Origin of the sequence: Pseudomonas sp. FP2335, assembly GCF_030687535.1 — a bacterium.
Lineage (GTDB): Bacteria > Pseudomonadota > Gammaproteobacteria > Pseudomonadales > Pseudomonadaceae > Aquipseudomonas.
Genome location: NZ_CP117437.1, coordinates 5,129,657 through 5,244,999, shown reverse-complemented (window position 1 = coordinate 5,244,999; position 115,343 = coordinate 5,129,657). Strand labels below are relative to the sequence as shown.

Sequence of the window (115,343 nt, the reverse complement as noted above, 5' to 3'; positions counted from 1 at the left end):
CAAGGCCACGGTCAGCAGCAGGGAAAAGATGATCACCCCAATGCTCAACCACGGCGCACCGACCGGTTCCGGGTGCTGCAAGCGTTCATACGCCTGCAGCGCAATCAACACCGCACTGCCGCCGATAAACAGCGCCTGGGCCATGCCTGCCAGTGATTCGGCCTTGCCATGGCCGTAACGGTGATCGTCATCGGCCGGGCGCAGGGCGTAATGCACCGCGAGCAGATTCAGCAGTGAGGTCACCCCGTCCAGCAACGAATCGGTCAACCCGGCGAGCATGCTCACCGAGCCGCTGAGCCACCAGGCGATGGCCTTGGTGATAATCAACGCACACGCCACGCCCACCGAGGCGCGGGTAGCCAGGCGCAGAAGCCTGGCGTGTTCGGGACTGCTGGTCATAGGCGGGTCGAACCTCAGGCGGCGGGTTTTAGGCCGAGGGAGGCGAGTTGCTGCACGCTACCCTTGAACTGGATCAGGCGCGGGTCGTCCAGCGGCAGGTTGCGGCCGGTTTCTTTCTGGATGATGGATTGCAGCTTGGCGTTGTCGACCTTGCCGTCGGCGCCGATGGCTTCGTGCAGCTTCTCGGGGGCCACCTGGGCGGTCTTGCCCGGTTCGAAGTAGATCGCGCCGGTGGCGAAGTCCACACCGAAGGCGATCAGGCCGGGGATCACATAGAACAGCAGGCCCACGGCATCGAGTACGGCAATCGCCGGGTCGATCTTGCCGTCGATCTGGCCACGGCGGTCCGGGTAGAAGATCGAACCGCAGGCCGTCAATTGGCTCAGCAGGGTGACGGCGAGGACACCGCCGATGACACGGGAAGCGATACGCATGGGGAATCTCCTGAATACGATTGATACGGGACTATAAGCGACGAAGATCCAGTGTGGGAGCGGGCTTGCTCGCGAATGCGGAGTATCAGTCGCCTATCCATCAACTGACAGACCGCATTTGTGAGCAAGTCCGCTCCCACATTTAACCGTTTCTGTGACCATCACCGGTACTCGGCAGTTCGCCGTTATACTCGTCGCTCTGCTTTGGAGCCAGTATGAATTCGTTGCCCATCGATGATGTTTTACCCGCCCTGCGTGACGCCTTGGCGAATCGCCATGAAGCCGTGCTGGAAGCACCGCCCGGCGCCGGTAAAACCACCCGTGTGCCCTTGGCCCTGTTGAACGAACCGTGGCTGGCCGGGCAAACCATCCTGATGCTCGAACCACGCCGCCTCGCCGCCCGCGCGGCAGCCGAGCGGCTGGCCAGCGAGTTGGGCGAAAAAGTCGGCGAGACGGTCGGCTATCGCATCCGCCTCGACAGCAAGGTCGGCCCCAACACCCGTATCGAAGTGGTCACCGAAGGCATCCTCACGCGCCGCCTGCAGGAAGACCCGGCACTCGACGGCGTGGGCCTGCTGATCTTCGACGAGTTCCACGAGCGCAGCCTCGACGCCGACCTCGCCCTGGCCCTGAGCCTCAACGGTCGCGAACTGTTTCGCGATGAGCAGCCGCTGAAAATCCTGCTGATGTCCGCCACCCTTGAAGGCGAACGCTTGTCTGTGTTGTTGGACAACGCGCCGATCCTGCGCAGCGAAGGGCGCATGTTCCCGGTACAGATGCGCTGGGGCCGGCCGTATCAGGCCGGGGAGTTCATCGAGCCGCGCGTGGTGCAGACGATCCTTGACGCGCTGCACGATGAAAGCGGCAGTGTGCTGGTGTTCCTGCCCGGTCAGGCGGAGATTCGGCGGGTCAACCAGCAACTGGCTGACGCCCTCGCTGAACGCAGCGATGTGCTGTTATGCCCGCTGCACGGCGAACTCGACCTCAACGCGCAGCGCGCGGCCATCGACCCGGCGCCCGCCGGCAAACGCAAAGTGGTGCTGGCCACCAACATCGCCGAGACCAGCCTGACCATCAACGGCGTGCGCGTGGTGATCGACGCCGGGCTGGCGCGGGTGCCGCGTTTCGACCCGGGCAGCGGCATGACCCGTCTCGACACCCAGCGCATTTCCCGCGCCAGTGCCACCCAGCGCGCCGGTCGGGCAGGGCGCCTGGAACCGGGGGTGTGTTACCGCTTGTGGTCCGAAGACCAGCACGAGGGCCTCGCCGCCTACGGCAGTGCAGAAATCCTCGCCGCCGACCTCGCCGGCCTCGCCTTGCAACTGGCGCGTTGGGGCGTCACGCCTACGCAACTGGTCTGGCTGGATGTGCCGCCCACCGCTGCGTACGCCCAGGCCCAGGATTTGCTCGAACGTCTCGGCGCCTTGAATGACGACACACTCACCGCTCACGGCCAGAAAATGGCCGAGCTGCCGGCCCACCCGCGCATCGCCCATTTGCTACTGCGCGGCCAGGACCTGGGGCTGGCGGCCACCGCGTGTGATGTCGCCGCGCTGTTGGGCGAGCGCGACATTTTGCGCGGTGGCGGCGCGGATCTGCACAGCCGCCTGGCGCTGCTGTCCGGTGAAGAACGCGCACGCGGCGGCCAGGGCGGCGTGCAACGGGCCAGGCAACTGGCGCGCCAATACCGTGGCTACCTGAGGGGCCAGGCCACGCAGGCAGTGGCCGACCCCGACCACCCGCGCTGGCTCGGCGCCTTGCTGGCGCTGGCCTACCCGGACCGCGTCGCCCAGCAACGTCGCCCCGGTGGCGCCGAATACCGCCTGGCCAACGGCCGCGCCGCGTTGTTTGCCGAGGCTGACAGCCTGATGAAACAAGCCTGGCTGGTGATCGCCGACCTCGGCAGCCGCCAGGGCCAGCGCGAAGAACGCATCTACCTCGCGGCGGATTTTGATCCAACGCTGTTCGACACGGTGCTCGCCGAGCAAGTGCGCAACGTCGACCAACTCGACTGGGATGAACGCGAAGGCGTGCTGCGCGCCGAGCGCCAGCGCAAAGTCGGCGAACTGGTGCTGAGCCGCGAGCCGCTCACCGGCCTCGACGAATCTGCGCGCAGCCAGGCGCTGGTCAACCTGGTGCGACGCAAAGGCCTTGAGTTGCTGCCGTGGACCCCCGAGCTGCGCCAATGGCAAGCCCGCGTCATGCTGCTGCGCCACCTCGACGCCGGCAAACCCAGCGAATGGCCAGACATCAGTGACAGCGCCTTGCTCGCCAGCCTGGAACACTGGCTGATGCCGTACCTGGGCAAAGTGTCGCGCTTGAGCCACTTCGCCAACCTGGATATTTCCAGCTTCTTGCACAACCTGCTGCCCTGGCCGCTGCCCCAGCGCCTGGACGAATTGGCGCCGCAGCATGTGAAAGTGCCTTCGGGCTCGTCGGTGCGTCTGGACTACAGCGAGCAGCCGCCGATTCTGGCGGTGCGCTTGCAGGAACTGTTTGGTCTGGCGGATACGCCGCGCATCGCCGGCGGGCGTCAGGTGGTCAAGCTGCACCTGCTGTCCCCGGCGCGACGGCCGGTGCAGGTGACGCAAGATCTGGCGAACTTCTGGCGCAGTACCTACGCCGAAGTGAAGAAGGATCTGAAGGGCCGCTATCCGAAACACTACTGGCCGGATGACCCGTTGGTAGCCGAAGCCACCGCCCGCATCAAACCGCGCAAATAAAATCTGTAGTGAGCGGGCTTGCCCCGCGCTGGGTGGCGCAGCCGCCCCAATCCCATGCACCTCGGTCTCCCTGAAACACCGCGGCGGACCATTTGGGGCGGCTTCGCCACCCGGCGCGGGGCAAGCCCGCTCACTACAGGACGGTGTTTGGATCAGTTGAGGTGGGCTTTCAGTTCACCTGCGGCCTGACGCATCGCCGCTTTGACTTGCGGGACAGTGCTCAGTGGGTTGAGCAAGCCGTAGTCATGGATCATCCCGTTGTAGCGCACCGCCGTCACGTCCACACCCGCCGCGTCCAGCTTGCGGGCGTAGGCCTCGCCTTCATCGCGCAACACGTCCAGCCCGGCGGTTTGGATCAGCGCCGGTGGCAGGCCCGTCAGCTGTGCCGGGGTGGCGCGCAACGGCGAAGCGTAGATCTCGGCGCGTTGCTTGGCGTCGGTGGTGTAGCTGTCCCAGAACCAATTCATCATGTTCTTGGTGAGAAAGTGGCCTTCGGCGTACTGCTGGTATGACGCTGTGTCGAAGCTGGCGTCGGTCACCGGCCACAGCAGCAGCTGGAAGCGCAGTGTCGGCGAGTGCTGTTCCTTGGCCTTGAGCGCCACCACCGCCGCCATGTTGCCGCCGACGCTGTTGCCGGCCACCGCCAGGCGTGTGCCATCGACGTTGATCTCTTTGCCGTGCTCGGCGACCCAGCGGGTTGCGGCGTAGGCCTGGTTGATCGCGGTCGGGTAGTGCGCTTCCGGCGACGGCGTGTAGTCCACATACACCGCGACGGCGCCGGAGCCCACCACCAGGTCACGAATCAGGCGGGCGTGGGTCGGGTAGTCGCCCAGCACCCAGCCGCCGCCATGGAAGTACATGAACACCGGCAACTCACCCTTGACGTTGGCAGGGCGCACGATGGTCAGCTTGATGCGCTGGCCGTCGGCCTGGATGGTCTTGTCGCTGACCTGAATGCCCGACATGTCGACCTTCACCGAGTTCTGCGCACCCGTCAGCACGGCCCGTGCATCCTTGGGGCTCAGCTGCTCCAGCGGGCGACCGCCGCCGGCGGCGAGGGCGTTGAGGAACGCCTGGGTCTGGTGCTCGGGCACCGCGGTTTCGGCGGCAAAAGCGCTGCCGATGGACAGGGCGAGGAGGGTGGCGGTCAGGGCTTTGTTGAGGGTGTTCATGTCGTTTGGGCTCACTTGAAGTATTGGAATTGGAAGGCCGCCTCAGCGCCTCTGGCTGTCTGCGTGCTGGCTTGGGAGGAAATTTACGGCCTAGTCGAGTGAGAGACAATTAGGCTGATTCGAGATTTATTGTCCCCTTAAAAAGGACAATGTAGTGAGCGGGCTTGCCCCGCGCCGGATGGCGCAGCCGCCCCAAATGGTCCGCCGCGGTGTTTCAGGGAGACCGAGGTGCATGGGATTGGGGCGGCTGCGCCACCCGGCGCGGGGCGAGCCCGCTCACTACAAGGTGGGGAGCAGGAAGCGGGCGATCACGGGCAGGTGATTGGAGATGCGCAGGGTGTCGTCCTGGCGCACCCGGGCTTCTACACGCTTGAGGCGCGGGCTGTAGAACAGGTAGTCGAGGGTGCGATCCGGGCCGTCGAGGCTGGGGTCGTTGGGGAAGTTCGTCAGCCATTTCTCACGGTCGATGCCGCTGGATTGGCTGTTGCTTGGGATCATCGGGTATTTGTCCCACAGCAGGTGCAGCTCACTGTCCGGCGAATATTGCCCGCGTTTGCTGGCGTCCAGGCGTAGGAATTGGCCCAGGGGCAGCAGGTTGAAATCCCCGCCGATCAGCCAGGGCGTGCCACGGCCTTCGAATTTATCCAGCAGTTTGACCGTGGCCTGGACCTGCTCTTGAACCGCACTGCGCCCAGGTGCATCGCCGTCCAGGCGGGTATTGAGCACCGCCAGTTGGCCGCCGTCGCTCAGGGGCAGGTAGGTCAGCAGCAGGGCCGGTTTGGGTTGGAACTGGTGGCTGAAGATGTTCGCCTCGGGCGCGGGCAATTGCAGGCGCTCGGCGTGTTCGATCTGGTAGCGGCTCAGGGTCGCCAGCTTGCGGCCGACGCTGCCGAAAATGTGCAGGTCGGGGACAAAATCGGCTTTCCAGTCGAAGGCCTGGGCGCTGCACGGGTAGAGGTCGACCAGACGCTCTTGCAACAGGGCCAGTTGATCCTGGTAGTGGGAAGGCTTGGCGTTTTCGTCGAGCTCCTGCAACAGCAGCAGGTCGGGCTGCTCGTCGCGGATCACCCGCGCCACTTCGTCCAGGCTGAAGGCCATGTCTTCGACGGTCGGGCGCTCATCGGGGCCGCTGCCGTCGGCGGTGTCGTACCAGAACACGTAGTTCTTGCCGGCCAGGTATTGCACGTTCCAGGTCATGACCTTGAGCGCCTGCCCTGGCAACAGGGTCGGCGCACGCGGCGCCACGCAGCTGACGGGCAGGATTTCCTTGTCGGCGGGGCGCCAGGTCAGGCTGTAGATCAGGGCGGTGAGCAAGCCTGCGAGAATCAGCAGGCCCAGTAAGGTGATGCGCAATAAACGGGTCATCGGCTCGGCTTATGGCGTTTCAGAGGTGCCAGGAGCATATCACCGCGCGTCGGCATCGCCACCGATCAGCATGAATAAACGGAACAGCACCACGCTGGTGAACAGTTGCAGGAAGCTGTGGGCGCTGTCCATCACCAGCCCCAGCAACGGCGCGGGCTCTGGATAGGCCGCGACACTGGCGCCCTTGAGTAGCCACAGCGGCGTCATCACGCACAGCAGGCACACGAGGATTCGCCAGAAGTGCCCGCGGGTCAGGCGAAAACTCTCCTTGATCGCTTCCAGCGCCGTCATGCCGCGCAGCACCAGCAGGTATTCGGCAAAGGCCAGCACCACCATCAGCCACAGGCCCGGCAGGAAGTACAACGACAACCCGAGCAGGATCAGCAAGGTGCTGATGGCCGTCAGCAGCGCGAAACGTGGCCACAGGGTCAGGGCCATGGCCCACACATCCTTGGTGCGCGGCGATTCGCCTCGGGTGCGGGCGTCGAGAAACAGGATCAACGCGCCGGTGTACAGCGGGTACACCAACAACCCCACCACCACGCTGAAACCGGGGAAGGCATCGGGGCCCACCACGTGGTTGAGCACTTGTTGCAGCAAGGCTTCGAGAATCACCAACGGCAGGCACAGCTGGACGATGGCGCCCAGGTTGCGTTGAGTGAAGCGGAGGGAGTCGCGCAGTACATCTAACGGATTCATCAAGTTCATCGCAGGCCTGAAAGCAAGGGCAACACTTTAACCGATCGTGACCGGACGTAAGCAAACGTAAACCTTGAGTAAAGACCATTGAAACAACTCGTAACACCCCCATAACTAGCATGTACCTCAGCCTGACTCCAGGCGGGACCACGATTTCTACCGGCAATCTAACGAGGTCGCCATGAACAGCGAAGAGCAAACCCTGATCGATGGACTGTTTTCACGGTTGCAACAAGCCGAAACGGACTCAGCCCCCCGCGACGCCCTGGCCGAAGCGCGGATCAAGGAGCATATGACGCGCCAACCGGCGGCCGGGTACTACATGACCCAGTCGATCCTGGTGCAGGAACACGCGCTCAAGAGCCTCGACGCGCAGAACAAGCAACAGGCGCAACAGATCCAGCAGTTGCAGGAAGAGTTGCAACAAGCCAAATCCCAATCGGCCCAGCCAGCGCCGAGCAGCGGTGGTTTTCTGTCGAGCATCTTTGGCGGTGGCGGTTCCCGTGAGCAGCAACCGGCCCAGAGCGCTCCGGCGTCTACGGGCGGCTGGCGTGAACCGGCGCGGCCGTCGTTCAACCAGGCGCCTGCGCCGCAACAAAGTTATCAACAGCCTCCCGCTGCCGCCGCCCCGATTGGCAGCGGCTTCCTTGGTGGTGCGATGAAAACCGCCGCTGGCGTGGCCGGCGGTGTGTTGCTGGCGGAAGGCATCAGCAGCCTGTTCCATCACAACCAGCAGCCGCAGGTGGTGGAAGAAATCATCGAGCAACCGGCACCGGCCAGCGATCAAGGTGGCTGGGGCAATGACGACCAGAAGTTTGCCGGCAACGACAACTGGGGCAGCAACAACTCGGACAGCTTTGCCGACAGCGATTATTCCGACGATTCCTCCTCCTTCGGCGACGACGATTCCTTCGTCTGATGCTCCCAAGCCCGGTGCGCTTTGTCGCGCCGGGCTGATTTTTCTCGGAAACTTCCCCGTGGCTGGCATACTGGCGCCTTTGCGGACGTGCGCGTCCGGCATCCAAGTGGCTGTCATGGGGAAGTGCGGTGAAGAAAATTGCAGTGTTCGCCGATGTACAAAACCTCTACTACACCGTGCGCCAAGCGTATGGCTGCCACTTCAACTACGCCGCCCTGTGGGCTGACATCAGCGCCCGCGGGCAGATCGTCGAGGCGTACGCCTATGCCATCGACCGTGGCGACAGCAAGCAGCAGCAGTTCCAGCAGATCCTGCGCAACCTGGGCTTCACGGTAAAACTCAAGCCGTACATCCAGCGCAGCGACGGCTCGGCCAAGGGCGACTGGGACGTGGGCATCACCCTCGACATCATGGACGCCGCGGACCACGTCGACGAAATCGTGCTGGCTTCCGGTGACGGGGACTTCGACATGCTGCTCGAACGCATCATCAACAAGCATGGCGTCGAAGCCGTGGCCTACGGCGTGCCGGGGCTGACGGCCGCCTCGTTGATACGTGCGGCCAGCCGCTACGTGCCGATCGAAGGCGCGCTGCTGCTCAAATAAATTGTGGAACGGAGTTGGAACAGGTTTGGAACGTATAGCGGTCATCGACTTTGAAACCACCGGCATCAGCCCGAGCAGCCAGTGCCGCGCCACGGAAATCGCCGTGGTCATCCTTGAGCGTGGTCAGATCGTGGACCGCTACCAGAGCCTGATGAAAACCGGCGTGCACGTGCCCGCGTTCATCGAACAACTCACCGGCATCAGCAACGCCATGCTGCGCAGCGCGCCGCCGGCCGAGCGGGTGATGAACGAGGTCAACGAGTTCGTCGGCACCACCCCGCTGCTGGCGCACAACGCCGCGTTCGACCAGAAGTTCTGGGACTTCGAGCTGGGCCTGATCCGCCGCACCCGCCTGCAGAAGTTTGCCTGCTCGCTGCTGCTGGCGCGGCGCTTGATGCCCTCGGCGCCGAACCACAAACTCGGCACCCTGAATGCGTTCGCCCAGTTGCCCCACACCGGCAAGGCTCACCGGGCGATGGCGGATGCGGAGATGGCGGCCAACCTTACGGCGCACCTGGCGCAGGAACTGCGCGGTACGCATGGTTTGCGCGAACTGTCCCATGACTTGCTGTGCAGCTTGCAGAAAGTCCCGGCGGCGAAGATTACCGAACACCTGAAGAAACATCGCGCGCTCTAACCTCACCACAATCCCAAGAACCCCAAAGATCCAAATGTGGGAACGGGCTTGTGTGGGAGCGGGCTTGCTCGCGAAAGCGGTGGATCAGTCGCCGGAAATATTGACTGACACACCGCCTTCGCGGGCAAGCCCGCTCCCACAGGGGTCATGTGTCGTTCATCGAGACTGTGTGCAATCCAGCGTCTGATCCACGACCACCTTCGCCATCTCCACCAGATGCATCACTGCCCGCTGCTGCACATTCATTGATTCTGCCGATGAGTGTGCTGTCTCTACCGCGCAATGCAGCAAATCCGCCGCATGGGCGAGGGCGTCTTCGAAGCTCAGGTTGTCATTCAGAATGAAGTTCGGCGCATCCGGGGCGGACGCTTTGAGGTAGTAGTCGATGGCTCGGCGGTGGAGCAGGGCGTCTTCGCTGAGAAAACTGGGTGGATCGGGGGTGACTTTGACCATGGTAAACACCTCTTGCTAAGGAAGAAGCTGCCACCGTCCGCTTGCACGCGAATAGGGTGGCAACTGTGCGTAGGTGTGCAAGACCGGGGCAAGAAGCGAAAACCCAGCAGACCCGAAGGTCTCCCACGCACAGCTGCCATAACGGGCAAGCGCAGAGCCTGGAAGCTGAGCGTCAAGCTGTAGGTTGATTTATGAGCCTTCTTGCCATCGGACTTGCACGTCCGTTCACCGAATATTCGATGACTGGGCGAGACTATCTACCTGATCCGACGTAAACAAGGCCGTGGAATTCTCTAGGAAACATCCCTCAAATGAAAGAGATCGGTCTTGCTGGCCATTGAAATTCCGGGCCTTTGAGCCGATTTTAGAGCTATCGGTAGGTTAAGTCTGATGGTGCCGTCAGACCCTTCTGGTTCCTGTCTCAATCCGCATAAAACTTTGACCTGTGACTTAACTATCACGCTTGTCTAAGTGCGCCTATGAGGCAAGAAATGGAAGGTAGTCTCACCAGAGCCCAGATCAGCGAAAGGGTCATTCAGCTGTTCGTCGAAATCATTGGCTTTATCGACCGAAGCCAGGTGTCGGAGCAAACGGACTTCATCCATGACTTCAAGATCATCGATGACGACCTGACCTGTTTCATCATGCAGATCAAGTGGCAATTCAACCTGCATGCGACTCAGGAAGATTGGGATCACATCACCACGATCAAGCAGGTTGTCGATCTGATTGAACAGCGCTCAAGTCCGCTGTGAGGCAACTGACGTCATCGCAGGCAAGCCAGCTCCCACAGTTGAATGCATTCCAACTGTGGGAGCTGGCCTGTTCATCGTTCCCACGCTCCGCGTGGGAATGCCTCCTGTGACGCTCCGCGTCACGACTTCAAGAATCGACGCAGAGCGTCCAGGGCTGCATTCCCACGCAGAGCGTGGGAACGATCGGAGTCAGCCGCCATTTTTCCCATTGCTCTCCAACTGCGCCAACGGCACCCGCCGCTCTATCGCGCTGGACAAGATGATCGACGTCTTGCTGAACCCGAACTTCGCCACCCGGTTGATCAGGTTCTCCAGCTCCGGCATAGAACCCACCGCCGCTTGCATGATCACGCACGGGTCGCCCGTCACCCGGTGGCACTCCGTCAGCTCGGGGATTTCCGCCAGGGCGTCGTACACCTTCTGGCTGCCGTGGTTGGTCAACCGCAGTTCAATCACACACTGAATCGGCAAGCCGACCTTGGACAGATCCACCTTGGCCTGATACCCCGTGATCACCCCGCTGGCCTCCAACTTGGCCACCCGCTCAGCCACGGCCGGTGCCGAGAGATTCACCGTGCGCGCCAGTTGCGCGTAGGACGCACGGCCATCTTCGAGCAGGGCGCTGAGGAGCATGCGGTCGTATTTGTCCATGATAAGGCTCCAGTCACGCGTGGCTTTCGAAAGCATGGGTTATAGCCTTCATAACCATGCTTTGAAAAGTGTATGGGCGGTTTAAACAGGTTTTGTAACTTATGTTTATAGGCCTGCCTTTTTAGAATAAGCATCCCATCTCCTGCCATAGAGCCACCCAATGCCTGGCCCAAGTCGCTTTCCCTTACCGTTGATCGCCGCCTTTTTTGCCTTGTATGTGATTTGGGGTTCCACCTACCTGGTGATCCGCATCGGCGTGGAGTACTGGCCACCGCTGATGCTCGGCGGGATTCGCTTTTTGGCGGCGGGGGCGGTGATGTATGGCTTCCTGCGCTGGCGCGGGGTGCCGGCGCCGACGTGGGAGCAGTGGAAGGCGTGCGCGAAGATCGGCATTTTGCTGCTGACCTTCGGCAACGGCGCGGTGACGTTGGCCGAACATTCCGGGGTGTCGTCCGGGGTGGCCGCGCTGGCGGTGGCGACGGTGCCGTTGTTTACTTTGCTCTGTGGATATTTCTGGGGTGCGCGTAATACCCGTCTGGAATGGGCGGGAGTGATCCTGGGGATTGCCGGTATCGCCATGCTCAATATGGGCAGCACCTTGCAATCGAGCCCGATGGGCGCTGCGTTGCTGCTGTTTGCCGCCGCTTCGTGGGCGTTCGGTTCGGTGTGGAGCCGGCGCTTGCCGCTGCCCCAGGGCGCGATGGCCAGTGCGGCGGAGATGTTGGTGGCGGGCGTAACGCTGCTGATCGGCAGCGCACTCACCGGCGAACGCCTGCACGCCATGCCTCCCGTCGAAGGCTGGCTGGCCCTGGCGTACCTGGCCGTGTTCGGCTCGATCATCGCCTTCAACGCCTATATGTACCTGCTCAAGCACGTCCGTCCGGCAGCGGCGACCAGTTATGCCTATGTGAACCCGGCGGTGGCGGTGTTGCTCGGGATTGTGTTCGTCGGCGAGACCATCGGCATGGAGGAAGCCCTGGCGATGCTGGTAATCATCAGTGCCGTCCTGCTGATCAGCCTGCCCCAGTGGCGCAAGCCCAAGCCGGAAATAAGGTAAACTGCGGCGCATTGCGTGCTTGCGCTGAATTTTCCTACGGTAACTACATGACTTTCGCCTCCCTTGGCCTGATCGAACCCTTGCTGCGCGCCCTTGAGACGCTCGGCTACCAGACCCCGACGCCGGTGCAGGCGCAAGCCATTCCGGCGGTATTGGCCGGTCGCGACCTGATGGCTGCGGCCCAGACCGGCACCGGCAAGACCGCCGGTTTCGCCCTGCCGCTGCTGCAACTGCTGACCATGGAAGGGCCGAAAGTCGCCGCCAACTCGGCGCGTGCACTGATCCTGTGCCCGACCCGCGAGCTGGCCGAGCAGGTGCACGCCAGCGTCGCCGAATATGCGCAAAATCTGCCGCTGACCACTTACGCGGTGTACGGCGGTGTGAGCATCAACCCGCAGATGATGAAGCTGCGCAAGGGCGTCGACATCCTGGTCGCCACCCCTGGCCGCCTGATCGACCTGTTCCGCCAGAACGCGCTGAAGCTTAATCAGCTGCAAACCCTGGTGCTGGACGAAGCCGACCGCATGCTCGACCTGGGCTTCTCGGAAGAGCTGGCGAACATCTACCGCATGCTGCCGAAAAAGCGCCAGACGCTGCTGTTCTCCGCGACCTTCTCCGATGATATCCGCCTGCTCGCCGGGCAGATGCTCAACGACCCGCTGAGCATCGAAGTCAGCCCGCGCAACGTTGCCGCCAACACCGTGAAGCAGTGGGTTGTGCCGGTGGACAAGAAGCGCAAGCCGGAGTTGTTTGTGCACTTGATGCGCAAGGGTCGCTGGAAACAGGTGCTGGTGTTCGCCAAGACCCGTAACGGCGTGGACGCGCTGGTGGACAAATTGCAGGGCCTGGGCATCAACGCCGATGGCATCCACGGCGACAAGCCGCAGGCGACCCGCCAGCGTGCGCTGGACCGCTTCAAGGCCAGCGAAGTGCAGATCCTGGTGGCCACCGACGTGGCAGCCCGTGGCCTGGACATCGAAGACCTGCCGCTGGTGGTCAATTTCGACCTGCCGATCGTGGCCGAGGACTACATCCACCGCATCGGCCGCACCGGGCGTGCGGGCAACACCGGCGAGGCGATTTCCCTGGTGTGTGCCGATGAAGTGAACATGCTGTCGGCCATCGAGATGCTCACGCGTCAGACGTTGACCCGCAAGATGGAGCCGGACTTTGAACCGGAGCACCGTGTGCCGGACACCGATGCCAGCGGCCAGGTGGTGAAGAAACCGAAAAAGCCGAAGAAACCTAAAACTTCCGGTGGTGGCGGCAAGCGCAACCTGGGCAAGTGGGTGGACAGTGGTGACGCGGCGCCGGCCGAGCCTTCGATCAAGCCGGTGCGCAAGGTACCTGTGTTTAATACCGGGCCGCGTAAGAAGAAGTGATTTTGCGCTGTGGCTGATGGCCCCTTCGCGAGCAAGCCCGCTCCCACACTCGACCGAGTTTCGACATGAAAATGCGGTCAAAATGTGGGAGCGGGCTTGCTCGCGAAGGGAGCTTTGAATCCAAACCTCAGCGTTTAAGCCACTCCACCATCCCCCGCCCAGCCGCTCGCCCGCTGGCAAAACACCCCGTCAGCAAATACCCGCCCGTCGGTGCTTCCCAGTCCAGCATCTCTCCGGCACAAAATACGCCTGGCAATTGCTTGAGCATCAAGCGCTCATCCAGCGCTTCGAACGGCACGCCGCCGGCGGTGCTGATCGCTTCGTCCATCGGCCGGGTTTTCACCAGGGTCAGCGGCAGGGCCTTGATGGCGGCGGCCAGCTGCGCCGGATCGTTGAAGTGTTCGGCGGGCGCCAACTCGCGTAATAACGCCGCTTTCACGCCATCCAGCCCCAACTGGCTGTGCAAGTGTTTGCTCATCGAGCGCGAACCACGGGGCTTGGCCAATGCAGCTTGAACCTTATCCACAGGCTTGCTCGGCAACAGGTCGATATTCACGGTGGCCGAACCGGTTGTATTGATCGCCTCGCGAATCGGCGCCGACAACGCGTAGATCAAACTGCCTTCGATACCGGCGGCGGTGATCACACATTCCCCCAGCCGGGGTTTGTCGTCGCCCAAGCCGATGGCGACGTTTTTCAACGGCGCACCGGCGAATTTGCTGACCATCAACTCGCTCCAGGCTGACACCTCGAAGCCGCAGTTGCTCGCTTGCAGCGGGGCACAGGGCACGCCTTTGCCTTCCAGCAGCTTGAGCCAGGTACCGTCGGAACCCAGGCGCGACCAACTGCCACCGCCGAGGGCCAACAGTACCGCATCGCCGCGCACGGTTTTTTCGCCGTCGAGACTGTGGATAAGTAAATCGCCGTGGGCATTCCAGCCGGTCCAACGGTGCCGGGTGTGGATAACCACGCCCTGGTCGCGCAGGCGCTTGAGCCAGGCGCGCAGTAGGGGGGCGGCTTTCATGTCGGTAGGAAACACCCGGCCGGAGGTGCCGACAAAGGTTTCGATACCCAACCCATGTATCCATTCGCACAATGCTTCGGCGCCAAATCCACGCAGCAGCGGGGCGATGTACGGCGCTCGTTCGGCGTAGCGCGACAGAAACGCCGGGTAGGCTTCGGAGTGGGTGATGTTCATGCCGCCAACACCGGCCAGCAGGAATTTGCGCCCCACCGACGGCATGCCGTCGTACAGGTCCACGCGCAGCCCCGCCTGGCTCAAGACTTCGGCGGCCATCAGCCCGGCGGGGCCGCCGCCGATGATGGTGACGTGTTGGGGTGCGGTCTGGGGCATGGCGAGGGCTACGGTCGGATAAACAGGCCGAGCATTCTACCCGAGGACAGCGCAAACGCCTGATCAAAAAATGTACAGCTTCCTACAGGCCTTACAGATATTGACTCTTAGGTGCTTACGCTCAAGTTATCCACAGGCCGTTCCACAGGCATTGTGGGTAACGCGCACAACTCAATGACAACCTGATGACGTCCACACCCGTTGTGCGCTGTGGTGCAGGATGCCGTGGCGGCGGGCCAGGGCAGGGCGGTCCTTGCTGTAGCCGCCGCCGATCACGCCCATCACCGGGATGTCGCGGCCCAGGCAGTGGCGCATCACGCTTTCATCGCGGGCGGCGACGCCTTGGTCTGTCAGCTTGAGGTAGCCGAGGGCGTCGTCCTTGTGCACGTCGACGCCGGCGTCGTACAGCACCAGGTCCGGCTGGTAGAGCGGCAGCAGGTAATTGAGCGCATCGTCCACCACCTTGAGGTAGTCGCCGTCGCCCATGCCCATGGGCAGCGGGATGTCCCAGTCGCTCTGGGCCTTGCGTGCGGGGAAGTTCTTTTCGCAGTGCAGCGACACGGTGATGGCCTCCGGTGTGTCATGGAGGATGCGTGCGGTGCCGTCGCCCTGGTGCACGTCGCAGTCGAAGATCAGCACGCGATTGACCCGGCCGCTGGCGAGCAGGTAATGGCTGATCACCGCCAGGTCGTTGAAGATGCAAAAGCCCGCCGGGTAATCGTAGTGGGCGTGGTGCGTGCCGCCCGCCAGGTGGCAGGCGAGCCCGTGTTCCAGCGCCTGTTCGGCGGCGAGGATCGAGCCGCCCACCGCCCGCACGGTACGCCGCGCCAGGGCTTCGTTCCACGGCAGGCCGAGGCGGCGCTGGTCTTCGCGGGACAGTTCACCGCCCATGTAGCGTTCGATGTAGCCGGGGTCATGGGCCAGCGCCAGGATCTCGGGTGGGCACAGTTGCGGGCGCAGCAGTTGGCTGTCCTCGGTCAACCCGCTGGACACCAAGTGGTCACGCAACAGGCGGAACTTGTCCATGGGGAAGCGGTGGTCCGCCGGGAACTCGGGGCTGTAATCATCGTGGTAGATCAGTGGTAAAGGCATGGGATTATCTGACGGGAACCTGCGACGGATCTTACCCGCGTTGTACACTCACGCACATGGCAAGGGAGGGGACCCATGGAGCCGATACTCGAACTGGAAAGTGCGCGCCTGGTGCTGCGCCAATGGCGCGACAGCGACCTGCCGGAGTTTGCGCGCATGTGCGCCGACCCACAGGTGATGCGCTATTTCCCGGCCAGGCTGAGCCACCTGGAAAGCGCTGCATTGATCGGCCGCATTCGTGGCCACTTCGCCGAATATGGCTTCGGCCTGTGGGCCTTGCAGCGCAAGGACAGCGGCGAGTTCATCGGCTTGACCGGCTTGCAGCATGTCAGCTTTGACGCCGCCTTCACCCCGGCGGTGGAAATCGGCTGGCGCCTGGCCCGCGAACATTGGGGCCTGGGCTACGCCAGCGAAGCGGCGTGGACGGCGTTGCGCTGCGGCTTCGATCGCTTGCAGCTGGATGAAGTCGTCGCCTTTACCACCGAAGCCAACATGCCATCACAAAAAGTCATGCAGGCCATCGGTATGCATTACGATCCCCTGGCAGATTTTGCACACCCCAAGGTCGCAGCCGATGACCCGCTGCGCCATCATGTGTTGTACCGCATCACCCGCGCCCAATGGTTGGACACGCTGCACGGATAAGCAGACCGGAATGCCCCATAGATTGTAGGAGTTGCTCTATGAGCCAAGTATTGGAAGATCTGGTGGACTTGCTGACCCTGGAGCCGATCGAGGAAAACCTCTTTCGCGGCCGCAGCCAGGACCTGGGTTTTCGTCAACTGTTCGGCGGCCAGGTGCTCGGCCAGTCGCTGTCGGCGGCCAGCCAGACCGTAGAAGAAGCGCGGCATGTGCACTCATTGCACGGCTATTTCCTGCGTCCCGGTGATGCAGCATTGCCGGTTGTGTATTCGGTCGACCGTGTGCGCGATGGCGGCAGTTTCAGCACGCGCCGGGTCACCGCGATCCAGAAGGGCAACCCGATCTTCACCTGCAGCGCCTCGTTCCAGTACGACGAAGAGGGCTTCGCACACCAGAGCACCATGCCCGTGGTGGTCGGCCCGGAAAACCTGCCGTCGGAGCTGGAGCTGACCCAGCAACGCGCGCACCTGATCCCCGAGCATATGCGCGACAAGCTGCTGTGCCCCAAGCCGATCGAAGTGCGCCCGGTCACCGAAAAAGACCCGTTCAACCCGCAGCCGTCCGACCCGGTCAAGTACGTGTGGTTTCGTGCCGACGGCGCGTTGGCCGACACGCCTGCGCTGCACAAATACCTGCTGGCCTACGCCTCGGACTTCGGCTTGCTGACCACCTCGTTGCTGCCCCATGGCAAGACCGTGTGGCAGAAAGACATGCAGGTCGCCAGCCTCGACCACGCGCTGTGGTTCCACGCCGACCTGCGCGCCGATGACTGGTTGCTCTACGCCATGGACAGCCCGTGGGCCGGCAATTCCCGTGGGTTCTCCCGTGGCAGCGTGTACAACCGCGCGGGGCAATTGGTGGCTTCGGTAACGCAGGAAGGCTTGATCCGCCATCGCAAGGATTGGACGTGAGCCTGTCGCACATCAAGCACTGGGTATTCGACATGGACGGCACCCTGACGGTGGCCGTGCATGACTTTGCGGCGATCCGCCAGGCCCTGGAGATTCCTGCGCAGGACGACATCCTCACGCACCTGGCTGCCCTGCCCAAGGACCTCGCGGCGGCCAAGCATGGGTGGTTGCTGGAACATGAGCGCGAGCTGGCCCTGGGTTCGGTCGCGGCCGAGGGCGCAGTGGAACTGGTGCGTGAACTGGCCGGGCGCGGTTATCGCCTGGGCATCCTGACCCGCAATGCGCGGGAACTGGCGCACATCACTCTGGAGGCGATTGGTTTGGCGGACTGCTTTGCCGTCGAGGACGTATTGGGGCGTGATGATGCGCAGCCCAAGCCGGACCCGGATGGCTTGTTGAAACTGGCGGCGGCATGGGATGTGGCGCCGAGCACAATGGTGATGGTCGGCGATTATCGCTTTGACCTGGAGTGCGGTCGGGCGGCGGGGGCGCGGACGGTGTTGGTCAACCTGGCGCAGAACCCGTGGCCGGAACTTGCCGATTGGCATGCCGAGGACTGCGCGGCCTTGCGCCGGATGATCTAACACAGACAATGAAGATCAACTGTGGGAGCTGGCTCGTGTGGGAGCGGGCTTGCTCGCGAATACGGTGTGTCAGCTATACATCGATCGACTGACCCACCGCTTTCGCGGGCAAGCCCGCTCCCACAGTTTTATTGCGTGAACAACACCTTCTGCCCCTGCGGCGACGTAAACATCCCATCGCCGTTATGCCCGACACCGGGCACTTCCACCAGCGTATGACGCAACTGCGGATGCCGCTGCTTGAGGTAGTCGAAATAATTGTGCCCACGAATCAACCGATACGCGCCCTGGGTTTGTGCCTCGCAGCCTATATCCAGCGCGTGATGCTTCGGGTCGATGTCCTGCTGGCCCAGCAGGTACGTGACGTCACGTGACACGTAAGCCTGCTCCAGCTGTTCGACGCTGCGGCCTTTGGCATAGGCCGGCAGGTTCTGCATGCCGTATTTCCAGTCGTTGAAGCCTGGGCAACTGGCGGCATCGAACGGCACCGGCCGCTGTGGGCTGAAGTAGGCGTAGGACGAAGGATTCGCCACCACATACCGCAGGCCGATGCCTTCGCTTTGCAGCTTGGGATGATCGTGGCTGGTGAGGGCAAAACGCTGTATCACCTGGCCACCGCCGGAGTGCCCGGCCACCACGATTTCCTTGAGCGCTGGGAACAGCTTGCGGTTGCCCAGGTGCTTGATGATCTGGTCGAGGGCGCCATAGGAACTGATCGGGCCCGGGCCGGTGGACGGTTCGCCGGCCATCCAGCCGTTGTCGGTCCAGCGCAGTATCCGCTTGTCCAGATGCTCGTGCCGCGCATCCGCCTCCGTCAGAAAGCGCGGTGCAATCACCAGGGTGTGGGTGGCTTGCCCGGCATTCTCGGCGGCCTGCTCGCCACTTTGCAGATAGGCCGCGGCATCGCGCAGGCGGCCATGCACGATGATCAGCGCGCGGGTGACGTTTGGCAGCGGCTGGCGCCAGTCCTGGCTCAAGCCCAGGCTGAGATCCCCGGCCTTGAGTGGGAAACGATCGAGGTCGCTGTCCTTGATGTCGTGCCCAGCGGCGAACGTTGAACAGCTGACGAACAGACCCAGCAGCAATGCCAGTCGTTTATTCATTTAGAGACTCTTGGCGGAAAAGGTATCGCATTGAGTGATCTGGCCCTGGGCGAAGCCGGTCTTGAACCAGCGCACGCGTTGCGCCGAGGTGCCGTGGGTGAACGAGTCCGGTACTACGCGGCCTTGGCCCTGTTGCTGCAAACGGTCGTCGCCGATGGCGTTGGCGGCGTTCAGGGCTTCGTCGATGTCGCCGGGCTCCAGCCAGTTCAAGCGTTTTTGCGCACGGTTGGCCCACACGCCGGCGAAGCAGTCGGCTTGCAGTTCCTGGCGCACCAGCAGGCCGCCGTCGCCCTGCATCTGCCGGCCTTGTTGGCGGGCCGTCTGGATCTTGGCCGAGATGCCGAGCAACGTCTGCACGTGGTGCCCGACTTCGTGGGCGATCACGTAGGCCTGGGCGAAGTCGCCGGCGGCCTGGAAGCGTTGCGACATTTCGCGGAAGAAATCCAGGTCCAGGTAGACCTGCTGGTCGGCCGGGCAATAGAACGGGCCGCTGGCCGAGGTGGCGCCACCGCAGGCCGAATTCACCCGGCCACGGAACAGGATCAGTTTCGGGTTCTTGTAGGTCAGGCCGTTTTCCTGGAACACCTGGGCCCAGGTGTCTTCGGTATCGCCGAGCACGGCGCGGACAAAGTCGGCCTGTTCGTCATTGGCCGCCGGCGCCTGGCGCGTCTGGGTGCTGACCGACGGCGCCTGCTCCATCTGCCCGGTGAGTTGGCCGAGGATCTGCAACGGGTCCTGGCCGGTCAGCCAGCCGATGCCGACGATCAGCACAATCGCGGTCAGGCTCAGGCCCTTGCCGCCACCGAAGCGCATGCCGCCACCGCCGCCGCCACTGTCATCGCGGGCGTCCACCACGTTGTCGCTGCGTCGGCCTTTTTTCCATAGCATGGGGGCAATCCTCTCGATAAGCCTTTTATAAGTTGAAACTTAACTGTGGCAAGTTCGTTGGAGTATGGACGTTATTGGCGGCAGTAGCCTTCGCCACTCGCCACGACCAGGCAGTCCTTTTTATCTGCCAGCCACTTGAGGCCAGTGGCGGCACCGTCGCCGGCGCGCAGCAATTGCGGGCCGTCCGGGCGGGTGAAGGCGATGCCGTCTTCGGCGGCTTCACCTTTGAAGGTGCCGGAGTCGCCGGCGTCGAGGCCGTATTGCATGGTGATGAGGTAATGCCCGCGGCCGACGCTGTCGTCCTTGGCGATGGTCAGGTACAGGCCTTCGACGCCGACCCACTTGCCGACCCACTGGTCGGTGGGCGGGGTGGCCGGCACCAGGGTCGCCTGCACGGAGGCGGGCGCCGGTTTGGGCGCGTCCTTGGCTTCCTGGCCGCAAGCGGCGAGCAGGGCGACGGCAGAGAGAACAAACAGGGCTTTTTTCATAGCGGCAGGCCTTGGATAAAAAGTGTGCAATGCGTGGGCGATCGTGCGAGGTTGGACCCGAATCCCATGATTTAGTGCGCTGTTCGCACAGTGTTTGGTTATGCTCTTGGGGCAGACGCAAGCCCGGCTGCTAGATTACCGGGTTGAGCAGCCCGCGTTCAGCCTGTCATGCAAGAGAACTCAATGACCGTCAGTACTCCCCTCTCCGGCGTCAACCATCCTTTCAAAGGCATCTTGCTGATTGTGGTGGCGACTTTCCTGTTTTCCAGCCACGACGCCTTGTCCAAATACCTGGCCGGGTTCTACCCGATCGTGATGGTGGTCTGGGCGCGCTATCTGGTGCATACCCTGTTGATGGCCGGGATTTTCCTGCCGCAATCGGGCTTGCGCGTACTGCGCAGCAAACGGCCGGGAATGCAGGTGGTGCGGGCGTTGTGCCTGCTGGGTACCAGCCTGTTCTTTACCACGGCGCTGCATTACATCCCCCTGGCGGAAGCCACGGCAGTGAACTTCCTTGCACCGATCCTGGTGACAGCGCTGTCGGTGCCGCTGCTCGGTGAGCACGTTACGCGCGGCCAGTGGCTGGCGGTGATCTGCGGGTTTGTCGGCGTGCTGATCATCATCCACCCCGGTGGCGAACTGTTCACCCCGGCGGTGCTGCTGCCGCTGTGTTCGGCGTTGTTCTTCTGCTTCTACCAACTGCTCACGCGCATCCTGAGCCAATACGACAGCCCGACCACCAGCAACTTCTTCGCCGGCCTGTGCAACACCTTGGTGATGAGTGCGATGGTGCCGTTCTTCTGGCAGGTCCCGACGCTGTGGCATGGCGTGTTGATGCTGGCGCTGGGCACCTGTGGGATGACTGCGCACTTGATGTTGACCCAGGCGTTCCGCTTCGCGGCACCGGCGTTGCTGGCACCGTTCGGCTATTGCCAGATCGTGTTTGCGGGGTTGTTGGGCTGGCTGGTATTCAACCATACCCCCGACTTGACCACGGTGGTCGGCATCGGGGTGATCTGCATGAGCGGGTTGGCCGCTGCCTGGCAGCAGCGGCGCAGGTAGATCAGACGTCTACGGTAGGGATCTTGCGCGGCGCCATGAAGTACATCCAGGTCAGCGCAATGAAGTACATCGCCGGGATCAGGGTGAACAACACGGTGTAGTTGTTGTTGGTCACGGTGAGGATATGGCCGACGATCTGGGTCATGAACATGCCGCCGATGGCCGCACACATCCCGCCGAAGCCGAACACCGTGCTCATCATGTGCTTGGGTGTGTAGTCCATCACCAGGCTCCAGATGTTGGCGGTCCAGGCCTGGTGCGCACCGATGGCCAGGGAGATGGCAAACACTGCGACCCACAGCTGGCTGGAACCGGCCGCCATGATCACGCCGACGATGCAGCAGGCGAACAGCAACATCGACAGCAAGCGCGCCTTGATCGAGTTCATGCCACGGCCGATCAGGAACGACGACAGAATCCCCCCACCCACACTGCCGAAGTCGGCTGTCAGGTAGATGATGATCAGCGGGATACCCATCTGGGTCACGTTGATGCCCAGGTTGTATTGCTGGTTCAGGAACGGCGGCAACCAATACAGGTAGAACCAGAACACCGGCGCGGTCAGCGCGTAGGCAATAGCGAAGGCCCAGGTGCCGCGCATGCGCAGGATGCGGCTGAACGGCACACCCGGTTGTTCGGGTTCGACTTCCCGTTGCACGTAGTCCAGTTCGGATTGTTTGACGCTTGGATGGTCTTCCGGGTTGTAGTACTTCAAACCCCAGAACACCAGCCAGATCGCGCCGAGCGAGGCCATGCACAGGAATGCCGCCTGCCAGCCCCACACGTGCAGGATCAGCGGCAGCAGCATCGGCGTCATCATCGCGCCGACGTTGGTGCCGGCGTTGAAGATGCCGGTGGCCACCGCACGTTCACCGGCGGGGAACCACAAGCGTGTGGTCTTGACGCAGGCCGGGTAGTTGGCGGCTTCGGTCAGCCCGAGGATAAAGCGGCAGACCATGAAACCCACCGCCGAGGTGGCCAGGCCGTGGGCACCAGTCGCCAGGCTCCACAGCAGCACGGCGAAGAAGAACACGCGTTTCACACCGACGCGGTCGATCAGGCGGCCTTGCAGCACAAAGCCGACGGCGTAGCCAACCTGGAACCAGAAGTTGATGTTGGCGTAGTCCATCGCCGTCCAGCTCATTTCCTTGGCGAGGATCGGTTGCATCACGCCCAGGGCGGCGCGGTCGATGTAGTTCAGGGTGGTGGCAAAGAACACCAGGGCCAACATGCCCCAGCGAGTTTTACCCACGGCCAGGGCGCCGCGGATCTTGTCGCCGATGCCGGCGTGCGGGGTGCCGGAGCGCGAGGCCAGGGCGGAGTTTTGCAGAGGCATGAGGTCGTACCCGTTTTTTGAAATTTTTATGGTGTGTTCTGGGTCAGGTTGCGTCGTTGATGGTGCGCAGCGGCTAAAAAATCGTCAATTCGGTAAACGGGCATAGTGTTCGATAATCGCACCAAAAACTAACTGGTTCGTACATTTTAATTGCTGTGGGTAGACTGGGGGCGAATAATTTGGCGCAAACAATAATTGCCGGGAGTCGCCCCATGCAACGTTCCATTGCCACCGTTTCCTTGAGCGGCACCCTGCCGGAAAAACTCGAAGCGATTGCCGCCGCCGGGTTTGATGGCGTCGAGATTTTCGAAAACGACTTGTTGTATTACGACGGCAGCCCCCGCGAAGTCAGGCAGATGTGTGCCGACCTCGGTATCGCCATCACCCTGTTCCAGCCGTTCCGCGACTTTGAAGGCTGCCGCCGCGACCGTCTGGCCCGCAACCTGGAGCGTGCCGAGCGCAAGTTCGACCTGATGCAGGAACTGGGCACTGACCTGGTGCTGGTGTGCAGCAACGCCTCCGCCGATTGCGTCGGCGATGAACGCATTTTGCTCGACGATCTGCACCTGTTGGCCGAACATGCCGGCCGCCGTGGCTTGCGCATCGGTTATGAAGCGCTGGCCTGGGGCAAGCATGTGAGCACCTGGCAGCAGGTGTGGAACCTGGTGCGCCAGGTCGATCACCCGGCCCTCGGCGTGCTGCTCGACAGCTTCCACACCCTGTCACTCAAGGGCGACCCGAGCGCCATCGCGCAGATCCCCGGCGACAAGATCTTCTTTGTGCAAATGGCCGACGCGCCGATCCTGGCCATGGACGTGCTGGAGTGGAGCCGGCATTTCCGCTGCTTCCCGGGGCAAGGCGAATTTGACCTGGCGGGCTTTCTTGCGCCGATCATCAAGAGTGGCTACACCGGACCGCTGTCCCTGGAAATTTTCAACGACGGTTTCCGCGCCGCGCCGACCCGCGCCAATGCAGCGGATGGCCTGCGCTCCTTGCTGTACCTGGAGGAGAAAACCCGCGAGCGCCTGAAGCAGCAAGCACCGGCGCAACCCGTGCAGATCCTGTTCGATACCCCGGCTGCCAGCGAGTACGACGGCATCGAATTCCTCGAATTTGCCGTGGATGAAAGCCTTGGCGCCAAGCTGACCCACTGGCTGGAACGCCTCGGCTTCGTCAAGGCCGGCCAGCACCGCTCCAAGAGCGTGAGCCTGTTGCGCCAGGGCGACATCAACCTGATCCTCAACTGCGAACCCTATTCCTTCGCCCACAACTTTTTCGAGGCCCATGGCCCGTCGTTGTGCGCCACCGCGCTGCGGGTCAAGGACAGCGCCAAGGCCCTGGAGCGGGCGGTGGCCTACAAGGGCCAGCCCTATCGCGGGCTGGTCGGGCCCAACGAGCTTGAGCTGGCCGCCGTGCGTGCGCCGGATGGCAGCCTGATCTACCTGGTGGACCCCAGCGAAGGCACGCTGTACGACACCGACTTCAACCTGCAAGCCGCGCCGGCTGCCAGTGGCGGCCTGCTGCGTATCGACCATATGGCGATGGCGCTGCCGGCCGACAGCCTCGACAGTTGGGTGTTGTTCTACAAGAGCCTGCTGGATTTCGAGGCCGACGACGAAGTGGTGCTGCCCGACCCCTATGGCCTGGTGAAGAGCCGAGCCCTGCGCAGCCGCTGCAGTTCGATTCGTTTGCCGCTGAACATTTCCGAGAACCGCAATACCGCAATTTCCCACGCGCTATCGAGCTATCGCGGCTCAGGTGTGCACCACATTGCCTTCGACTGCGCGGACATTTTTGCCGAGGTGCGCCGGGCCAAAGACGCGGGCGTGCCGCTGCTGGACATCCCGCTCAACTATTACGACGACCTCGCGGCACGGTTTGATTTTGACGATGAGTTCCTCAGCGAGCTGGCGTACTACAACGTGTTGTACGACCGCGACGCCAACGGTGGTGAGCTGTTTCACGTGTACACCGAACCGTTCGAAGGGCGGTTTTTCTTCGAGATCATCCAGCGCAAGAACGGCTATGCCGGTTACGGCGCGGCCAACGTGGCGGTGCGTCTGGCGGCCATGGCCAAGTCCCGCAGCGGTGCGGTACGCCAAGCGCGGTTGTGAGCGGTGGTGCGGTGCTTCCTTCGGGGAGCGCCGCAGCCCATAATCGGCGCCTGCACAATAAAAACGGCCGTGAGCGCACCATGACCCTGACTCCCGACCTCTCCGCTGCGTCCGAAGCGCCGCGCAAGAGTCGTAAGAACAACCCGGAAAAGACCCGCGAAAACATCCTGCAGGAAGCGATCGTCGAGTTTGTCCAGCAAGGCCTGTCTGGCGCGCGCGTGGACGCCATCGCCGAGCGCATCCACACCTCCAAGCGCATGATCTATTACTACTTCGGCAGCAAGGAGCAGCTGTACGTCGAGGTACTGGAGAAGCTCTACGGCGACATCCGCAACACCGAAACCCGCATGAACCTCACTGCCCTGGAACCGCGCGAAGCGATCCGCCGGCTGGTGGAATTTACCTTTGATCACCACGATCAGAACGTGGATTTCGTGCGCATCGTCAGCATCGAAAATATCCACAATGCCGAATACGTGAAGCGCTCGGAGTCGATCAAGGCGATGAACAGCAACATCCTCGAAGCGCTGGGCACGACCTTGCGCCGGGGCGCGGAGCTGGGTTTGTTTCGTGAGGGGCTGGAGCCGTTGGACGTGCATCTGCTGATCAACTCATTCAGCTTTTACCGGGTGTCCAACCGCCATACATTCAGTGAGATTTTTCAGATTGAGCTGTCGGATGAGGCCATCAAGCAGCGACATCGGGAGATGATCTGTGAGTCGGTGATGCGCTACCTGCAAGCCTGACGCTTACGCGACTCTTCGAGTGGAATGCAACCTGAATGTGGGAGCGGGCTTGTGTGGGAGCGGGCTTGTGTGGGAGCGGGCTTGTGTGGGAGCGGGCTTGCTCGCGAATACGGTGGATCAGTCAGAAAACCTTTAGCTGACACTGCGCATTCGCGAGCAAGCCCGCTCCCACAAAAGCGGCTCCATATTTGAATTTGTTTCGCCTGTTAGATATTCATGGCCTGAAAGTGCGCCAGCATCCGCTGCGCATCCGGCACTTCGCCACTGAACAACTCAAACGCCTTCACCGCCTGGAACACCGCCATATTGCCGCCATCCAGCGTGCGGCAACCCAAGGCGCGGGCGTCGCGCAGCAGTTCGGTTTCCAGCGGGAAATACACAATCTCGGCCACCCACAGTTCGGCCCGCAGCAGGGCCGCCGGAACCGGAGTGCCAGGCAGCTTGGCCATGCCCATCGGCGTGGTGTTCACCACCCCATCCGCCTCGGCCATGGCGCTTTCCAGGTGGCGGCCGACCTGGGCGCGACCGCTGCCGAAACGCAGGGCGAGGTTGTCCACCAAGTCCTGGGCGCGGCTGCTGTCCAGGTCAAAGATGCTCAGGCGTTCAACGCCTTCGGCCAATAGCGCGTGGGCCACTGCCGCGCCTGCGCCGCCTGCACCCATTTGTACGACGCGCTGGCGCAGCACATCACTCAGGTTGCGTCGAAACCCTTCGGCGAAGCCCAGGCAGTCGGTGTTATGGCCGATACGTTTGCCGTCCTTGAACACCACGGTATTGACCGCGCCAATCCCCCGGGCCTCGTCGGACAAATCATCGAGCAGCGGCAGGATCGCCTGCTTGCACGGGTAAGTAATGTTCAGGCCGGTGAACTGCATCAACTCGGCAGCGTCGAGCAGGTCGGGCAGGGCATCGACGGTCAATCGCAGCGGGTCCAGGTCGATCAAGCGATACAGGTAGCGCAGGCCTCTGGCGTCGCCTTCCTGTTCATGCAAAGCCGGGGTGCGGGAAGCCTGGATGCCGGAGCCGATCAGGCCGGCGAGGATGCGCGGTTTCATCGGGCTGATCCTTTCAAGATCTGGCTGAAGTGTTCCAGGGCCAGGTGGTAGCCATGACTGCCAAATCCTGCGAGTACGGCCTTGGCGATGGGCGACACAAAGGAGTGATGACGAAAGGCCTCGCGTGCATGCACGTTGGATAAATGCACTTCGATCACCGGCACTTCACTGGCCACCAGCGCGTCACGGATGGCGACGGAGGTGTGGGTCCACGCGGCCGGGTTGATCACGATACCGGCGCAACGGGCACGGGCGCCGTGGATCCAGTCGAGCAGTTCGCCTTCGTGGTTGGTCTGGCGAAATTCGATTTTCAGCCCGAGCTTGTCAGCGCTGCGACCGCACAAAGCGGCCACGTCAGTCAGGGTTTCATGCCCGTAGGTCGCCGGCTCGCGGGTGCCGAGCAGGTTGAGGTTGGGGCCGTTGAGCACCAGCACGATAGGCGGCATGGGAGGGTCTCCACAGTTATTGTTAGTTGTGGAGGTAAAATGTACTGAATGGTTAATTTGGTCAATCGACGGCGAAGGATATGTTCGATTACCGAACGGTTATGCGCGGTAACAACACGGCATTCGACGCTTCGTTGGCGGTCACTAGCCTGAGAAACAGCGCCAGGATTCTGGAGCCGGTTGTCGGGTGGCACGGGGTGAAATTGTTACCGGGACCTGGACGTGTCCATCACCGGCCTGATCGCCACGAGCCAGCCCCTGATGGACCTGGCCGCCAGCCTGGTGGCTTCGCGCAACGGTCGCAAGAGCAGCGCCGCCAAAGCCGCCGCTGCCCGCGCCAATGGCAAGAAGGGCGGGCGGCCGCGCAAGGATACGACGAAGCCCGACGATTCAACTGATGCATGAAAAGCTGTGTTGGGAGTGGGCTTATGTGGGAGCGGGCTTGCTCGCGAATGCGGTGTGTCAGCGTAAGCCGCTCCCACACAAGCCCGCTCCCACAGGGGGATTGTGAGTGGCTGTAAGTTTCAGCGACGCGTCAGCAGGACGCCCGACTCCATATGATGCGTCCACGGAAACTGATCAAACATCGCACACTGGGTGATGCGGTGCGTGTCATGCAGTTGCGCGATGTTCGCCGCCAATGTCTGCGGGTTGCACGAGATGTACAGGATATTGTCGAAGCGTCGAGTCAGCTCGCAGGTGTCCGGGTCCATGCCGGCGCGGGGCGGGTCGACGAACACGCTACCGAACTCATAGCTCTTGAGGTCGATGCCGTGCAGGCGACGGAACGGGCGCACTTCGTTCAGCGCTTCAGTGAGTTCTTCGGCGGACAGGCGCACCAGGGTGACGTTGTCCACCGCGTTTTCAGCGAGGTTGCTCAGCGCGGCGTTGACCGAGGTCTTGCTGATCTCGGTGGCCAGCACTTTGCGTACGCGGGTCGCCAGCGGCAGGGTGAAGTTGCCGTTGCCGCAGTACAGCTCCAGCAGATCATCCGGGCGGTCGCCCAGGGCTGCGTACGCCCAGTTGAGCATCTTCTGGTTCACCGTGCCGTTGGGCTGGGTGAAGGCGCCTTCGGGTTGGCGATAGCTGAAGGTGCGACCACCGACTTCGAGTTGTTCCACCACATAGTCGTGGCCGATCACATCGCGCTTGCCCTTGGAGCGGCCGATGATGCTCACGTTCAAGTCAGCCGCGAGCTGGTTGGCAGCGGTGTGCCAATGCTCGTCCAGCGGGCGGTGATAGCACAGCGTGATCATCGCATCGCCGGCCAGGGTGGTGAGGAACTCCACCTGGAACAGCTTGTGGCTCAGGGCGGCGCTGGCTTGCCAGGCGGCCTTGAGTTGCGGCATCAACTGGTTGATGCGCAGGCTGGCGATGGGAAACTCTTCGATCAGGATCGGCGTGCGCTTGTCGTCCTGGGAAAACATCGCGTAGTGGCGTTCACCGCCTTCGCGCCACAGGCGGAACTCCGCGCGCAGGCGGAAGTTCTGCAGCGGCGAGTCGAAGACCTGCGGCTCGGGTGCATCGAACGGGGCCAACAGGTCACGCAAGCGCGTGACCTTGTCTTGCAGTTGAGCGGTGTAGCTTGCGGCGTCGAAAGTCATGCGTTGAACCAGCCCAGCTTGATCACGAACAGGATCGACAGGATCACCAGCGCCGGGTTCAGCTCACGGTAGCGGCCCGAAAGCAGCTTGATGGCGGTCCACGCGATGAAGCCGAAGGCGATGCCGTTGGCGATGGAGTAAGTAAACGGCATCGCCAGGGCGGTGATCACCACCGGCGCTGCAACAGTGATGTCATCCCAGTCGATTTCCGCCAGGCCCTGGGTCATCAGCACGGCCACGAACAGCAGCGCGGGGGCGGTGGCGAAGGCCGGGACGCTTTGCGCCAGTGGCGAGAAGAACAAAGCCAGCAGGAACAGGATCGCCACGACGATGGCGGTCAAGCCGGTACGGCCACCGGCGCTCACGCCCGCGGCGGATTCGATGTAGCTGGTGGTGGTCGACGTACCCAGTAGCGAACCGGCCATGGCAGCGGTGCTGTCGGCGATCAGCGCACGGCCCATCTTCGGCATGTGGCCGTCCTTGCTCATCAGGCCGGCGCGCTTGGCGACGCCGATCAGGGTGCCGGAGTTGTCGAACAGGTCCACGAACAGGAACGCGAAGATCACGCTGACCAGGCCGATGTCCAGCGCGCCCTTGATGTCCAGTTGCAGGAAGGTCGGGGCCAGGGACGGTGGCATCGACACCACGCCGTTGAACGGGGTCACGCCCAGGGCGATGGACGCAATGGTCACCGCGAGGATGCCGATCAGCACCGCGCCGCGTACGGCCAGGGCTTCCAGCGCAACGATCAGCACGAAACCGAGGGTGGCCAGGATCGGCGCGGCCTTGGTCAGGTCACCGAGGCCGACCATGGTGGCTGGGTTGCTGACGACAATGTCGGCGTTGTGCAGGGCGATCAACGCCAGGAACAGGCCGATACCGGCAGCAATCGCCGAACGCAGGGGCAGCGGGATGGCGTTGATGATCCATTCACGGATACGGAAGATCGACAGCAGGAAGAACAACACCGCCGAAATAAACACCGCTCCCAGCGCTACCTGCCAGGTATGGCCCATGTGCAGGACCACGGTGTAGGTAAAGAAGGCGTTGAGGCCCATGCCCGGCGCCAGCGCAATCGGGTAGTTGGCGATCAGGCCCATCACGGTCGAACCGATGGCCGCCGCCAGGCAGGTCGCGACAAACACCGCGCCCTTGTCCATGCCGGCCTGACTGAGGATGCTCGGGTTGACGAACAAGATGTAGGCCATCGCCAGGAATGTGGTGATACCCGCGAGAATCTCGGTGCGCACATTGGTGTTGTGGGCTTTGAGTTGAAACAGCTTTTCCAGCATGCCGGCTCCCTGTGACGCTATTTTGCGTCGTGATTTGTTGACCTCTAAGTCAAAGCACAAACTGCGCCAAGCGCCTGTGGTTTCAGAGAGGATCGGAAAAAGCGGCGCATCATACCAGCAGCCGAGGCCGTGTGGTGTGCGGGCTGGCCGTTGTGAGCAATCGCCCTTGATCATGACCTTGAGGCATACTGCGCCGACGTTTAATCCGGGGTCATTCACAGCATGAAAAAAGCCAACGCGTGGAGTCTAGCTCTGATCCCCTGTATCGGCCTGTGGCTCGGCACAGCACCGGCGTGGGGCGCGACTGCACCGCCGTTGAGCGAGGTGCGGGTGTTCCAGGTTCAATCGGCCGGTTGCACCGAAACCATCCCGGAGCGCGCGCAAGGCACCCAGATGTGTACGCACCGTGGGCCCACCAAGGTCTCGGTGATGGAAGTCGGGCTGGGCAACAACCCCGTGGGCCGCTTCAACGGCGCCGAATTGAACGGGCAGCGCACGCCGGTGTGCCAGGTCGGCAACGTCAGCCAGGTGTGCAGTGGCGCGGGCACGGTGATGGGTTACATCTACGTGTTCGACCTGAATGTCGAGGACCAGGGCTGGTTCGAATACAGCAACTCGTCGATCAACGGCCCGCAGAACACCCTCAAGACCCTGCTCAATATCCGCTGATCAATCATCTTGAACGCTCAAAACCCCGGGAAGTCGTACCCCTGAGACGGCGAATTTCCTGAACGCCGCGGATGTACACCAACCCGTGAGGTGTTTATGAGCGCAACTTCCCATGGCGCGACGGCTCAGCCGTTCGTCAGCCACTCGATCCGCCTGCGCCTCAATGGCCAGGAACGCCAGTTGGACGTGCTGCCCTGGACCACCCTGCTGGACTTGTTGCGCGAGCAGCTTGACCTGATCGGTAGCAAAAAAGGCTGCGACCACGGCCAATGCGGCGCCTGCACGGTGTTGCGTGACGGCAAGCGCGTGAATGCCTGCCTGACCCTGGCGGTGATGTGCGATGGCGCCGAGTTGACCACCGTCGAAGGCCTGGCCGACGGTGACACTCTGCACCCGATGCAGCAGGCGTTTATCCAGCGCGACGCCTTCCAGTGCGGTTACTGCACGCCGGGTCAGATTTGCTCCGCAGTGGGCCTGATGAATGAAGGCCGTGCCCATGACGCCGCGCAGATCCAGGAACTGATGAGTGGCAACCTGTGCCGCTGCGGGGCTTACAGCAACATTCGCGAGGCTATTGAAGACGTCGTGGGAGGTGAGCGATGAACCCCTTCCACTACAGCAAACCCGTGGATGTGCGTGAAGCGGTGCACCTGAGCAGTGCCACCTCGCGTTTTATTGCCGGTGGCACCAACTTGCTGGACCTGATGAAAGAAAACATCAGCCGTCCCCAGCACCTCATCGACATCACGGGCCTGCCGCTGCATGACATCAAGGCAAGCGCTGATGGCGGCCTGTTGATCGGCGCGATGGTGAGCAACGCCGACCTGGCCTGGCATCCGCTGATCGAGCAACGCTACCCGCTGCTGTCCCAGGCGATCCTTGCCGGCGCCTCGCCGCAACTGCGCAATATGGCCAGTACCGGCGGCAACCTGTTGCAGCGCACCCGCTGTTACTACTTTTATGACACGGGCGTGCCGTGCAATAAGCGCGAGCCCGGCAGTGGCTGCCCGGCGCTGACCGGCCTGAACCGCATCCACGCGATCCTCGGTGCCAGCGACCAGTGTGTCGCCACCCATCCTTCCGACATGTGCGTCGCCCTGGCCGCACTCGAGGCACGGGTCCATGTGGAGGGGCGCGGCGGAGCGCGGATCATTGAGTTTGCCGACTTCCACCGCCTGCCCGGCGACACGCCGCAGCGGGACAATCTGTTGGCCGACGATGAACTGATCACGGCCATTGAGTTGCCGGCTGATCAACTGGCAAACCACAGTCGTTATCTGAAGGTACGGGACCGTGCGTCGTACGCCTTTGCGCTGGTGTCCGTCGCCGCGGCGTTGGAGCTGGACGGCGACCAGATCATCGATGCGCGCCTGGCCCTTGGCGGCGTTGCCCACAAACCCTGGCGTGACCGCGCCGTGGAAGCGTTGCTGATCGGCCAGACGGTCAGCCGCGAAACCTTCAGTGCCGCGGCTGACGCGCTGCTGCAAGACGCCGTGCCGCTGGCGCACAACGGCTTCAAACTCAAACTGGCGCGCCGCGCGATCATCCGTGCCTTGAGCGACGCCGCTGTCGCGGGAGAACAACCATGAGCGCTATCGGCAAACCCTTGGATCGTGTCGACGGCCTGCTCAAGGTCACCGGCCAGGCGCGTTATGCGGGTGAGTTTCCCGAAGACGGTCTGCTCCACGGCAGCGTCGTGTCCAGCACTGTCGCCAAGGGCCGAGTCATCAAGGTCGATGCCTCCAAAGCTCTGGCGTTGCCGGGCGTGATCATGGTGCTCGACCACCTCAACCGGCCAAAGATCGCCAGTTATGACGCGGCTTTCGCCGACGCCGATGCGGCGGACGGCTCGCCGTTCCGCCCGCTGTACAACGACCGGGTGCTGTACAGCGGTCAGCCACTGGCCCTGGTCATCGCCGATAACCTGGAACTGGCGCGCCATGCCGGTTCGCTGGTGGAGATCGAGTATGCGAGCGAAGCCTTTGACACCGACTTGATCGCCCAGCAGCAACACGCCTACCCATCGCCCCAGACCCCGCCGAAGCCGCGCGGCAACTTCCAGGCGCAATGGCGCGCCGCCGCCGTCAGCCTGGACCTGAACTACAGCACCCCCATCGAACATCACAACCCCATGGAGCCCCATGCCAGCACGGTGCTGTACCAGAGCGATGGCACGCTGCACATCCATGACAAGACCCAGGGCCCGCAGAACTGTCAGGCCTATGTGCAGAAAGTGTTCGGCCTGGATAAAAGCCAGGTGCGGATCTTTGCCGCGTTCGTGGGCGGCGCGTTCGGCTCCGGCCTGCGCCCGCAGTACCAGTTGCCACTGGCGGTGATGGCGTCGCTGGCGCTCAAACGCTCGGTTCGCGTGACCCTGACGCGCCAGCAGATGTTCACCTTCGGCTACCGGCCGCGCACCTTGCAGCGTCTGCAAGTGGGCGCCGCCGCCGATGGCAAGCTGGTCGCACTCGGCCACACCGCCACTGGCCAGACCTCACGCTTCGAGGACTTCAGCGAGCATGTGGTTGAGTGGAGCGGCATGCTCTACCACTGCGACAACGTGCAATTGACCTATAACCTGGTGCCGCTGGATGTGTTTACCCCGCTGGACATGCGCGCCCCGGGTGCTGCACTGGGGGTGATCGGTCTGGAGTGTGCAATGGACGAACTGGCCTGTGCGCTGGGGGTCGACCCGGTGCAACTGCGCCTGACCAATTACGCCGAGCGCAACCAGAACGAAGACAAGCCCTGGTCCAGCAAGGCGTTGCGTGAATGCTACAGCGAAGGCGCCGAGCGTTTCGGCTGGCAGCGGCGTAACCCGGAACCGCGCAGCATGCGCGAGGGGCGCCAACTGATCGGTTGGGGCATGGCCGGTGGTGTGTGGGAGGCGATGCAGATGAAAGCCAGCGCCAAGGCGCGGATCGACGCCGAGGGCAAGCTCACCGTCAGCAGCGCTACCACCGACATAGGCACCGGCACCTATACGGTCATGACCCAGATTGCGGCCCAGGCCAGCGGCGTGGCGCTGGAAAATGTCGAGTTTCTGCTCGGCGATTCCTCATTGCCCACGGCCCCGCTGCAGGGCGGCTCGTTCACCGTGTCTTCGGTGGGCACCGCTGTTCAGCAAGCCTGCGAAGCATTGGCGGCCAAACTGCTGGAGATTGCGCGCCAGACGTATCCGGTGTTCAAGGACGCCGAGTCGGTGCGCTTTGACGACGGCCACCTGCACACCGGTGATGTGAGTGTGTCGCTGGCCCAACTGGTCAAGGACAGTGGTGAAGGCGCGTTGCAGGTGCAGGTCGACAGCGAGCCGGACAAGAAACGCGGGGGCTATGCCAGCGCCACGCATTCTGCGGTGTTTGTGGAAGTGCGGGTGGATGAAGACTTGGGCACCATCCAGGTCAGCCGAGTGGTCAGCGCGATTGCGGCCGGGCGCGTGGTGAATCCGAAAATGGCGCGCAGCCAGATTCTCGGCGGGGTGGTGTGGGGCATCGGTATGGCCCTGCATGAAGAAACCCAGACCGACCACCACTTGGGGCGCATCATGAACCACAGCCTGGCCGAGTATCACATTCCGGTGAATGCGGACATCGGTGAGATTGACGTGGTATTCGTCGAGGAACACGACGAGATCGTCAATGCGCTGGGGTCTAAGGGGGTGGGTGAGATCGGTATTGTCGGGGTGGCGGCGGCGGTGGCGAATGCGGTGTATCACGCCACGGGCAAGCGGGTCAGGGACTTTCCGATCACCCTCGATAAGGTGCTTTGACAGCACTTTACCGGCCCTGCCCAGCACCCGTGTGGGAACCGGGCCTTATGCCTGTGTTTCTTCAGTCGGCACGTGCATGCGGTCGCGGTTGGCCAGGGTCGGGAACAGTTTGATCCACACCCCGGTCACCACCAGGGTGCCGATCCCGCCCATGACCACCGCCGGCACGGTGCCGAACCAGTGGGCGGTAATCCCCGATTCAAACTCGCCCAACTGATTCGACGCGCCGATAAACAGGCCGTTGACCGCGCTGACGCGGCCGCGCATTTCATCCGGCGTCTCCAGCTGCACGAACGATGCACGGATCACCATGCTGATCATGTCTGCCGCGCCCAGCACCACCAGCACCGCCAACGAAAACCAGAACGAAGTGGACAGGCCGAACGCAATGGTCGCCACACCGAACACCCCGACGGCGGTGAACATCACGCGGCCGACGTGGCGGTCCACCGAGAAGCGCGCCAGCCACAACGACATCAACAACGCGCCCACCGCCGGTGCCGAACGCAACAGGCCCAGGCCCCAGGCGCCGGTCAGCAGGATGTCCTTGGCGAACACCGGCAGCAATGCGGTGGCGCCGCCCAACAATACGGCGAACAGGTCCAGGGAAATGGCGCCGAGGATGTCCGGGCGGCTGCGGATAAAACGGATGCCGGCCAGCAACGAATCCAGGGTGGCCTTGCCTTTGTTCAGCGGGGTTTGGCGTGCGGGCAGGTTGAGGGTCAGCACGCAGGCAATCAAGTACAGCACCACGGTGGGGCCGTAGACCCACACGCTGCCAAAGGCGTAGAGCAAACCGCCCAGCGCCGGGGCGACGATGGTTGCCAGTTGCTGGGCCGACTGCGACGAGGCCACGGCACGCGGGAACAGCGCGCTGGGCACGATGCTCGGCAGCAGTGCCTGGGTGGTCGGCATTTCGAAGGAGCGTGCGGCGCCCAGCACGAAGGCGAGGATAAAGATCATCTCGCGGGTCACGCTGCCGGTCAGGCCGCCGATGGCCAGGGATAATGCGATCAACGCCTGTACGGTCTGACAGATCGCGGCGACCTTGCGTCGCTCATAGCGGTCGGCGACATGCCCGGTGTGCAGCATGAACAGTACGCGTGGCACGAACTCCACCAGGCCGACCAAACCCAGGTCCAGCACGTTGCCGGTCAGTTGGTAGAGGTTCCAGCCGATGGCTACGGTGAGCATCTGGAAGCCGCTGGCGGTGAAGATGCGCGCCAGCCAGAACGCGATGAAAGGGCGGTGGTGGCGTAACAGCAACGCGGGTTCACTGGGCATCGGGAATTCAGGTCAAGGCCGAAGGGAGCGCCGAGATTAGCACCAAGTTGTAACAGATAGTTGCAAGAACTGAGCTGAGACAGTCTGTCACGCGGCAAAAGACCACGCCGTCCTGCGGCGAATTTGGGGCTACTCTTTCACCAATGCTTGATCCAGATCAAAACCCGTCATGGGGATTGCCCTGGCGGCCGAGAGGCCAGATTCCCTACGTGGTTGGTTAAAAAAAGAACGAATTGAAATTCGACACACTCCATATCCGTGGGGGCAGTGGGTGCAGGCTCCCGCCAGCAGCCGGTATTACCTGACAGAGGAAGACTTATGTTCGGTTTGGAGGCGCTAGATCTCGCCCGAATTCAATTCGCGTTCACCATCTCGTTCCACATCCTGTTCCCGGCGATCACCATCGGCCTGGCCAGTTACCTCGCGGTGCTGGAAGGCTTGTGGCTCAAGACTCGCAACGACACCTACCGTGACCTCTACCATTTCTGGTCGAAGATCTTTGCCGTCAACTTCGGCATGGGCGTGGTTTCCGGCTTGGTCATGGCTTATCAGTTCGGCACCAACTGGAGCCGCTTCTCGGACTTCGCCGGTGCCGTCACCGGGCCGCTGCTTACGTACGAAGTGCTTACGGCCTTCTTCCTTGAGGCCGGTTTCCTTGGGGTGATGCTGTTTGGCTGGAACAAGGTCGGGCGCAACCTGCACTTCTTCTCCACCGTGATGGTGGCCATCGGTACGTTGATCTCCACCTTCTGGATCCTCTCGTCCAACAGCTGGATGCAGACGCCCCAGGGCTTTGAAATCATCGACGGCCGAGTGATTCCGACCGATTGGTTCGCCGTGGTATTCAACCCGTCGTTCCCGTATCGCCTGGCGCACATGGCCACGGCGGCTTTCGTGGCGACCGCGTTCTTCGTCGGCTCCTCGGCGGCCTGGCACTTGCTGCGGGGCAAAGACAACCCGGCGATCCGCAAAATGCTCTCGATGGCAATGTGGATGGCCCTGATCGTCGCGCCTATCCAGGCGGTGATCGGCGACTTCCACGGCCTCAACACCTTGAAGCACCAGCCGGCGAAAATCGCCGCGATTGAAGGCCATTGGGAGAATATCGGCAACGAGCCGACCCCGCTGATCCTGTTCGGCTGGCCGGATATGAAGGCCGAAAAAACCAAATACGCCGTGGAAATCCCGTACCTGGGCAGCCTGATCCTGACCCACTCCCTGGACAAGCAGGTACCGGCCCTCAAGGAGTTCCCGCCGGAGGACCGCCCCAACTCGACCATCGTGTTCTGGTCGTTCCGGGTCATGGTCGGCCTGGGCTTCCTGATGATCTTCACCGGCCTGTTCAGCCTCTGGCTGCGCCGGGGCGGCAAGATGTACACGTCCAGGCCGTTCCTGTACCTGGCGTTGTGGATGGGGCCGTCCGGGTTGATCGCGATTCTCGCCGGCTGGTTCACCACCGAAATCGGCCGTCAGCCGTGGGTGGTATAGGGGTTGATGCGCACGGCGGATGCGTCCTCCGGGCATAGCCTGGCGCAGATGACCATCACCCTGGTGCTGTTCGTGGTGGTGTACTTCGCGCTGTTCGGCGCCGGCCTGGGCTACATGATGCGCCTGGTGCGCAAAGGTCCGGTGGCCCACGAAAGTACCGAACCGACTCACGGTGGCCCTGGCCAGAAACGTACACCGGCGCGTCCATTATCGGCGGTCGATGATGGCTCCGACGACGACCACGTCGACATCCAGCACAAGGGGCATTGAGATGGGTATTGATCTTCCGCTGATCTGGGCCGTGATCATCATCTTCGGCATCATGATGTACGTGGTCATGGACGGCTTCGACCTGGGTATCGGTATCCTCTTTCCGTTTATCCCCGGCAAGACCGACCGTGACGTGATGATGAACACCGTCGCCCCGGTGTGGGACGGCAACGAAACCTGGCTGGTACTGGGCGGCGCGGCGTTGTTCGGCGCCTTCCCGCTGGCCTATTCGGTGGTGTTGTCGGCGTTGTACCTGCCGCTGATCCTGATGCTGATCGGGCTGATCTTCCGCGGCGTGGCCTTTGAGTTCCGCTTCAAGGCCAAGGACGCCAAGCGTCACCTGTGGGACAAGGCGTTCATCGGCGGCTCGCTGGCGGCCACCTTCTTCCAGGGTGTGGCGCTGGGGGCGTTTATCGACGGTATTCCGGTGGTAGACCGCCAGTTTGCCGGCGGTTCGTTGGATTGGCTGACGCCGTTCACGATGTTCTGCGGTGTGGCGTTGATCGTCGCCTATGCATTGCTGGGCTGCACCTGGCTGATCATGAAGACCGAAGGCCCCTTGCAGGAAAAGATGCACAACCTGGGGCGGCCGTTGGCCTTCGGGCTGTTGGCAGTGATTGGCATCGTCAGTATCTGGACGCCGCTGGCGCACCCGGAAATCGCCTCGCGCTGGTTCACCCTGCCGAACCTGTTCTGGTTCATGCCGGTGCCGATCCTGGTGCTGGTGACCTTGTACGGGCTGATCCGCGCGGTGGCGCGCAACGCGCATTACACGCCGTTCCTGCTGACGCTGGTGCTGATCTTCCTCGGCTACAGCGGCCTGGGGATCAGCTTGTGGCCGAACATCATTCCGCCCTCCGTGTCGATCTGGGACGCCGCCGCGCCGCCGCAAAGCCAGGGCTTCATGCTGGTGGGCACGCTGTTCATCATCCCGTTCATCCTGGGCTACACCTTCTGGAGCTACTACGTGTTCCGCGGCAAGGTCACCCACGAAGACGGTTATCACTAGGAGGCTCGTTTCATGTCCGGCAAACCTTCGTTGCACGAGATTGAGCAGGCCGAGAAGCAGCCGTTGTGGCGGCGCCTGGGGTGGTTGGCGATGATCTGGACCGGCAGCGTGCTGGCCCTGTTTGTCGTGGCCAGCCTGATGCGCATGTTCATGAATGCGGCCGGCCTGACCACCCACTGACATCCCAACCGGGCTTGACCGCCCGGCTTTTCAACCCTGCTTTTCGCGAGAGAAGCAGGGTTTTTTTATTTGCGCGCTTTGAGGATGACGAATTTCGGCGTGGCGGCCACTTGTTCGACACCACGGAACAGCCGCGCCAATTTGCTGTGATAACCCAAATGACGGTTGCCGACTATATAGAGGGCGCCACCGACCACCAACGCTTCGCGCGCCTGCTGGAACATGCGCCAGGCGAGGAAGTCGCCGACCACCTGCTGCTGGTGGAAGGGCGGGTTGCACAGCACCACGTCCAGCGAATCAGGCTCCTGGCCGGCCAGGCCATCGGCGGCGCGCACGTTCACGTCGCGTTGGCCGAGGGCGGCGTGCCAGTTTTCCTGCGCCGATTGCACGGCCATGTAGGACTCATCCAGCAGGGTGTACTGCGCCTCGGGGTTTTGCAGGGCGCTGGCAATCGCCAGCACGCCATTGCCGCAGCCGAGGTCGGCCACGCGGGCGTTGCCGAGGTTTTTCGGTAGGTGCGGGAGGAAGGCGCGGGTGCCGATGTCCAGGCCTTCGCGGCAGAACACGTTGGCGTGGTTGAGCAGTTCGATAGCCGGGGTATCCAGCGTGTAGCGGGTTGGGTAGGGCGAGACCGCTGCGGGGCGCTCTTCAACGGTGGCGATCAACAGGCGAGCCTTTTTGACCGCGAGCGAGGCGTGCATCGGGCCGATGTAGCGCTCCAGCAACTCCCCGGCTGCCCGCGGCAGGTGCTTGATCATGGCCCCGGCGATCACTTCGGCGCCCGGTGCGAGTTGGCCTTGCAGGCGGATCAGTTGTTCTTCCAGCAGCGCCAGGGTCTTGGGCACGCGGATCAGTACGCGGTCGAAAGGCCCGCCTGGCGTTTGGCTGGCCGGAATGAAGGTCACCGCATCGAAGGCCTGGCCGTTGCGCACCAGGTTTTTCTCAAGGCCCTGGGCCGCGAGAAACGAGTCGCCGCTGGACGTCACCTGCACCTGGCCAACAAGGCTGGCGGCCAGGGCGCCGAAGCTGTCGTTGAGTACCAGTACGCGGGTGGCCGCGTCTGGTTGTTGCTGCGCCAGATGGCTGAGCAGGTACTCGTCGGCGGCGTCGAAGGCTTGCAGCGGATCGTTGTGTTGCTCTGGCTGGCGGATCAGATCGAGCTGGGCGAAGGGGCTTTCGAGCAGGGGCATGGCGGGGGAGGCTCTGGGTCATCGATGGGTGTTCGGCGGGCATCGGCCAAACCGTCTGAGTGAACGACGAAGCCACACCCGGGGGCTGCTTCATCACTCAGAATTGGCCGTAAATGTTACGTTTTTTTCGCTGCGATTACATGCGGTGTTTCTACGTCAGCTAGAAAAGCCCTGCCCTGGACGCACAAAGAACGGCGGCGATCTTGTTGGTAACGCCAAGCTTCTTGAGTGCGCTGCTGATGTGAAAGCCCACCGTACGCGGCGAAATCGAGATAATGCTGGCGATTTCTTCCGCGGTCTTGCCCATCCCTGACCATTTGAGAATCTCCGTTTCTCGCGACGTCAGTGTGGTAGGAGCGTTGAAGCCGGACCTGTCTGCGTATTGCTTTGCAACGACCGCGTGCATCGCATGGCAGAGCCACAATACGTTGCCGGCCTTTTCATACAACTCTTGCGGGCTGACCTCGCCGCTGCTGCGCCCCAACGTCAACATGCTGTAGATGCCCTGGAAGTCGTGCACGGGTTGGGTCCATGCTTGATGCACGCCGAGGGATTGGGCCAGCGACCATAAGCCGGGTGTCGCGTTGAAGGCCTTCTCCTCCCAGACAATGGGAAGTACACAGCGTTTGCAGTGCGCAACTATCGGGTCTACTTCGAAGAAGTGCGCTTGTTGATAAAGTGCGCTCCATTCATTTGGATAGTTGTTGATGTGAATCGGTTTGGTGTCGTTGCTGGATAGTTGAGAGCTCATCGTAAAGGAGCAGTATTGGAAGCCGAGTTCATGGATATGGTGGGTGACCATGTCAAAGACAGTTTCGATCTCGCTTTTATCTTCCAGTTTGGGGAGCCGAGTATTTCGCCAGTTCACCATTGGTAAATCTCCATGGGGTTCTACGTGGCCTGGGTACGTCCTGATCCCATTGCTGCACGAAAACTAGTGTAGGACATGACTTACGTAATAAAGCAAAAAAAACGTTATATGAATCGTGTTTTTACGCCTTGTTGGTCTGTACATTGCCTGGCATTTTGTATAAGTAATTCGGTTTGTCTGGGCATCTTTATTGTATTTAAGGGTTTGAGGGTAGTATCAATTTGATAGCTGCTTAGAGGGGTAGCTTGATCTGGTGTGTTGGCGGGCTAGTGTTAATAGCCAAATAGTTAGTCCAAACTAGTGGGTGTGATTTCCCCCCGGTTGTATCGCCAAATTAACAGTCTGATCCTGTTTTTAGTCGCAGCCGCTTTGGAGCGCGGTAATGCCAGTACAAAACAACGGTGTTTGCGCGCCTGGCTTTGAGGGACACTAGGGGCCTGTGCAAAACGGAGTTCCCCATGACGGCCAGTGCTGAGAAATTTACCCGGCAGACGTTGCTCGACGTGCAATCGCTGACCCCCAGCCTCTTCACCCTGCGCACCACGCGTGACCCAGGCTTTCGTTTTACCGCCGGCCAGTTCGTGCGCCTGGGCGTGACCAAGGCCGATGGCAGCACCGTGTGGCGCGCTTATTCCATCGTGTCATCGCCGTTTGACGAGCATCTGGACTTTTTTTCCATCGTGGTGCCCGGCGGTGAGTTCACCAGCGAGCTGAGCCGCTTGCAGGTCGGCGACACCTTGATGGTGGAGCGCCAGGCCACGGGGTTCCTGACCCTCAACCGTTTTGTCGACGGGCGTGACCTGTGGCTGCTGGGCACCGGCACCGGGGTGGCGCCGTTTCTGTCGATCCTGCAGGACTTTGAGGTCTGGGAGAAATTTGAACGCATCGTCCTGGTCTACAGCGCTCGCGAAGCCCGGGAGCTGGCCTACCAGTCGCTGATCAAGGACTTGGGTGAGCGTGAATACCTGGCCGAGTACGCGCACAAACTCACCTACATCCCTATCGTCACCCGCGAGCAGCATCCGGGGGCGTTGAACGGGCGCATCACCACATTGATCGAGAATGGCGAGTTGGAGCGTGCCGCTGGTGTCGAACTCACGCCGGAGCACTCCCGCGTGCTGATTTGCGGCAACCCGCAGATGGTCGATGACACCCGTCAGTTGCTTAAACAGCGTGACATGCAACTGAGCCTGAGCCGACGCCCAGGCCAGGTGGCGGTGGAAAACTACTGGTAATAAAAAAGGCGCCTCAAGCAGGCGCCTTTTTCATGCCTGCTTTTTGTTAAAGCGGCTTGTCGTTCTGTGCCTTGAGCAGGTCACGGATCTCACCCAGCAACACTTCCTCCTTGGTCGGCGTCGGCGGCAGGCTTGGGGCCACGGCTTCTTCGCGCTTGAGGCGGTTGATGGCCTTTACGCCCATGAAGATCGCGAACGCGACGATCACGAAGTCGATCACGCTCTGGATGAACTTGCCGTACGCCAACACCACGGCTGGTACATCGCCTTGTGCGGCCTTGAGCGTTATCGCCAAGTCACCGAAGTCCACGCCGCCGATCAACAGACCGATGGGAGGCATCACCACGTCGCCTACAAACGAGGAAACAATTTTGCCGAAGGCAGCGCCGATGATAATACCGACGGCCATGTCGACCACATTACCTTTGACCGCGAAGGCCTTGAACTCACTGATCACGCCCATAGGTTATTCCTTGTTACAGATGAGGAGGGTGGAGGTCAGTGTAAGTCAGTCGTAGAGGGCTTGCCTGAAACAACCGTTAACACTGTTAGTTTTTATCGACACATTAAAACGCAAATAGTTTGCAAAGTGCCACCAGTCGCGCGCGAAATACGCGCCAAATCAGTGGCTTACCAGATTATTTTATCAATCGGGTTGTTACGGCTTTTCTATTTATCTTCTGACTCGCGGGTCACTAGCCTCTGGCAAGCACAACTGAATGTGCACTAAAAAAACCAGAGGAAACCTCGATGAAGAACCCAATGAACCGCGGGCCTGTTGCAGCGCGATCCGCGCTGGTACTGGTGACCGCCAGCTTGCTTTCCCTGTCTGTACACGCCGCCAACCTGACCCGCGACAACGGTGCTGCCGTGGGCGATAACCAGAACTCGCAAACCGCCGGCGCCAATGGCCCGGTGCTGCTTCAGGACGTGCAACTGATTCAAAAACTGCAGCGCTTCGACCGCGAACGTATCCCCGAGCGCGTCGTACACGCGCGTGGCACTGGCGCCCACGGCACCTTTACCGTCACTGACAGCCTCAGCGACCTGACCAAGGCCAAGGTGTTCGCCGCCGGCGAAGCCACCCCGGTGTTCGTGCGCTTCTCCGCCGTGGTCCATGGCAACCACTCCCCGGAAACCCTGCGTGACCCACGCGGCTTTGCCACCAAGTTCTACACCGCTGACGGCAACTGGGACCTGGTAGGCAACAACTTCCCGACGTTCTTCATCCGCGACGCCATCAAATTCCCGGACATGGTTCACGCCTTCAAGCCGGACCCGCGTACCAACCTGGATGACGATTCGCGTCGCTTTGACTTCTTCTCCCATGTGCCGGAGGCGACTCGTACGCTGACCGAGCTGTATTCCGACTCCGGTACGCCAGCCAGCTACCGCGAAATGGACGGCAACGGTGTGCACGCCTACAAGCTGATCAACGCCAAGGGTGAAGTGCACTACGTCAAGTTCCACTGGAAGAGCCTGCAAGGCATCAAGAACCTCGATCCCAAGCAGGTCAGCGAAGTGCAGGGCCGTGACTACAGCCACATGACCAACGACCTGGTCACCCACATCAACAAGGGCGATTTCCCCAAGTGGGACCTGTACGTGCAGGTGCTCAAGCCTGAAGACCTGGCCAAGTTCGACTTTGACCCGTTGGATGCCACCAAGATCTGGCCGAACGTGCCTGAGCGCAAAGTCGGGCAAATGGTGTTGAACCGCAACCCGGCCAACGTCTTCCAGGAGACCGAGCAAGTGGCCATGGCCCCGGCCAACCTGGTGCCTGGCATCGAACCGTCGGAAGACCGCCTGCTGCAAGGCCGGGTGTTCTCCTACGCCGACACCCAAATGTACCGCCTGGGCGCCAATGCCCTGCAACTGCCGATCAACGCGCCACGGGTGGCCGTCAACAACGGTAACCAGGATGGGGCGATGAACCTTGGCAAGACCAGCAGCGGCGTGAACTATCAGCCAAGCCGCCTCGAGCCGCGGCAAGAGCCGCAAACCGCGCGCTACAGCCAGTCGGCGCTGGTGGGCAGCACCCAGCAGGCGAAGATCCAGCGTGAGCAGAACTTCAAGCAGGCCGGCGATTTGTACCGTTCCTACAGCAAGAAAGAGCGTCAGGACTTGATCGACAACTTCGGCGGCTCCCTGGCCACCACCGATGACGAGAGCAAGCACATCATCCTGTCGTTCCTCTACAAGGCTGATCCGGAGTACGGCACCGGCGTGGCCAAGGTCGCCAAGGGTGACTTGGCGCGCGTGAAGGCGCTGGCAGAAAAACTGACTGACTGATCCGTTGGTTGTGGTCGGCGCCCGTGAGCGGGCGTCGACCTTTGGAAGGAGAACACCCATGCGTATTTCTATCGGCCTGCTGATGGCCATGCTGGCCTTTGTCGCCCAGGCCGAGTCCCCTGACCCGGCGGCGCTCAAGGCGCAGTTGCAGGACTACTATTTCGACGCCGCCCGCCGTGGCGACCTCGACATGCTCAACACGTTTATCGACTCCGGCTACAGCCTCAACACCCGGGACGACAAGGGCTACACCGCGCTGATCCTCGCCGCCTATCACGGCCAGGCACCGTTTGTGGAGCGCCTGCTCGAGGCCGGCGCCGACGCCTGCGTGCAGGACAACCGCGGCAACACTGCGCTGATGGGCGCGATCTTCAAGGGCGAACTGAAAATCGCCCAGCGTCTGCTGGCCACCGACTGCAACCCCGACCAACGCAACGGCGCCGGGCAGACGGCGGCGATGTACGCCGGGCTGTTCAAGCGCATCGAGTTGCTGGACGCGCTCAAAGCCAAGGGCGCCGACCTCAACGCTGAAGACCCGGCCGGCAACAGTGCTTCACGATTGGCCGACGGTGAAATCCGGACCCCGACGCCGCGCTGAGCTATCATCGCGGTTTTTCGGTTGGAGGTTCTCATATGGCAAAGGCCAAGCGCATGTACGGCTGCACGGAGTGCGGCGCGACCTTTCCCAAATGGGCCGGCCAGTGCGGTGAATGCGGTGCGTGGAACACCCTCACCGAAACCATGATCGAAAGCGGCGGCGCGGCAGCCCCCACCGGTCGTGCGGGCTGGACCGGGCAACAGGCGCAGATCAAGACCCTGGCCGAAGTCAGCGTCGAAGAGATCCCGCGTTTTTCCACCGCGTCCGGCGAACTGGACCGCGTGCTCGGCGGCGGCCTGGTGGACGGCTCGGTCGTGTTGATCGGCGGCGATCCCGGCATCGGCAAGTCGACCATCCTGCTGCAAACCCTGTGCAGCATCGCCAGCCGCATGCCGGCGCTGTATGTCACCGGCGAAGAATCCCAGCAACAAGTGGCCATGCGCGCCCGTCGCCTGGGTTTGCCCCAGGACCAACTGCGGGTGATGACCGAAACCTGCATCGAAAGCATCATCGCCACGGCGCGTATCGAAAAGCCCAAGGTCATGGTGATCGACTCGATCCAGACCATTTTCACCGAGCAACTGCAATCGGCACCGGGCGGCGTGTCCCAGGTGCGCGAGAGTGCGGCGCTGCTGGTGCGTTATGCCAAGCAGAGCGGCACAGCGATCTTCCTGGTGGGCCACGTGACCAAGGAAGGCGCACTGGCCGGGCCACGGGTGTTGGAGCATATGGTCGATACCGTGTTGTATTTCGAGGGGGAATCCGACGGCCGCCTGCGTTTGCTGCGGGCGGTGAAGAACCGCTTCGGTGCGGTAAACGAGTTGGGTGTATTTGCCATGACCGACCGGGGGCTGAAAGAAGTCTCCAACCCTTCCGCGATTTTTCTGACCCGTGCCCAGGAAGAAGTCCCGGGCAGTGTGGTGATGGCGACGTGGGAAGGCACCCGGCCGATGTTGGTGGAGGTGCAGGCGCTGGTGGATGACAGTCATCTGGCCAACCCCCGGCGTGTCACGCTGGGCCTGGATCAGAACCGCTTGGCCATGCTGCTGGCGGTATTGCACCGGCACGGCGGCATTCCGACCCACGACCAGGATGTGTTCCTCAACGTGGTGGGCGGGGTCAAGGTGCTGGAGACCGCGTCTGACCTGGCGTTGATGGCGGCGGTGATGTCCAGTTTGCGTAACCGGCCGTTGCCTCACGACCTGTTGGTGTTTGGTGAGGTGGGCCTGTCTGGCGAAGTGCGGCCCGTCCCTAGTGGCCAGGAGCGCTTGAAGGAAGCCGCCAAGCACGGCTTCAAGCGTGCGATCGTACCCAAGGGCAACGCGCCGAAGGAGTCGCCACCGGGGATACAGATTATTGGGGTGACCCGCCTGGAACAGGCATTGGATGCACTTTTTGAATAACTCAGGGATAGGCGTCATGCAACGAATGAATCGCTGGGGCGCGCTTGCCCTGTTCATGACCTTGGCCGGATTGCCCGCCATGGCGCGGGCCGACATGCCAGCGGGGTATCGGCTGGCACAAACGCTGGTCACCCAAGAGGGCAGCAGCTTGCAGGTGCTGGAAGACCAGCGCATCAGCGCCCAATTGCACAAGGACAGCTGGGGCAGCGGGCTGGATGAAGATTCGTTCGACGAGCCCGGTGATCTGGTTGAAAACCCGTTGCGAGAGGCCCAGGTGCGGTTGGTGTCGGCCTCCGGCGCGGTGATAGCGCACAAGGACCTCGGCTACCCGCTGGCCAAGGTCAAGAAAGCCGCGCTCAACGGGCAGCCGGAGCCCGTGTATTTTTTGATCGTCGACCAGACCGCCCCTATGGGCAGCTACAGCGGCCCGGCCACGCAATTGTTGCTGCCTGCCAAGCAGCAACTGGAGCCGGTGGGCTACCAGGACGCGGATGGCAAACTCAAGCCACTTATCCTGGCCAGCACCGGCAAGGCGGCCTGGAAGGTTTCGACGCCTGCTGGCGGCGGTGCGGATGAACTCTTGCAAGTCTCGTCATTCATGGACGGCGACGGTGACGATGATTTTGCCACGCGCTACCAGACCTACCGTTGGGTAGGGGGGCAGTGGCATGGGGCATCCACGCAGAAAGCGGGTTACTGGGACACGGAAAGCGACTTCCCGGCACGTACGGCATTTCCCTGAGCCCTCACACCTCCAGCAGCGCCCCCAGCTCCCGCTCCAACTCTTCCTGGTCGCCCAGATTCAACTCGATCAGCCGCCGCAGGTGGCTGATCGACTCCAGGTCGATGTCTTTGCACACAAAGCCCAACTGGCCGCGATCATCATGGGCCAGTCGTACCTGCATCTTGATATGGGCCTTGGGGTCCAGGCGTATGTCGACGTCGAACGGCAACGCTTTGTTGCCCTTCCAGTCCTCGGGCCGTTGTACCAACAGCCCCTTTAGCGACAGATCCACCAATTGCACTGGCCATTCCCGGCCGTTCTGCCGCAGTTCAGTCTTGGCGTCAAAGGCGATCCTGCGGAAACGGCGGCGGTCAGACGGTTGCTCGGTCATGGTGAAGCCCTCTGGAGATAGAAGGATTGTAGCCCTGCGCCATTATTGGGCTGGTATTTCTGCTTTTTTTGCCCGCTGAAGGCTCTAGACCAACGTAGGGGGGTGGTCTTTAAAGCCAACAGCGCTAAACTCGGAGCGGCTGTCCTTTCTGTCCACCCTGGCTGGAATATAAAAATGAAAAATAATAATAGCCTGCTACGCCACCTACCCTGGCTGGTGCTGGCAATCGTAGGAGCGTGCGCCCTTGGCGTAGTGGCCTTGCGCCGCGGCGAGGCGATCAACGCCTTGTGGATTGTGGTCGCTGCTGTGGCCATCTACCTGGTTGCATACCGCTACTACAGCCTGTTCATCGCGAATAACGTGATGCAACTCGATCCACGGCGGGCCACCCCCGCAGTGATCAACAACGACGGTCTGGACTATGTGCCGACCAACAAACATATCCTTTTCGGTCACCACTTTGCGGCGATTGCCGGTGCAGGCCCCTTGGTCGGCCCGGTGCTGGCGGCACAAATGGGCTACCTGCCCGGTACGCTCTGGCTGATTGCCGGTGTGGTACTGGCCGGCGCGGTGCAGGACTTCATGGTCCTGTTCCTGTCCACTCGGCGCAACGGCCGTTCCCTGGGGGATATGGTCCGCGAAGAGATGGGCCGCATTCCGGGGACTATCGCGCTGTTCGGCTGCTTCCTGATCATGATCATCATCCTTGCGGTGCTGGCGCTGATCGTGGTCAAGGCCCTGGCCGAGAGCCCGTGGGGCATCTTCACGGTGATGGCGACCATCCCGATTGCGATGTTCATGGGCGTGTACATGCGCTACATCCGCCCGGGCCGCATTGGTGAAATCTCGATCATCGGCGTGCTGTTGCTGCTGGGTTCGATCTGGCTGGGCGGGCAGATTGCCGCTGACCCGGTGTGGGCCAAGGCTTTCACCTTCACCGGCATTCAAATCACCTGGATGCTGATCGGCTACGGTTTCGTCGCGGCGGTACTGCCGGTATGGCTGATCCTGGCGCCGCGTGACTACCTGTCGACCTTCCTGAAAATCGGCACCATCATCGCCCTGGCCATCGGCATCCTGGTCACCATGCCAGAGCTGAAAATGCCCGCGCTGACCCAGTTCATCGACGGCACCGGCCCGGTGTGGAAGGGCGGCCTGTTCCCGTTCCTGTTCATCACCATTGCCTGTGGCGCGGTCTCGGGTTTCCACGCGCTGATCTCCTCGGGCACCACGCCCAAGCTGCTGGATAACGAAACCAACGCCCGCTACATCGGTTACGGCGGCATGTTGATGGAGTCGTTCGTGGCCATCATGGCGATGGTTGCGGCTTCGGTGATCGAGCCTGGCGTGTACTTCGCCATGAACAGCCCGGCCGCCGTGGTCGGTGCCGATGTCGTTGCCGTTGCGCAAACCGTCAGCAGCTGGGGTTTTGCGATTACCCCGGAGGCGCTGCAAGCCGTCGCCCATGACATCGGTGAAACCACCATCCTGGCTCGAGCCGGTGGTGCGCCGACCCTGGCCGTGGGTATCGCGCAGATCCTGCACAGTGTGCTGCCGGGTGAAAACACCATGGCGTTCTGGTATCACTTCGCGATCCTGTTCGAAGCGCTGTTCATCCTGACGGCGGTTGACGCCGGGACCCGTGCCGGTCGCTTCATGTTGCAGGACCTGCTCGGTTCCTTCGTGCCTTCGCTCAAACGCACCGAATCGTGGACCGCCAACCTGATCGCGACTGCCGGTTGCGTGGCCATGTGGGGTTACCTGCTGTACCAAGGCGTGATCGACCCACTGGGCGGCATCAACACCTTGTGGCCGCTGTTTGGTATCTCCAACCAGATGCTCGCGGGTATCGCGCTGATGCTGGCGACCGTCGTGCTGATCAAAATGAAACGCCAACGCTACATCTGGGTGACCATGCTGCCGGCAGTCTGGCTGCTGATCTGCACCACTACCGCAGGCTTCATCAAGCTGTTCGACGCCAACCCGGCGATCGGCTTCCTGTCGCTGGCGAAGAAGTACAGCGATGCATTGGCCAATGGCCAGATCCTCGCCCCGGCGAAGAACATCGACCAGATGCAGCACGTGATCTACAACGCGTACACCAACGCAACGCTGACGGCGATGTTCCTGTTCGTGGTGTTCAGCATCCTGTTCTATGCGCTCAAGGTCGGCGTAGCCGCCTGGGGCAACAAAGAGCGTACGGATAAAGAAGCCCCGTTCCAGGCCCTGCCGGACGCGTGATAGAGGATTGCAGCCATGTTCAATGACATCAGTCGCCTCGGTAAATACCTCGGTCAGGCCGCGCGCCTGATGGTCGGCATGCCCGACTACGACACGTACGTCGAGCATATGCAAACCAAGCACCCGGACAAACCGGTGATGGACTACAAGGCGTTCTTCCGGGAACGCCAGGAAGCCCGTTACGGTGGCAAGGGTGGGCCCAAGTGCTGTTGACCCGGTAGCCCGGGCTGGCGGTGATCCCATGTGGGAGCGGGCTTGCTCGCGAAAGCGGTTTGTCAGTTGATGTATGTGCTGGCTGACACATTGCTTTCGCGAGCAAGCCCGCTCCCACATTTGTTTTGTGTTCCTTCAGTTATAAGGAGAACTGTCTTTGTCCTCTCCCATCCCCGTAACCATCCTCAGTGGCTTCCTCGGCGCCGGCAAGACCACCTTGCTGCGTCACCTGCTCAAAGCCGAGCACGGCCTGAAAATCGCCGTGATCGAAAACGAATTCAGTGATGCCGGTATCGACACCCAACTGTTGGGCGATGAGCCGGTGCAAGTCATGACCCTGTCCAACGGCTGCGTGTGCTGCACCATCCACACCGACCTGACCAAGGCCCTGTACCTGCTGCTCGAACGCCTGGACAGCGGCGAAATTGCCTTCGACCGCCTGGTGATCGAGACCACCGGCCTGGCCGACCCGGCGCCGGTGGCACAGACCTTTTTCATCGACGAGGAACTGCGTGAGCGCTACATCCTCGACGGCATCATCACCCTGGTGGACGCGGCCCACGCCGAGCACCACCTGACCCAGACCATCGCCCAGGCCCAGATCGGCTTTGCCGACCGCCTGCTGGTGAGCAAGCGCGATCTGGTGGATGACGCCACCTTTGACGCCCTCAGCGAGCGCCTGACCCGCATCAACCGTCGGGCGCCGATTCGGGTGGTCGATCACGGCACCATCGACCTGGCCGAATTGCTCGATGTGCGCGGCTTCAACCTCAACGCCGGCATGAGCCTGCGCCCGGTCAGCAAGGCGCCGTCCATCGACCGTATCTCCAGCCTGGTACTGCGCACCGAGCAGCCGCTGGATATCGATCGCCTCAGCGAGTTCATGAATGAACTGCTGGAAGACCACGGTAAGCAGCTGTTGCGTTACAAGGGCGTGCTGAATATTGCCGGTGAAGACCGGCGCATGGTGTTCCAGGGTGTGCTCAAGCTCTACGGCTTTGATTGGGACACGGAGTGGGAAGAGGACGAGGCGCGCGAGAGTGTGATTGTGTTTATTGCCGATGAGTTACCGGAAGACAAAATCCGCGAAGGATTTGCACGGGTTTACCAATCCTGAATTGAAATACGATCAAAAAATGTGGGAGCGGGCTTGCTCGCGAAAGCGGTCTTTCAGTGGATACATGTGCTGACTGAACCACTGCTTTCGCGAGCAAGCCCGCTCCCACATTGATTGCATTTCAACTCAAATTTTGCCCATAAAAAAGCCCGGCTCTTGAGCCGGGCTTTTTCATTCAAGCAACTGCAATCAAGCGCCGTACACCGGCAGCTTCTTGCAGATGGCCTTGACCTTCTCACGCACCGCGTCGATCACGGCTTCGTTGTTCAGGTCAGCCAGGATGTCGCAGATCCAGCCGGCCAGTTCCTTGCACTCTGCTTCCTTGAAGCCACGAGTGGTCACAGCCGGGGTGCCGAAGCGCAGGCCGGAAGTGACGAACGGCGAACGTGGGTCGTTCGGCACGGAGTTTTTGTTCACGGTGATGAAGGCTTTGCCCAGGGCAGCGTCAGCATCTTTACCGGAGATTTCCTGCTTGATCAGCGACAGCAGGAACAGGTGGTTTTCAGTACCGCCGGAAACCACGTCAAAACCGCGCTCGATGAACACGCTGGCCATGGCCTGGGCGTTCTTGACCACTTGTTGCTGGTAGACCTTGAACTCAGGCTGCAAGGCTTCCTTGAAGCAGATCGCCTTGGCCGCGATCACGTGCTCCAGCGGGCCGCCCTGGGCGCCCGGGAATACGGCGGAGTTCAGCTTCTTCTCGATGTCGGCGTTGGCGCGAGCCAGGATCAGGCCGCCACGTGGACCGCGCAGGGTCTTGTGCGTAGTGGTGGTGACCACGTCAGCGAAAGGCACCGGGTTCGGGTAGACGCCAGCGGCGACCAGACCGGCCACGTGGGCCATGTCGACGAACAGGTAGGCGCCAACCTTGTCGGCGATAGCGCGGAAGCGTGGGAAGTCCAGGATCTGCGAGTAGGCAGAGAAACCGGCCACGATCATTTTTGGCTTGTGTTCAACAGCCAGGCGCTCGACTTCGTCGTAGTCGATCAGGCCGTTGCCATCGATACCGTATTGAACGGCGTTGTACAGCTTGCCGGAGGAAGAAACAGTGGCGCCGTGGGTCAGGTGACCGCCGTGGGCCAGGCTCATGCCCAGGATGGTGTCGCCCGCTTGCAGCAGGGCCAGGTACACGGCGCTGTTGGCTTGGGAACCGGCATGCGGCTGGACGTTGGCGTAATCGGCGCCGAACAGTTCTTTTGCACGGTCGATGGCCAGTTGCTCAACCACGTCGACGTACTCGCAACCGCCGTAGTAGCGCTTGCCTGGGTAGCCTTCGGCGTACTTGTTGGTCAGAACCGAACCCTGAGCCTCCATGACCGCTGGGCTGGTGTAGTTTTCCGAAGCGATCAGCTCGATGTGCTCTTCCTGGCGCACGGCTTCTTGCTCCATGGCGGCGAAGAGATCGGCGTCGTACTTGGCAATAGTCAAATCACGGCTGAACATGGCGGTCCTCAAGGATCGGGGGCAGAAAAGGAGGGCATTCTAACCCAACCGCTTTTAGATGGCATATGAAAGGACGTCATGTCGCGGACAAGTGGGGCTCATCTGGGGATGGGTGGTGGCTGTGAGGGCCTCTTCGCGAGCAAGCCCGCTCCCACATTTGACCGAGTTCCAACTTTGAAATGCGGACGAATGTGGGAGCGGGCTTGCTCGCGAAGAGGCCAGCAGCCTCACCACAAAGTCTCAGTCGAACATGAACAGCGCATCATTGCTGAACTGCGCTTCAAACCGGCTCGCCGGCATCGGCCGTCCAAACAGGTAGCCCTGCACTTCATCGCAACCATGCTCACGCAGGAAGTCGAGTTGCTCATGGGTTTCCACGCCTTCGGCGATCACCGCCAGGTTCAGGCTGTGGGCCATGGCGATAATGGCGCGGGCGATCTGGGCGTCCTGTTCGCCAGACGGCAGGCCGTCGACAAAGGTGCGGTCGATCTTCAGCACGTCGATGGGGAATTGCTTGAGGTAGTTGAGCGACGAGTAACCCGTGCCGAAGTCGTCGACCGCAATGCTCAGGCCCAGGTTTTTCAGGCCGTCGAGGATGTGCAGGGCTTCGTTGACTTCGCGCATCAGGATGCTTTCGGTCAGCTCCAGTTCCAGGCACGCCGGCGGCAGGCCGGTGTCTTCCAGGATGCTGGCGATGCGTTCGCCCAACTGGCCGTCGGAGAACTGCCGCGCCGAGATGTTCACCGAGACTTTCGGCACGCGCACCTTGTTCTGGTGCCAGGTCTTGAGCTGGCGGCACGCCTCGCTGATCACCCAGTCGCCCACATCCACCACCAGGCCCAACTCCTCCAGCACCGGGATGAAGTCCCCCGGCGGCACCAGCCCGCGACGCGGATGACGCCAGCGCAGCAAGGCTTCGGCGCCGGTCAGGCGCTTGCCGTCGCCGCTGAACTGCGGCTGGTAATAGAGTACGAACTCGTTCTGGTCCAGGGCATGGCGCAGGTCGCTTTCCAGCTCCAGGCGCTCCAGGGCGCTGGCGTTCATGTCGGCCTGGTAGAACTGGAAGTTGTTCTTGCCGCGTTCCTTGGCGTGATACATCGCCGTGTCGGCGTTTTTCATCAGCTGGCTCAGCTCGTTGCCGTCCTGCGGGCTGAGGGCAATGCCGATACTGGCGGTGACGAAGAATTCGCGGCCTTCGAGCACAAACGGCTTCACCAGGCTGGCGAGGATCTGTTCGGCCACGTGGATCGCGCGGTTCAGTGCCATTTCGCGGCTGATGCGCGGTTGCAGCAGCAAGGTGAACTCGTCGCCACCCATGCGCGCCACGGTGTCGTCTTCGGCGACGCAGCCAAGCAGGCGCGTGGCCATTTCCTTGAGCATGCGGTCGCCGGCGGCGTGGCCCAGGGAATCGTTGATCGGCTTGAAGCGGTCGAGGTCGAGGAACATCAGCACGACCCACGACTTCTGCCGTTCGGCCGATTGCAACGCGGTGTGCAGGCGGTCCTGGAACAGCGTGCGGTTGGGCAGGTGGGTCAGGGCGTCGTAGTAGGCCAGGCGGTGGATACGCTGCTCACTGGCCTTGCGCTCGCTGATGTCGCTGAAGAAGCACACGTAGCTGGCCAGGTCGCCTTCGTCGTCGAACACGGCGGTAATGCCGACCCAGGCCGGGTAATGCTCGCCGTTGCGGCGCTTGAGCCACACTTCGCCTTCCCAGGTGCTGTGCTGGTGCAACTGCTTGAGGACGTAGCGCAGATGGGCTTCTTGCTGTTCGTCGACGGTGAGCATGTTCGGCAACTGGTCGAGCACGTCGGCCACGCTGTAGCCGCTGACGCGGGTGAATGCGTCGTTGGCCTGGACGATATAGCCGGCCGGGTCGGTGATCAGGATCGCCGAGGTGGAGTGTTCGAATACCGTGGCCGCCATGCGCAGGTCTTTCTCGGCGCGGCGTTGCTGGCTGATGTCGCGGCCGACGCCAAGGATGCCTTCGAACGTGCCGTGTTCATCCCACACCAGCACCAGGCGCAATTCGATCGGCACTTTGCGCCCGTCGGCGCGCAGGCAATCGAACAGGAACAGCTGGGTCCGCGCTTCGTCGCGCAGCCTGGCCAGTGCGTCGGTATCACCGAGGGCGCGGCTGACCTGTTCCACCAGGCTGTAGATGCCGGTCAGTTGCTGCGGGTTGGCGATGATCGACTGCCAGCCGTTCTTGAACACCCAGTCCACGTCGTAGCCCAGCACCGCGTTGACCGACGGGCTGATGTAGTTGAGGGCCAGTTGGCTGTCGGTGGAGCAGATCACGTCGCTGATGCTTTCGGCGAGCATGCGGTAGCGCTGCTCGCTGTCGCGCAGGGATTCACTGGCTTCGATCTGGTCGGTGATGTCCTTGGCCACGCCGATGATCCGCGTGACCTGCGCCGCCTTGTCCCGCGCCAGGGCCTGCTCGCGAATTTCGAAGCGGCGCCACTGGTTGTTGCGGTGGCGGAAGCGCAACTGGCATTGCAACTGGGTCGAATAACTGGCCTGGCGCTGTTGTTGGCGCAAGTCGTGGTAGCGCTCGGCGTCTTCGGGGTGCAGCAGGATTTCCCAGAAATACTCGCCCATTTGCAGCAGTTCGGCTTTGTTGTAGCCGAGGGTGTGGCCCAGGTGATGGTTGCTGAAAATCATGCGCTGGCTGATCACGTCCTGCACATACAGGTGGTCGGGCACGGTGCGGACCACGTCCGACCAGAAACTCTCGCGTTCCACCAGTGACAGCTCGATCAGCTTGCGACTGGTGATGTCGCTGATGCTCAGGATCACCGCCTTGAAGTCGTCCTGCTGCTCCGGCAGGCGCATCACCAGCCACAGGTATTGGTCATTGCCGGCGACATCGTTGAGGTGGATTTCCAGCTCCAACTGCTTCTGCTGGGTCAGCACCGCTTCCAGCACCTGGTAGCCGATGGCCGTGGCGTTGTGCGGGCAGTCATCGATCAGGCGTTCCCAGGCTTCATCGCATGAGCCGACGTTGAGCAAGCGCACTGCGACCTGGTTGACCTCGGTGATGCGCAGTTCCCTGAGCAGTTGCTGGCGCTGTTCGCGGTTGCCTTGTAGCCAGTCGTGCAATTGTTCGCGGGTTTGCAGCCTGGCCTTGTCAAAGAACGTGTTCAGTCCCGACAGGTCCAGCACGCACAGGGCCACGCCGGTGCCCTCGAAAATATCCTGGTAGCGCCGCCGACCTTCATGCACCTGGCGCTGGCGGCGGCGCATGTTGACCAGCACGAATACCGGGATCAGCGAGAACGCGAGGCCGAGCAGGCACTTGCCGATGAAGGCGGGCAGCAGTTCTTCCAGCACGGCATTGCGGTCGAACAGGCCGCGCAATTGCCAGTCGCTTTTGCTCAGGGGGGTGATGAGTACACTTTTATTCAATTCGTCCGGGGTCAGCGCCACGGCCCATTGCGCCGGCATGCCGCTGTCACGGCCGACCACGCGGTGATTGATGCGGTTCTCGATGGCCCACGTCGGTCGCTGGCCCTGGCCATCCTGGCGAGTCAGGTTGACCAGGTAGGCGGGCGCCAGGCGCAACACCCAATACACCCGCGAGCCGCCAGTTGGCTGGTGCAGCAACAGATAGATGATCGTGCCGTCGTTGCTGTTGCTCAGGTAGTAAGGCTGGGAATGGCTGCGTTGCACCAGCTCTTCGAGCCAGGCCGCGTCCTGGCTGTCACTGGCGCTGTCGCTGATCATTGCGCCGCTGGGGGCCAGCAAGGCGATGCTGCGCAACTCCGGCAGGGAGCGCTGCAACGTATGCACCAGGGCCTGCTGCTGTTCGCTGTTGCGCGGCGGCTCGACCATCGGTAGCAGGTTCAGGGCGATTTTTGCGCTCAGGGCCATGTTCAGGCTGATCTGCTCAGCCAGGTCGGCGCTGTAGTCGATGGTGTATTGCTGCTGGTTTTTCTGGTTTTGCTGCAACTGGTCCAGCAGTTGCCAGAACAAAAGCGCGAGCAACAAAAGGACGAGCGTCGCCAACGCGCCTTTCAAGGTGCCATGCAGGGGCGCTCCCGGCGCTATATGAGCGGCGCGTAGGGGAGTAGGCGGCGTGACTTTGGACAAGCTGTGATCCTGCGGGTTGGCTGGACTGGCGTGCGACACGCACTATAAGCCGGACGCCGAAGGGCGGCTAGCATGCCTTGAGTTGTGGCAAAGTGCCAGTCCCGCTTGGCTGGACTGGCCAGGCGCATTCAGGTAGCTTTGCCGGTTACGCGGGGGCGTTCCAGCCCCAGACATTCAGGCTCTTTCCGCACGCAGGCATTGATTACCGTCAACGGCCCGCGCGGCGCATGGCCTGGCACGGGCTTCGCCCGCATTAATTCATCAGTCACTGACGCTAGGTTTACCATGGCTCAATACGTCTTCACCATGCATCGGCTGGGAAAAGTAGTTCCGCCGAAGCGGGAAATCCTGAAAAACATTTCGCTGTCCTTCTTCCCCGGCGCCAAGATCGGCGTGCTCGGCCTCAACGGTTCGGGTAAGTCCACACTGCTGAAAATCATGGCCGGCGTCGACACCGAGTTCGAAGGCGAAGCCCGCCCGATGCCCGACCTGAACATCGGTTACCTGCCGCAAGAGCCGATCCTGGACCCGACCAAGACCGTGCGTGAAGTGGTTGAAGAAGCCGTCGCCGTGATCAAGAACGCCCAGGCGCGCCTGGACGAGGTCTACGCCGCCTACGCCGAGCCGGATGCCGACTTCGACAAGCTGGCCGCCGAACAGGCCAAGCTCGAGGCCATCCTGCAGGCTGGCGACGGTCACAACCTTGAGCGCCAGCTGGAAGTCGCCGCCGACGCGCTGCGCCTGCCGGCGTGGGACGCCAAGGTCGAACACCTGTCCGGTGGCGAGAAGCGTCGTGTGGCCCTGTGCCGCCTGCTGCTGTCGGCCCCCGACATGCTGCTGCTCGACGAACCCACCAACCACTTGGACGCCGATTCCGTCGCCTGGTTGGAACATTTCCTTCACGACTTCCCAGGCACCGTGGTTGCGATCACGCACGACCGTTACTTCCTGGACAACGTTGCCGGCTGGATCCTCGAGCTCGACCGTGGCGCCGGTATCCCTTACGAGGGCAACTACTCCGGTTGGCTGGAAGCCAAGTCCGACCGTCTGGCCGCCGAATCCAAGCAGCAATCGGCCCACGAAAAAGCCATGAAGGAAGAACTGGAGTGGGTGCGCAAAGGCGCCAAAGCCCGCCAGTCCAAATCCAAGGCGCGTCTGCAACGCTTCGAAGAAATGCAATCGCAGGAATTCCAGAAGCGTTCGGAAACCAACGAGATCTACATCCCGGCCGGCCCGCGCCTGGGTGACAAGGTCATCGAGTTCAAGAACGTTTCCAAAGGCTATGGCGACCGCGTGTTGATCGATAACCTGTCGTTCTCCATGCCAAAAGGCGCGATCGTCGGCGTTATCGGTGGTAACGGTGCGGGTAAATCCACACTGTTCCGCATGCTGATGGGCAAGGAAACCCCGGACTCCGGCAGCATCGAGATCGGCGAAACCGTGCAACTGGCCTGTGTGGACCAGAGCCGTGAAGACCTCGACGGCAGCAAGACGGTGTTCCAGCAGATTTCCGACGGTTCCGACCAGATCCGTATCGGCAACTATGAAATCCCGTCGCGCACCTACGTCGGCCGTTTCAACTTCAAGGGCGGCGACCAGCAGAAGTTCGTCAAGGACCTGTCCGGTGGTGAGCGCGGTCGCTTGCACCTGGCCCTGACCCTCAAAGAGGGCGGCAACGTCCTGCTGCTCGACGAACCGTCCAACGACCTTGACGTTGAAACCCTGCGTTCCCTGGAAGAAGCCCTGCTGGACTTCCCGGGCGCCGCCATTGTGATCTCTCACGATCGGTGGTTCCTTGACCGCGTCGCGACGCACATCCTGGCGTACGAAGACGACTCCCAGGCGGTGTTCTTCGAAGGCAACTACACCGAGTACGAAGCCGACCGTAAGAAGCGCTTGGGCGAAGCCGCTGCCCAGCCGCACCGCGTGCGTCACAAAAAACTGGCCTGATTCGGGTTGGTGGTGTGAAAGAGCGGAGCCTTCGGGCTCCGTTTTTTTTTGTGTTTTTCTGTAGGACCGAGGTGCATTCATCGCAGGCAAGCCAGCTCCCACATTCGACCGCGTCGCTGCGGATGTACTCGGTCAAATGTGGGAGCTGGCTTGCCTGCGAAGGCGGTTTATTTGTTGGTGCATTGCTTGGGTTGGTAATCCCTTTTAAGGTGCAAAAAGCCCCTGTTTTTTTGACTTATTTATATCTAATGCACCATTTAAATTCACAAAAGCGACATTTTGCCCTGTCGCAGTGCGACATGAATTGATAAAGTCCGGCTCAATCTCATTTAAAAACAATCAATTTGCCGAGACTTTTCATGATCGAATCCGTCGAATCCTTCCTTGCCCGACTCAAGAAACGTGACCCGGACCAGCCAGAATTCCACCAGGCTGTAGAAGAAGTCCTACGCAGCCTGTGGCCGTTTCTCGAAGCCAATCCCCACTACCTGACCTCGGGCATCCTGGAGCGCATCTGCGAGCCGGAACGCGCGATTACCTTCCGGGTGTCGTGGGTCGATGATCATGGCAAGGTCCAGGTCAATCGCGGTTTCCGCATCCAGATGAACAGCGCCATCGGCCCGTACAAGGGCGGCCTGCGCTTCCACCCGTCGGTGAACCTGGGCGTGCTGAAATTCCTCGCCTTCGAACAGACCTTCAAGAACTCCCTGACCTCGTTGCCCATGGGCGGCGGTAAAGGCGGTTCGGACTTCGACCCCAAGGGCAAGAGCGACGCCGAAGTCATGCGTTTCTGCCAGTCGTTCATGAGCGAGCTGTACCGTCACATCGGCGCCGACGTCGACGTGCCGGCCGGCGATATTGGCGTGGGCGCCCGCGAGATCGGTTTCCTGTTTGGGCAGTACAAGCGCCTGAGCAACCAGTTCACCTCCGTACTGACCGGCAAGGGCATGACCTATGGCGGCAGCCTGATCCGTCCGGAAGCCACCGGTTTCGGTTGCGTGTACTTCGCCGAAGAGATGCTCAAGCGCGACGGCCTGCGGGTTGAAGGCAAGCGCGTGGCGGTGTCCGGTTCCGGCAACGTGGCGCAATACGCGGCGCGCAAGGTCATGGACCTGGGTGGCAAAGTGATTTCCCTGTCCGACTCCGAAGGCACGCTGTACGCCGAAAGCGGCTTGACCGAAGAACAGTGGTCGGCGCTGCTGGAACTGAAAAACGTGCAACGCGGGCGCATCAGTGAGCTGGCCGAGCGTTTCGGCCTGGAATTCCGCAAGGGCCAGACGCCGTGGGAACTGGCCTGCGATATTGCACTGCCCTGCGCGACCCAGAACGAACTCGACGCCGATGCGGCGCGCACCCTGCTGCGCAATGGCTGCATCTGCGTAGCCGAAGGCGCCAACATGCCGACGACGCTGGCGGCCGTGGATCTGTTCATCGAGGCGGGCATCCTGTTCGCGCCGGGCAAAGCCTCCAATGCCGGTGGCGTGGCCGTCAGCGGCCTGGAAATGTCGCAGAACGCCATGCGCCTGCTGTGGACGGCCGGTGAAGTGGACAGCAAGCTGCACAACATCATGCAGTCGATCCACCATGCCTGCGTGCACTACGGCGAAGAAAACGGCCGGATCAACTACGTCAAAGGCGCGAACATCGCCGGTTTCGTCAAAGTCGCCGACGCGATGCTGGCCCAGGGCATCGTCTAAACCTCGGGGTCGATGCGCAACACTTCGATCAACTGATCGCCGACGGGGCGCTTCCACAGCACCTCGTCCCCCACCTGGGCCCCGAGCAATGCGCGGCCCAGGGGCGAACCCCAGTTGATCAGGCCTGCCGCAGCGTCGGCCTGGTCTTCACCGACCAACTGAATGCGCTGCTGCACGTCTTGCTCATTGGCGAAGGTCACCCAGCTGCCGATCTGCACCTTTTCGGTGGAAGTGGCCGGTGCTACGACTTGGGCGCTCTGCACCCGCTGGTTGAAGTAACGCAGGTCCCGCTCAAGGTCGGCCTGGCGCTGTTTATCATCTTTGGCGGATTCGACGCTGTAGTCGTGCTGCAACTGCGCGACTTTGGCCTGCAACTGCGCCAACCCCTGCGCAGTGACACGGTTGGGCTGATCACTGACGTGACGCTCCACCGGCTGGTCAGCCTGGGCGGCGGCGTTGTCCTCATTTACAAAAGCTCGGCTCATGACAGTCTCCCTCAATGGAGTTTCGGCCATGTTCGCCGCGCTTTAGTTTCAGTGGATGTCTGAAAGCGACCTATTGCGAACGATAGGCCTTGGCGGCGTCGCGGTCCTTCTCATGCTGCCAGGCGCGCTCACGGTCGTCCCAGTGATTGTCCTTGTAGTCGCGCAACTCTTCGTTCTCACGCATGGCCTTGCACTGGCGGAAGCCGTCCTCCCAGCCTTCGGCGTACTCGCGATCCTTCAGATAACGCGGGACGTTCTTGCGAAACTCCCCACTGATCACCCCGGCCGCTTGCCGCCCGCTGCTGCAGCCGTCGTCAAAGCCATCGGCAAAGGCCGGGGGGTAGCCCTTGGCCAATAACTCCTGATGGGTCGACTGGCAACCCGACAACCACACCACCGCGCACAGCAATACCGCATACCGCCACATGACGAACTCCCTGGCCGCTTACCGGCTGATGGGGATAAGTCTAGATAGGGAATTGTCGGGGGGGTGTGAAAGGGAGGTGAGAAAGCTGTTGGGCGCGGGGTAAATGTGCACGCCCCCTCCCACATTTTTTAGCTGACTTCTCCGAGCTTCGCATGCTCAGCCAGCTCCTGCTGGATAAACGCCGCAATCATGGCGCGATAGACCTGTTCGGTAACGTCCGGGTTTGCGCCGAGCGTGTGGGACAAGTCCCGCACCTTGGCGATTACCTGTTCAACCCGTTGGGGCGCCTTGACGCTATCGGTGTCTTTTTTGAAGCGCGCGGCCTGGGAGACATAGTTGCCGCGCTCTGCCAGCAGGGTGACGATTTGCTGGTCGAGGCGGTCGATGTTGCTGCGCACGTGTTCGAGGGTGGTGCAGGTAACGGCCATGTTGGTTGAGCTCCTTTAGGTGTATCTGAATGGATGCGGGCCCGATGTGGGAGCGGGCTTGCCCGCGAATGCGGTGGGGCAGTCGATACGCAAGTGGCTGATACTCTGCATTCGCGAGCAAGCCCGCTCCCTCATTTTTGATCTGTGTCGGGCTTTGGGGCGGGGTCAGTAGTGGTACCACTTCACTTCGAGCATCACCTCGTTGATGGGGGTCGACAGGTGGCTGTACTCACGCTGCGCACTCAGGCGCAGGCCCAGGTTGCGCGACAATTCCCACTGCTGGTTCAGGCTGAGACTACGGCGTACTTCGCCATTGGTAAAGAAATCCCCCCTGGCTTCCAGGCTCAGGTTGCCCAGCGGGTTTTTCCACAGCACGCCGGTGTTGAACCCTGCCGCCGGGGAGATGGCCTCGTTGAAGTCGTTGTTGTGTTCCACGCGCACGGTGCCGAGGGCGAAGCCGAGCATGTCGTCGCGCAGTTGCCAGGTGCCGCCGGCGCCGCCGTTGACGTGGGCGACAAGGGTTTCGTCGTCGTGTTTGCCCGGTACGCGCTCCAGGCCGCCGGTGACTTGCCAGGACAACGGTTGCAGCAAGGCGTTGCGCGGGGTCAGGGAGCGGATGGTGGCCAGGTCCAGTTGCTGCAATTGCCAGTGGTTGCCTTCGTACTGGCGCAGTTTCATTTGCAGGATTTCGATCTGCGCGCCGAGGGGGAAGCCTTCGGCGTTGTCGTTGAGGTCGTGGTAGGCCATGCGCAGGCCGTATTCGCCAAAGGCTTTGTCACCCCGGGTGCCGATGCCGGCTTGCCAGGTGCGTGACTCATGACCGTTTTCCGGCAGGCCTGGCGGCTGGATCTTCAGGTCCGGTGCCGGGTTCTGGTTGATTGCGCGCAGCAGTTCGAAGCTGCGCTGGGAGCGGGCCGGGTCACGCTCCAGGCCGTTGGCGCGGTAGCGGCCCAGGCGGTAGGCGGCGTCGATGATCAGGGCTTGGCGGTCTTTGGCGAGCGCCTTGAACGCGGGGTCCTGCAAGTGTTTCTGTTCTTCGCTGACCTTCAGCACCCATTGCTGCTCATCGCTGTCCAGGGGCTTGGCGCGTTCCAGCAGCTCGCGTTCGCGCGATGGGCGGTAGTCGATCTTCTCGACAAGGCCGGCGTCCTTGACGGCCTTGACCGTGTCGGTGGGGATCGCGGTCAGTGGGAACTGTTCGGTCAGGCGCAGGCCGGGGCGGGCGACTTGCAGCAATTCCAGCAGGCGATAGGAGCAGTTTTCGTCGAAGAAGAAGTAGTCGAACTTGATCTGCTTGAGCTCCCACACGTGCTCGACCATGCGCTCGGTCTCGACCTGGGTCAGGTTGAGGCGGTATTCCCACAGGTCGCGGTTTTCGAGGCTACGGTACTCGGAAAGCTTTTCCTGGTAGGGGACCAGCGCAAACAGGCCGGGATAGCCGCCCATCAGGCCTTTCCAGGCGTAGAGGATGCTGTTGTCCGAGCCTTCGATATACGCGCCGAAGTTGATCGCGTAGCTGAGCAGCGCGGTGTTGTCTCGTTGCACGTCGGCCTGGTCGATGCGCAGCAGGGTGTGACCGAACATCGACGACGGGCTGTTGAGGTAGGCCGCCGGGAAGATCATCACCGCGCTGTGGGGCGCGACGTCCTTGAACCATTGCTTGAATTCGCTGCAGTCCACGGCGGGCAGGCCGGTCAGGTGCAATTGATCCTTGAGCCAGCGGGTACGTGCGGGGTAGACGCATTGGGCGTGTTTTTCACCCAGGCTTGCGGGCGCATACAGCGCGTCGACGGTCGCCTTGAGTTCGGCATCCGGGTGGTGCGCGCCGTCGGCGGCGAGGAAGAATTTCTGGTCGCTGACATAGCTGCGCCAGCCACTGATTTTACCGGCTTCGTAATGGCCCAGAGACAGCCAGAACGGGTCGTTGGCCAGTTGCTGCAAACGTTGATCATCAAGATGCGGGGCCGCGTACAGCGGGGCGCAGGCGAAGAGTGCCATCCAGGCAAGGCGTTTGAGCATAAGGGCAACTTAAGTCGGAAAAAGTGAGACCCAAAAGGGGAGCGGGTCCAAACGTAAAACCCGCGCCTGGGGAGGCGCGGGCTGGTCGAGCTTAAGCTTGGGTTGCGTATTTCGCCAAGCGTGCATCACTTTTCAGGACAGCGAGGGTGTTGTTGTGCACGTCGTCAGCGGTCACGTCAGCCTTGCTGAAGATCTGCTGGAAGTGTTCGTGGGTCACGGCCGCGAAGTGCTCGCGATCTTCTGGCGCCACACCCAGTACCACCGCGTAGGTGGTCAGTGCTTCGCCATTGCCCTTGGCCATGTCTTCGGACAGCTCGTTCATCATGCCGTTCATGGCAATCCAGGACTTGCCGCCGTAGGTCAGGGCGCTGTTGGTGCTGCAACCGTTGGTGCCCGAAGTCATGCCGAAAGTGGCGTTACCGGACGTGCCGTTGGTGGTGGAGGCGAGGAAGTGTGCCGGCGTACCGCGTTGGCCTTCGAACAGCATGTTGCCCCAACCGCAGTTCGGGCCGCCTGGGGATTCTGCCATTGCATTGAGGGAGACAACGGTGAAGAGAGTACCGAGAAGGATCCGTTTCATAGCTTTTTTCTCTTTGTGTGCAAACCAATGGACAAGGGTCAGGCGCGTTGCAGCGCCTCAGGGGCCAGTTATTATTTGTCCGACCCGCGCAGTTTGGAGTTTAGGCAGGTTCCAGGGGTTCCGTGATTTTTTACTAACAATCAGAGTTTTCGCGATTTTTATGTAGGACCTGTTACGTATCCGAGCTTTCCCAACGTCGCGCCTTGCCAGAGCGCGCAAGCGAGAGCCAGAATGCCGTCATCTGCCCCGCCTGATGTAAGGAAGCCCGATGCCTGATCCTGTTGCTGCCAGCTTGCGTCTAGCGCCCGAAGCGCTGACTCGCCCTTTCTCCGCTGAACAGTTCAGCTTCTCGACCACCAATGATTTGGAGCCCTTTCGCGGTGTGCTTGGCCAGGAACGTGCGGTTGAAGCCTTGCAGTTCGGTGTGGCCATGCCACGCCCCGGTTACAACGTGTTTGTCATGGGCGAGCCGGGGACCGGTCGCTTTTCGTTCGTCAAACGCTACCTGAAGGCCGAAGGTAAACGCCTGCAGACCCCATCGGACTGGGTCTACGTCAATAATTTCGATGAACCTCGCGAGCCGCGTGCCCTGGAATTGCCAGGCGGTGCGGCGGCAGCGTTCATTGCCGACATCAACGGCCTGGTCGACAACTTGGTGGCGACCTTCCCGGCCGTTTTCGAGCACCCGACCTACCAGCAGCGCAAAAGTGCGATCGACCGCGCCTTCAACCAGCGCTACGACAAGGCCCTGGACGTGATCGAGCGCCTGGCCCTGGAAAAGGACGTGGCGCTGTACCGCGACAGCTCCAACATCGCCTTCACCCCGATGCTCGACGGCAAGGCGCTGGACGAGGCGGAGTTTTCGCAGTTGCCGGAAGCTGACCGCGAGCGCTTCCACACCGATATTTCCGAGCTGGAGGAGCGCCTCAACGAAGAGTTGGCGAGCCTGCCGCAATGGAAGCGTGAGTCGAACAACCAACTGCGCCAGTTCAACGAAGAAACCATCACCCTGGCCCTGCAGCCTCTGCTTGCGCCGCTGTCGGAAAAGTACGCGGAAAATGCTGGCGTCTGCGGTTACCTGCAAGCCATGCAGGTGTACCTGCTCAAGACCGTGGTCGAGCAACTGGTCGATGACGCCAAGACCGACGCCCAGGCGCGCAAGCTGCTCGAAGAGCAGTACTGCCCGAGCCTGGTGGTGGGCCATCCGGTCAACGGCGGCGCGCCGGTGGTGTTTGAACCGCATCCGACCTACGACAACCTGTTCGGTCGGATCGAATACAGCACCGACCAGGGCGCGCTCTACACCACTTATCGCCAGCTGCGTCCCGGCGCATTGCACCGTGCCAACGGTGGTTTCCTGATCCTTGAGGCCGAGAAAATGCTCGGCGAACCGTTTGTGTGGGACGCCCTCAAGCGTTCCCTGCAATCGCGCAAACTCAAGATGGAGTCGCCGTTGGGCGAACTGGGCCGCCTGGCTACCGTGACCCTCAACCCGCAGATGATCCCGTTGCAGGTCAAGGTGATCATCATTGGTTCGCGCCAGCTGTATTACGCGTTGCAGGACGCCGATCCGGACTTCCAGGAGATGTTCCGCGTGCTGGTGGACTTCGACGAGGACATCCCGATGGTCGACGAGAGCCTGGAGCAGTTCGCCCAGTTGCTCAAGACCCGCACCTCGGAAGAAGGCATGGCACCGCTGACCTCGGACGCGGTGGCGCGGTTGGCCACGTACAGCGCGCGGTTGGCGGAACACCAGGGGCGCTTGTCGGCGCGGATTGGGGATTTGTTCCAACTGGTCAGTGAGGCCGATTTCATTCGTCACCTGGCCAGCGATGAAATGACCGACGCCGGGCATATCGAGCGCGCACTCAAGGCCAAGGCCACGCGCACCGGGCGTGTGTCGGCGCGGATTCTCGACGACATGCTCGCCGGCGTCATCCTGATCGACACTGACGGCGCGGCCGTGGGCAAGTGCAACGGGCTCACGGTGCTGGAAGTCGGCGATTCGGCCTTCGGCGTGCCGGCGCGGATTTCCGCCACGGTGTACCCGGGCGGCAGCGGTATTGTCGACATCGAGCGTGAGGTCAACCTTGGCCAGCCGATTCACTCCAAGGGCGTGATGATCCTCACGGGTTACCTGGGGAGCCGTTATGCCCAGGAGTTCCCGCTGGCGATTTCGGCGAGTATTGCGCTAGAACAGTCCTACGGTTATGTGGACGGTGACAGCGCGTCCCTGGGCGAGGCGTGCACCCTGATCTCGGCCCTGTCGAAGACGCCGCTCAAGCAGTGCTTTGCCATCACCGGCTCGATCAACCAGTTCGGCGAAGTGCAGGCGGTGGGCGGGGTCAACGAAAAGATCGAAGGCTTCTTCCGTCTTTGCGAAGCCCGCGGCTTGACCGGCGAGCAGGGGGCGATCATTCCCCAGGCCAACGTCGCCACGCTGATGCTCGATGAGAAGGTGTTGCAGGCCGTGCGTGCCGGGCAGTTCCATATCTATGCGGTACGTCAGGCGGACGAAGCCTTGAGCCTGCTGGTGGGCGAGCCGGCCGGTGCGCCGGATGAAGAAGGGCAGTTCCCGGAAGGCTCCGTCAATGCGCGGGTGGTTGAGCGTTTGCGCGTGATCGCGGAGATGATCAGCGAGGAAGACCTGAAGGACGCGGAGAAGGAGCTGGCGCAGGAGGCGCTGGCCGAAACCAAGCCGACCTGACGTTGTAGTGAGCGGGCAAGCCCCGCGCCGGGTGGCGAAGCCGCCCCAAATCCATACGCCGCGGTCTGTCTGAAACACCGCGGCGTTCCGTTTGGGGCGGCTTCGCCATCCGGCGCGGGGCAAGCCCGCTCACTACAGTCATAAAATTGGCGGTGGAGGGGGGGTGATGGCCGTTGGTCTCTACGGTCTTGGTTTGTAGCGATTTTATTCTATTCTCTGCTCAAGGGATTTCTACAGGAGTCGCAGGATAGAAACAGCCTCGCCGTGTGTGATCGAGGCTGAACGCCGATCTAACGAGGGTCGCCGCCATGTCGCGCAACCTTTGCCTTACCCGCCAGTGTTTTGGCCTGGTCACCCGTATCGAATGCTCCATTCGCCCTCTCGCGGGGGATAACGGGCTGTGGACCTTGTTGTTTGCCGCCGGAATGACCGGTGAGCAGCCGTCCACCATCAAGTCCCAAGGCCCGTTCCATGGGCCTTTTGTGGCGGAAAGCATGCTGGAATCAATCGTCGACAGCCTCACTTCCCATGGCTATGAGAAGGCGGGCGACCCGCAGATCTGGAGCCTGCACATGCAGGCCCATCTGCGACAGCTCAATGGCGACACCCAGCACTGAGCGCTATTTGCTCTCGGGCTTGTCCAGCTTGACCTCGAAACCGTATTGCACGGTGCTCAGGTCAGTGCGCTGGTAGCTTTCCAGGGTGGTTGGCTGGCCGTAGAAATAGTGCACGTCAAACATCGCCGTGCCGAATTCCTCGGCGCGGTGGCTCACACCGAGAATTTCCTTGAGGTAGTTGCCACTGGCGTCCTTGGCATAAAAGCGCCAGCTGTCGGCGGGGAATTCCTTCTGGTCGACAATCAGCGCGTTGTCCTTGAGCGACAGGCCCTTGGGCAGCTTGGCGACATCAATCGTGGCTTTGTCGATGGTGGCGAGGAACAGCGGCACCGAGCCCACCACAAACGCCGGGTTTTCCGGGAACAGGTTGAGGTCGTAGGTCAGCGTGCCGCGTGCCGGGTTCAGCTCGAAGGCTTCGGTCGGCAACTCGATCGGCTCACCGCGCTCGCCCTTGTCATCGGCGGTGAAGAAGGTAATCGGCGATTCGCTGCTGTTGCGCTCGGCGCCGACCAGGTCGTCATTGAAGGTGAACGGGTGGTCGAACACGATATGGGCGGCACTCGCGTCTTCGGTCGACTGGCTGATGGTGACGCTGTTTTTCAGCTGGTCTTCGGTCATGCTCGCGTCTTTGAGCCAACCGGCGGCGCCGTCGTCATACACCGTGACCGGCATCGGCAAGGCTTGCACGGTTTTCTGCAGGCTGTTCTTGTCGAAGCGCAGCACTGGTAGATCAAGGTCTTTGCGGGTGAGCGTGGCGGTGGAGAAATCCAGCACGTTGACGTGTAGCTTGTCGATCACGCCATTGAAATAGACTTTGGCGTAGTGGCTGGTTTGTTTGTGTTCGAAGGCTTTCTGCTCATCGACGAGTTTTTTCTCGAACGCATCCGACCAGGCCGTCTGCTTTTGCATCTCGGCCAGTTGTTTCTCGTAGAACGCCACCTGCGCTGCGCTTTCGTTGATCGAACCCGAACGCGTGAGGAATTGCCCGGTGCTGTCTTGCGCTTGTACCAGCAATGGGTTGGGCGATTCGTCGCCCACTTCTGCGGCGAGTGGCGCGCTGTTGGTCATCTCGATTTCGGCGTAGTTCTTTTCCAGTAACAACAGCTTGAGGCTCACAGTGCCGTCGGTGCGGGTGCGGCCGACGTCCTGTTTCGACAGCTCGAAGTTCAGCAGCTTGCCCGGCGCGACCACTTCTACCGTGCCCTTGAGGCTGACGGGCTGTGGCTGGCTTTTGTTTTCCGTCTCGACGCCTTCGATGAACGGGTAGGTTACTGTCAGATCATCGGGGTTGGTCAGGTTGGAACTGCTGGGGCTCAACTGGATGCCAGGGTCGGTTTCCGACCATTCCGGCTGGAATGGGATGACTTTGTTGTTGCTCAGCGTGACCGACTGCCATTCCAGCCCATGGGGGAAGGGGAATTGGTCCGGGGCATTGAAGCTGAACGGGAAGACCGGCTGCAGATCCGTCAGGTAGTCGGAATGCGAGGCTTTGCGCAGTACGAAAAGGCCGTTGATATAGGTGTCCACCAGCGCCTGGGGCGTAGGGTAATGCGTTAGCAGGGCGAGGGAGTTTTCACCGTATTCGGCTTCGACGGGTTTGTCGGCGAGTTTGACCCGCGCCCGTTCCAGCAACAGCAGCGAGCCGCCAAGGTCGGCGATGGCGTCGCGCAGTTTGGGGTCCTGGATGCTGTCGAGGGATTGCTCGAACTTCGCGGTTTTCTCTTCGAGGGTGGCCTGCTTCTGCTCATCTTTGGGGGAGCAGCCGCTGGCCATCAGCAACGCCGCACACAGGCCGATGTTGGCCAAAGGGGATCGCACATCCATCATCTGAGTCTTCCTGTCCGACATCATCGAGCCGATTTAATGGCCTCGACACTAGCAGAAAAATTCTCTTACAAGTGCCGGCCAGGTCAGTTTTCTCGCGGTTACAGGTGTTTGACAGCGGCTGGTATAATCGCCGCCATTTTTAGCCACGCTGTGTGAGATCCCATGGAACGCTTTATCGAAAATACTATGTACGCCTCACGCTGGCTGCTGGCGCCGATTTACCTGGGGTTGTCCCTGGGCTTGCTGATCCTGGCGCTGAAGTTCTTCCAGGAAATCATCCACGTGCTGCCCAACGTGTTCACCATGTTGGAAGCCGACGTCATCCTGCTGCTGCTGTCGTTGATCGACATGGCGCTGGTCGGTGGTTTGCTGGTGATGGTGATGATCTCCGGCTACGAGAACTTTGTCTCGCAACTGGACATCGATGACAACAAGGAAAAGCTCAACTGGCTGGGCACCATGGACTCTTCCTCGCTGAAGATGAAAGTGGCGGCGTCCATCGTGGCGATTTCCTCCATCCACTTGCTGCGCATCTTCATGGACGCCAAGAACGTCGATCCACAACACCTGATGTGGTACGTGATCATTCACATGACCTTCGTCGTCTCGGCGTTTGCCATGGGTTACCTGGACAAGCTGACCAAGCACTGATCCCCCACGCAGGCCTTACTGCTCTATGAAGTAGTAAGGCTTGCGACTGATCGCCATCTCCTTGATGACCTTCACCGGTTCCTTCAGCACACTGGTTTGATCCGTCAACGCAACGTTGCCGGGTTTGGCGCTGAGGAATGCCTGCAACTCGGCCTCGGTTTGCAGGAGCGGCACATAGCCCTGCATATAAAAAACCCCGGCGCCGGCAATCCGCTCGTTGGGCTGAAACATCGCCACTTCTCGACCTTCTGCTTGCAGCGCCTGGAGCTGGCTGATCACCGGCACGAATGACTCGCGCTTGTCGGCCTTGGGCGCGAACACGAATGCAGCGCTCATATAGCTGGCAATCAGTACGGCGAACACGCCGCCGATCACCTGCCGATGGTAGCGGTAGAGTGCGGGCTTGCGGTCTTTCAGGCGGTCCAGCAGCACCCGCGCATATTCTGCCGCGAGCACCGCGGCGGCTGGCGTGAGCGACATCAGGTACACGGTGCGCTTGCTCGAAGCCAGCGTCAGCAGGGTGAATTGCGCCACCAGCCAGATGCAAAAAAACAGCAAGTAGCGATTGCGTGCCAGGCTCTTACGCAAGTGCCACAGGCCCAGGTACACCAGGATATTCCACGGCAGAAAGGCTTCGGGCAGCTTGGCAAGGTAGTAGTAGAACGGTTCGTAGTGCCCAGCCTCGACGAACGAACCGCTGAAGCGCCCGACGCTGTTGGTCCACAGCACTTCGCCGACGGCCTGCATACCGCCACGTTGAAACAGGAACCCCAGCCAGATCAGCAGCGGCACCAACGCCAGCAAGGTGAACAGCCCGGGCTTGAGCCAGTCGCCGATGCGCAGGCGTTTGTCGATCACGCTTGTAACGACCAGATACACGAAGATCACGATGCCCGGCATCGCCAGGCCCAGCACGCCTTTACTCAGGGTGGCGATCACCATGCCGAGGGTAAACAGCGCCCAGGCGCCGGACTTGGAGCCTTGGTTCTCAGGACGCATCGCCTGGTAGAACCCCAGCAGCGCGGTGGTGACGCCGAGGCTGAGCAGCGAGTCTTCACCCACGCCGCGTACGTTGCTCCAGTAACTGGCCATGGTCGCAAGGATCAGCGCGGCGCTGAACGCCAGGGTCTGCGGGCGGCCGAACTTGCGCAGCATCCCGTAGAACAGCATCACGCTGAACAAACCGGCAAATGCCGAGGCCAGGCGTACCGCCCAGGTGGTGCCGCCGAACAGGCGAATCGCCCCGGCGTCGAGCCACAGGCTCAGGGGCGGTTTTTCCAGGAAGGGTTCGCGAAACAGTTGCGGCACGACCCAGTTGTTGTCCAGGTGCATGGCCATTGCGATCCCGGCGACGCGGGCTTCGGTAGAACCTTGCAGTTCGTGGCTGCCAAGGGCAAAGAAGAACAACAGGGCAACAAGCAGGAGCAGCAGAGGAACAGGACGCGTCATGGATTCTGGCTACCAGGGCGAGGGAGCGCTCGGGGGGAGCGGTCATTGCAATGGGCTAGTATCGGTCGGCGATTCTGAATATTTCGTGAATGAGCGCGGGATTTTTCTACGCCCAAGTCTCTTACGGTGCCTGCAAGCTCGGTAGTGCCGCTTTACCTTGTGCCGTCAGGACCGGCGCCAGTTGCTCCCAGGTGAAGCTCAACTCGTTGTCACAACCGTCGCCTTGGGCGGGGGTGGAGAGTTGCAGGCCCTCGGTGTTGAAGCTCAAGTCGAAGGTGGAGTAACTGGTGACCGCCGGGCAGCCTTCGTCGACGCTGGTTTGTTTGGCCAGCCAGGCGCTGAACGTGGCCGGCAGCTGGACTTGGCCGGAGTAGGGGCTGTCCCACTGCGCCTGGCCGCCGAGCCATGTCCACGGGTCGACGCTCTCGCCGGTGTGCAGGTTCCAGCTGTGCAGGCCCCAACTGATGCCGCCACGGCCGTAGCCTGCCGCCCAGTGGTAGAACCGCACGGTGATCCACTGCGAGGACCAGTAGAACGGCTCCACCGTGATCTCACTGGTGTAGGTGCCGCCGCTCTGGTCCAGGGCGTTGCGGCGCTCTCGGTAGAACTGCGCCTGGCCTTCGGGGCTGATGGCCATGCGCGCGAGGTCTGCGTTGATCTTGCTGATGGCCGGGCCGTCGCCGTCGAGACTCAGGGTGACTTGCCCGCCCTGGGTTTTGACCTGATAGGCGTGTTCGTTGAAGGTCTTCTTTTCCACCGTTACCGGCGGCGGCGACGCTTCGAGCGGGTTGTTGTAACTGTCGCTGGCGCAACCCTCCGCGTCCGCACGTTTTAGGCGCAATGCCAGGCCTTTGCCGCCTATGGCCTTGCTCCAGGTGCCGGTGAGTGTGTCGCCGTGAGGGTCGTCCAACTGCCAGAACCCGGTTTGCCCGTCTTCTACCCAGGGCTCGCTCGCGTTGGCCTGGGTCAACTGAATCGGGCTGAGGATACGCTGGTAGTAGTAGCTGCCATTGGCGCCGTGGGCGCCGTTGAAACACGCGGTGATCGCGGACTTGCCCAGGGTGCCGGTCCACACGCCGGCCAGGTCGGCGGCAGTGGCGAGCAAAGGGGTGCAGGCGAGGGTCAGGACAGCAAGGGGCTTGAACACGGGTATCGGACTTCCGGTTGTCTGATAGAGGGCGCTAGGGTAATGGGAAGTGCGTGCGGAACCAACCTATACCGAAGTTCGTGCCCCATCGCGATTGAGTTTCACGACCTGCTCTTTTTGTTTACCTGTATGAACGCACAACGTGGACGCGACCTGCTGTTTTACTTAGGGTGTGGCGATTCAATATCAGCCATAAGGCAGTCTGCATGAAGCGTGAACAGTTCCTGACACAACCTGAAGTCGCGTCGTTTGTTGAATGGTTGCAGGCCAATTTGCCGACGCTGACCTTCAACCTGAACTTCAAGGCCAGCAAGTTTGTGCCCGGTGGCTTGATTGCTCAGGTGCAGGGCTTCGAGCAGGTGATCGGGCACTACCGCTGGAAGGCCAGCTGGCAGGATGCCCACCAGCAGAGCGTCAATTCGCAGAGCTGGGTGCAGACCCGGCAGTCCCTTGGACAGTTGGGCGCTTGGCTTAAACGCGCAGTCGACGCGGGTGACGAGCCGCAAGCGCTGCAAGCCTGCTTGCAGGTGCTGCGTTGGGGCGGGGTACGCGGGGCCATTCCGTTTTTGCAGCGATTGGCGACCAACGGGGAATTGTCGGCGTATTTGCGCAAGATGGCCGGGCTGATAGCGCTCGACGGTGAGCAGGACCTGGATGACCTCAACGCCAGCAGCGTCCAGCGTTTTGATGCGGGCCTGACCAAGATCCATGCCCTGCTGGATGCGTCGGGGTCGCCGATTTATGACAGCCGTGTGGGGGCGGCGATGGGGATGTTGTATTCGTTGTTTCGCCAACAGTGGAGCGGCGGCGGCAAACCGTTGCTGGCGTTTCCCTCCGGTGGTGCCCGTGGCAGCCAATTGCGCAACCCGGGCGCGTTTGTGAACGGGTTGGCGGCGCGGCAGTTTTCGTCGATCAGCTATGAAACCTGGGCCCGCTCGCAGGTGCGCCTGGGATGGATCATCCGAGAGCTGCTGGGGCGTACGAACTGGTTCGCCGACCAAGGGGCGTTGCCCGCGCGCTGCCATGCGTTTGAGGCCAGCCTGTTTGTGTTGGGGTATGACTTGCGTTGTTTTGGACTGGCGCCGCAGGTTGTCGTGCCGGTTGCAGGTCAGAAGGCGCGTAAAGCTGACAGCACGGGGTGGGTGCCGACGGGGAACACGTTCGATCAGGCTATCAAGGACTACCTGGAGTATTACCGCAACGGCGGCGAACCGGAAAAAGCACCGTTCGTTGATTGGCTGTCGACCCATCGCTCTATCTCTCGCGGGACCGCGCAGGGTTACTGCTTTGCGTTTTCCATGCAGGAGTTCGACCTCTTCGACTGCTCGCTTGAAGTGCTTGAACGGATCGTGGCAGGTGGTGAGGACGGCTTGCGTGCAGCCCTTGCGAGCGAGGTGCTGGAACCCTTTGCCTTGGGGGATGAACGGGTCAGTGTGTGCCTGGTCGATGTGTTGATCACGGGGCGGGCGTACCAGCGTGAAACAACTGGCAAGGCACGCGTCGCATCTATCGTGAGCGCGGGTTATGCCGGTACGCCCGATACCGCAAACACCCTGATGCACCTGGGCCGCAACGTCGGCCAGCACTTTGGCCTGCTCAACGCGCAATACCTGCCTACGCCGCTGTTCGAGCGGTTCTTCGGTGATTGCGACCTCGACGCCTGAGGCGTTCTATCGCCTCGACGTTTGCGCGCAGCCCTCAATCAAACGTAAGCCACGGCCGCAGCTCTTTGAGGTTGCTGACCACAATCTGCTGCGCCTCTGGCGTGGTGGCCAGGTTTCGCGGGTCGATCTGATAGCGGCGCAACACGTACCGCACCAACGCCTTGCGGCTGGCGACCACCAGTTGCCCATCGGTCATGCCGAAGTCGGTTTCGATGATCGCCTGCTGCGCAGTGTTCAAGCGGCTGTCAGGGGCGAAGATGATCGGCACTTCGGTGTTCCAGTCGTCATCTTGCTCGCGTGTGTACGCTGACGCGTCGAGCAACTCCGGCTCGCCGCGCAGGCGGCTCAGCACAAAGTCACGGTACTGGCGGTTCTTCTCGCAATAGGCGCGCACGTGCCAGCGCATGCCGGTGTACACCAGGGTGTGCGGGGCGATCAGGCGGATTTCCACGTTTGGCGTGTTGAACGAAACGTACTCGGTCTCCAGGCGCAAACCGTCGCGACAGGCCTTGAGCAACGGCCGCAGGATTTCCGGACGGATTGGCCGGTCGGGCACTTCCAGCACCTTGGTGTGGGCGTAGGCCAGGGCCAGCCCATCGATGTGCGGCGCCCGTTCATTGTTCTGGTACAGCAGGTGCAAATAGGCACTGGCGCTGTCCTCGATGAACCGCGGCTTGAAGTGTTTGCTCGGTACGTAGCCCTTCAGCTGCTTGTCATATGTCAAGTTTCGGGGCGCATGTTCATTGATGTAGGTGTTGATGTCCTTGGAGGCCTGCTGGCGGCTGATGCCAAAGCTCTGCATCAAGTGCCCCGTGGTCAGCCGGCCTTCCCACCAGGCGACGGTCTCGATGAGGCGATAGCGAAGTGCCAGGTCCCAGCGCACTTGCTCGATGGATTGCTTGCGTTTCATGGCTGCTCCATGTGTGTGAATACTTTACCTGTATAAGTCTACATTCTAGACCTGTCGTGAATCACTACATATCGTGTTGCTGTCTTCGAAATACCTCGAAGGCCTGAAAGGACGTGAACATGAGTATGTCGGAAGTGGTTTCGACGGGGGCATTGGTGGTGATGGGGATCATCCTGCTGGTGCTGATCCAGCATTGCCTGAAACTGAGCGAACTGTGGAAGATGGTTGCGCACTACCAGAAAGACCTGCGCTGGGCGCAGATCTGGGAAGTGGAGAACCGCGAACTGCGCTCGGCATTACGTGCCGAGCGTGAACACGTTGCGCAGTTGCAGCGCAAGTTGGAGTTGTTGCAGGCGATGATTCCGGTGGAAGGCTAGCTCAGCGGTGTCAGATTGCGGGCTGTTTGCAACTCAGATTTCAATCGCATCCGCGAACTCATCCTGCATGCGGCGACGGACCAGGAACACCGGTTTTTCTTCGTCTTGAGTGCGCGGTTTTTCCAGTTCGAGTTCTTTGCTTTTGAACTTGGCTTCGACGATTTTTTGCGGGGTTGGGAAGTCGCCTTTTTCTAGCAGATACTGCTGGTAAATAGGCTTCAGCGGCCGCAGCAGGCTGGAGAGTTCGATAAAGTTGCTGCCCTCCAAAACGTCCAGGCGTGTCTTGATCTCGGCTTCCACCGCTTGGGTATAACGCGCTTTCAGATCCTCCTTCAGCGCACGCAGGTCGAGGCCTTCTTGGGCGATCAATTCCATCGTGGCCTTGAGGTCATCAGGGTTGTGTTCCTTGATGAGCCGCAGGGCTTGGAGGAAGTCTTGACGCTGCAAGGCGGCAGGGATTTTTTTCAGCAGTTCGCGGTTCTTCACGCCGTCGCGGTAGGCCTTGATGATCAGGTAAGGGATGCTGATAGGCAGGGTCACAATGCCCAGCGCGCAGATCGATACCCACTTGGTGACGGACCAGGCGTGTTTGAGGATGATCCCCGCGAAGCCGATCGCCAGCAGCAATAAAAACCCGTAGACAATAATGATCATGGTGACTCTGCTATCCGACAAATAGAACAGTGGAGAGCGTGCACCGGCACGCTCCGCTTAAGGCATCAGGCCGTTGGTTTGTCGTACGTGTAGGCGATTTTTTTCTCGGCGCGGATACGCGCCTGGTCCTCTTTCAAGAAGTAGAGGTCCAAGGATTTCGGCGTATCGATGTGAGCGCTTTTAACCCATTGTTTATTGGCGTCCGTGAAGTAAAGGTCTACGCCAAAGACGAACTTATCCTCGTCCTGCAGCGCAATGAAAACCTCACCTGATACGAAGTCCAACTGTTTGGCTGTTTGCTCGTGAAGAATGTAGGGGTCGAGGCCAGTGGTTTTTTGAGCCAGGTAGTCATCGACTGAGACTTGGCCTTCCTTGATCAGTTTTTCGCCCTCTTTGAGCAACTCTCTCAAGCCCAGCTTGACCGCCTTCTTGAAGTCTTCCAGCAGGGCGCCACCCAATGTCTTGTCGTCGTGATTCATGAGTTACAGCTCCAGCTTGAGTTCTTTGGCAATGTCTTCTGAAATGTCCACCGGCGCTTGGGTGCTTTCCAGCTTGCGGCGAATATGCTCGGGCACATCTGATGCGGGAATGGTCCGCGTGGTGACGGTTTCTTCCCACTGCTGATCTTCATTTTTCGAGTAGAACTTGTTCAGCGCCTGTAAGCCTGCGGCAATCCCGGCAACCACATTCTGGGTTTTGATGTAGGCGGTCAGGCCGACGATGGTTGCTTTGACGATTTGGCGTACGTGTTTGACGGAGGCTTCCAGAAAGTTCTTTATCTTGTCCCAAAATGCAGAGACCACCACGGCGCCGGCGAACAGTGCCGCGCCCAACAAAATAAATGGAATCATTCCAGCACCATCCCTGTTTGCTTTTCGACGTAGTCCTTGGAGACCACTTTGGTTGTAGTTGTGTATTCGCTTTTTGCGTTTGCCTGTTTGCTGGCAAGGGTGTTGTTTATTTCCTTCAAAATGTCCTCTTCGCAAAGGCAGGTCGACTGCTTGTAAGCGGCCTTGAAGGCGGCCATCAGTGTGATGTTCTCGATGTCCGCCGCACTCAATCCCTGCGCCGCCTGTGCATAGGTTTCCAGCGCCAGGCCGGCTTGCAGCGGTTGCGGGATGTAGCGTTGGAACAGCGCGACGCGGTTGTCATGGTCCGGTAGCTTGAAGTGGATGTGCTTGGCGATCCGGCGCATGAAGGCGGGGTCGTAGTTGGAGATGAAGTTCGTGGCGAAAATCAGGATGCCGCTGAAGTCATTCAAGATGTTCAGAAGTACCGAGCGGGTCTGGTTGACACTGGTATCGGTGGCGCTGGTCATGTTGGTGACACGTCGACTCAAGATGGCATCGGCCTCGTCGAAGAAAATCACACAGTCCATTTCCTTGGCGAAATCAAACACCTTCTTCAGGTTCTTCGGCGTGTCGCCCACATACTTCGATTCAATCTGTGAGTAGTCGACGACCAGCAGATCCTTGCCAAACGCTTGGGCAACCGCGTGCGCCGTGATGGTTTTACCAGTGCCGGGCTCGCCATAAAAATTCAGTACGAATTTGTCTGACATCTTGTGGGTGCTGGCGAAGCCGAGGGTCTTGTAGACGAATTCACTGTCTTTGCGCAGGGCAATCGCAGAGAGAATTTCGTCTTTGGTGTGGCTGTTGACCACGACGTCATCCAGGTTGTATCTGGGAACAATGACTTCAAAGTCATACGCCGGTGCTGCGGGCGCTTGCTCCTTGCTATGTGGCTCGGCCTTGGCCAGCGGTCTTCCGATGGGCATATCTACTCCAGGCTTGGAAAATCAAACGCGTGCATAGGAGGGGTCATGGGTGCTTGAATCCACGCTCGTTACCCCAATGCACACGTGCAAAAAACACCACGGCGACCACCGGCACCAGTGCCGAATAACCGGGCTTCAAGGCGGTCTTCAAATTGGTCATCCAGCGCCCCACCGGGGTCATGTCCAGCAGGCTCGGGAGCGCCGAAACCACATTCCAGGTGGCGAGGCCGCTCAGGTTGATCTCGCCACGGGTAACCGCCAACTCGCCTGACGGCTCAGCCTGCGGTGGGGTTGACGGGCTCTTGAGGTAAGAGGCCAGGGTCAGCCGTTCCGCCAACGCGTCCACATGTTTGAAGTAGGTGTCGGCGGGCATGGCCTTGACCACGGCAATCGTTGAACGGCTGAACGCATGGCCATCTGGAAACGCGTTATCGAACACTTGTCGAATCAGCAGGGCTTCGAGCTCTACTACGGAGCTACAGGTTTGCCGGCCATTGCCCAAGTCGAAATGACTGACTAACCCATCGAGCACGTTGGCATAGGCAAGGCCGCGCCCGCGGGTCAAATTGGCCAGGCAATGCCCGCCCAGCAGCTGCAGTTCCTGGATGAAGGAATACAGCGGCTTCTGCTCGTCGAAGGACACCCAACTGCTGCTTTTAAGGTGCTTGATGCCTTGCTCCAGCACGGCTGCTGGCGCGCTTTGCATCAGACCGTAGAGCAGCGCGTCAGTGTGGATTGGGTCCTGCGACATCACCGCGCCGAGCCGCTGGCCGCTAAAACCCGCGAACCGAGTGCGCAGCAAGACGTCATGCAGCTTGGGCCAATAGTCCAAGTGGCCGAAGTCGGTCATTTCGACATTTTTAAAGTGCGGTACCTCGTGTCGACCCACGCAGGTCTCATCCACATTCATCAACAAGATGGCATCGGATTTTGAATAGGCGTTAATCACCCGCCCCGCCGCGCAGTTGTTCAATGCCTGGGCCTCGTCTGCCGAAACCTCGACTGCCGCAGCCATCAACAGCACATCGCCGATGATCAGCTCACAAGACTCGGGATGGCTGGCCAGCTTGCGCAACGCACTGACCACCACCCGCCCGCCCAGGGAATGGCCGACCAGATTGACGTGGGTGACATACGGATAGTGCTCCAGCAGATGGGCCTCCAGCTCCTCAAGCAGCGCTTCGCCAATGCGGTTCGCCCGCTTGCGAACCACCGCGAAATGCACCGACCGATCCAGAGCAAATGCAGCAATACCCGCACCGGGATGCAATCGCGAAGCGCCCATGATGACGTTGCGTGACATCGAACTGATTGAGGAATAGTGGCTGGAGCGCCAGAACGCCAGGAGGTTGATGTCACCGTCCAGCGCTTGCGGGATCTGGCTGGACAGAAGAGTACGATCACCCAGGTTATGGCCCGCCGAGTAGCCGTGGATAAACACGTTGGCGATGGTGCTGGCGCTGAAGGATTGAGTGGTGAAGCTGAAGTGTTTTGTTTCCAACGCTGAGATTCCGTTCAGTCGCGTGGTTTGGGGGAGCGTTAGGTTATCGGCTGGGAGGGGGGGGACTTTAGGGCAGAAGGCCATCATTCTTGTTGGGGGAAGGGGAGGGGGATTTGGAAGGGGGGGAGAGGAGTTGCAGGCACAAAAAAAGACGTCCGTGGACGTCTTTGTTTGATCATTTGGTGGGCCGGGGGAAGTTGAATTCATTACTTAGGCATTTGATCTAAATGACTAATTTGGGTTTGTAAAATTTTCTGGAATACCAGTTGGAATACAGGCAGAGCTGAATTGAGCAACATGCCTCATTGCCGTCCTGTAGGCATGGCCGACAAGAACATCTGTTATCCGAACTGGCCAAGCTAACGAGGCCATCTCTCGCGGGTTTGCCAAACCCAGTTCAGCCCGCTACTTAAGTAACCCGCTCAAACAAGTCTTTGAACACCATTTTGAACGGCGCATCGCTAGGGACCAACAGCTGGCGTGACTTCAAGCAAAAAGGCAGTACCCATAGCCGCAGCCCACCTGTCTTGGGGAACTCGAATACTGGTAGCGGTCGATCAAATGCCCCAGTCTTAGGGTAAATCAGCACCACATCTCCCGACCCATTCAGATAGCTTTGCCCATAGGCCTGCAATTGATAGAAGTCACCCTGTGCGAGGCCGTATTTATTCGTCCCATTTGCCTTGAGACCATCGAGCAGTTTCCACTTTGTATCGAGAACCAGCACATCTTTCTTGGCATCCTTGATCAACAGGTCTGGTTTTAGACAAAACCAATTCTGTTCTTGATGGCGAACCAAGTGATGGCTGCGTGCTTGGGTTTTCAGGTGAAGCGGCCTCGCCAGTTGCTTCGCTATATGCTTGGAGACGAACGCTTCGAACACTGCCTCCATTGGGAACAGCAGCGACGGAGCGTGATTGCCTCCGCGGCCTGTCATGGGTGATTGCTGTTCTAGAATCAACTTTGACCAAGCGAGTGCTTCTTCGTAGTAACCCATGCCCCGCTCAAGGCGTACCCGCTGGAAGTCCATATTAGGGTCTGATGAAATCGGGACCTCTGCGAAGACAAATCTCAGTTCTCGAGCCAGTTGCTGATGTGTCTGAGATGCCGTCAGTTGCAGGATTCGTTGCAATGCGGTGTGTAATAAACGGTTTTCCGGACGATTAATCGAGAACTCGTCGTGCTCTGTAAAGAACCGGTCCGCCCTGCAAAGGTTTTGCCGCAGATGGGATGCCATCATCAGTTTGCCGCGAAGGGCAAACAAGTTGCTTTGCTGAGTGGTATAGGTGCTGCGCAGGCCTTGTTTGACGATATGCCCGACGGTGCGTAGGAACTCGGCAATAAAAACTTCCAGTAAGGGCATTCGTGCCGCGGCGAGGTTGGCGGTGTCAGTTTGGAGGTGGCGAAACTCTTGAAGGCAGCAGAGCATTTCGATCAACAGCTGACGAGCCTTCGAGGCGCCCGCACCTATTACTTTTCCGACTTTCGGCAGTACCTCGATTTGGTAACCGTCTGGTGCACGTATCACTCCAACAAAACTAGTGACCTGAACGGCTCGATGCCCGCGCCGTTGAGTCAGGCGCAGCCACGCTGGCTTACTGTCGTTGGAGGCCCGCAGGCACTGGCGTTCTAGCCATGCGTAGACCGTATCCGGGATAATGTGCAGACCCTCGGACAACGAGCCAGTCGAAGTCGCTGCCATCAACACGTCAAATTCGTAAATCGATATTCCGCTCACGTGCCTCCGCCTTCAGGTCGACAGCGTCTTGTAGATGCCAATGTAGGCATCCGGATTAGAGAGGGCAGCCTTCTGCAGAGCGTAGTGGCGCTTAGTGGAATAGCTGTCCATGCCATGATCGCTGCCGAACAGGCGAGCCAGATCATCCTCCTGATCTTCACCCTCAACGATAAAGCGTGCGGCTTGGGATTTCTGATTGTCTGCTAAGACAAGGCGGATCTTTTGCCAGTCTTCGAAAAAGTACTCTTCGAGCAGGGGCAGAATACGTGTGCTGAACACCTGTTGCAGGGCTACAAATCGCTCGTCTCCATCAGGCACTAGCGCTAATGCTGTGAAGTACGCATGGCCGATGCAATGGTCGCGGTCGTAGAGCATCTCGATGCGCTGGTTTATTGCATCAAGCATACGAGGCACATCCATTACTTGCTCCCCCAGACTGACTCGAAGGTTTGCAAGCGGCGCGCCTGGCTCGTCGCGAGCGTCCGGCATTAACGGCACAAACTCGAATCGGCGACGTAACGCGGTGTCCAGCAACGCAAGGGATCGGTCTGCCGTGTTCATAGTGCCGACAATGTCGACATTGGCTGGTACCGAAAAACTCTCTCCGGAATACGGTAACGTCACCGAGATGGCGTTTTTAGCACCTTCGCGTTTATCAGGTTCGATCAAAGTGATCAGCTCGCCAAAGATCTTGCTGATGTTTCCCCGGTTGATCTCGTCGATTACCATCGCGAACTGCTGATCTGGCGCCATACGTGCTTTGCGGCACAAGTCCTTGAAGACACCAGCGCGGATCTCGTATTGGACTTCACCGGATTCCGCATCGCCTTCGAGAACCGGACGCAGACCTTCCACGAACTCCTCGTACCCGTAAGATTGATGGAAGGTGACGAAACTGTAACGCTTGATGTATTCGGCTGAGGGAGGACCGGCATTGTACTCGTCTACCAGCCGCTTCAGATTGGCAGCTGCGTCCGCCCAGTCTCCAGTTAGTATCCATGATGAGTCCGATAGCTTATCGAAGACAGCCGGTGCCATTCGCTTGCTCATCTTGATGGTTTCGGAGGACTCGATAGCATGGTATTGGAGAGCACCCCAAACCGTGTTTCGCACACTCTTGTTCGTGCTTTTGGCGGCGGCAATCGATTTCATGAATGGGTGATCAAGCAAGAGATCGACACTTGCTTTCCCGCCCAAGTGGTACAGAGTTGCTGCGATTGCCTCCCACCAGGTAAGGCTCGCAATCCTTTCGCTCACAAACTGATTTTGCCATTCTTCCTTGGATACCGAGGTCGTGACTTGCTCATACTCTCGCTTCATTAGCTTCGACAATTCGTATGTCTTGCCTGTGCCAGGTGGGCCGTAGTAGATACGATTGAGAGGAAGCCTTATCGCATCAGAATCAGCAATGTCGTCTTCGCCAGTCTCATCGTTGTCTTCCACCGGATCGTCCCTCAGTTGATCTGGCCATAGTCCAGGTCGTTCGGCTTCAAGTAATAGCCAGTCGTTGGGTAAATCATGCTTGTCGGCAAGGGATGCTTCAATCTTCGTGAGCAGTTCATTAGTTAGCGGCTCACGGTGGAGGATGGGGAGGGCGCCCACCTCACGCTTCCAGGAGAGCTTCCGCACTCGCGTGCCCCGCACAATGCCAAGTACGCCAATCGCCCGTTCGCTTCCGGGGTTCTTGCGGCCAAATCGCACCTGAATATCTTTGCTCGAGTGCCACCAGTCCAAGCCGGCCATATGTACAGCACGCGCCAATCGACAGAACTCCGCTTTGTCCTCTGGAGTCCATGAGGCGCGGAAGGTCTGAAATGCTGGCTTGCTGTCGAAGTGCTTGAGCAGGTCTTCGTCGTCCAGTGACTTACTCAGATTCATTTTGGCTACTAACTCTTCGTAATGCAGCTTGAAGTTGCGGATGGCTTCAGCGCTCCATTCGGTGAGCTGGTCCAGCGATTTTTCCAAACCATCGCCTGCGGGCATTGTTGTTACAAAGGGAGCGTTGTAATAGTCGCCTCGCAGGGCTAAGTAGGTTTTGCGCGTTTTACTAGACTCGCCCAGCCCGACGGTATCGATCTTGACCACAAAGCCGTCGTCGGCATCGATCCCTACGGTAATGGCCAGTTCCTTAGGCGCTTCCGGTGAGGGGTAAATTTTCGCCCAGTTGTAGCCAGAGAAATGATTACCCTGGTTGGTAGGCCGCTTGCGAATTTCGACGCGCCCTACTGGAAACAGTGTGGTCTTGAGTTTGTTAGCCCATGCCTGTGTGACTGCATAGGCTTTTTTCAGATCATCGTAAGCTTGGTTTTGCTCGGGGTTGGACTCGTCACGCTTGTGTCCTGCCCACTTGTTCAACAACTCGAAGTGGTTGCTCGTGAAATAGTCCGTCATGGTACTCAGATTCCTTCAACATCAATTCCATGTTCTGCCAACCATGTCTTGCGCTGTGCATAGTCAGGCATGACGCGTTCCAGGCGGAGCCAAAATTCTGGGGTGTGATGTGGCTCTTGCAGGTGCACCATCTCATGCACCACCACGTACTCCGCAATGGGCTTGGGCAGTAGGATTGTTTTCCAATGAAAATAGAGCTGTGCGCCCTTACCACATGAGCCCCAGCGATAGCCCAGATCCTGCACACGCACACCGCTGGGGGTCAGGTCCATTCGCGCTTGGTGGTTCTCGACTCGTAAGGCGAGCCAGCTGCGGGCATGTTCGCTATACCAACGGATGAAATGTTCGCGGGCTCTTGGCAGTTCGCTACGCAGCAGGCGGAAGCGACCAGCAGAAAGTTTTAATGGCCCATCCTGCTCATCAACCAGTTTGAGGCGATAACTTCGTCCCAAATACAGAAACCCCTCTCCGTCGACGTATTCCTTGGTGGGGATGGAGCGCTGCAGGCGTTCCTTTTCGGCAAGACGCGAGTAAATCCAGAAGCTTTTTTCCGCTACGAATTGCCGCAGCGCTTGCTCCTCAACCTCTGGCGGGGCAGACAGGATAAGTGCGCCGTCACGTTCGACGGTGATCTGTAACGTCTTGCGCCGCGCGCTGCGGCGTAGCGTCAGTTGCAGATCGTTTACGGTGAGGGTTTGACTGCTCACAGCTGCATCAACCGTTCATGGCTGGCTCTCGCTTGATCCATCAGGCGGTCAGACAGCACCCCCGCCGTATCGCTATCCACCAAGGGCGGACGCAGTCGCATCAGGTAATCAAATAGCTGCCCGGCCAGCTCCTCCTGTGCCGCTCGCTTGCGCGGGCTCCAGATATCGCGGTGGCTTTGGAGTTCGCCCACCAACAGATCGACCAGTTCCACTGTCACATCCTTCAAACGCAGCAGCTCGGCGGGCTGCGGATTGGCGTCGGCACACACCACATCCAGCAGGGTGCGCAGGAAGGGTGCATAGTGTTCGGGCAAATCCAGGGGGCTGTAGCCATCGCTCATTTGACCGCTGCGCAGCTCGTTGATGATCTTCTGCATCTGTTCAACCAACTGATCCCACTGCTCGCCCAGCGACTTGAGCAGCTCGTTCAGGCGTTCGGACAGCTTGCGATAGAGCACCGGATCTTCATCAGTATGCTTGCGCACATGCGAGCGAATGGCGTGCTCCATCTCTGATGCCTTGGCGCGGTCGTTGACGCTTCGCGACAACTGTTTCTCGAAGTCTGCATCGGTGAGCTGGATCGGCGGAATCTTCGGGTCGATGCCCAGTGAGATAACATGATCGTCGATCAGTTTGCGCACCTTGGCACCGACATCCTTGCCCAATTGCGGCAGGTCCTTGTAGCGCCCACGTGCCCGCGCGTGGATATAGGCCAGGCGCTTGGCATCCTTGACGAAGGGCAGGCCCTCGGGGCGTGGCAGCACGGTGTCCAATGAGTTGAGGAACGCTTTGAGTTTTACCGCAAATTCGGCGCGCACCTTTTCCGACTCCAGTGCGGCAATGCAGGTTTCGGCATCTTCCAGCGACTCGATGCCCTGGCGACGCAGCACATCCACTACACGAAGATGACGATCGCGCAGCACCGGCACCTCGTCCTTGATGCTGCTCAGCGCACCTTCGATATCCTCGTCGGCATAGGCTGCCAGCGCTTCGCGCAGGTGGTTGGCGACCCCGTAGTAATCGACCACGATACCGCAGCGCTTGCCGAAACCAGTACGGTTGACCCGCGCAATGGCTTGCAGCAGCTCGGCTTCCTTGATCGGCCGGTCAAGGTACATGACCCCTTCGATGGGGGCGTCAAAGCCGGTGAGCAACATAGACTTAACGATCAGGAAAGCCAACGGGTCGGTCTTGCCTGGCTGCTCATGATTCAGGGGCTTCTTGAAACGCTGGATCAGCAGCTCGTGCTTGCTGCCATCCGTCCAGGTTTTCCACTCGGCCGGATCGTTATTTGAGCCGGAAATAATCGGTGCGAATTCCAGGCTGCGTAGCCTGTCGCGATAGCGCCACGCCTGCACGCGCGCCTGCAGCTTGGGTGGACGCTGGCACAGTGCTTCATCGTCGAGGTCCTTGTCGGCTGCTGGCAACGCTTCGGCCTCGGCCAACAACTGATCGCGGGCGGCCTGCAGTGCGTGGAAATAGCGGATTGCCGCAATCCGGCTATAGGCTACCACCTGCGCCTTGTAGCCATTGGGCAGGATATTGGTGACGTAATGTCTGAGGATGTCGCGCGCCTTATCTGCAATCAGCGCGGGGGCATCAAAGATATGGCCTTTGGTGGCGTATTTTTTCTTGATCAGCTCCAGCTCGTCCTGACTGTGCTCGCGGAACAAATCCTCGAACAGTTCATCCAGGCTCGCTCCATCTTTTAATGCGCCCTGGGCAGTGCGTCCTTCGTAAAGCACCGGCACTGTAGCGCCATCTGCCTCGGCTTCCTTGATGGTGTATTTGTCGATGAACGCGCCGAAAATTTCGTGGGTGCGTTTCTTATCGCCCATGATGATCGGTGTACCGGTAAAGCCGATGCGCACGCAGTTGGGCAGGCCCGCCAGCAGGTTTGCCTGTAGATCGCCGGCCTGGGTGCGGTGCGCTTCATCGATCAATACCAGAATGCTCTCGTCGTGGTTGAGCACCTCGAATGGTTTGCTTACCAGGTAGGGCGCGCGCTTTTCTGCGGCTTTGAGGTGTGCAGTAGCTTGCGTAGGGATCGACGCCTCCCTATCTTCTTCCTGTTCGGGATTGCGATACTTCTGGATGGTGGCGAATACCAAACCGGGGCCCTGGCGACGTGCCAAGGCTTTAACACCCTCGATATTAGAGGCCACCTCCGGCAGTTCACCGCTCAGCGTGGCGGTGGCGGAGAGCTGGTTTTGCAGGTCTTTACGGTCAGTGACCACGATGATTTTGAAGCGGCGCAGTTGTGTATCCGTGCGCATCTTGCGCACCAGAAATACCATGGTCAGGCTCTTGCCTGAGCCTTGAGTGTGCCAAACGATGCCGCCGCGCTGGTCGCTCTCGCCGTGCTCAAGGCGTGTCTGCCCGCGTTTCATGCGGATCACCGTGCGGTTCACCGCGCGGTACTGCTGGTAGCGGCAGACCGTCTTGATGGTCTGCCCGCCAACCGGCATGAACAGCATGAAATGCCGGATCAGATCGAGCAGGTGGGCCGGCGTCAGCATGCCTGCCACCAGGCGCTCCTGCTCGGACAGTTTGGCTTTGCCCAACTGCTCGGCTACTGACTGCTCGCTGCCGCTACCCTCCGGGCCAACCACGGTTTTCCATTGGGAGAAATGCCCGAAGCCGGCCCCAATGCAGCCCACCCGTGCTTCGTCGTAGCTACTGGCGACCAACAGCTGCACGCTAGCGAACAGTGTTTCGTTGCCCTCGTTGTCCTCGACTTCGAAGGCCGCCTTGCGCTGGTTGCTGTAGCGGCGCAATTGATCGACAGCTTCGGCCAGCGGTTCTGGGATGGATGGGCTCTTGCATTCCACCACCACCAGCGGGATACCGTTCACCAGCAACACCAGATCCGGGACGATAAATTTCTTGCCGCTGTTGTACCCCGGTGGGCAATCCACTCGGAACTGGTTGATCACGCGGAAGTGGTTATTGGCCGGGTTGGCCCAGTCGATGTACTGGATGGTCTGACCACGTCCGCCTTCCCAGCCCTGAAGGCCATCGACCGTGATGCCTTTGAGCAGCAGCTCAGTGACTGTATGGTTGGCTTCCATCAGCTTGCCGGCGCCCACGCGGGTAATGGCCGCCAGTGCTTCGGCAATTCGCTGCTCATCCAGCCAGGGCTGACCGTCGCGCAGGTTGATGGCAAGCAAGCGCTCGGCCAGTGCAGCTCGCTGAATTACTTCACTGAAACTGCTGCGACCAGTGATGGCCGGGTCGTCGAGGCTGCCCTCGATATGCTCCCAGTTCAGCCCCTGTAACTGAGCCACAAAGGGTTTTTCGACGTCATCCAATTCCCAGCCCACGGTTACTCCTTTAATCCAGTTCAGGCGTGTATGGGCTCTTACAGGCTCATAGCGGCTCATAGCGGCTCATAGAATTTTTAGCCGAGCTTATAGACCGACCAGCGTCGTTCACCTTGCTGTATCAGTGTGCCCTTGTCTTTCATGCGCTTGAGCAGTTTTGCCGCTTGATCAGGCGAGAGCCGACAAAGATCCATTACTTCAGCGCGCTGAATCTGCCCATGCTGCTGCACGTAGTTCAACACCATCTGCTCATGTTGAATGGGTGTGAAGCCTGCCTGGCGGGTATAACCGGCCTTGTCGCCCACGGCCTGGTACAGACTGGCTGACAGAGTGTAGCTGCGCCCTCGGGTAGAACCGTGGGCCTCGACCAAGCCGGCTTCGGTCAGGGCTTCCAGGGTGCGTTTGGCACTGGCGGTGTCGCGCTGGATCTGTACGGCCAGTTCGTCGGCCGTGACGCGCTTGGTCTCACGCAGGGCGGCCAGGGCGATCAGGCTGTCGATTGGCAGCTCGGCGTTGGTGGCGCGCTCGTGCTCGACTACTAGGCGGCGGAAGTCAAGGTCGGCCTCTGCGGTGGGTAAGCGCAGCACCACGCTCTGGGCGGTGGTGTAACTGTAGTCCGGGGCCGGCCGGCCGAATTTGAGCATGCCGCGGAAAATCTTGTCCACACCTCGGCCGGAGCGTTCGACTACGCCGACGCGCTTCATGGCGTCGGCCAGGGCCGGGTTGCGCGGGCGCGGTTCGGTCACCAGCAGGTTGGCCAGGGTTACGCCATCGACCAGTCCGCCGGGGTTGCTGACCACCAGGGCATCGTCCTCCAGGCGCACATGCACCGCGCCCCTGCCGTGGTAATCGCGATGGACCAGGGCGTTGGCTACGGCTTCACGGAAGGCACCGAAGTCGACCTTGGGCACTGGCACGCGGAACAGGCCGACCTGTAGTTCTTCCTCTGGGTTGTATGGACGGAAGTTGGTTTCCAGCCAGTCTAGTGCCTTGAGCAATGGGAAGCGGCGAAACTCGTTGAAGCGCACTGCTTGCTGGGCCAGCACCTGGAAAGCGAACTCATGGGTGGGCACCAGTTGGCGCACGGAGGTTTCCCGGCCGATCAGTAGCAGGCCGGTAAGAGTCGGCACACGCGTACCGTCCGGCTGGCGCGCTGTGAGCAGCAGTGCGCCGTCTAGGGCTTCATCGTCCAGTTCCAGCAGCACGCGATCGCCGCCGTATTGTTGTACTGCCTGGCGTAGACGTTCACGCTCCAGCGGGTCGAGATCGGCGAGGGTGGCACCGGTCACCGGCTGGGCGGAGACATCTAGGAGGCCGAAGTTGCTTGCGCGGCTATTGCGCTCATGGGGCAGCATGGCTACGCATTCGGGCGAGCCGTCGTGTTTCAAGCGGCGGCGTAGATAGACGCCGCTGGTGGTGGCCACTTCGCCCTGGGCTTTGAGTACATGGATACGTGCCACGGTCACGCCATCCAGATCGAGCGTCTCGGCCTGTACTTTCAGCGACGGCGAGGTGCGCGCTGCGACCATGCCAGACAAGCCCTCTAGCAGGCGATGCTCGGCATGCAGGCCGGTAGGCGTGCCGTCGTCCTCGACGCCCAGCCATAGCTCGCCGCCCTCTGCATTGGCCAGGCAGACAAGTGCCTCAATTAGCTCGCGGTCGGGAAGCTTGCTGCGATCGCTTTTGAACTCGACGGTGAGGGATTCGCGAGGTGGCAGGCGCTGTGGCATATCAGGCTTCCGTTTGTGCTGCAGCTTGTTGCATAGATTCCAGCAGCGGGGTGACGCCGACGCGGCCGGTTAGAAGGTCGTCCATTAGGCCGATCTTTTGCTGGCGCAACTTTTCCAGTGCCTCCTGCTCGACTGCCATTTTCTTATCGAAGGTCGACAGACGGTGGGTAATAAGCAGTTGTTCAGCGACTGATGGGCAAGAAATGCCAAATGCTTTTAGCTGCGTCGAATTGATTGAGGCCAGATTGGTTGTCTGCTTCGATGCTTGGACAAAGTAGGCCTTTCCACGGACAGAGCTGGAGTAGGCTGCCAAAAACGCAGGCAACAGCTTTGAGTCATCACAGCGTACGCGGAAAACATGATTCTGGTGCAGGCAGGGTTCTATCTGCCCCTCCCATACGGCCCCCCGACCCAACTTGTCGAAGTCTCCTCCCTCGTTCATCAGCACATCACCTACTTTCAGAGCAAAGCGGTTCAGCTCTGACGGCAGGATCGAGACAGTCTTTATTTCTCCCAGTGCAAGGTAGCCATCTTGGACATTAGCCACTCGCAAATATGGCAGCTCAATCGCGACAGGACTGTTTAGGATGCGGCCAAGGGTTACACCGCTTACGATATCTGCACAATACCCCAGCGGGACCACCTCCCATTTCCTCGGAATCCACCCCAACTTTGACTCCTTGTAAAGTTGCGGCGCTTCGCTCTGCGGGGGGCGCAGTTGGCCGTTGGCGTCGATGCCGCGGGTCAGCAGGTCATGCAGCAGGCCCTGCTTGATGGCCTTGAGCTTGTCGATCAGAGACTCAGTTTCGCGGATGGCGGTGTCGAGGGTGTCGAGGATTTGGGCGATGGCCGCCTGCTGTTGAACGCTTGGGACTGGTATCTCTATCGCCCGAATGTCACGCAAAACCAGGCGCCTGAGAGCGCTACCTGACATGAAGTTTTCAAACTGACGGACACAAACCTGGCTTTGCAATGCGTGGCCAAGGTAAGCCGAGTCGACTTCCTCGGTCGGCACAATGAGACAGATAGACGAGAGCGCCCCAATCTCCTCATTCTGCTTATAGACCACGACACGCCCGACGGTACCATCCTTTGAAAGCAATACGTTTCCATTGCGGATAGTGCATCCAGTAGCGTTGAGCTCGCGGTAAGCCGCAGTGGATATTCGAGTGCAGGAACTGAAATCGATGTATCCCGATTTCATGTCCTTAACGTTGGCTATGAGATAACCATGTTCCTGTGGGGTAGGGCTGAAATGAGAGCCGTCGGTAATGCGGCTGGCTAGCTTACGTAGAGGAGCTGAAGGGAACTGGCTTGGCGTAGTCTGCTCAGACATATCCCAACCCCTCCAAGAATCCCTGCAACGCCACTGCCGCCGCATCGCGTTTGTGCTCAATGTCATTTAGCGTCACCCGGTATTTATCCCACCAACTCTCATAAGTGGCGACTATCTGCTTGCGTTGCGCGGCGATATAGCTCTCGACGATGGCCTGCATATCGTTGTGCAGGATGGTCAGCAGCAGCTCGGCGGCTTGTGGCTCGTCCAATTTATCGACGGCCTGATTCAGGTGGCTGGCGAAGTTTTCCTGCTGGGTCTTGAGCTGCTTCTTCACCTTGGCCAGCTCGGACTTCCAAGCCTTGAGCTGGGCTTCATCGATGGGGTTTTCGTCGTTGTCGGCATCCGCTTCGCCGTCGGCCTCGTTGGAATCTTCCCCCTTGGTTGGGACGGCGGCTTTGAGCTGGTTGTCTAGTTCGGCTTTTTTCGCCTCCAGCTCCGACAAACCGGCGACGAAATCGCCGAGCAGGAATTTCACCAGCTTGTGCTCCAGCGGGCTGTGCTTACTGGTCTTGTCTTCTAGTACGGTGATGATGCTGGTGCGCCAGGCATCAATAACGCCCAAGCTGCCGCGGGCCATTAGGCCGAGAAAGTCGTATTTAGACTGGTACCAGAAGCCTGCGAGGATGCCCCGGACCTGAAAGGGGTCGAGCAGGCTGATGCCTTCCAGCGTCTGGCTAAAGCTTGCCAGAAGTTCAGCTCGCAACGCGACCAATGCGGCACTGTTATCCCGCTTCCCTGCTAGGGCGGTGATACGCGGGCTGTGTTCGTGCCACCAGCGCTCGAAGGAGGTGCGGAGGGCTGCCTCCTTGGCTTGCAGGCCGGCATCACCTTCGATGGCGGGCTTGAAGTCGGCGCGGCATGTCAGCTCGCTGCGAAAATCTAAATACTGCGCATCGCGCGCCACGAATAAGTTGTGCGGGTCGAGGCCGTGCGAGGCGAACAAAGGGGCTTTTGCCTCGATTTCAGCCTTGGGCACACCGCCCAGCAAGTGGGCACGCACATCATGCGGTTCGGGTGGCGGTGCGTTATCCACATAGCGGCGAATGTTCAGGTTGTAGTCGTTGTCGCGCAGGGTGGCGATATCCACCACGTCGCTAAAGCCGTCGATTCGGCGAAATTCGTCGAAGGCGGTAGTGATCTTCTCGATGTGCTCGGGCAGCAGGTGGTTCTGCGCACGACCCTCGAAGTACTCGCGGTCGGCGTTGATAAACAGCACCTTGCCCTGGCGCTCGGCAGGCTTGGCGCTGACTCGGTTGGCGCCTTCCTGCTTTTGTTGGCGCAGGATAAGGATGCAGGCAGGAATGCCGGTGCCATAGAACAGGTTGGCCGGCAGGCCGATCACAGCTTCTAGCAGATCGTTTTCGATAATGCCAGCGCGGATTCCGCGTTCCTCACCGCCCCGGAACAGCACGCCGTGAGGCAGTACGGTGGCGATCATGCCCTCGTCGCGGGCCACAGCGAGCATGTGCTGCAGGAACATCAGGTCGGCCTTTTTCGAGCCCAGCGGTACCTCGCCGAAGCAGAAGCGTTGCTCGCGGAATGTCGGGTTCCAAGCCAGGCTGCCATCCGCGCTTTTCTCGGTATGGCCCCAGTTGATGGAGAAAGGCGGGTTGGTGAGGATTCGGTCGAAGCGGCGCAGTTCGCCGGCCTCGATATGCCGAGGGTCGGCTAGGGTGTCTTCGTTCTCCAGCCAGGCGTTGCTGATGCCGTGCAGCAGCATATTCATCTGCGCGATGGACCAAACGGTACCGTTGAATTCCTGGCCGAATAGGTTGGCCTTGCGGCCGTCCTCACCGTGCTCGTCGATATATTCCTTGGCAGCAATCAACATGCCGCCCGAGCCGCAGCAGGGGTCGTAGACATCGTGAGCCAGAGTCGGCTTGACCAGATGAACCATCAGGCGCACAACAGAGCGCGGTGTATAGAACTCACCGCCTTTCTTGCCGGCCGAGTCGGCGAACTCGGCGATCAGGTATTCGTAGGCTGCCCCAAGCAGATCGGGGAATTCGAAGTCACTATTGCGCAGACGCACCTCACCGAAGTGGCTAATGAGTTGGCGCAGCTTCTGATCGGGAATCTTGCTCTGGCCGACCTTGCGAGTGAAGTCAATGTGCTCCAGCACTCCTTCCAGGGATACGTTATTTTCCTCAATGCCGCCCAGCGCCTTGTTAAGCAAGTTGCCAACATTGATGTGCGCTTCGTTGAGCAAATAGTGGAAGCGTGAATGGCTAGGCACCCAGAAATTACCATCGCGCTTGTACCAGCGCGGATTTTCCGCCGAGACAAAGGCCTCGGCCTTGCTCCTGCCGGCGTTTATTTCATCGGAAACGACCTGCTCATAGCGCTCCTCGAATACGTCGGAGCAGCGCTTGAGGAACAGCATGCCAAAAATGTATTCCTTGAACTCCGAGGCGTCCATCTTGCCGCGAAGAATATCGGCAGCCTTGAACAGATGGCGTTCCAGTTGTTGCAGCGTGAGGGGCATTGCGGAATCTCTTGTGGGCACCCAGGGAGCGGATGCCGGTCCCAATGGTATTAAATGCCGGGGATTGTATCTCAATCCGAGCTCGGCACTGAGCAGTGTCGGTTACACGGGCCAGGTTGGGCGTCTAGCACTAGCTGTACTGACTTTTTCATGTCGGTGATTCGCGCTGATGCTCATTGCAGTGCGTTGAGCATGGAGCTGTTCCCCAAAAATGACCCACTTGCTGTATCTCTCAGTCGCTTACGGCTTGCAGGGCTATTTGCTCTACCGCGCTTTTACGATCACCTGAGCAAACTACTGTCAGCAAGTTGCGGCACACGGCAGGGGCGATCACCAAGTCTCGGTTCTTCCCTAATCGCTTCCAGACCAATGAAGCCGTGAGTAGGTAATAATATCGGGTGGCGTCTGAATGATCTTTCAGATACTGCGTGAGAAACCAGCGCACATGCTTAAGCTGCCAAGTCCAAGGATTATCACGCTGCCAGCGCTCTTGAATGGCCGCTTGCATGAATCGAGCTTGCCGTAGGTGACGTTGCTGCGTGACCTTTGAACCAGTCATTACGCCGCTCAGGAACAGCTCCATATTGAAGGGTCTGGTCACGCTCGACCTCCAATGTAGGCCGAAATGACATCGATCCGGTTATGCCCAAGCTCAAGACTGATTTGCCGTCGCGCCCTTTGGTCCAGAGCGTGGTCGATGCGATAGCATCGGCCACCATTGACGGGGGCCGCGTGGCCCGTGAGCTGTATGTAGCGCTCGCACGCATAAGCCGCTCGAAATTCATGAACCCCCTTCAGTCCCAGCTTCTGAAGCAATTCACGGGCTGGCCTCACCGTCTGTTGCTGGAACTTGGCGTAGCTTTCACCTTCGGCCAGCAAATTGCGGCTGTGGGGTGGCGAGGCGTAACGAGCCATCTGCAAGGCTGCCTTAACCTCGTTATTTGCGATGATCCATCGCGGTGCTGAAGCGCCAGCCCGGCCGCCTTTGGTCCCATCCTGAATATTGATGCGGCCTAAGTGTTTAGCCTCACTTTGCAAACGTGGCAGGTCAGCCAAGATCGTTTCGCGCAAGCGCATGCCGGTTGCGCGGGCCAAGCAGACAATCGCCGCGACACGGTGGTGTTGCTGCTCACGAAGCGCTTCAATCACTCGACTCAATTGTTGGTGCTCTTGGCCATCCGGTGCGCGGGTGCGTACGCTTGATCGCTGCATGCCGAGTGCCTTACTCGGGCTGGCGATTTTCACGTACTGGTCGCCGCGTAGTGCTGCGAGGGTACGGTTTACGCTACTCAGGCGGTTCTGCGCGGTGGCGATGCAGATTTCACCTTGTTGGATTTGCTGACGCAGGTGTGTGGCGTAGCTGTGCAAGGTACTGCGATCTATCTGGCGGGCGTCGTTGTAACCGGGGCCGTCCGCTGACCGACACCACTTCACGAAAGCCTGCCAGCGATCACTGTGTGCTTTGACCGTAGCGAAGTGGCCGCCGGCAAACATATCTTTCAGCGCTTGTGGGCCGGCATAGCTGAGCTGACGGCCGTAGCCAAAGTTGCGGCCATCACGCCGGCCGAGCAATGCCATCGGCTTCACCGTTTTCCGTGTCTTGCAGAAAGCGCAGCACCGCTTTCCAGTGGGCGCTGATCTTGTTCACTTGTTGCCAATGTGTGGGACGAATAATCAGGGCGTTTTGCTGATGCCGCAACATTGCTCCCTCTTCGCGCAGTTGGTGGATCAGTTGGCCGATGTTGACAGGCCCTAAGGCGGGTGTGGCGACAACGGCGACAGTGGCGACAACCCTTGTAGTTGCTGCTCTGAAGCATGGCGACAAGGCGGCGACGGAAGTGGCGACACTCCGCAATGCAGGTCGTGTCTGATGCTGCGCCTGGTAACGGCGCACCGCGTCATTGAGGCGGAACATGGCGCACCTCGAAGGTCTTTCCGTCAGGAGAGTCCAGCCAGCTATGTGAGATCAATTCGACCAGCAGCGTAATGGTGTGATGACTGCTTTTGCGGGCAAAGCGGGGGCCATTGCGATTGAGGTCGCGGACGGTAAATTGGGTCCAGCCTTTTTGCGTCAGCCAGCGCAGCAATCGATCCGACTCCTCGCGTAACGTGTTGATGGGCTCTTGCTCCGTCAGGCGCTGGATTTCGGCCAGGTAGTAATCCATCAGCGTCGAGGCGCGCTGGATATGGGGTTCGTCCACTGCATGCGCGTCTTCAATCACCGCCAATACCCCGGCGATACGCAGTACGTTGGCTGCTGCTTTCCCCGCGACGGATTGAATGCCGGACAGCTCGCCAAATTCACCAGATTGGCATTCGATAGTGTCGTGAATATCGATCCAGGCAGTGCGCGCGCTGGGTGTCAGTTCCAGCCTGTCAGCGTTAAGTGAACCATCCTTGTGCAACGACATCGGCTTATTCAGCAAAGCGGTGATGCGTGCTTGGTAACGCAGGATTTTGGTATCTCGCGTTAGGTCCACTGCCTTGTACAAGCGCCGCCCCACAAGGCGTTCGGGCCAACTGATCAGGCAGCGCCCAAGAATGCCTTGGCCGTTGATCATTCGATCTGTGAGTAGCTGGTTGGCGAGGTAAGGTTGCAGCATCAGATGCAGACTGAGACGGCGATCATAAGCTCGCAGGCTTTCGCCAGGCATGGAGCGCGCCCGGTCGATGGGGCTGCCATCCCAGAGCGCTGACAGGGTTGTGATGGCCTTGAGTTGGTTCTCTTTACTCATGGTGCTGCTGCCCAGAAACTGGCCGCCCTCATCGTTGAATAACCCCATGCTGGGCAAGCCCTGGCATAGGTTTTTGATCAGCGCCTCAATGGTGGGCTCGGCGATGATCAACCTGGGCGGGACGGGGTCGGATAACTCACGAGCTTCGTGCTTTCCTCGAATGGCGGCGCGATTGGCTTTCAGTTGCTGCAAGTACAACATCCACTGCCGCCGCTCCCACTCACGCGCAGCCGCCAGCGCCAGATGATCCACTGCGCTTTTCCGATCACCCGACGATGCCACCGTCAGCATGTACAGGGATAACGGATAAACACGGCCATCGAGCTGCACATTGGCGTGCGACTGGGTCACCAGGGCGGCAGTGGCCAACACCGATTGCGCAGCCATGGCGCAGGGCACGCCGATCACCTCGGCCATGCGTTCGACGGCTGGTCCTAATATCTGTCCCAACGCTTCGACCGGATACGCCAGCGGCTCGGGCCGGTATTCCAGCAGCGGCTGTGGCAGGTCAAACGCTTCGCACAATTGCATCGTCATTCTCCTGGTGCTTCGAATTTCTCCCTCACTCTCCCCGCCACGGTTGTTGAGTGTTATCAGGGATCAAGGCCCCTGCAGCCTGTGAGGGTTGTCCACTTACGCGGGACGGGCGGCTCTTTACTACCGGGAGCTTGGGCATCTCATGATCTGGCCTCCTGAGCACCGATAACGGTGGGCGGGTGGAGGCTGCGTTGGCTGACGAGACCAGCGCCGCGAGATCCTGAGTCTGTTGCAGGCAGTAATGCGATGACCAGGGCGTGCCTGACTGTCAGTCAGGTGCAGTTCATTCCGTGGGCTGCGGCACCATCATCTGCATTGCTGCTGCGGGTGACATCGGGGTTTGTCACGCCGATTGTCACAGTGACAAACGCTGCAATGTGTTGCCCGGCAAGGGCTGCGGCAGTGGTTTCGGCGCCCGTCTCTTTCCTGGAGAAAGAGACGGGCGTGGGCTGCCGCATTTGCACTGTGGATAAGTTGGCTTCGATCACGTTGGGCGTGACTGCGCGCCTAATTGGAAGCGAGCGCGCATGGGCTGGGACCACCACTGTAGGGCGTAGCCTTAAAGGTCCCTGGCTACCTGGGCAATGCTGTCGATGACAGCGCTTTACGGCTCTGGTGTAACGCGTGCTCGGAGGGTGGTCAACTGGGTGTGCGGTGGGGTTTTTAGGCGTTGTACGTGTTTGGAAGAAGGTGGCTTGGAATGGACAATTGGCCGTTCGTCGGTTTTTAAAGTGAGCCCCTGAGGACGGGAAGGCGAAGCCTTCCTGCCCTCAGGGGCTGGGCATTAAGAGCTTGTGGGCGCTGCAGACGGTGGCGACTGTCGCCACGTTGTCGCCATACGAAGGACCGCTAAATACTTGGGTTGTCGCCACTGTCGCCGCTGTCGCCAGCAGGAACTGATTAACGAAACGGGATGACGTTCCCGTTTTTGTTTTCATGAATGGCCGTCACCGACAAATTGCCGGTGGCGGCTTTTTGAATGTACTCGCTCCACCAAATCATCATTGGACGCCGGCGCTCAATGTAGTCCGCTCGGTTGTACGCGCTTCGGACTTCGTCTTTGTCGACATGGGCGAGTGCGACTTCAATCAACTCCGGGTCCCATCCATGTTCGTTGAGGATGGTGCTGGCCATTGATCGCAGGCCGTGGCTGACCAACCGATCCTGGAAGCCCATACGCTTTAATGCCATGTTCGCGGTCTGGCTGTTTGCGTGGGTACGCGGATTTCGGTCGGCCGGAAATACGTGTTCCCGGTGGCCGCTGTAGGGCTTGATTGTCTCTAGCAGCGCGAGCGTCTGGTCGCTTAGGGGGATGGGGTGCGCACGGCGTTTTTTCATGCGCTCCTTTGGGATGGTCCAGATGCGTTTCTCGAAATCTATTTCTGCCCAGGTCGTCCCAGCAGCCTCGGCAGGGCGGGTCATAGTGTGCAGTTGCCATTCGATCAGGCAGCGGGTGATGCGTTTGATGCTGGCGTTGGCAATCGCCAGCATCAGGTCGGGTAGTTCTTCGGGTGGAAGTGCCGCCATGTTTTGTTTTTGCGGTTTCTTGAAGGCTGCCCGAATGCCACTGAGCGGGTTCGCAAAGATCAGCCCGCAGTTGACGCCGTAGGCCATGATTTCGTTGAGACGTTGGGAAAGTCGCTTGACCGTCTCCAGGCTGCCTTTGGCCTCGATCGGGCGTAGAAGCTTGATGATCATGGGGGCGGTGATGTCTGCGAGGGGTATGGCTTTGAGTCTGGGGAAAACATGCAGCGTGAGTGAGCGCCAGATGTCTTCGGCGTAGGCCGTTGTGACGGAGTGTTTTTTCAGTTCGAACCAGGCGGTGGCTACCTTCTCGAATGTGTGCTCGGTTTTTGCCAGCTTGGCCTGCCTTAGCTCATCGCGGTGAGCTTTGGGGTCGATGCCTTGCGCCAGCAGTTCGCGTGCCTCAGCTGCTTTCTTTCTGGCATTCGCCAACGAGAGGGCTGGGTAAGGGCCGAGCGCCATGTTGAGGCGGCTTTTGGTTACCGGCTCGCGGTAGTTAAAGTTCCAGATCATCGAGCCACTGGCTCTGACCCTGAGTTGAAGGCCGTCGCCGTCAGTGAGAACGAAGTCTTTTCCTGTTGCCTTGACTGCCTTGAGTTGGCGGTCTGAGAGGTGGGTTGCATTAGTAGGCATGAGAGCTACCTCCGACACCGTTTTGGTATCCCAAAAATAGCACCGGTGGGTCCGGGATACCAAATGGGATACCAAAACGCCTGGAACTCAAAATTCTTCTACGGAAGCCAGTAGCCCTAAAACCCTTGATTTACCTGGATTTCAGGCACAAAAAAAGACGTCCGTGGACGTCTTTAGATGATGAAATGGTGGAGCCGGGGGGATTTGAACCCCCGTCCGCCAGTACTCCGCTGTCGGTACTACATGCGTAGCCGTTTCTATTAAGTTAACCCTCAGCGACCCGAAGGGCAGGGTGCTTTGGGCGAGTTGTGTAAGTTTTAGCCGCTTCGTCCACAACGTACTGCACGGCGATTCTGTTCTATATGACAATCACTTTGGGTTTACAGACATCCCCTGGTGATTGCTGGACCCGAAGGTACCAGAAGCTCAGGGCTAAGGCTGCTTACGCAGCGAGAGCGAATTCCTGGCCGTAGTTTTCGTCATTGGCAACTATAAGAAGTTGCAACAGTGGATTTACGAGTTCTGTTACCAACTCGGCATGCACCTAAAGTTTCGCGACCGGCGTCGAATCCTAAACGGCCCCGTGCTTGTAACTCGTTGTTTCATAGTGAGTGACAAGCCTGTGCAGTGTACGCCAAACAGCGCGGGAAGGCCAACCCGAAGGTTGGCCTCACGGCTGTGGGATTATTTACCGCCTTTGTCGAGGTCTTGCAGGTCTTGCAGCGCCTTGCTGGTTATCTCGATGCACTTTTTCTCATCGCCGGCAGCGTGGGCGGCTTTGGCCTGGGCGACGGCGGTGTCGATTTCGCCGCTTTTACCGCTGGAGTCGGTGGCGAGCAGCGCTTTGCCGTTGTTGATTTTGTTGAGGTTGATCTCGCAGAGGTCTTTGTCACCGGCGGCGAAAACAGGGGAGGCCAGCATCGCAGCGGTGATGAACAAGCCAGCAAGAGCGGAACGCTTCATAGGGTATCTCCTCGCAAATAGGGCTCGACGCTGCTGGCGTTCAACGGCTGCCAGCGACATCACTGATGAGCCTCGTTCGCCGAGGCCTATCTAGATGACTACGTGGGTGCGCGGGGGTTCTGTTTTTTTTGTCGGATCAATGGGCGCGTGCCTGTGTGACACGATCCACGAGGTACACGAGGCCGTGGTAATCGATACCGCCATGCTGGCTCAGGCCGATCTCGCAGGTGCGGCTGGTGGAGATGCCTTCGCTGCAATGTTGCACCGCGTCTTTGAGGGAGCGCAGTGAGTGGGCGTTGAGTTGCGGCGTGGTAAAGCCCTTGTCGCCGGCAAAGCCGCAGCAATGGATGCCTTCCGGGATGACCACCGTGTTGGAGCAGCGTCGGGCCAGGTCGATCAGCGCTTGGCTTTCGCCCAGGTGTTGGGTGCTGCAGGTGACATGCACGGCGATCGGTGCGTCTTGCGGCGTGAAGTCGAGGCGGTCCATCAAGTGGGTGCGGATAAAACGCACCGGATCGTAAAGGTCCAGGCGTGTTTCGCCGAGGTCTTGCACCAGGCGCAGGGTGCATGGGCTGGTGTCGCAATAGATCGGGTCGAGCCCGCCACGGCTGGCGTGGAGCAGGGCGCCAATGAGTTCCTGGCGTTTGTGTTCGGCTTGTTCGGCGTAGCCTTTGGAGGCGAAGGGCTGGCCGCAGCACAGGCTGTCCTGGTTGTCGGGGAAGACGACCTGGTAACCGGCTTTTTCCAGCAGGCCGCGGGTTTTGTCGTACAGCGACATCTGCTCTTTATCCCCAGCTGCCGGGCCCATGGTGCGTGAGACGCAGGCCGCGAGATAAACCACGCGTGGCCGCTCGTCGGTCACCGGCGGACTGAAGCGGATAGCCTTTTCCGGCTGCGGCATGGCGTTGGTCCATTGTGGGATTTGTCCCTTGGACAGCCTGGTCACCGTGGCCGACAGTTTCGCCAGGCGCGGGGCGCCCAACAGCATGCGTGCGCCATTGGCCACGTGCAGGGTAAAGCGCGCGCCTTGCAGTGCGGTGGCGAAATGGGTGGCGAGCCATTCGGCGGTTTTCGTGCGGTCGGCGTCGCGACTACGCAGCTTTTTCACCAGGTCGCCGGTGTTGATTCCTACAGGGCAGCGCTGGGCGCACAGGCCGGTGGCAGCGCAGGTTTCGATGCCTTGGTAGTGGTAGGCCGCTTCCAGTTCGGTGGTGTCGACGCCAGCGCGCTTCTTCGCCTGGATGTCGCGCCAGATCACGATGCGCTGGCGCGGGCTCAGCGTCAGCCCTTTGGACGGGCACACCGGCTCGCAGAAGCCGCACTCGATGCACTTATCCACAAGCTCGTCGGCGGCGGGCAGCGGTTTGAGGTGTTTGAGGTGGATCTGCGGGTCTTCGCTGAGTACCACGTCCGGGTTGAGGATGCCGTTGGGGTCGAGCAGGCGCTTGAGTTGCCACATCAACTGATAGGCATCGCTGCCCCATTCCAGTTCGACAAACGGTGCCATGTTGCGACCCGTGCCGTGCTCGGCTTTCAGCGAGCCGCCGAATTCCACGGCCACTAACTGGGCGACGTCATCCATGAACGCTTGATAGCGTGCGACTTCCTGCGCACTGTTGAAGCCTTGGGTGAATACAAAGTGCAGATTGCCTTCCAGAGCGTGTCCGAAAAGGATGGCTTCATCGTAGTGATGTTTGTCGAACAGTTCGATCAAGCGGTTCACACCGATGGCCAGCTGTTCGACCGGGAAGGTTACGTCCTCGATGATCACTGTAGTGCCGGTTTTGCGCACAGCACCCACTGCTGGGAAGGTGTCTTTGCGGATCGCCCACAGACGGGCGTTCTCCACGGGGTCTTCGGTAAAGTCGACCTGTTTTTCCACCGCAAATGCGGCCAGGGACGCCATGATCAATGCCAATTGCTCGTGCAGCAGTGACGGCGAAGCGGCGCGGGATTCGATCAGCAGCGCGCAGGCATTTTCCGATAGGTGTTGTACGAAAGCAGGCATGCCCGGTTTGTTCTGTACCGAGCGCATGCTGCGCCGGTCCAGCAGTTCAACGGCTGAAACGGGTTGGGTTTTCAGTACCGTTACCGCGTTGCAGCAGGTTTCCACATCCGGGAACACAATCAGCGCCGAGGCTTTGTTCGGATGGTCGACCACTGTGTCGTAGGTTACTGCGCTGATAAAGCCCAGGGTGCCCTCGGAGCCCACCAGCAGGTGGCTGAGGATGTCCAGCGGTTCGTCGAAATCCACCAGGGCGTTGAGTGACAGGCCGGTGGTGTTTTTCAGACGGTATTTGTGGCGGATCTTAGCCGCCAATTCAGCGTTTGCCCGCGTCTCGCGCCCCAGTGTCGCCAGGCGCTCAAGCAGTGGGCCGTGTTGTTCACGAAAGGCCGCGATGCTGCTTGCGTCTTCGGTATCCAGGCGGCTGCCGTCAGCGAGTACCAGGCGGATGCCTGCGAGGGTGTGATAGGTGTTTTGCGCCGTGCCGCAGCACATGCCGCTGGCGTTGTTGGCAACGATGCCACCAATTTTGCAGGCGTTGATCGACGCCGGGTCCGGCCCGATCTTGCGCCCGAATGGTGCCAGCCACGCGTTGGCCTGGGCGCCGATGACGCCAGGTTGCAGGCGGATTTGCGTGCCTTGCCCGCGAATCTCGCGGCCGTTCCAGTTGTCGCCCAATACGATCAGCACGGAGTCGCTGATGGCTTGCCCGGACAGGCTGGTGCCGGCTGCGCGGAAAGTGACGGGGACGTGGTCGCGTTGGGCCAGTTGAAGCAGTGCGACGACTTCGTCTTCTGACTCCACGCGGATAACCAGCTGTGGGATCAGTCGGTAAAAGCTGGCGTCAGTGCCGAAGGCGAGGGTGGAAAGTGGGTCGTCGAAGCGTCGATCCTGTGGGATCAGCTGTGCGACATCGCGCAGAAAAGCAGCAGGCAGGCTCATCGGTCCTCCAGAAATAGCTGACGCCGGAACCGTGGTCCGGCGTCGATTCTTACTCTATTGCGTGCAGGTCTTAGTGCACCAGCATACCGGTGAACCAGTAGGCCTGGGCCAGGGTGATCAGGCCGACGATGGTGGCAAAGAACAGGCTGTGCTTGAGTGTGAAGCGGAACAGGTCTGACTCTTTGCCGACCAGGCCGGTGGCGGCGCAGGCCACGGCGATCGATTGCGGCGAGATCATCTTGCCGGTGACGCCGCCGCTGGTGTTTGCCGCGACCAGCAGGGTGTCATTGACGCCGATCTGGTGTGCGGTGGTGGCTTGCAACGAGCTGAACAGGGCGTTGGACGAGGTGTCCGAGCCTGTCAGGAACACGCCCAGCCAGCCGAGGAATGGCGAGAAGAACGGGAATGCCGCGCCCGTGCCGGCCAATACCAACGCCATGGTCGAAGACATGCCGGAGTAGTTGGTGACGAAGGCGAAGGCCAGCACCATGCCGATGGACAGGATCGGCCAGCGCAGTTCATAGAAGGTCTCTTTCAAAGTGGTAAGACCAGTTTTGATGTTGATCTTCAGTACCAGCATCGAGATCAGTGCGGAGAAGAAAATCGCCGTGCCGGTCGCCGAGATCGGGTCCAGCTTGAACACTGCCGGGATCGCGGTCGGGTTGGTCACGATGGGGGCGACCTTCACTACCATCTGGTCCAGGTGCGGAATCGCGAAGTTGAAGACCCAGCTGTACATCGAGCCGCCCGCAGCGAACATGGCCTTGAACGGTTTGAGGGTCCAGATAGTCACCAGTACAGTGAGGATCAGGAACGGCGACCATGCCTTGAAAATTTCCCCCAGGCTGTAGGGCGATGCAACCGTGGTGCGTGGTTGACCGAAACCGCCGGCACTGGCGGTGACAGTGGCGCCGGCGGTGGCGCCAGCAATCTGCGCGCCCGCGGTGCGCTTGGGTTGCCAGACCTTCAGGAACAGGGTCAGGGAAATCAGACTGGCCAGAGCCGAGGTGATGTCCGGCAGTTCCGGGCCAATGAAGTTGGATGTGAAGTACTGCGTGATCGCAAAGCTCAAGCCTGCGACCAGTGCCGCGGGCCAGGTTTCGCGAACGCCGCGCAGGCCGTCCATCATGAACACCAGCCAGAACGGTACGAACAGCGACAGTAGCGGCAGTTGGCGACCAGTCATGGCGCCGATTTTGAACGCGTCGATGCCGGTTACCTGGCCTGCCACGATGATCGGGATCCCCAGGGCGCCGAACGCCACGGGTGCGGTGTTGGCAATCAGGCACAGGCCGGCCGCGTACAGCGGGTTGAAACCCAGGCCCACCAATAGCGCGGCGGTGATCGCCACGGGCGCGCCGAAACCGGCAGCCCCTTCGAGGAAGGCGCCGAAACAGAAGCCGATCAGCAGCACTTGCAGGCGCTGGTCGTCGGTGATCGACAGGACCGAACTGCGGATGACCTCGAACTGGCCGCTCTTAACGGTCAGTTTGTAGAGGAATACCGCGGCGACGATGATCCACGCGATCGGCCACAGGCCATAGGCAAAACCGTAACCGGCTGCGGCGAACGCCATGTCCACCGGCATTTGGAAGGCAAAGATCGCCACCAGGATCGAGAGGGCCAGCGTGATGCTGCCGGCTACGTGGCCTTTGAGGCGAAACACGGCCAGGGCCAGGAAGAAGAATACGATGGGAATGACGGCGGCCAGTGCGGACAGGCCGAGGCTGCCGAGCGGGCTGTAGAGCTGTTGCCAAGTTTGCATATGGGGTGGCCCCTAATTGTTGTTGGTCAGGCACTGTTTAGTCGATTTGGCTAATTGGTAATACCAATTTACAATCGCTGTTGGCTAGGTTAAAAGCCTTCGGGGGATGTGTCAATTTGCCGCCTGCGAAACTTTCGTCGTAGGAAGTTGGGCGAGGGGATCTGATCGGATAAATCCGAGGCGCTCTGATAGGTGCTGCAAGCGCTGCGATAGGCGAGAATAGAGGGCCCGGCGAGTGGTCGGGATGGTGGAGAGTGAGCTATGGGGTTTGATCAGGTGCGTCAGCGCCGTTTGTCCGACGATATTGTCGAGCAGCTTGAGGGCATGATCCTTGAGGGCACGCTGAAGTCGGGCGAGCGCTTGCCAGCCGAGCGCGCATTGGCGGAGCGGTTTGGCGTGTCGCGACCGTCGTTGCGCGAGGCGATCCAGAAGCTCGCGGCCAAGGGGTTGCTGGTCAGTCGCCAGGGCGGGGGTAACTATGTCGCTGAATCGTTGGGGTCTACGTTCAGTGATCCGCTGTTGCACCTGTTGGAGAACAACCCCGAGGCGCAACGGGATCTGTTGGAGTTTCGCCAGACGCTTGAGGCGTCATGTGCGTATTACGCATCGTTGCGTGCCACCGAGGTTGACCGTGAGCGGCTGACAGCGGCGTTTAATGCGTTGCAGGATTGCTACTCGCGGGTCGATGAGGTCAGTCGGGCGGAGGAGGGGGCGGCGGATGCGAGCTTTCACCTGGCGATTGCCGAGGCCAGTCATAACGCCGTGTTGCTGCACACCATCCGCGGGCTGTTCGATTTGCTCAAGCGCAACGTGGTGACCAATATCGGTGGGATGTATCAGCAGCGTACGGAAACCCGCGACATGCTGATCAGTCAGCACCGGGATTTGTATCTGGCGATTATCGAGGGGCGGGCCGAGGCGGCGCGTGAGGTTTCCACGCGTCATCTGCAGTACGTGCAGGAAGTGTTGGAAGAGGTGCGTCAGGAGGTTCAGCGGGTTGCGCGGGCTGAGCGGCGTAAAGGCATGTAGCCAAGGGTGATGCACCCAAGGCTACATCGCTGCAAGGATTACTCTTCCTTGCCCTTGTTGCGCACGGCGCGGTGCAGCTCGCGATTGGAGTCGCGTTCACGCTCGGTATCGCGCTTGTCGTATTCCTTCTTGCCCTTGCCGAGTGCGATCTCGCATTTGACCAGGTGCTTGCTCCAATACCAGGACAGGCAGACGCAGGCATAGCCTTTCTGCTGTACGGCGGCGGCGAGTTTTTCCAGTTCGCGCGCATTGAGCAACAGTTTGCGCGTGCGCACCGGGTCGGCAATCACGTGGGTGCTCGCGGTGGTCAGCGGGGTGATATGACTGCCCAGCAGCCACGCCTCGCCATCCTTGAGCAGCACGTAGCTGTCGACCAGTTGCAGCTTGTTGGCACGCAGACTTTTTACTTCCCAGCCGGCCAGGACCAGACCAGCCTCGAACCGATGTTCGATGAAGTAATCGTGTCGCGCCTTTTTATTTTGCGCGATGGTCCCTGTGGGGTGTTTCTTTTGTTTAGCCATAGGGGCGGCATTATAGGGAGTTGCGAGCGAGTCGGCTACGGTCAACCTGCGTGCTTGAGCGTGTTGGATGAATCCCGGACAATACGGGCAGTTCTTTGGTTTTTTTCTCTCGCGGATCGGGCTGTTGTTTCGCGATGTTTGCCTCAGCAGTGGAAATAACGCTCACATGACGACGCATATTCAACGTTCGGCCTTGTTGCCTTATCCGGCGCAAGCGCTCTATGACCTGGTCAACGACGTGGCGCGTTACCCGGAATTCCTGCCCTGGTGCTCGGCGGCCGAGGTGCTGGAAAGCAGTGATGAGCATATGGTTGCCAGCGTTGGTGTGGCGAAAGGGGGCATTGGCCAGCACTTTGTTACACGTAACGTGTTGGTGCCCGGGAAATCCATCGAGATGAATCTGCAGGAAGGGCCGTTCACCCAGTTACATGGCGTATGGGTATTCAAGGCGCTGACTGACAAGGCTTGCAAGATCAGCCTGGATCTTTCTTTTGATTACGCGGGGCCGCTTGTTCGCGCGACACTGGGGCCTTTGTTCAACCAGGCGGCCAATACGTTGGTGGACGCGTTTTGTCAGCGAGCCAAGCAACTGCATGGTTGAGATTGAAGTGGTGTATGCCGCCGTGGATCGCCAGGTCTTGCTGGCAGTGGCAGTGGCGCCCGGCACCAGCCTGCGGGCGGCGGTGCAGGCTTCGGGGATTGCGGCGCAATTTCCCGAGCTGAATCTGGCTGATTGTCCCTTGGGAATATTCGGCAAGGTCGTTGCGGATGCAGAGGTGCGCGCCGTACAGGCGGGTGATCGGATTGAGATCTACCGGCCCTTGCTGGCGGACCCTAAGGAGGTGCGTAGGCTGCGTGCAGCCAAGGCGGCCTTGGCCCGGCAACAGAACTCCTGAGCTTGCCAAGCGGCAGGCAACAAAAAGCCCGGCATGCCGGGCTTTTTTGAGCGCCGCACACTTACTGCGGGCTGGTGTCCAGAGGCTGTGGCGTTGGGACTGGAACAGTTTCCACGCCGTCGACGTCTTTCTGGATCTTGTCGAGCAGAGAGCCTGGTTTGGCAGGGACTTCGGACTTCGGCTTCTCGGCTTCCTGCGCAGGCGCAGTCACGTTGGTGCCGTTGTCCTTGCCGAGCAAGGCTTCATCGCGGCTTACGCCAGGCATAAAGTCACCGGACAGGCTCACAAGCTGGTCGTTGCCATTAAAAATGACGCTGACGCGTTCCTGCTGGCGCTCACCGCCACCAGGTTGGATGCTGTAGAGATAATCCCAGCGATCAGCATGGAAAGTGTCGGTCAGCAGGGGATTACCCATGATAAACCGTACTTGCCGTCGGGTCATTCCCGGGCGTAACTGGTCTATCATGTCCTGCGTGACGACATTGCCCTGCTGGATGTCGATTTTGTAAACCCCGGGGAATGAACAACCGGCGAGTGCGAGCAGTCCCACAAAGGTGAAACTGGTTAGCAAGAGCTTGGTGTTTTGCATCGGTGGGCGACTTCCACTATCTTGGCTGGGACAACGTAAACGCCGATCATACCCGTATTAAGAGAAGCTGCGAAGCAGCATCCGCGAGAAAGCTAACCATGGTTGAAAATAGCGAACTACGTAAAGCCGGTCTTAAAGTGACTCTGCCACGAGTCAAGATTCTACAAATGCTCGATTCTGCTGAGCAGCGTCACATGAGCGCCGAAGATGTCTACAAGGCGCTGATGGAGTCTAACGAGGACGTTGGCCTGGCCACGGTTTACCGTGTGCTGACCCAGTTTGAAGCCGCAGGGCTGGTGGTTCGTCATAATTTCGACGGCGGTCATGCGGTATTTGAACTGGCTGACGGTGGTCATCACGATCACATGGTTAACCTGGATACCAACGAGGTTATCGAGTTCACCAGTCCGGAAATCGAAGCGCTCCAGCACAAAATAGCTGAAGAGCATGGCTTCGATTTGATTGACCATAATCTCGTGTTGTACATCCGTAAGAAAAAGTAAAAATAGCGCAGATTTGTTCTGCGAAACGCACGAAGGCGACCCTGGGGTCGCCTTCGTGCGTTCTATATAAAGGTAAAAGCGTCAGGTCAGGCCTTCGACGCCACTACCATTTTTTTCGCGTGCGCCAAGGACTCCTTGGTCAAGTCGATGCCGCCGAGCATCCGTGCTACTTCTTCCACGCGTTCCGATTTGTTCAGCTTGGACACGGCCGTGTGCGTCGCATCGCTACCGCGGACTTTGTGCACGAACAGGTGTTGATGCCCCTGGGCCGCCACTTGCGGCAGGTGAGTGACGGTAAGTACCTGACCGCGATCTCCCAGTCGGCGTAGCAGTTGGCCCACAATTTCCGCGGTCGGCCCACCAATCCCTACGTCCACTTCATCGAATACCAGCGTTGGCACGCGAGATGTCTGTGCGGTGATGACCTGGATGGCCAGGCTGATCCGGGATAGCTCGCCGCCGGACGCCACTTTTGCCAGTGCCTTGAGCGGCTGCCCAGGGTTGGCGCTGACCAGTAGTTCTACCTGTTCAAGGCCGTGAGGTTGCAGTTCGGCGTTGGAGTTGGCGCGTAGCTCGATGGTGAAGCGTCCGCCTGGCATGCCCAGGCGCTGGATTTCCAGTTCCACTGCGCCGGCGAGGCTGGTGGCGGCCTGTTGGCGCAGGTCGCTTAGTTCGCGGGCCTTCTCTTGATAGTGGCGGGCGAAAGAGGCGAGCTCATCGCCGAGTCGCTCGATGGATTCGTCATTGGCATTCAGGGTTTCGATTTCATCCAGCAGCTTCTGCTGCATCGCTGCCACTTCGGTGGGCTGGATTCGATGTTTGCGCGCCAGGGTATAGATAGTGTCCAGGCGCTCTTCGATTTCCTGCAGTCGTGCCGGGTCGGCGTCGAAATGGTCGAGGAAGCGATTCAGCTCGCCGACGGCTTCTTCCACTTGAATCTGGGCGCTGGTCAGCAGTGTGGTGGCTTCGCAAAGGGAGCCAGAGGCGTTGTTAACGCTGGACAGGCGATTGAGGCTGGCAGTCAGTGCGTTGAGCACATTGCCGGAGTCGCTTTCGCTGCACTGCTCGACCACCTGGCGGCAAATACCCAGCAGGGTTTCGGCGTTGGTCAGGTTTTTGTGTTCCTGCTCAAGCTGTTCCAGTTCGGTCTCGCCCAGGCCCAGGCTTTCGAGTTCTTCGAGTTGGTAGCTGAGTAGCTGGTGGCGAGCACGCTGTTCGTCGCCGGAATTGGAAAGGCGTTCTAGTTCCTGGCGGGTCTGGCGCCAGCGTTGGGCGGCCAGTTGCACTTGTCGCGCAAGGTCGGTGGCGCCGGCGTACTCGTCAAGCAGGCGACGATGGGTGTCGGTTTTCAGCAGGGACTGGTGTTCGTGTTGGCTGTGGATGTCGATCAGTAACTCGCCCAGGGCTTTCAGGTCGCCAAGGGGGCAGGGCGTGCCATTGATATAGCCACGTGAGCGGCCTTCGGCGGTGATGACCCGGCGCAGGATGCATGGGCCGTCATTATTAAGGTCGCGTTCGGCCAGCCAGGCTTCAGCCTCGGGAATGTCTGCCAGGTCGAAGGTCGCGAGGATGTCGGCCTTGTCTGCGCCTGGGCGCACCACGCCGCTATCGGCGCGGTCACCGAGGGTCAGGCCCAGGGCGTCGAGCATGATCGATTTACCGGCGCCGGTTTCGCCCGTGATTACGCTCATCCCGCGATCCAGTTCGAGATCCAGGTGTTCAACGATGGCGTAGTTATGTACAGACAGGTGCACGAGCATGAGGGCGCTCCCAGGCGTTAGGTCTGGTTATTTATACAGTGTTTTGTTCTGGGCTGACAATCCTGATGCTTAGCTCGATTTGCTTGATCGGCTGTTTTTTTTAGCGCGATGAGGAATGATCGTGCAGGAACTGATCCGGAGCACGTGAACGACTTTTGGTAACGCTCTGGCCCTTGAACCTGGAAATTGTGGCCCCATATACCGGAACAGAAGCGCGAGTTGAGTTCGCGCATGATTTTGAAAGGAGAAAACTATGGCTGACGAACAGACGCAGGATACGCAAACTCCAGACGCCAATTCGGCTGTCGGTGATGAGCTGGCAACGCGTGTGCAAGTGCTCGAAGAGCAATTGGCTGCGGCGAATGATCAGGCTCTGCGTGTTGCCGCCGATCTGCAGAACGTCCGCCGCCGTGCCGAGCAGGATGTGGAGAAGGCTCACAAGTTCGCGCTGGAAAAATTCGCTGGCGACCTGCTGCCGATTATCGACAGCCTGGAACGTGGCCTTGATTTGTCCAACCCGGACGATGAAAACATCCGCCCAATGCGCGAAGGGATCGAGCTGACCCTGAAAATGTTCCAGGACACCCTGAAGCGTTATCAGTTGGAGGCGATTGATCCGCAAGGCGGCGAGCCGTTCAACGCTGAGCATCACCAGGCCATGGCCATGCAGGAAAGCCATGACCTTGAACCGAACAGCGTGTTGAAAGTGTTCCAGAAGGGTTATCTGCTCAACGGTCGCTTGTTGCGCCCGGCAATGGTGGTGGTAAGCAAGACGCCGGCACCTGTTGCACCTTCTATTGATGAGCAGGCTTGAAATTCGCCGCAAGGCCCCCATCTATAAGTCAAGCGTTTAAGTGCTACCGCAGTTAGCCACCACTGCTGCGGCAACCAAATTCAAGTTTCGGGAGAGTAAATCATGGGCAAAATTATCGGTATCGACCTGGGGACCACCAACTCGTGTGTCTCCGTTCTGGAAAACGGTAAAGCTAAAGTTATCGAAAACGCCGAAGGCGCGCGTACCACGCCGTCGATCATTGCTTACGCCAATGACGGTGAAATTCTTGTAGGTCAGTCGGCCAAGCGCCAGGCTGTTACCAACCCGCACAACACTCTGTACGCGGTAAAGCGTCTGATCGGTCGTAAGTTCGACGAAGAAGTCGTGCAGAAAGACATCAAGATGGTTCCGTACAAAATCGCCAAGGCTGACAACGGTGACGCCTGGGTTGAAGTAAACGGCAACAAGATGTCTCCACCGCAGATCTCGGCTGAAGTCTTGAAAAAGATGAAGAAAACCGCCGAAGACTACCTCGGCGAGCCAGTGACTGAAGCGGTCATCACCGTTCCGGCCTACTTCAACGACAGCCAGCGTCAGGCAACCAAAGACGCCGGCCGTATCGCGGGCCTGGACGTAAAACGTATCATCAACGAACCTACTGCGGCCGCTCTGGCTTACGGTATGGACAAGGCCAAAGGCGACCACACCGTGATCGTTTATGACCTGGGTGGTGGTACTTTCGACGTCTCCGTGATCGAGATCGCTGAAGTTGACGGCGAGCACCAGTTCGAAGTGTTGGCCACCAACGGCGACACCTTCCTGGGTGGTGAGGACTTTGACATTCGCCTGATCGACTACCTCGTCGACGAATTCAAGAAAGAAAGCGGCATGAACCTCAAGGGTGATCCGCTGGCGATGCAGCGTCTGAAAGAAGCTGCTGAAAAAGCCAAGATCGAACTGTCGTCCAGCAATGCGACCGACGTGAACCTGCCGTACATCACTGCAGACGCCACCGGTCCTAAACACTTGAACGTGAAGATTTCTCGCGCCAAGTTGGAATCGCTGGTCGAAGACCTGGTTCAGCGCACCATCGAGCCTTGCCGCATTGCATTGAAAGATGCCGGTATCGACGTTGGTTCCATCAACGACGTGATCCTGGTCGGCGGCCAGACTCGCATGCCGCTGGTACAGCAAAAAGTAACCGAGTTCTTCGGTAAAGAAGCACGTAAAGACGTTAACCCGGACGAAGCGGTTGCCATGGGTGCTGCTATCCAGGGCGCGGTATTGGCCGGCGACGTGAAAGACGTGTTGCTGCTGGATGTCAGCCCGCTGACCCTGGGTATCGAAACCATGGGTGGCGTGATGACTGCGCTGATCGAGAAAAACACCACGATTCCTACCAAGAAATCGCAAGTGTTCTCGACTGCCGATGACAACCAGGGCGCTGTGACCATTCACGTGCTGCAAGGTGAGCGTAAGCAGGCTGCGCAGAACAAGTCCCTGGGCAAGTTCGACCTGGCCGAGATTCCACCAGCACCACGTGGCGTGCCACAAATCGAAGTGACCTTCGACATCGACGCCAACGGCATTCTGCACGTTGGTGCGAAAGACAAGGCTACCGGCAAAGAGCAGAAGATCACGATCAAGGCCAACTCCGGTCTGTCTGATGAAGAAATTCAACAGATGATTCGTGATGCTGAAGCCAACGCTGACGCGGACGCCAAGTTTGCAGAGCTGGCCGCTGCCCGTAACCAGGGTGATGCATTGGTTCACTCGACGCGCAAAATGGTCGTTGATGCTGGCGACAAAGTGACTGCCGAAGAGAAGACCGCGATCGAAGCTGCCGTGGTTGCCCTGGAAGCCGCCATCAAGGGCGACGACAAGGCTGCCATCGATGCCAAGGTTGAGGAGTTGTCGAAAGTCTCCGCGCCGGTTGCTCAGAAGATGTACGCCGAACAACAGGCTCAGCCTGAGGGCGGCGCGCAACAGGCAGAGCCTGAAGCCAAGCACGACGACGTGGTTGATGCTGAGTTCGAAGAAGTCAAAGAGCAGAAGTAAGTTGCTCGTCCGGTTGACCGCTATCAAGCGGTGACTGGTAGGATGTCGCCGCGCGGGAGCTTGCTCCCGCGTTGGCGTGTCTGGGGTATGGGAATTTTTACAGCATGCGACATCGCTCGGATGCTGGCGGTGTGATCGGGAATGCTCCTGCTTTCCGAGCAGTAAATACCGCATTTTTGGCCAGGTCCCTGGCTAAAAGTAGTTATGACCAGGATCGTTGAATTGACGTGAGTTGGGTCCGGGCCTGTATTGGGGCTCAACGAGTTTGGCAAGGCTCAGGAGGGTCTGGCTGAACGTCCTACAAGAGTGCAAAGACTTATGGCAAAGCGTGACTATTACGAAGTGTTGGGTGTGGAGCGCGGCTCCAGCGATGCGGACCTGAAGAAGGCCTACCGTCGCCTGGCGATGAAGCACCACCCGGACCGTAATCCGGATAGCAAAGAATCCGAAGAGATGTTCAAAGAGGCCAACGAGGCCTACGAATGCTTGTCTGATCCCAATAAGCGTGCGGCCTACGACCAGTATGGTCATGCCGGCGTCGACCCGAGCATGGGTGGCGGTGGTGCCGGGTTTGGTGGTCAGAATTTCTCCGATATTTTCGGCGATGTGTTCAGTGATTTCTTCGGCGGTGGTCGTGGCGGTCAGCGTGGCGGGGCCCAGCGTGGCAGCGACTTGCGCTACACCCTCGAGCTGAACCTGGAAGAGGCCGTGCGCGGCACCAGCGTCAACATTCGTGTGCCGACACTGGTTAACTGCAAGCCGTGCGACGGCTCGGGTGCCAAGAAAGGCTCCTCGCCGATCACTTGCCCGACGTGCGGTGGTATTGGTCAGGTCCGCATGCAGCAGGGCTTCTTCTCGGTGCAGCAGACCTGCCCGCGTTGCCATGGCCAGGGCAAGATCATTTCCGACCCGTGCGATTCATGCCACGGCGAAGGGCGTGTCGAAGAGTACAAGACGCTGTCGGTGAAAGTGCCGGCGGGCGTGGATACTGGTGATCGCATCCGCCTGTCGGGTGAGGGCGAAGCGGGCACTCAGGGCGGGCCAACGGGCGACCTGTACGTGGTGATCAATGTGCGCGAGCACTCGATCTTCCAGCGTGATGGCAAGCACCTGTTCTGCGAAGTGCCGATCAGCTTTGTGGATGCGGCGCTGGGTGGCGAGCTGGAGATTCCGACGCTGGATGGTCGGGTCAAGCTGAAGATCCCTGAGGGGACTCAGACCGGCAAGCAGTTCCGTATCCGTGGCAAAGGCGTTGCGCCGGTGCGCGGTGGCGGTGCTGGCGACCTGATGTGCCGTGTGGCGGTTGAAACGCCGGTCAATCTGAATCGTCGTCAGCGCGAGTTGCTTGAAGAGTTCCGCAGTTCGCTGGAAGGTGATGACTCTCATTCGCCGAAAACCACAGGCTTTTTCGATGGCGTGAAGCGCTTCTTCGGCGACCTGTAAGGAATGAATATGCGACGTATAGCCGTAATGGGCGCTGCCGGGCGCATGGGCAAGACGCTGATCGAGGCGGTGCAGCAGCGCTCGCCGGTTTCCGGGCTGACGGCGGCGATCGTTCGCCCCGGCAGCACGTTGATCGGTGCGGACGCCGGTGAGTTGGCCTCGTTGGGTCGGATCGGCGTTTCGCTGTCGGGCAGCCTGGAGCAGGTGGCGGATGAATTTGACGTCCTGATCGACTTCACCCTGCCGGACGTGATGCTGAAGAACCTGGCGTTCTGCCGCAAGGCGGGCAAGGCCATGGTCATCGGTACTACGGGCTTGAGCGCTGAGCAGAAGCAGGTGCTGGTGGAGGCGGGCAAGGAGATTCCTGTCGTGTTCGCGGCCAATTTCAGTGTCGGTGTGAATCTGTCGCTCAAGTTGCTAGATCTGGCGGCGCGGGTGCTGGGAGATGAGGCGGACATCGAGATTATCGAAACCCATCACCGTCACAAGATCGATGCGCCCTCGGGCACTGCGCTGCGCATGGGTGAGGCAATTGCCGATGCGTTGGGTCGTGATCTGTCGAAGGTTGCGGTGTACGGTCGTGAAGGCCATACCGGGGCGCGTGCGCGTGACACCATCGGCTTTGCGACCGTGCGCGGTGGCGATGTGGTCGGTGATCACACGGTGCTGTTCGCCACCGAAGGCGAGCGTCTGGAGATCACGCACAAGGCATCCAGCCGCATGACCTTTGCCAAGGGTGCGGTACGTGCTGCGCTCTGGTTGGACGGCCGTGAGCCGGGTCTGTATGACATGCGTGATGTGCTGGATCTGCACTAATCAGTAGCTAAAACGGGGTGTCAGGATTATCCTGAGGCCCCGTTTTTACCCGCTAAGCGACGTCCTGTCGCATTCCCCTGCCTTTTAGGCTCATTAGCGGTGGACCCAAAAAGCCTTTTTCTGTAAGCTACAGCTTTAGTGTGTCCACTAAAAGCGCGCAGAATAATTCAGTGAAGAAGCGGGGTGACGTGTCCATACGTCACTCCGCTTTTTTACAACCTGCGATCGCCCTTTCAGGCTTTATTTACGGGAGGTCTTCTTGACTAAGCCAGCCATACTCGCCCTTGCTGATGGCAGCATTTTTCGCGGCGAAGCCATTGGAGCCGACGGTCAGACCGTTGGAGAGGTGGTGTTTAACACCGCCATGACCGGCTATCAGGAAATCCTTACCGATCCTTCCTACGCCCAACAGATCGTTACCCTGACCTATCCACACATCGGCAACACCGGTACTACACCGGAAGACGTCGAGTCTGATCGTGTCTGGTCGGCTGGTCTGGTGATTCGTGACCTGCCACTGGTTGCGAGCAACTGGCGTAACACGATGTCGCTGTCCGATTACCTGAAAGCCAACAATGTTGTGGCGATCGCCGGTATCGATACGCGCCGCCTGACACGCATCCTGCGTGAAAAAGGCTCGCAGAACGGCTGCATCATGGTCGGTGACAATATTTCCGAAGCTGCTGCAATTGCTGCTGCGCAGGGTTTCCCTGGCCTGAAAGGCATGGACCTGGCAAAAGTGGTCAGCACCAAGGAATCGTATGAGTGGCGCTCCACTGTCTGGGAATTGAAGACCGACAGTCACGCAACCATCGAGGCCGC

The 115,343-nt window shown here is 60.3% G+C and carries 98 protein-coding genes, 1 other RNA gene and 3 pseudogenes (2 of these 102 running past the window's edge); 45 read left to right on the top strand and 57 right to left on the bottom strand.

The features are described 5' to 3' along the window. Positions 1-399, bottom strand: the 5' end (the start) of a protein-coding gene (locus PSH81_RS23555) for a cation diffusion facilitator family transporter (RefSeq protein WP_305391575.1). It extends 495 nt beyond the left edge of the window; only the first 399 of its 894 coding nucleotides appear in the window; the start codon lies at positions 397-399; the stop codon falls past the left edge of the window. Positions 400-413: 14 nt separating this feature from the next. Then, on the bottom strand, positions 414-833 hold the full coding sequence (locus tag PSH81_RS23550) for a polyribonucleotide nucleotidyltransferase (protein ID WP_192299011.1): 420 nt from the start codon (positions 831-833) through the stop codon (positions 414-416). A gap of 215 nt (positions 834-1,048) precedes the next feature. Between PSH81_RS23550 and hrpB the strand changes: the two genes are divergently transcribed. After that, positions 1,049-3,556 (top strand): ATP-dependent helicase HrpB, encoded by a 2,508-nt coding sequence (hrpB, locus tag PSH81_RS23545; RefSeq protein WP_305391574.1) that lies wholly within the window; start codon positions 1,049-1,051, stop codon positions 3,554-3,556. Positions 3,557-3,708: 152 nt separating this feature from the next. Here hrpB and PSH81_RS23540 read toward each other — a convergent pair whose 3' ends face one another. From PSH81_RS23540 to PSH81_RS23530, 3 genes are all read right to left on the bottom strand, one after another. Further along, on the bottom strand, positions 3,709-4,728 hold the full coding sequence (locus tag PSH81_RS23540) for an alpha/beta hydrolase (RefSeq protein ID WP_226455792.1): 1,020 nt from the start codon (positions 4,726-4,728) through the stop codon (positions 3,709-3,711). Between the two features lie 279 nt (positions 4,729-5,007). Continuing rightward, positions 5,008-6,093, bottom strand: coding sequence for an endonuclease/exonuclease/phosphatase family protein (locus PSH81_RS23535; protein WP_305391573.1), 1,086 nt, complete (start codon positions 6,091-6,093; stop codon positions 5,008-5,010). A gap of 39 nt (positions 6,094-6,132) precedes the next feature. Further along, a complete protein-coding gene (locus tag PSH81_RS23530; RefSeq protein WP_192299007.1) occupies positions 6,133-6,792 on the bottom strand; it encodes a YciC family protein in 660 nt (219 codons plus the stop codon). A gap of 181 nt (positions 6,793-6,973) precedes the next feature. Between PSH81_RS23530 and PSH81_RS23525 the strand changes: the two genes are divergently transcribed. The 3 genes from PSH81_RS23525 to PSH81_RS23515 all read left to right on the top strand — a co-directional run bounded on the left by PSH81_RS23525 (position 6,974) and on the right by PSH81_RS23515 (position 8,953). After that, complete coding sequence (locus tag PSH81_RS23525; RefSeq protein WP_226455790.1) at positions 6,974-7,711, top strand: DUF2076 domain-containing protein; 738 nt, start codon at positions 6,974-6,976, stop codon at positions 7,709-7,711. Positions 7,712-7,839: 128 nt separating this feature from the next. Next, the gene (locus PSH81_RS23520) at positions 7,840-8,316 is read left to right on the top strand and encodes an NYN domain-containing protein (protein WP_305391572.1); all 477 of its coding nucleotides are present in this window, start codon (positions 7,840-7,842) and stop codon (positions 8,314-8,316) included. Between the two features lie 25 nt (positions 8,317-8,341). After that, positions 8,342-8,953 (top strand): PolC-type DNA polymerase III, encoded by a 612-nt coding sequence (locus PSH81_RS23515; protein ID WP_226455789.1) that lies wholly within the window; start codon positions 8,342-8,344, stop codon positions 8,951-8,953. A 156-nt stretch (positions 8,954-9,109) separates the two neighbouring features. Here PSH81_RS23515 and PSH81_RS23510 read toward each other — a convergent pair whose 3' ends face one another. Beyond that, positions 9,110-9,406: a DUF3077 domain-containing protein gene (locus PSH81_RS23510; protein ID WP_226455788.1), complete on the bottom strand. Its 297-nt coding sequence runs from the start codon at positions 9,404-9,406 to the stop codon at positions 9,110-9,112. A gap of 491 nt (positions 9,407-9,897) precedes the next feature. Between PSH81_RS23510 and PSH81_RS23505 the strand changes: the two genes are divergently transcribed. Then, the gene (locus tag PSH81_RS23505; RefSeq protein ID WP_226455787.1) at positions 9,898-10,161 is read left to right on the top strand and encodes an acyl carrier protein; all 264 of its coding nucleotides are present in this window, start codon (positions 9,898-9,900) and stop codon (positions 10,159-10,161) included. Between the two features lie 189 nt (positions 10,162-10,350). On the opposite strand, the gene PSH81_RS23500 is transcribed toward PSH81_RS23505, so the two are convergent. Continuing rightward, the gene (locus tag PSH81_RS23500) at positions 10,351-10,812 is read right to left on the bottom strand and encodes an Lrp/AsnC family transcriptional regulator (RefSeq protein WP_305391571.1); all 462 of its coding nucleotides are present in this window, start codon (positions 10,810-10,812) and stop codon (positions 10,351-10,353) included. A gap of 160 nt (positions 10,813-10,972) precedes the next feature. Between PSH81_RS23500 and yedA the strand changes: the two genes are divergently transcribed. Together yedA and PSH81_RS23490 are read left to right on the top strand one after the other, a co-directional pair. Further along, positions 10,973-11,869, top strand: a complete 897-nt coding sequence (gene yedA / locus PSH81_RS23495) for a drug/metabolite exporter YedA (protein WP_192299001.1) — start codon at positions 10,973-10,975, stop codon at positions 11,867-11,869. A gap of 47 nt (positions 11,870-11,916) precedes the next feature. Beyond that, positions 11,917-13,251 (top strand): DEAD/DEAH box helicase, encoded by a 1,335-nt coding sequence (locus tag PSH81_RS23490; RefSeq protein ID WP_226455785.1) that lies wholly within the window; start codon positions 11,917-11,919, stop codon positions 13,249-13,251. Positions 13,252-13,378: 127 nt separating this feature from the next. On the opposite strand, the gene PSH81_RS23485 is transcribed toward PSH81_RS23490, so the two are convergent. Then, entirely contained in the window at positions 13,379-14,605 is a 1,227-nt protein-coding gene (locus tag PSH81_RS23485; protein ID WP_305391570.1) for a TIGR03862 family flavoprotein, read from the bottom strand. A 171-nt stretch (positions 14,606-14,776) separates the two neighbouring features. Beyond that, positions 14,777-15,697: a histone deacetylase gene (locus tag PSH81_RS23480; RefSeq protein ID WP_226455783.1), complete on the bottom strand. Its 921-nt coding sequence runs from the start codon at positions 15,695-15,697 to the stop codon at positions 14,777-14,779. Positions 15,698-15,772: 75 nt separating this feature from the next. Between PSH81_RS23480 and PSH81_RS23475 the strand changes: the two genes are divergently transcribed. Genes PSH81_RS23475 through PSH81_RS23465 form a run of 3 tightly spaced genes read left to right on the top strand, consistent with a single transcriptional unit; the run spans position 15,773 to position 17,834 of the window. After that, a complete protein-coding gene (locus tag PSH81_RS23475; RefSeq protein ID WP_192298997.1) occupies positions 15,773-16,342 on the top strand; it encodes a GNAT family N-acetyltransferase in 570 nt (189 codons plus the stop codon). A 38-nt stretch (positions 16,343-16,380) separates the two neighbouring features. Continuing rightward, positions 16,381-17,250: an acyl-CoA thioesterase II gene (tesB, locus tag PSH81_RS23470; protein WP_192298996.1), complete on the top strand. Its 870-nt coding sequence runs from the start codon at positions 16,381-16,383 to the stop codon at positions 17,248-17,250. Then, on the top strand, positions 17,247-17,834 hold the full coding sequence (locus tag PSH81_RS23465; RefSeq protein ID WP_226455780.1) for an HAD family hydrolase: 588 nt from the start codon (positions 17,247-17,249) through the stop codon (positions 17,832-17,834). Before tesB ends, PSH81_RS23465 begins: the two co-directional genes overlap by 4 nt. 128 nt (positions 17,835-17,962) lie before the next feature. Here PSH81_RS23465 and PSH81_RS23460 read toward each other — a convergent pair whose 3' ends face one another. The 3 genes from PSH81_RS23460 to PSH81_RS23450 form a co-directional block, all read right to left on the bottom strand. Then, a complete protein-coding gene (locus PSH81_RS23460) occupies positions 17,963-18,937 on the bottom strand; it encodes an alpha/beta hydrolase (protein WP_226455779.1) in 975 nt (324 codons plus the stop codon). Further along, positions 18,938-19,825 carry a neutral zinc metallopeptidase gene (locus PSH81_RS23455; protein ID WP_226455778.1) on the bottom strand — a complete coding sequence of 296 codons (888 nt, stop codon included), beginning with the start codon at positions 19,823-19,825 and terminating at the stop codon, positions 18,938-18,940. It abuts the gene before it with no gap. A 71-nt stretch (positions 19,826-19,896) separates the two neighbouring features. Beyond that, positions 19,897-20,313: a hypothetical protein gene (locus PSH81_RS23450; protein ID WP_226455777.1), complete on the bottom strand. Its 417-nt coding sequence runs from the start codon at positions 20,311-20,313 to the stop codon at positions 19,897-19,899. A gap of 183 nt (positions 20,314-20,496) precedes the next feature. On the opposite strand from PSH81_RS23450, the gene PSH81_RS23445 reads away from it, so the two are divergent. Next, positions 20,497-21,375, top strand: a complete 879-nt coding sequence (locus PSH81_RS23445) for a DMT family transporter (RefSeq protein WP_192298991.1) — start codon at positions 20,497-20,499, stop codon at positions 21,373-21,375. Between the two features lies 1 nt (position 21,376). Here PSH81_RS23445 and PSH81_RS23440 read toward each other — a convergent pair whose 3' ends face one another. Further along, positions 21,377-22,711 (bottom strand): MFS transporter, encoded by a 1,335-nt coding sequence (locus tag PSH81_RS23440; protein WP_192298990.1) that lies wholly within the window; start codon positions 22,709-22,711, stop codon positions 21,377-21,379. A gap of 212 nt (positions 22,712-22,923) precedes the next feature. Here PSH81_RS23440 and quiC point away from each other — a divergent pair, with 212 nt between their 5' ends. Together quiC and PSH81_RS23430 are read left to right on the top strand one after the other, a co-directional pair. After that, positions 22,924-24,825: a 3-dehydroshikimate dehydratase QuiC gene (quiC, locus tag PSH81_RS23435; protein ID WP_305391569.1), complete on the top strand. Its 1,902-nt coding sequence runs from the start codon at positions 22,924-22,926 to the stop codon at positions 24,823-24,825. Between the two features lie 80 nt (positions 24,826-24,905). Then, positions 24,906-25,571: a TetR/AcrR family transcriptional regulator gene (locus PSH81_RS23430; protein WP_226455776.1), complete on the top strand. Its 666-nt coding sequence runs from the start codon at positions 24,906-24,908 to the stop codon at positions 25,569-25,571. A gap of 206 nt (positions 25,572-25,777) precedes the next feature. Here the strand turns inward: PSH81_RS23430 and PSH81_RS23425 are convergent, their stop codons facing one another. Together PSH81_RS23425 and aroQ are read right to left on the bottom strand one after the other, a co-directional pair. Beyond that, positions 25,778-26,626 carry a shikimate dehydrogenase gene (locus PSH81_RS23425; RefSeq protein ID WP_305391568.1) on the bottom strand — a complete coding sequence of 283 codons (849 nt, stop codon included), beginning with the start codon at positions 26,624-26,626 and terminating at the stop codon, positions 25,778-25,780. Next, a complete protein-coding gene (gene aroQ, locus PSH81_RS23420) occupies positions 26,623-27,072 on the bottom strand; it encodes a type II 3-dehydroquinate dehydratase (protein ID WP_305391567.1) in 450 nt (149 codons plus the stop codon). Before aroQ ends, PSH81_RS23425 begins: the two co-directional genes overlap by 4 nt. Positions 27,073-27,282: 210 nt before the next feature. Between aroQ and PSH81_RS23415 the strand changes: the two are divergent. Next, a pseudogene (locus tag PSH81_RS23415) lies at positions 27,283-27,477 on the top strand (DUF2442 domain-containing protein); the annotation flags it as partial. A gap of 119 nt (positions 27,478-27,596) precedes the next feature. On the opposite strand, the gene trmA reads toward PSH81_RS23415, so the two are convergent. Further along, entirely contained in the window at positions 27,597-28,676 is a 1,080-nt protein-coding gene (gene trmA / locus PSH81_RS23410) for a tRNA (uridine(54)-C5)-methyltransferase TrmA (protein ID WP_305391566.1), read from the bottom strand. Continuing rightward, positions 28,673-29,968, bottom strand: a complete 1,296-nt coding sequence (locus PSH81_RS23405; RefSeq protein ID WP_192298983.1) for an NCS2 family permease — start codon at positions 29,966-29,968, stop codon at positions 28,673-28,675. Before PSH81_RS23405 ends, trmA begins: the two co-directional genes overlap by 4 nt. Positions 29,969-30,190: 222 nt before the next feature. On the opposite strand from PSH81_RS23405, the gene PSH81_RS23400 reads away from it, so the two are divergent. The 4 genes from PSH81_RS23400 to PSH81_RS23385 all read left to right on the top strand — a co-directional run bounded on the left by PSH81_RS23400 (position 30,191) and on the right by PSH81_RS23385 (position 34,406). Beyond that, on the top strand, positions 30,191-30,637 hold the full coding sequence (locus PSH81_RS23400) for a DUF4879 domain-containing protein (RefSeq protein WP_305391565.1): 447 nt from the start codon (positions 30,191-30,193) through the stop codon (positions 30,635-30,637). Positions 30,638-30,733: 96 nt separating this feature from the next. After that, positions 30,734-31,240, top strand: a complete 507-nt coding sequence (locus PSH81_RS23395) for a (2Fe-2S)-binding protein (protein WP_226455774.1) — start codon at positions 30,734-30,736, stop codon at positions 31,238-31,240. After that, on the top strand, positions 31,237-32,226 hold the full coding sequence (locus PSH81_RS23390) for a xanthine dehydrogenase family protein subunit M (RefSeq protein ID WP_305391564.1): 990 nt from the start codon (positions 31,237-31,239) through the stop codon (positions 32,224-32,226). Before PSH81_RS23395 ends, PSH81_RS23390 begins: the two co-directional genes overlap by 4 nt. Beyond that, positions 32,223-34,406: a xanthine dehydrogenase family protein molybdopterin-binding subunit gene (locus PSH81_RS23385; RefSeq protein WP_305391563.1), complete on the top strand. Its 2,184-nt coding sequence runs from the start codon at positions 32,223-32,225 to the stop codon at positions 34,404-34,406. Before PSH81_RS23390 ends, PSH81_RS23385 begins: the two co-directional genes overlap by 4 nt. 45 nt (positions 34,407-34,451) lie before the next feature. Here PSH81_RS23385 and PSH81_RS23380 read toward each other — a convergent pair whose 3' ends face one another. Continuing rightward, positions 34,452-35,690, bottom strand: coding sequence for an MFS transporter (locus PSH81_RS23380; protein ID WP_226455771.1), 1,239 nt, complete (start codon positions 35,688-35,690; stop codon positions 34,452-34,454). 318 nt (positions 35,691-36,008) lie between these two features. Between PSH81_RS23380 and PSH81_RS23375 the strand changes: the two are divergent. From PSH81_RS23375 to PSH81_RS23365, 3 genes and pseudogenes are all read left to right on the top strand, one after another. Next, positions 36,009-37,448, top strand: a pseudogene (locus PSH81_RS23375) (cytochrome ubiquinol oxidase subunit I). Position 37,449: 1 nt separating this feature from the next. Then, positions 37,450-38,457: a cytochrome d ubiquinol oxidase subunit II gene (gene cydB / locus PSH81_RS23370; RefSeq protein ID WP_226455770.1), complete on the top strand. Its 1,008-nt coding sequence runs from the start codon at positions 37,450-37,452 to the stop codon at positions 38,455-38,457. Positions 38,458-38,469: 12 nt separating this feature from the next. Next, a complete protein-coding gene (locus tag PSH81_RS23365) occupies positions 38,470-38,637 on the top strand; it encodes a DUF2474 domain-containing protein (protein WP_010206690.1) in 168 nt (55 codons plus the stop codon). Positions 38,638-38,702: 65 nt separating this feature from the next. On the opposite strand, the gene PSH81_RS23360 is transcribed toward PSH81_RS23365, so the two are convergent. Together PSH81_RS23360 and PSH81_RS23355 are read right to left on the bottom strand one after the other, a co-directional pair. After that, on the bottom strand, positions 38,703-39,827 hold the full coding sequence (locus PSH81_RS23360; protein ID WP_192298976.1) for a class I SAM-dependent methyltransferase: 1,125 nt from the start codon (positions 39,825-39,827) through the stop codon (positions 38,703-38,705). Between the two features lie 160 nt (positions 39,828-39,987). Beyond that, a complete protein-coding gene (locus tag PSH81_RS23355; RefSeq protein ID WP_305391562.1) occupies positions 39,988-40,698 on the bottom strand; it encodes a LuxR family transcriptional regulator in 711 nt (236 codons plus the stop codon). 458 nt (positions 40,699-41,156) lie between these two features. Between PSH81_RS23355 and PSH81_RS23350 the strand changes: the two genes are divergently transcribed. Then, the gene (locus PSH81_RS23350) at positions 41,157-41,933 is read left to right on the top strand and encodes a ferredoxin--NADP reductase (RefSeq protein ID WP_192298974.1); all 777 of its coding nucleotides are present in this window, start codon (positions 41,157-41,159) and stop codon (positions 41,931-41,933) included. 46 nt (positions 41,934-41,979) lie between these two features. On the opposite strand, the gene mscL is transcribed toward PSH81_RS23350, so the two are convergent. Continuing rightward, a complete protein-coding gene (gene mscL / locus PSH81_RS23345) occupies positions 41,980-42,396 on the bottom strand; it encodes a large-conductance mechanosensitive channel protein MscL (RefSeq protein ID WP_017737414.1) in 417 nt (138 codons plus the stop codon). 287 nt (positions 42,397-42,683) lie between these two features. On the opposite strand from mscL, the gene katB reads away from it, so the two are divergent. From katB to PSH81_RS23325, 4 genes are read left to right on the top strand one after another with little or no spacing between them, the layout of a single operon-like run. Next, the gene (katB, locus tag PSH81_RS23340) at positions 42,684-44,225 is read left to right on the top strand and encodes a catalase KatB (RefSeq protein ID WP_192298973.1); all 1,542 of its coding nucleotides are present in this window, start codon (positions 42,684-42,686) and stop codon (positions 44,223-44,225) included. A gap of 58 nt (positions 44,226-44,283) precedes the next feature. Next, positions 44,284-44,823, top strand: coding sequence for an ankyrin repeat domain-containing protein (locus tag PSH81_RS23335; RefSeq protein WP_226455768.1), 540 nt, complete (start codon positions 44,284-44,286; stop codon positions 44,821-44,823). 35 nt (positions 44,824-44,858) lie between these two features. Continuing rightward, positions 44,859-46,226, top strand: coding sequence for a DNA repair protein RadA (gene radA, locus PSH81_RS23330; RefSeq protein WP_017737417.1), 1,368 nt, complete (start codon positions 44,859-44,861; stop codon positions 46,224-46,226). 16 nt (positions 46,227-46,242) lie between these two features. Further along, the gene (locus PSH81_RS23325; protein ID WP_305391561.1) at positions 46,243-46,968 is read left to right on the top strand and encodes a hypothetical protein; all 726 of its coding nucleotides are present in this window, start codon (positions 46,243-46,245) and stop codon (positions 46,966-46,968) included. Positions 46,969-46,972: 4 nt separating this feature from the next. On the opposite strand, the gene PSH81_RS23320 is transcribed toward PSH81_RS23325, so the two are convergent. Further along, entirely contained in the window at positions 46,973-47,341 is a 369-nt protein-coding gene (locus PSH81_RS23320) for a PilZ domain-containing protein (RefSeq protein WP_226455766.1), read from the bottom strand. 174 nt (positions 47,342-47,515) lie between these two features. Between PSH81_RS23320 and PSH81_RS23315 the strand changes: the two genes are divergently transcribed. From PSH81_RS23315 to yjiA, 3 genes are all read left to right on the top strand, one after another. Beyond that, positions 47,516-49,582: a carbon starvation CstA family protein gene (locus PSH81_RS23315; RefSeq protein WP_226455765.1), complete on the top strand. Its 2,067-nt coding sequence runs from the start codon at positions 47,516-47,518 to the stop codon at positions 49,580-49,582. A 15-nt stretch (positions 49,583-49,597) separates the two neighbouring features. Then, complete coding sequence (locus PSH81_RS23310) at positions 49,598-49,795, top strand: YbdD/YjiX family protein (RefSeq protein WP_003194308.1); 198 nt, start codon at positions 49,598-49,600, stop codon at positions 49,793-49,795. Positions 49,796-49,952: 157 nt separating this feature from the next. Beyond that, positions 49,953-50,912: a GTPase gene (gene yjiA, locus PSH81_RS23305; RefSeq protein ID WP_305391560.1), complete on the top strand. Its 960-nt coding sequence runs from the start codon at positions 49,953-49,955 to the stop codon at positions 50,910-50,912. A 189-nt stretch (positions 50,913-51,101) separates the two neighbouring features. On the opposite strand, the gene glyA is transcribed toward yjiA, so the two are convergent. After that, positions 51,102-52,355: a serine hydroxymethyltransferase gene (glyA, locus tag PSH81_RS23300; protein ID WP_305391559.1), complete on the bottom strand. Its 1,254-nt coding sequence runs from the start codon at positions 52,353-52,355 to the stop codon at positions 51,102-51,104. Positions 52,356-52,595: 240 nt separating this feature from the next. Next, a complete protein-coding gene (locus PSH81_RS23295; protein ID WP_226455763.1) occupies positions 52,596-56,447 on the bottom strand; it encodes a bifunctional diguanylate cyclase/phosphodiesterase in 3,852 nt (1,283 codons plus the stop codon). A 285-nt stretch (positions 56,448-56,732) separates the two neighbouring features. Between PSH81_RS23295 and ettA the strand changes: the two genes are divergently transcribed. Further along, positions 56,733-58,397 (top strand): energy-dependent translational throttle protein EttA, encoded by a 1,665-nt coding sequence (gene ettA, locus PSH81_RS23290; protein ID WP_226455762.1) that lies wholly within the window; start codon positions 56,733-56,735, stop codon positions 58,395-58,397. A 359-nt stretch (positions 58,398-58,756) separates the two neighbouring features. Further along, complete coding sequence (gene gdhA, locus PSH81_RS23285) at positions 58,757-60,094, top strand: NADP-specific glutamate dehydrogenase (RefSeq protein ID WP_226455761.1); 1,338 nt, start codon at positions 58,757-58,759, stop codon at positions 60,092-60,094. Here the strand turns inward: gdhA and PSH81_RS23280 are convergent. The 5 genes from PSH81_RS23280 to PSH81_RS23260 all read right to left on the bottom strand — a co-directional run bounded on the left by PSH81_RS23280 (position 60,091) and on the right by PSH81_RS23260 (position 64,033). Continuing rightward, on the bottom strand, positions 60,091-60,579 hold the full coding sequence (locus tag PSH81_RS23280; protein ID WP_192298963.1) for a GreA/GreB family elongation factor: 489 nt from the start codon (positions 60,577-60,579) through the stop codon (positions 60,091-60,093). The genes gdhA and PSH81_RS23280 overlap by 4 nt on opposite strands. Before the next feature lie 70 nt (positions 60,580-60,649). Next, positions 60,650-61,006 (bottom strand): hypothetical protein, encoded by a 357-nt coding sequence (locus PSH81_RS23275; protein WP_226455759.1) that lies wholly within the window; start codon positions 61,004-61,006, stop codon positions 60,650-60,652. Between the two features lie 128 nt (positions 61,007-61,134). Then, entirely contained in the window at positions 61,135-61,434 is a 300-nt protein-coding gene (locus PSH81_RS23270; protein ID WP_192298960.1) for a chorismate mutase, read from the bottom strand. Between the two features lie 165 nt (positions 61,435-61,599). Then, positions 61,600-63,453: a DUF4105 domain-containing protein gene (locus PSH81_RS23265; protein ID WP_305391558.1), complete on the bottom strand. Its 1,854-nt coding sequence runs from the start codon at positions 63,451-63,453 to the stop codon at positions 61,600-61,602. 91 nt (positions 63,454-63,544) lie between these two features. Continuing rightward, complete coding sequence (locus tag PSH81_RS23260; protein ID WP_046381990.1) at positions 63,545-64,033, bottom strand: DUF3015 domain-containing protein; 489 nt, start codon at positions 64,031-64,033, stop codon at positions 63,545-63,547. A gap of 268 nt (positions 64,034-64,301) precedes the next feature. Between PSH81_RS23260 and PSH81_RS23255 the strand changes: the two genes are divergently transcribed. Together PSH81_RS23255 and PSH81_RS23250 are read left to right on the top strand one after the other, a co-directional pair. Beyond that, complete coding sequence (locus PSH81_RS23255) at positions 64,302-66,740, top strand: Lon protease family protein (RefSeq protein WP_192298958.1); 2,439 nt, start codon at positions 64,302-64,304, stop codon at positions 66,738-66,740. A gap of 308 nt (positions 66,741-67,048) precedes the next feature. Beyond that, a complete protein-coding gene (locus PSH81_RS23250; protein WP_226455756.1) occupies positions 67,049-67,357 on the top strand; it encodes a hypothetical protein in 309 nt (102 codons plus the stop codon). 3 nt (positions 67,358-67,360) lie between these two features. On the opposite strand, the gene PSH81_RS23245 is transcribed toward PSH81_RS23250, so the two are convergent. Then, a complete protein-coding gene (locus PSH81_RS23245; protein ID WP_305391557.1) occupies positions 67,361-69,184 on the bottom strand; it encodes a hypothetical protein in 1,824 nt (607 codons plus the stop codon). Positions 69,185-69,346: 162 nt separating this feature from the next. Between PSH81_RS23245 and PSH81_RS23240 the strand changes: the two genes are divergently transcribed. Beyond that, complete coding sequence (locus PSH81_RS23240) at positions 69,347-69,835, top strand: TIGR00645 family protein (protein ID WP_017739158.1); 489 nt, start codon at positions 69,347-69,349, stop codon at positions 69,833-69,835. Between the two features lie 15 nt (positions 69,836-69,850). Here PSH81_RS23240 and PSH81_RS23235 read toward each other — a convergent pair whose 3' ends face one another. Together PSH81_RS23235 and PSH81_RS23230 are read right to left on the bottom strand one after the other, a co-directional pair. After that, on the bottom strand, positions 69,851-71,284 hold the full coding sequence (locus PSH81_RS23235; RefSeq protein ID WP_226455754.1) for a glycosyltransferase family 39 protein: 1,434 nt from the start codon (positions 71,282-71,284) through the stop codon (positions 69,851-69,853). A 121-nt stretch (positions 71,285-71,405) separates the two neighbouring features. Further along, on the bottom strand, positions 71,406-72,431 hold the full coding sequence (locus PSH81_RS23230; protein ID WP_305391556.1) for a hypothetical protein: 1,026 nt from the start codon (positions 72,429-72,431) through the stop codon (positions 71,406-71,408). 206 nt (positions 72,432-72,637) lie between these two features. On the opposite strand from PSH81_RS23230, the gene PSH81_RS23225 reads away from it, so the two are divergent. After that, the gene (locus PSH81_RS23225) at positions 72,638-74,095 is read left to right on the top strand and encodes a hypothetical protein (protein ID WP_305391555.1); all 1,458 of its coding nucleotides are present in this window, start codon (positions 72,638-72,640) and stop codon (positions 74,093-74,095) included. Positions 74,096-74,129: 34 nt separating this feature from the next. On the opposite strand, the gene PSH81_RS23220 is transcribed toward PSH81_RS23225, so the two are convergent. Continuing rightward, positions 74,130-75,005, bottom strand: coding sequence for a YafY family protein (locus PSH81_RS23220; protein WP_305391554.1), 876 nt, complete (start codon positions 75,003-75,005; stop codon positions 74,130-74,132). Positions 75,006-75,124: 119 nt separating this feature from the next. Between PSH81_RS23220 and PSH81_RS23215 the strand changes: the two genes are divergently transcribed. After that, positions 75,125-75,382, top strand: coding sequence for a hypothetical protein (locus PSH81_RS23215; RefSeq protein WP_226455750.1), 258 nt, complete (start codon positions 75,125-75,127; stop codon positions 75,380-75,382). Positions 75,383-75,415: 33 nt separating this feature from the next. Here the strand turns inward: PSH81_RS23215 and PSH81_RS23210 are convergent, their stop codons facing one another. The 21 genes and pseudogenes from PSH81_RS23210 to PSH81_RS23110 form a co-directional block, all read right to left on the bottom strand. Then, a complete protein-coding gene (locus PSH81_RS23210) occupies positions 75,416-76,036 on the bottom strand; it encodes a hypothetical protein (protein ID WP_226455749.1) in 621 nt (206 codons plus the stop codon). A gap of 65 nt (positions 76,037-76,101) precedes the next feature. After that, a complete protein-coding gene (locus PSH81_RS23205; RefSeq protein WP_305391553.1) occupies positions 76,102-76,515 on the bottom strand; it encodes a hypothetical protein in 414 nt (137 codons plus the stop codon). 3 nt (positions 76,516-76,518) lie between these two features. Next, a complete protein-coding gene (locus tag PSH81_RS23200) occupies positions 76,519-76,887 on the bottom strand; it encodes a hypothetical protein (protein ID WP_305391552.1) in 369 nt (122 codons plus the stop codon). Further along, a complete protein-coding gene (locus PSH81_RS23195; protein ID WP_226455746.1) occupies positions 76,884-77,813 on the bottom strand; it encodes an ATP-binding protein in 930 nt (309 codons plus the stop codon). The genes PSH81_RS23200 and PSH81_RS23195 overlap by 4 nt, the downstream gene beginning before the upstream one ends. A 43-nt stretch (positions 77,814-77,856) precedes the next feature. Beyond that, the gene (locus tag PSH81_RS23190) at positions 77,857-79,314 is read right to left on the bottom strand and encodes a DUF726 domain-containing protein (protein ID WP_226455745.1); all 1,458 of its coding nucleotides are present in this window, start codon (positions 79,312-79,314) and stop codon (positions 77,857-77,859) included. A 409-nt stretch (positions 79,315-79,723) separates the two neighbouring features. After that, positions 79,724-81,052 carry an McrC family protein gene (locus PSH81_RS23185; protein ID WP_305391551.1) on the bottom strand — a complete coding sequence of 443 codons (1,329 nt, stop codon included), beginning with the start codon at positions 81,050-81,052 and terminating at the stop codon, positions 79,724-79,726. A 12-nt stretch (positions 81,053-81,064) separates the two neighbouring features. After that, positions 81,065-83,443: an McrB family protein gene (locus tag PSH81_RS23180; protein ID WP_305391550.1), complete on the bottom strand. Its 2,379-nt coding sequence runs from the start codon at positions 83,441-83,443 to the stop codon at positions 81,065-81,067. A gap of 5 nt (positions 83,444-83,448) precedes the next feature. Next, positions 83,449-84,150: a M48 family metallopeptidase gene (locus PSH81_RS23175; RefSeq protein WP_017700074.1), complete on the bottom strand. Its 702-nt coding sequence runs from the start codon at positions 84,148-84,150 to the stop codon at positions 83,449-83,451. Further along, positions 84,147-87,473 carry a type I restriction endonuclease subunit R gene (locus PSH81_RS23170; protein ID WP_305391549.1) on the bottom strand — a complete coding sequence of 1,109 codons (3,327 nt, stop codon included), beginning with the start codon at positions 87,471-87,473 and terminating at the stop codon, positions 84,147-84,149. The genes PSH81_RS23175 and PSH81_RS23170 overlap by 4 nt, the downstream gene beginning before the upstream one ends. A 77-nt stretch (positions 87,474-87,550) precedes the next feature. Then, positions 87,551-89,203: an ATP-binding protein gene (locus tag PSH81_RS23165; RefSeq protein ID WP_305391548.1), complete on the bottom strand. Its 1,653-nt coding sequence runs from the start codon at positions 89,201-89,203 to the stop codon at positions 87,551-87,553. Position 89,204: 1 nt separating this feature from the next. Continuing rightward, positions 89,205-90,539, bottom strand: a complete 1,335-nt coding sequence (locus tag PSH81_RS23160) for a restriction endonuclease subunit S (protein WP_305391547.1) — start codon at positions 90,537-90,539, stop codon at positions 89,205-89,207. Beyond that, positions 90,532-93,027 (bottom strand): class I SAM-dependent DNA methyltransferase, encoded by a 2,496-nt coding sequence (locus tag PSH81_RS23155; protein ID WP_305391546.1) that lies wholly within the window; start codon positions 93,025-93,027, stop codon positions 90,532-90,534. The genes PSH81_RS23160 and PSH81_RS23155 overlap by 8 nt, the downstream gene beginning before the upstream one ends. A 328-nt stretch (positions 93,028-93,355) precedes the next feature. Beyond that, positions 93,356-93,628, bottom strand: a pseudogene (locus tag PSH81_RS23150) (hypothetical protein); the annotation flags it as partial. Further along, positions 93,625-94,605 (bottom strand): integrase domain-containing protein, encoded by a 981-nt coding sequence (locus PSH81_RS23145; protein WP_305391544.1) that lies wholly within the window; start codon positions 94,603-94,605, stop codon positions 93,625-93,627. The pseudogene PSH81_RS23150 and the gene PSH81_RS23145, both read right to left, overlap by 4 nt. After that, the gene (locus tag PSH81_RS23140) at positions 94,583-94,942 is read right to left on the bottom strand and encodes a hypothetical protein (protein WP_305391543.1); all 360 of its coding nucleotides are present in this window, start codon (positions 94,940-94,942) and stop codon (positions 94,583-94,585) included. The genes PSH81_RS23145 and PSH81_RS23140 overlap by 23 nt, the downstream gene beginning before the upstream one ends. Next, positions 94,926-96,293 carry a YfjI family protein gene (locus PSH81_RS23135; protein ID WP_305391542.1) on the bottom strand — a complete coding sequence of 456 codons (1,368 nt, stop codon included), beginning with the start codon at positions 96,291-96,293 and terminating at the stop codon, positions 94,926-94,928. The genes PSH81_RS23140 and PSH81_RS23135 overlap by 17 nt, the downstream gene beginning before the upstream one ends. Positions 96,294-97,199: 906 nt before the next feature. Then, the gene (locus tag PSH81_RS23130) at positions 97,200-98,456 is read right to left on the bottom strand and encodes an integrase domain-containing protein (RefSeq protein ID WP_305391541.1); all 1,257 of its coding nucleotides are present in this window, start codon (positions 98,454-98,456) and stop codon (positions 97,200-97,202) included. Positions 98,457-98,642: 186 nt separating this feature from the next. Continuing rightward, positions 98,643-99,039: a transfer-messenger RNA gene (gene ssrA / locus PSH81_RS23125) on the bottom strand. A gap of 101 nt (positions 99,040-99,140) precedes the next feature. Next, positions 99,141-99,419, bottom strand: a complete 279-nt coding sequence (locus tag PSH81_RS23120; protein ID WP_226455738.1) for a hypothetical protein — start codon at positions 99,417-99,419, stop codon at positions 99,141-99,143. Positions 99,420-99,555: 136 nt separating this feature from the next. Continuing rightward, on the bottom strand, positions 99,556-102,366 hold the full coding sequence (locus PSH81_RS23115) for an FAD-binding and (Fe-S)-binding domain-containing protein (protein ID WP_305391540.1): 2,811 nt from the start codon (positions 102,364-102,366) through the stop codon (positions 99,556-99,558). Between the two features lie 70 nt (positions 102,367-102,436). Beyond that, positions 102,437-104,131 (bottom strand): lactate permease LctP family transporter, encoded by a 1,695-nt coding sequence (locus PSH81_RS23110; RefSeq protein ID WP_192298935.1) that lies wholly within the window; start codon positions 104,129-104,131, stop codon positions 102,437-102,439. 261 nt (positions 104,132-104,392) lie between these two features. Here PSH81_RS23110 and PSH81_RS23105 point away from each other — a divergent pair, with 261 nt between their 5' ends. After that, positions 104,393-105,160, top strand: a complete 768-nt coding sequence (locus PSH81_RS23105; RefSeq protein WP_192298934.1) for a GntR family transcriptional regulator — start codon at positions 104,393-104,395, stop codon at positions 105,158-105,160. A 38-nt stretch (positions 105,161-105,198) separates the two neighbouring features. On the opposite strand, the gene smpB is transcribed toward PSH81_RS23105, so the two are convergent. Continuing rightward, a complete protein-coding gene (smpB, locus tag PSH81_RS23100) occupies positions 105,199-105,681 on the bottom strand; it encodes an SsrA-binding protein SmpB (protein WP_192298933.1) in 483 nt (160 codons plus the stop codon). 166 nt (positions 105,682-105,847) lie between these two features. Between smpB and PSH81_RS23095 the strand changes: the two genes are divergently transcribed. Next, positions 105,848-106,282: a type II toxin-antitoxin system RatA family toxin gene (locus tag PSH81_RS23095; RefSeq protein ID WP_017735533.1), complete on the top strand. Its 435-nt coding sequence runs from the start codon at positions 105,848-105,850 to the stop codon at positions 106,280-106,282. After that, positions 106,275-106,577: an RnfH family protein gene (locus PSH81_RS23090; RefSeq protein ID WP_305391539.1), complete on the top strand. Its 303-nt coding sequence runs from the start codon at positions 106,275-106,277 to the stop codon at positions 106,575-106,577. Before PSH81_RS23095 ends, PSH81_RS23090 begins: the two co-directional genes overlap by 8 nt. A 61-nt stretch (positions 106,578-106,638) precedes the next feature. Here the strand turns inward: PSH81_RS23090 and PSH81_RS23085 are convergent, their stop codons facing one another. Further along, positions 106,639-107,166: an outer membrane protein assembly factor BamE gene (locus PSH81_RS23085; RefSeq protein WP_192298931.1), complete on the bottom strand. Its 528-nt coding sequence runs from the start codon at positions 107,164-107,166 to the stop codon at positions 106,639-106,641. A 98-nt stretch (positions 107,167-107,264) separates the two neighbouring features. Here PSH81_RS23085 and fur point away from each other — a divergent pair, with 98 nt between their 5' ends. Beyond that, a complete protein-coding gene (gene fur / locus PSH81_RS23080) occupies positions 107,265-107,669 on the top strand; it encodes a ferric iron uptake transcriptional regulator (protein ID WP_226455734.1) in 405 nt (134 codons plus the stop codon). 86 nt (positions 107,670-107,755) lie between these two features. On the opposite strand, the gene recN is transcribed toward fur, so the two are convergent. Further along, positions 107,756-109,429 (bottom strand): DNA repair protein RecN, encoded by a 1,674-nt coding sequence (gene recN / locus PSH81_RS23075; protein WP_192298930.1) that lies wholly within the window; start codon positions 109,427-109,429, stop codon positions 107,756-107,758. A gap of 253 nt (positions 109,430-109,682) precedes the next feature. On the opposite strand from recN, the gene grpE reads away from it, so the two are divergent. From grpE to carA, 5 genes are all read left to right on the top strand, one after another. Then, positions 109,683-110,243, top strand: coding sequence for a nucleotide exchange factor GrpE (grpE, locus tag PSH81_RS23070; protein WP_192298929.1), 561 nt, complete (start codon positions 109,683-109,685; stop codon positions 110,241-110,243). Between the two features lie 102 nt (positions 110,244-110,345). Continuing rightward, positions 110,346-112,262 carry a molecular chaperone DnaK gene (gene dnaK / locus PSH81_RS23065; RefSeq protein WP_305391538.1) on the top strand — a complete coding sequence of 639 codons (1,917 nt, stop codon included), beginning with the start codon at positions 110,346-110,348 and terminating at the stop codon, positions 112,260-112,262. A gap of 318 nt (positions 112,263-112,580) precedes the next feature. Continuing rightward, complete coding sequence (gene dnaJ, locus PSH81_RS23060) at positions 112,581-113,705, top strand: molecular chaperone DnaJ (protein ID WP_192298927.1); 1,125 nt, start codon at positions 112,581-112,583, stop codon at positions 113,703-113,705. Between the two features lie 9 nt (positions 113,706-113,714). Continuing rightward, positions 113,715-114,521 (top strand): 4-hydroxy-tetrahydrodipicolinate reductase, encoded by an 807-nt coding sequence (gene dapB, locus PSH81_RS23055; protein ID WP_192298926.1) that lies wholly within the window; start codon positions 113,715-113,717, stop codon positions 114,519-114,521. 259 nt (positions 114,522-114,780) lie between these two features. Beyond that, on the top strand, positions 114,781-115,343 hold the 5' end (the start) of the coding sequence (gene carA, locus PSH81_RS23050) for a glutamine-hydrolyzing carbamoyl-phosphate synthase small subunit (protein WP_192298925.1). It continues 574 nt past the right edge of the window; only the first 563 of its 1,137 coding nucleotides appear in the window; its start codon is at positions 114,781-114,783; the stop codon falls past the right edge of the window.

Bases quoted from the DNA above. Each gene is read 5' to 3' on its own strand.
- PSH81_RS23425 (WP_305391568.1), bottom strand. From the start codon at position 26,626: ATGAAACCGCGCATCCTCGCCGGCCTGATCGGCTCCGGCATCCAGGCT.
- PSH81_RS23530 (WP_192299007.1), bottom strand. From the start codon at position 6,792: ATGAATCCGTTAGATGTACTGCGCGACTCCCTCCGCTTCACTCAACGC.
- PSH81_RS23270 (WP_192298960.1), bottom strand. From the start codon at position 61,434: ATGGCCGTTACCTGCACCACCCTCGAACACGTGCGCAGCAACATCGAC.
- PSH81_RS23385 (WP_305391563.1), top strand. From the start codon at position 32,223: ATGAGCGCTATCGGCAAACCCTTGGATCGTGTCGACGGCCTGCTCAAG.
- aroQ (WP_305391567.1), bottom strand. From the start codon at position 27,072: ATGCCGCCTATCGTGCTGGTGCTCAACGGCCCCAACCTCAACCTGCTC.
- PSH81_RS23095 (WP_017735533.1), top strand. From the start codon at position 105,848: ATGACGACGCATATTCAACGTTCGGCCTTGTTGCCTTATCCGGCGCAA.
- recN (WP_192298930.1), bottom strand. From the start codon at position 109,429: ATGCTCGTGCACCTGTCTGTACATAACTACGCCATCGTTGAACACCTG.
- PSH81_RS23335 (WP_226455768.1), top strand. From the start codon at position 44,284: ATGCGTATTTCTATCGGCCTGCTGATGGCCATGCTGGCCTTTGTCGCC.
- PSH81_RS23260 (WP_046381990.1), bottom strand. From the start codon at position 64,033: ATGAAACGGATCCTTCTCGGTACTCTCTTCACCGTTGTCTCCCTCAAT.
- PSH81_RS23445 (WP_192298991.1), top strand. From the start codon at position 20,497: ATGACCGTCAGTACTCCCCTCTCCGGCGTCAACCATCCTTTCAAAGGC.
- PSH81_RS23135 (WP_305391542.1), bottom strand. From the start codon at position 96,293: ATGCAATTGTGCGAAGCGTTTGACCTGCCACAGCCGCTGCTGGAATAC.
- PSH81_RS23505 (WP_226455787.1), top strand. From the start codon at position 9,898: ATGGAAGGTAGTCTCACCAGAGCCCAGATCAGCGAAAGGGTCATTCAG.
- PSH81_RS23200 (WP_305391552.1), bottom strand. From the start codon at position 76,887: ATGATTCCATTTATTTTGTTGGGCGCGGCACTGTTCGCCGGCGCCGTG.
- PSH81_RS23490 (WP_226455785.1), top strand. From the start codon at position 11,917: ATGACTTTCGCCTCCCTTGGCCTGATCGAACCCTTGCTGCGCGCCCTT.
- PSH81_RS23320 (WP_226455766.1), bottom strand. From the start codon at position 47,341: ATGACCGAGCAACCGTCTGACCGCCGCCGTTTCCGCAGGATCGCCTTT.
- yedA (WP_192299001.1), top strand. From the start codon at position 10,973: ATGCCTGGCCCAAGTCGCTTTCCCTTACCGTTGATCGCCGCCTTTTTT.
- PSH81_RS23225 (WP_305391555.1), top strand. From the start codon at position 72,638: ATGAAGCGTGAACAGTTCCTGACACAACCTGAAGTCGCGTCGTTTGTT.
- PSH81_RS23220 (WP_305391554.1), bottom strand. From the start codon at position 75,005: ATGAAACGCAAGCAATCCATCGAGCAAGTGCGCTGGGACCTGGCACTT.
- PSH81_RS23110 (WP_192298935.1), bottom strand. From the start codon at position 104,131: ATGCAAACTTGGCAACAGCTCTACAGCCCGCTCGGCAGCCTCGGCCTG.
- PSH81_RS23475 (WP_192298997.1), top strand. From the start codon at position 15,773: ATGGAGCCGATACTCGAACTGGAAAGTGCGCGCCTGGTGCTGCGCCAA.
- PSH81_RS23540 (WP_226455792.1), bottom strand. From the start codon at position 4,728: ATGAACACCCTCAACAAAGCCCTGACCGCCACCCTCCTCGCCCTGTCC.
- PSH81_RS23250 (WP_226455756.1), top strand. From the start codon at position 67,049: ATGTCGCGCAACCTTTGCCTTACCCGCCAGTGTTTTGGCCTGGTCACC.
- smpB (WP_192298933.1), bottom strand. From the start codon at position 105,681: ATGGCTAAACAAAAGAAACACCCCACAGGGACCATCGCGCAAAATAAA.
- gdhA (WP_226455761.1), top strand. From the start codon at position 58,757: ATGATCGAATCCGTCGAATCCTTCCTTGCCCGACTCAAGAAACGTGAC.
- PSH81_RS23550 (WP_192299011.1), bottom strand. From the start codon at position 833: ATGCGTATCGCTTCCCGTGTCATCGGCGGTGTCCTCGCCGTCACCCTG.
- PSH81_RS23325 (WP_305391561.1), top strand. From the start codon at position 46,243: ATGCAACGAATGAATCGCTGGGGCGCGCTTGCCCTGTTCATGACCTTG.
- PSH81_RS23280 (WP_192298963.1), bottom strand. From the start codon at position 60,579: ATGAGCCGAGCTTTTGTAAATGAGGACAACGCCGCCGCCCAGGCTGAC.
- fur (WP_226455734.1), top strand. From the start codon at position 107,265: ATGGTTGAAAATAGCGAACTACGTAAAGCCGGTCTTAAAGTGACTCTG.
- PSH81_RS23460 (WP_226455779.1), bottom strand. From the start codon at position 18,937: ATGAATAAACGACTGGCATTGCTGCTGGGTCTGTTCGTCAGCTGTTCA.
- PSH81_RS23360 (WP_192298976.1), bottom strand. From the start codon at position 39,827: ATGCCCCTGCTCGAAAGCCCCTTCGCCCAGCTCGATCTGATCCGCCAG.
- quiC (WP_305391569.1), top strand. From the start codon at position 22,924: ATGCAACGTTCCATTGCCACCGTTTCCTTGAGCGGCACCCTGCCGGAA.
- PSH81_RS23210 (WP_226455749.1), bottom strand. From the start codon at position 76,036: ATGATCATTATTGTCTACGGGTTTTTATTGCTGCTGGCGATCGGCTTC.
- PSH81_RS23195 (WP_226455746.1), bottom strand. From the start codon at position 77,813: ATGCCCATCGGAAGACCGCTGGCCAAGGCCGAGCCACATAGCAAGGAG.
- PSH81_RS23105 (WP_192298934.1), top strand. From the start codon at position 104,393: ATGGGGTTTGATCAGGTGCGTCAGCGCCGTTTGTCCGACGATATTGTC.
- PSH81_RS23165 (WP_305391548.1), bottom strand. From the start codon at position 89,203: ATGCCACAGCGCCTGCCACCTCGCGAATCCCTCACCGTCGAGTTCAAA.
- PSH81_RS23115 (WP_305391540.1), bottom strand. From the start codon at position 102,366: ATGAGCCTGCCTGCTGCTTTTCTGCGCGATGTCGCACAGCTGATCCCA.
- PSH81_RS23145 (WP_305391544.1), bottom strand. From the start codon at position 94,605: ATGGCATTGCTCGGCCGGCGTGATGGCCGCAACTTTGGCTACGGCCGT.
- PSH81_RS23390 (WP_305391564.1), top strand. From the start codon at position 31,237: ATGAACCCCTTCCACTACAGCAAACCCGTGGATGTGCGTGAAGCGGTG.
- PSH81_RS23365 (WP_010206690.1), top strand. From the start codon at position 38,470: ATGTCCGGCAAACCTTCGTTGCACGAGATTGAGCAGGCCGAGAAGCAG.
- PSH81_RS23485 (WP_305391570.1), bottom strand. From the start codon at position 14,605: ATGCCCCAGACCGCACCCCAACACGTCACCATCATCGGCGGCGGCCCC.
- PSH81_RS23380 (WP_226455771.1), bottom strand. From the start codon at position 35,690: ATGCCCAGTGAACCCGCGTTGCTGTTACGCCACCACCGCCCTTTCATC.
- PSH81_RS23500 (WP_305391571.1), bottom strand. From the start codon at position 10,812: ATGGACAAATACGACCGCATGCTCCTCAGCGCCCTGCTCGAAGATGGC.
- dapB (WP_192298926.1), top strand. From the start codon at position 113,715: ATGCGACGTATAGCCGTAATGGGCGCTGCCGGGCGCATGGGCAAGACG.
- PSH81_RS23155 (WP_305391546.1), bottom strand. From the start codon at position 93,027: ATGCCCCTCACGCTGCAACAACTGGAACGCCATCTGTTCAAGGCTGCC.
- PSH81_RS23455 (WP_226455778.1), bottom strand. From the start codon at position 19,825: ATGCTATGGAAAAAAGGCCGACGCAGCGACAACGTGGTGGACGCCCGC.
- PSH81_RS23140 (WP_305391543.1), bottom strand. From the start codon at position 94,942: ATGTTCCGCCTCAATGACGCGGTGCGCCGTTACCAGGCGCAGCATCAG.
- PSH81_RS23480 (WP_226455783.1), bottom strand. From the start codon at position 15,697: ATGCCTTTACCACTGATCTACCACGATGATTACAGCCCCGAGTTCCCG.
- hrpB (WP_305391574.1), top strand. From the start codon at position 1,049: ATGAATTCGTTGCCCATCGATGATGTTTTACCCGCCCTGCGTGACGCC.
- ettA (WP_226455762.1), top strand. From the start codon at position 56,733: ATGGCTCAATACGTCTTCACCATGCATCGGCTGGGAAAAGTAGTTCCG.
- PSH81_RS23180 (WP_305391550.1), bottom strand. From the start codon at position 83,443: ATGACGGACTATTTCACGAGCAACCACTTCGAGTTGTTGAACAAGTGG.
- PSH81_RS23440 (WP_192298990.1), bottom strand. From the start codon at position 22,711: ATGCCTCTGCAAAACTCCGCCCTGGCCTCGCGCTCCGGCACCCCGCAC.
- PSH81_RS23085 (WP_192298931.1), bottom strand. From the start codon at position 107,166: ATGCAAAACACCAAGCTCTTGCTAACCAGTTTCACCTTTGTGGGACTG.
- PSH81_RS23130 (WP_305391541.1), bottom strand. From the start codon at position 98,456: ATGCCTACTAATGCAACCCACCTCTCAGACCGCCAACTCAAGGCAGTC.
- PSH81_RS23400 (WP_305391565.1), top strand. From the start codon at position 30,191: ATGAAAAAAGCCAACGCGTGGAGTCTAGCTCTGATCCCCTGTATCGGC.
- PSH81_RS23450 (WP_226455777.1), bottom strand. From the start codon at position 20,313: ATGAAAAAAGCCCTGTTTGTTCTCTCTGCCGTCGCCCTGCTCGCCGCT.
- PSH81_RS23510 (WP_226455788.1), bottom strand. From the start codon at position 9,406: ATGGTCAAAGTCACCCCCGATCCACCCAGTTTTCTCAGCGAAGACGCC.
- glyA (WP_305391559.1), bottom strand. From the start codon at position 52,355: ATGTTCAGCCGTGATTTGACTATTGCCAAGTACGACGCCGATCTCTTC.
- cydB (WP_226455770.1), top strand. From the start codon at position 37,450: ATGGGTATTGATCTTCCGCTGATCTGGGCCGTGATCATCATCTTCGGC.
- PSH81_RS23525 (WP_226455790.1), top strand. From the start codon at position 6,974: ATGAACAGCGAAGAGCAAACCCTGATCGATGGACTGTTTTCACGGTTG.
- PSH81_RS23405 (WP_192298983.1), bottom strand. From the start codon at position 29,968: ATGCTGGAAAAGCTGTTTCAACTCAAAGCCCACAACACCAATGTGCGC.
- PSH81_RS23310 (WP_003194308.1), top strand. From the start codon at position 49,598: ATGTTCAATGACATCAGTCGCCTCGGTAAATACCTCGGTCAGGCCGCG.
- mscL (WP_017737414.1), bottom strand. From the start codon at position 42,396: ATGGGCGTGATCAGTGAGTTCAAGGCCTTCGCGGTCAAAGGTAATGTG.
- PSH81_RS23275 (WP_226455759.1), bottom strand. From the start codon at position 61,006: ATGTGGCGGTATGCGGTATTGCTGTGCGCGGTGGTGTGGTTGTCGGGT.
- PSH81_RS23245 (WP_305391557.1), bottom strand. From the start codon at position 69,184: ATGATGGATGTGCGATCCCCTTTGGCCAACATCGGCCTGTGTGCGGCG.
- PSH81_RS23535 (WP_305391573.1), bottom strand. From the start codon at position 6,093: ATGACCCGTTTATTGCGCATCACCTTACTGGGCCTGCTGATTCTCGCA.
- PSH81_RS23215 (WP_226455750.1), top strand. From the start codon at position 75,125: ATGAGTATGTCGGAAGTGGTTTCGACGGGGGCATTGGTGGTGATGGGG.
- PSH81_RS23355 (WP_305391562.1), bottom strand. From the start codon at position 40,698: ATGGTGAACTGGCGAAATACTCGGCTCCCCAAACTGGAAGATAAAAGC.
- PSH81_RS23205 (WP_305391553.1), bottom strand. From the start codon at position 76,515: ATGAATCACGACGACAAGACATTGGGTGGCGCCCTGCTGGAAGACTTC.
- grpE (WP_192298929.1), top strand. From the start codon at position 109,683: ATGGCTGACGAACAGACGCAGGATACGCAAACTCCAGACGCCAATTCG.
- PSH81_RS23395 (WP_226455774.1), top strand. From the start codon at position 30,734: ATGAGCGCAACTTCCCATGGCGCGACGGCTCAGCCGTTCGTCAGCCAC.
- PSH81_RS23240 (WP_017739158.1), top strand. From the start codon at position 69,347: ATGGAACGCTTTATCGAAAATACTATGTACGCCTCACGCTGGCTGCTG.
- PSH81_RS23255 (WP_192298958.1), top strand. From the start codon at position 64,302: ATGCCTGATCCTGTTGCTGCCAGCTTGCGTCTAGCGCCCGAAGCGCTG.
- dnaK (WP_305391538.1), top strand. From the start codon at position 110,346: ATGGGCAAAATTATCGGTATCGACCTGGGGACCACCAACTCGTGTGTC.
- PSH81_RS23235 (WP_226455754.1), bottom strand. From the start codon at position 71,284: ATGACGCGTCCTGTTCCTCTGCTGCTCCTGCTTGTTGCCCTGTTGTTC.
- PSH81_RS23265 (WP_305391558.1), bottom strand. From the start codon at position 63,453: ATGCTCAAACGCCTTGCCTGGATGGCACTCTTCGCCTGCGCCCCGCTG.
- katB (WP_192298973.1), top strand. From the start codon at position 42,684: ATGAAGAACCCAATGAACCGCGGGCCTGTTGCAGCGCGATCCGCGCTG.
- dnaJ (WP_192298927.1), top strand. From the start codon at position 112,581: ATGGCAAAGCGTGACTATTACGAAGTGTTGGGTGTGGAGCGCGGCTCC.
- PSH81_RS23315 (WP_226455765.1), top strand. From the start codon at position 47,516: ATGAAAAATAATAATAGCCTGCTACGCCACCTACCCTGGCTGGTGCTG.
- PSH81_RS23090 (WP_305391539.1), top strand. From the start codon at position 106,275: ATGGTTGAGATTGAAGTGGTGTATGCCGCCGTGGATCGCCAGGTCTTG.
- radA (WP_017737417.1), top strand. From the start codon at position 44,859: ATGGCAAAGGCCAAGCGCATGTACGGCTGCACGGAGTGCGGCGCGACC.
- PSH81_RS23430 (WP_226455776.1), top strand. From the start codon at position 24,906: ATGACCCTGACTCCCGACCTCTCCGCTGCGTCCGAAGCGCCGCGCAAG.
- PSH81_RS23160 (WP_305391547.1), bottom strand. From the start codon at position 90,539: ATGTCTGAGCAGACTACGCCAAGCCAGTTCCCTTCAGCTCCTCTACGT.
- tesB (WP_192298996.1), top strand. From the start codon at position 16,381: ATGAGCCAAGTATTGGAAGATCTGGTGGACTTGCTGACCCTGGAGCCG.
- trmA (WP_305391566.1), bottom strand. From the start codon at position 28,676: ATGACTTTCGACGCCGCAAGCTACACCGCTCAACTGCAAGACAAGGTC.
- PSH81_RS23120 (WP_226455738.1), bottom strand. From the start codon at position 99,419: ATGAAGCGTTCCGCTCTTGCTGGCTTGTTCATCACCGCTGCGATGCTG.
- PSH81_RS23350 (WP_192298974.1), top strand. From the start codon at position 41,157: ATGACGGCCAGTGCTGAGAAATTTACCCGGCAGACGTTGCTCGACGTG.